Here is a 115,343-nt window from a genome sequence, read left to right on the forward strand (position 1 = left end):
CGGTTATAACGAGAAAATTGCCCAGGCTGTGCGCATGGGACGTCCGATCCCGGATCCTTACTGGAAGCCGGGTGACAGCATGGATGCCCAGCATCCGGTGCTGGAAAAACTGCCTTATATCGTCGTTCTGGTGGATGAGTTCGCTGACCTGATGATGACCGTCGGTAAGAAAGTGGAAGAGTTGATTGCCCGTCTGGCGCAGAAAGCGCGTGCGGCCGGTATTCACCTTGTTCTCGCGACCCAGCGTCCTTCCGTGGACGTTATCACTGGTCTTATTAAAGCGAACATTCCGACGCGTATTGCGTTTACGGTATCAAGTAAAATTGACTCCCGTACCATTCTTGATCAGGGCGGCGCAGAGTCGCTGCTGGGTATGGGTGACATGCTCTATTCCGGCCCGAACTCCACCTCTCCGGTGCGTGTCCACGGCGCGTTTGTCCGCGATGAGGAAGTTCACGCCGTGGTGCAGGACTGGAAAGCGCGCGGTCGTCCGCAGTATGTTGATGGTATTACCAGCGATGTAGAAAGCGAATGCGGCGGTGGCGGTTTTGACGGTGGAGAAGAGCTGGATCCATTATTTGATCAGGCGGTTAACTTCGTTACCGAAAAACGCAAAGCGTCCATCTCTGGCGTTCAGCGTCAGTTCCGCATCGGCTATAACCGCGCAGCGCGTATCATAGAGCAGATGGAAGCGCAGGGCATCGTGAGCGAGCAGGGGCATAACGGTAACCGCGAGGTGCTTGCTCCGCCGCCGTTTGACTAACCTTCAGCGATTGCAAAGAAGGGTAAATCAGCAAAAAATTAAGCATTTTCTTCTGTCGCCTGCCTTCGGGCAGGTCCAGAATAGAAGACGGAAACCCCATTTCGGGAAGACGTATTTTAAGGAATAACAATGAAAAAAATCGCCATCGCCTGTGCATTACTGACCAGTTTTGTCGCCAGCAGCGTCTGGGCTGATGCAGCCAGCGACCTTAAAAGCCGACTGGATAAAGTAAGCAGCTTCCACGCCAGCTTCACGCAAAAAGTGACGGACGGCAGCGGCAACGCGGTACAGGAAGGCCAGGGAGATTTGTGGGTAAAACGCCCAAATCTGTTCAACTGGCACATGACCCAGCCGGATGAGAGCATCCTGGTGTCGGACGGCAAAACCTTATGGTTCTTCAACCCGTTCGTTGAGCAGGCAACGGCCACCTGGCTGAAAGATGCCACCAGCAATACGCCGTTTATGCTGATTGCCCGTAACCAGTCCAGCGACTGGCAGCAGTACAATATTAAACAGACGGGTGACGAGTTTGTCCTGACGCCGAAAGGCAGCAACGGCAACCTGAAGCAGTTCACCATTAACGTAAGCACCAACGGTACCATTAATCAGTTCGGCGCGGTTGAGCAGGACGATCAGCGCAGCAGCTACCAGCTCAAGTCTCAGCAGAACGGCGCCGTTGATGCATCGAAATTCACCTTTACCCCGCCGAAGGGCGTAACGGTGGACGACCAACGCAATAAGTAAGAGGCGTGAGTGGGCAATCTGTCGCTCGATTTTTCAGATAACGCGTTTCAACCTCTGGCCGCCCGTATGCGGCCAGAAAATTTAGCGCAGTACATCGGCCAGCAGCATCTGCTGGCTGTCGGAAAGCCTTTGCCGCGCGCCATTGAGGCCGGGCATCTTCACTCCATGATCCTCTGGGGCCCCCCTGGCACCGGAAAGACCACGCTTGCAGAAGTTATCGCCCGCTATGCCAACGCGGACGTTGAACGTCTTTCGGCGGTCACCTCCGGCGTGAAAGAGATCCGCGAGGCGATCGAGCGTGCGCGGCAGAACCGCAATGCCGGGCGGCGTACCATCCTCTTTGTGGACGAAGTCCACCGCTTCAATAAGAGCCAGCAGGATGCTTTCCTGCCGCATATTGAAGACGGCACGATTTTCTTCATCGGTGCAACCACTGAAAACCCATCGTTTGAACTGAACTCGGCGCTGCTTTCGCGTGCGCGCGTTTACCTGCTCAAATCGCTGACTACCGAGGATATCGAAAAGGTTCTCACCCAGGCAATGGACGACAAAGCACGCGGCTACGGTGGGCAGGATATCGTTTTACCTGACGAGACGCGTCGTGCGATTGCTGAGTTGGTCAACGGTGATGCGCGTCGGGCACTGAATACGCTGGAGATGATGGCCGATATGGCCGAAATTGATGACTCCGGCAAGAGAGTGCTTAAACCGGAACTGCTCACCGAGATTGCCGGTGAACGTAGCGCGCGTTTCGATAACAAGGGCGACCGTTTTTACGATCTGATCTCGGCGCTACATAAGTCCGTACGCGGCAGCGCGCCGGATGCGGCACTTTACTGGTACGCACGCATTATCACTGCCGGTGGCGATCCGCTGTATGTAGCACGACGTTGCCTGGCTATTGCCTCGGAAGATGTCGGCAATGCTGATCCACGGGCGATGCAGGTTGCGCTCTCAGCATGGGACTGTTTTACCCGCGTCGGTCCCGCTGAAGGGGAGCGCGCCATTGCGCAGGCGATTGTCTATCTGGCCTGTGCGCCGAAAAGCAATGCGGTCTATACCGCCTTTAAAGCGGCAATGTCTGATGCGCGTGAACGTCCGGACTACGATGTGCCGGTTCATCTGCGTAATGCACCGACCAAACTGATGAAAGAGATGGGGTATGGTCAGGAGTACCGTTATGCCCATGATGAACCCAATGCCTACGCTGCCGGAGAGGAATATTTCCCGCAAGAGATGGCACAAACGCGCTATTATCACCCCACAAACAGAGGTCTTGAAGGCAAGATTGGTGAAAAGCTCACCTGGCTCGCCGGACAGGATCAAAATAGCCCTATAAAACGCTACCGTTAGCGCTATCGTTGCGGTAATGTTGGCAATGTATCCCTGTGACCGCAGGCTGTGGTCACATTTTCCTATTTTAATTCGATAAGCACAGGATAAGCATGCTCGATCCCAATCTGCTGCGTAACGAGCCAGACGCAGTCGCTGAAAAACTGGCACGCCGGGGCTTTAAGCTGGATGTAGATAAGCTGCGCGCTCTTGAAGAGCGTCGTAAAGTTCTGCAGGTACAAACTGAAAATCTGCAGGCAGAGCGTAACTCTCGATCGAAATCCATTGGCCAGGCGAAAGCGCGCGGGGAAGATATTGAGCCATTACGCCTGGAAGTGAACAAACTGGGTGAAGAGCTGGATCAGGCGAAAGCTGAGCTGGATGTTCTTCAGACCGAAATTCGTGATATTGCCCTGGCTATCCCGAATATTCCTGACGACAGCGTGCCTGTCGGCAAAGATGAAAACGACAACGTTGAAGTGAAACGTTGGGGTACGCCTCGCGAGTTCGACTTCGAAGTGCGCGATCACGTAACGCTGGGCGAAATGCACGCGGGCCTGGACTTTGCGGCAGCGGTTAAGCTGACCGGTTCTCGCTTCGTGGTGATGAAAGGCCAGATTGCCCATCTGCACCGCGCGCTTGCGCAGTTCATGCTGGACTTGCACACTGAGCAGCACGGCTACAGCGAAACCTACGTACCGTATCTGGTCAACCACGATACGCTGTACGGTACGGGCCAGCTGCCGAAATTTGCCGGCGATTTGTTCCATACCCGTCCGCTGGACGAGGAAGCAGACAGCAGCAACTACGCGCTGATCCCAACCGCGGAAGTGCCGCTGACTAACCTCGTGCGTGATGAGATCATCGATGAAGACGACCTGCCAATTAAGCTGACGGCACACTCTCCGTGCTTCCGTTCTGAAGCAGGATCTTACGGTCGCGACACGCGCGGTCTGATTCGTATGCACCAGTTCGACAAAGTTGAGATGGTGCAGATCGTCCGTCCTGAAGAATCCATGGACGCGCTGGAAGAGATGACCGGCCACGCTGAGAAAGTGCTGGAGCTGCTGGGTCTTCCGTACCGTCGTATGGCCCTGTGCACCGGTGATATGGGCTTTGGCGCCTGCAAAACCTTCGATCTGGAAGTGTGGGTGCCTGCGCAGAACACCTACCGTGAGATCTCCTCTTGTTCTAACGTCTGGGATTTCCAGGCGCGTCGCATGCAGGCACGTTGCCGCAGCAAAACTGACAAGAAAACCCGTCTGGTTCATACCCTGAACGGCTCTGGTCTGGCTGTCGGCCGTACGCTGGTTGCCGTGCTGGAAAACTATCAGCAGGCAGATGGTCGTATCGAGATCCCTGAAGTACTGCGCCCATACATGAAAGGTCAGCAGTACATCGGCTAATTCTTTGCCTCACAACAAAAAAGCGCCTTCGGGCGCTTTTTTTATGCCTCTGAATTGATACTACGCAATACCCCCTCCCTCCAAAGTAGTAATACTCCTCCGAATGAAAGTTAGCATAAAAGACTGATAACGAAGAGTTTCGTTATATATAAAACTATATAGCGGTATGTGCCGCCTCTCTTTTCTTTGTGAGCAACCAAGTGAGTCTCTATGAAAATCAACGCGCCTGAAGCATTAATGGCAGCTGAGGTCACTCGCCGTGGGTTGATGAAAACCACGGCAATAGGCGGCCTGGCTATGGCCAGTAGCGCCCTCACGCTTCCTTTTACCCGGCTGGCGTCGGCGGCAGATGCATTGTCCCCGGCGACAGCTCCGGAAAAAGTGGTGTGGAGCGCCTGTACCGTAAACTGTGGTAGTCGTTGTCCACTGCGTATGCATGTGGTGGATGGCGAAATTAAATATGTTGAAACCGACAATACCGGGGACGATAACTACGAAGGATTACATCAGGTACGCGCTTGTCTGCGTGGCCGTTCCATGCGTCGTCGTGTGTATAATCCGGACCGTCTGAAGTACCCAATGAAGCGCGTCGGCAAACGTGGGGAAGGAAAGTTCGAGCGCATTAGCTGGGATGAAGCCTACGATATCATCGTCACCAACATGCAGCGTTTGATCAACGAGTATGGCAACGAATCCATCTACCTGAACTACGGTACCGGGACGCTCGGCGGCACCATGACCCGTTCCTGGCCACCGGGTAAAACACTGGTGGCGCGCCTGATGAACTGCTGCGGCGGATATCTCAATCATTACGGCGACTACTCGTCGGCGCAGATTGCCGCCGGCCTGAACTACACCTACGGTGGCTGGGCAGACGGTAACAGCCCGTCTGATATCGAAAACAGCAAACTGGTTGTGCTGTTCGGTAACAACCCGGGTGAAACCCGCATGAGCGGTGGCGGGGTGACATATTACCTCGAACAGGCTCGCGCTAAGTCCAATGCCCGCATGATCATCATCGATCCACGCTATACCGATACCGGTGCCGGGCGAGAAGATGAGTGGATCCCAATCCGTCCAGGTACCGATGCGGCGCTGGTCTCAGCGCTGGCGTGGGTGATGATCACCGAAAACCTCGTCGATCAGCCTTTCCTGGATAAATACTGCGTCGGTTACGACGAGAAAACCCTGCCAGCCAGCGCGCCGGCAAACGGGCATTACAAAGCGTACATTCTTGGCCAGGGCAGCGATGGCGTGGCGAAAACGCCAGAGTGGGCATCCACCATCACCGGTATTCCGGTCGAACGCATCGTCCAACTGGCGCGTGAGATTGGCTCAGCCAAACCGGCCTATGTCAGCCAGGGCTGGGGCCCGCAACGTCATGCAAACGGTGAAATCGCGACCCGCGCCATCTCTATGCTCTCCATCCTGACCGGCAACGTTGGTATTCACGGCGGTAACACCGGCGCGCGTGAAGGCTCCTATGAAGTACCGTTTGAACGTATGCCGACGCTGGATAACCCGGTTCAGACCAGCATCTCGATGTTTATGTGGACCGATGCGATCGAGCGTGGTCCGGAAATGACCGCTTTGCGCGACGGTGTGCGCGGCAAGGACAAGCTGGATGTGCCGATCAAGATGATCTGGAACTATGCCGGCAACTGTCTGATCAACCAGCATTCTGAAATTAACCGTACCCACGAAATCCTGCAGGATGACAAGAAGTGCGAGATGATTGTGGTCATCGACTGCCACATGACCTCCTCGGCAAAATATGCCGATATCCTGCTGCCGGACTGTACTGCATCTGAGCAGATGGATTTCGCGCTGGACGCCTCCTGCGGTAACATGTCCTATGTGATCTTCACCGATCAGGCCATCAAACCTCGCTTTGAGTGCAAAACCATCTATGAGATGACCTCTGAGCTGGCGAAACGTCTTGGCGTTGAGCAGCAGTTTACTGAGGGGCGTACTCAGGAAGGGTGGATGCGCTATCTGCATGAGCTCTCTCGTAAAGCGATCCCTGATCTGCCGGATTTCGACACCTTCCGTAAGCAAGGTATGTACAAACAGCGCGATCCGGAAGGGCACCACGTGGCGTACAAAGCGTTCCGTGAAGACCCGCAGGCGAACCCGCTAACCACACCGTCGGGTAAAATCGAAATCTACTCCGAAGAGCTGGCAAAAATTGCCTCAACCTGGGAATTGCCGGAAGGGGACGTTATCGATCCGCTGCCGATCTACACGCCGGGCTTTGAAAACTATAACGATCCGCTGACGGCGAAATTCCCGCTGCAGTTGACAGGTTTCCACTACAAAGCGCGAGTTCACTCCACGTACGGTAACGTCGACGTACTGAAAGCCGCCTGCCGTCAGGAGATGTGGATCAACCCGATGGATGCCAAAGCGCGCGGCATCAACAATGGCGATCGCGTACGCATTTTCAACGGGCGTGGTGAGGTGCATATCGAAGCCAAGGTTACACCGCGCATGATGCCTGGCGTTGTCGCGCTGGGGGAAGGGGCCTGGTATAACCCGGATGCCAACCGCATCGACCAGGCAGGCAGTATTAACGTACTGACTACACAGCGCCCATCGCCACTGGCGAAAGGTAACCCATCTCACACAAACCTTGTTCAGGTTGAAAAGGTTTAAGGAGTAACCGATGACAACCCAGTATGGATTTTTTATTGATTCCAGCCGTTGCACCGGGTGCAAAACCTGCGAGCTGGCCTGTAAAGATTACAAAGATCTGACCCCGGACGTCAGCTTCCGCCGTATCTACGAATACGCCGGGGGTGACTGGCAGGAAGATAATGGCGTCTGGCATCAAAACGTGTTCGCCTACTACCTGTCGATTGCCTGCAACCACTGTGAAGATCCGGCCTGTACTAAGGTCTGTCCGAGTGGGGCGATGCACAAGCGCGATGACGGTTTTGTCGTCGTGGATGAAGATGTCTGCATCGGTTGCCGTTACTGCCACATGGCCTGCCCGTATGGTGCGCCGCAGTACAATGCCGCTAAAGGTCATATGACCAAGTGCGACGGCTGCCACTCACGCGTGGCGGATGGCAAAAAACCGATTTGCGTCGAGTCCTGTCCGCTGCGCGCGCTGGACTTTGGCCCAATTGAAGAGCTGCGTAAAAAACACGGTCAGCTTGCGGCGGTAGCGCCACTACCGTCAGCGCACTTCACAAAGCCGAGTATTGTGATTAAACCTAACGCCAACAGCCGTCCGACAGGTGACACCACCGGCTACCTGGCAAACCCGAAGGAGGTGTGAGATGGGAAGTGGATGGCATGAATGGCCGCTGATGATCTTCACGGTCTTTGGGCAATGTGTTGCCGGTGGGTTTATTGTGCTAGCCCTGGCGCTGTTAAAAGGCAACCTCAGTGCTGAACAGCAGCAGCGTCTCGTGTTGAGTATGTTTGGTCTGTGGGTACTGATGGGAATTGGCTTTATTGCCTCAACGCTGCATCTGGGCTCACCGATGCGTGCGTTTAACTCCCTGAACCGCGTGGGGGCCTCATCACTCAGTAATGAGATTGCCAGCGGGGCGATTTTCTTCGCCGTCGGTGGGCTGGGATGGCTGCTAGCAGCGCTGAAAAAATTGCCTGCGGGTCTACGCAGCCTGTGGCTGATCGTGACCATGGTGCTGGGCGTGGTATTCGTATGGATGATGGTGCGCGTGTACAACACCATTGATACCGTTCCAACCTGGTACAGCGTCTGGACGCCGATGAGTTTCTTCCTGACGATGTTTATCGGTGGTCCGCTGTTGGGCTACCTGCTGCTGCGCGTAGCGGGCGTAGATGGGTGGGCAATGCGTTTGCTCCCCGCTGTTTCGCTGCTGGCGCTGGTGGTGAGTGCAATGGTTGCCCTGATGCAGGGAACCGAACTGGCAACCATTCACAGCTCTATTCAGCAGGCCTCTGCCCTGGTGCCGGACTACGGTTCACTGATGGCCTGGCGCATCGTTCTGCTGGTCGCGGCGTTGGTATTCTGGATCGCGCCTCAGCTTAAAGGATATCAGCCCGCGCTGCCGCTGCTGTCGCTGGCTTTTGTGCTGGTACTGGCAGGTGAACTGATTGGCCGTGGTGTGTTCTACGGATTGCATATGACCGTGGGTATGGCTATTGCCAGTTAACGTTGCATTTAGTTATATCAAGCCGGGCCTGAGTGCCCGGCTTTTTCTTTTTTCGATCATGAAATTTTTCGACTGTCGTTTTGTTTTAATTTCGTTCATTAATAAATAAAAACAGATACATAATTAATATCTATAGCAGGCGTGGCATTAGCAGGATAAGTTTTTTAAATCGACAGGGAACATATTGTGCGTGACGGCGAAATCAGCGGATTGACTTTGTTTTTGCCAGTGGCATGATGCGCACGAAATCTGAACTTCCTCACGGTTTTTAACCCATGACCACCTATACCCGGCCAGTGCTTCTGTTGCTCTGTGGCCTGCTTCTGTTGACCCTGGCGATCGCAGTGTTAAATACGCTCGTCCCGCTGTGGCTCGCCCATGAAAACTTACCGACCTGGCAGGTGGGTATGGTCAGCTCGTCCTTTTTTACCGGCAACCTGTTGGGGACGCTGGTCACCGGGAGCCTGATTAAGCGCTTTGGCTTTAATCGCAGCTATTATCTGGCCTCACTGATTTTCGCCGCCGGATGTGCCGGTTTAGGCCTTATGGTCGGCTTCTGGAGCTGGATGGCGTGGCGCTTTATCGCTGGCGTAGGCTGCGCGATGATTTGGGTGGTGGTTGAAAGTGCGCTGATGTGCAGCGGTACGTCGCGCAACCGCGGACGCCTGCTGGCAGCCTATATGATGGTTTACTATGTGGGCACCGTGCTGGGTCAACTGATGGTCAGCAAACTGCCAACCGACCTGATGAGCGTTCTGCCGTGGGTAACGGGTATGGTGCTGGCCGCGATCCTGCCACTGCTCTTTACGCGCATTGTGAACCAGAACAGCGAACACCAGGAAGCAACCCACGTCTGGCCGATGCTGAGACTCCGTCAGGCGCGGCTGGGCGTTAACGGCTGCATTATCTCGGGGATTGTACTGGGCTCACTCTATGGCCTGATGCCGCTCTATCTAAATCATCAGGGCGTCAGCGACTCCGGGATCGGTTTCTGGATGGCGGTCATGGTGAGTGCAGGGATCGTCGGGCAATGGCCGATTGGCCGACTGGCGGACCGTTTCGGTCGTCTGCTGGTACTGCGCGTTCAGGTCTTCGTGGTGATCCTGGGATGTCTAGCCATGCTCAGCAACGCCGCGATGGCGCCTGCGCTGTTTATTCTCGGGGCCGCCGGCTTTACGCTCTATCCGGTTGCGATGGCCTGGGCCTGTGAGAAAGTAGAACATCACCAGCTGGTGGCAATGAACCAGGCGCTGTTACTGAGCTATACCATCGGCAGTTTATTAGGGCCGACGTTTACCGCGATGCTGATGCAGAATTACTCTGATAATTTATTGTTTATCATGATCGCCAGCGTATCGTTTATTTATCTCTTAATGCTGCTGCGCAAAGCGGGCGAACACCCGACGCCTGTGGCTCATGCCTGATTAATTAAAAGCCTGTCGATGACAGGCTTTTTTGTCCCTGTCACAACTAAGAGTTTTACTTATTGTTTGTTTATTGCGTCAGACGATAATTCATGTGAGTCCTACCACTATAAGGCATCAATCATGTCTATTCGTCGTTTTTCCACTACCGCACTTGCCGTAGTGTTGTCTTTAACGTTTGCAACGGCTCCGGTCATGGCTAATCCTGGAAACGGGAATGGCGGTGGTCACGGAAACGGTGGCGGACAAGGTAATGGCGGCAATCATGGTAACGGGAATTCTGGTAACTCCGGTAACCATGGCAATAAGCAAAATAGCGATCAGGATAACCCTGGAAAATCGGATAAGAGCTTTAAAAGCAGTAAAGATGTCGGTAACGATGTTGATGCTCGTGTGAGTTTCGATCATGCCCGCCACCTGGCACTGAATTATGGCTTAACGGGCTATGACTCTCTGCCTCCGGGTATCGCGAAAAACCTGGCGCGCGGTAAACCGTTGCCTCCGGGTATTGCGAAGAAAACCGTGCCGGCCTCTATGCTGGGCCAGCTTCCTTCCTATCCAGGCTATGAGTGGCGGGTAGTGGGTGACGATCTGGTCTTAATTGCGCTGAGTACAGCCATTGTGACGTCCGTGATTAACGGCGTCTTTAAATAGAATATAAAAAAGCCCGGTTTTCACCGGGCTTTTCTTTAATACATCACCTTATGGCCGTACTGCTCAAGAATGCCTTTGACGCGTTCCATCGTCTCTTTCTTCGGCGGCTTCACGCCATCGAGTTTGTACTCTTCGCCCATTGCCACCCATTTGTGTTTACCCAGCTCGTGATAGGGCAGAAGCTCGATTTTCTCGACGTTGCCCATGTCGCGGGTAAATTCCCCGAGACGATGCGCGGAGTCGTCATCATCTGACCAGCCAGGCACAACCACGTAGCGGATCCAGGTTTTGATGCCTTTATCGGCAATGTATTTGGCAAATTCCAGCGTCCGGTGGTTTGAGACACCAACGAGGTTCTGGTGGATCTCATCGTTCATCTGTTTGAGATCGAGCATCACCAGATCGGTCACTTCGAGCAGCTCGTCGATAACCGGATCGTAGCGACGTACAAAGCCGTTGGTATCGAGACAGGTATGAATGCCTTCTTTGCGGCAGGCACGGAACCAGTCGCGTACAAACTCAGCCTGAAGAATGGCTTCACCGCCGGATGCGGTTACACCACCGCCAGACGCGTTCATAAAGTGACGGTAGGTCACCACCTCTTTCATTAAATCTTCAACGGTCACTTCTTTGCCGCCGTGTGTATCCCAGGTGTCACGGTTATGGCAGTACAGGCAGCGCATCAGGCAGCCCTGGAAAAAGGTGATAAAGCGGATACCTGGGCCATCGACAGTGCCACAGGATTCAAAGGAGTGAATGCGACCAATAATTGACATTGCGGTGATATCTCCAGCATCGGCCCGTCCGGGGCCTGTGTATGCACAGCTCAAAACCGGCTGTGTTAAGTCTGTTTTGGCTGTTATCCATTAAGTATAGATAGCGGACAAAAGAGACTGAGGTGGAGAGGGTGCTAAAAAGGCCCCACTTGCGTGGAGCCTTTATTGTACGCTTTTTAACGCGTGATTTCAGTCAATTCCACTTACATGGACTGAGTGAAAGTACGGGTGATAACGTCCTGCTGCTGTTCTTTAGTCAGGGAGTTAAAACGTACTGCGTAGCCGGATACGCGGATGGTCAGCTGAGGATATTTCTCAGGGTGTTCCATCGCGTCGAGCAGCATTTCACGGTTCATTACGTTCACGTTCAGGTGCTGACCACCTTCGATGGACGCTTCGTGGTGGAAGTAACCATCCATCAGACCCGCGAGGTTAGTTTTACGCACTTCGTCGTCTTTACCCAGCGCATTTGGAACGATAGAGAAGGTGTAAGAGATACCATCTTTAGCGTAAGCAAACGGCAGTTTAGCAACGGAAGTCAGAGAGGCAACAGCACCTTTCTGGTCACGACCGTGCATTGGGTTAGCACCTGGGCCGAATGGCGCGCCAGCACGACGTCCGTCTGGGGTATTACCGGTTTTCTTACCATACACAACGTTAGAGGTGATGGTCAGAACAGACTGAGTCGGGATAGCGTTACGGTAAGTAGTCAGTTTCTGAATTTTCTTCATGAAACGTTCTACCAGGTCAACCGCCATGTCATCAACGCGAGAATCGTTGTTACCAAACTGCGGGTATTCGCCTTCGATTTCGAAGTCTACAGCCAGGCCGTCTTCGTCACGAATTGGTTTAACTTTCGCATATTTGATTGCAGACAGGGAGTCAGCCGCAACGGACAGACCAGCGATACCACACGCCATGGTGCGGATAACGTCACGGTCGTGCAGCGCCATCAGAGAGGCTTCGTAGCTGTACTTGTCGTGCATGTAGTGGATAACGTTCAGTGCAGTGACATACTGTTTAGCCAGCCAGTCCATGAAGTGATCCATGCGGTCCATGACTTCGTCGAAGTTCAGAACGTCGCCTTTGATCGGCTCAGACTTAGGACCAACCTGCATTTTCAGTTTTTCATCAACGCCGCCGTTGATTGCGTACAGCATGGTTTTCGCCAGGTTTGCACGCGCACCGAAGAACTGCATTTGTTTACCAACAACCATTGGGCTTACGCAGCAAGCGATAGCGTAATCGTCGTTGTTGAAGTCCGGACGCATCAGGTCATCGTTCTCGTACTGCAGAGAAGAGGTGTCGATAGACACTTTAGCGGCGAATTTCTTGAAGTTCAGAGGCAGTTTTTCAGACCACAGAACAGTAATGTTCGGCTCCGGAGAAGGACCCATGGTGTACAGGGTGTTCAGGAAGCGGAAGCTGTTTTTGGTTACCAGAGTACGGCCATCAACGCCCATACCACCGATAGATTCAGTTGCCCAGATTGGGTCACCGGAGAACAGCTCATCGTATTCTGGGGTACGCAGGAAGCGAACCATACGCAGTTTCATGACCAGGTGGTCAATCATTTCCTGAGCGTCTTGCTCGGTGATTTTGCCTGCTTTGATGTCGCGTTCGATGTAAGCATCCAGGAAGGTGGATACACGACCGAAGGACATCGCTGCACCGTTCTGAGACTTAACCGCGGCCAGGTAGCCGAAGTAAGTCCACTGGATAGCTTCCTGAGCGTTGGTCGCAGGACCAGAGATATCGCAGCCATATTTAGCTGCCATTTCTTTGATCTGACCCAGCGCGCGGTGCTGTTCAGCAATTTCCTCACGCAGACGGATAGTCGCTTCCAGGTTTACGCCGTTTTCCAGGTCAGACTGCAGGGAAACGAACTGTGCGTACTTGTCTTTCATCAGGAAGTCGATACCGTACAGCGCAACGCGACGGTAATCACCGATGATACGGCCACGGCCATACGCATCTGGCAGACCGGTCAGAACGCCAGATTTACGGCAGTTCAGAATGTCTTTGGTGTAAACATCGAATACGCCCTGGTTGTGGGTTTTGCGGTATTCGGTGAAGATTTTTTTCAGCATTGGGTCCAGCTCGCGGTTATACGCTTTGCAGGAACCTTCAACCATTTTAATACCACCGAACGGGATGATTGCACGTTTCAGTGGTGCTTCAGTCTGCAGACCAACGATTTTCTCAAGGGCTTTGTTGATGTAGCCAGCATCGTGAGAAGTGATGGTGGAAGCAACGGAGGTGTCGAAATCAACTGGCGCGTGAGTGCGGTTTTCCAGTTTAACGCCTTCCATTACGCTGTCCCACAGCTTGGTGGTCGCGTCAGTTGCGCCAGCCAGGAAGGATTCGTCACCTTCATACGGGGTATAGTTTTTCTGAATGAAGTCACGTACGTTTACTTCATTCTGCCAGTCACCTTTCGCAAAACCTTCCCAGGCTGTGGCTAACTTTTCATTAAGCTCGGACATGTAACACCTACCTTCTTAAGTGGATTTTTTATTTACTGCCTGAGAAAACCATCAATGATGATCGTCGCCACGCAGGTAAATGACCCAGTATGTCAACCCAACTAACAGACCCCCACCGATAATGTTCCCGATAGTGACAGGGATCAGGTTATCAGTAATGAAATTCATAATAGTCAGGTGAGAGAAACTTTCCGGGGATGAACCAACTGCGGTCCAGAACTCCGGGCTTGCAAAGTCGCGGATGACAATGCCCATTGGGATCATGAACATATTCGCGATACTGTGCTCAAAGCCGCTGGCAACAAACATCGCAACTGGCAGAACCATTATTAAGGCTTTGTCCATCAGGCTGCGACCCGAGTAGCTCATCCATACAGCCAGGCAGACCATCAGGTTAGCGAGGATGCCGAGAGCAACGGCTTCGATAAATGTGTGGTGCATTTTGTGGTCGGCAGTTTGCAGGACGTTGAGCCCCCAGCCACCGTTGGCGGTCATGTACTCGCCAGAAAGCCACATCAACAAAACAAAGAGCAGACAGCCAACCAGGTTACCCACGTAGACGTTAAGCCAGTTACGCGCCAGCTGACCCCAGGTAATTCTTCCGCTGGCTTTCGCTACGACAATCAGCACCGTTGAGGTGAAGAGGTCGGCACCGCAGATAACGCAAAGAATCAGACCCAGTGAGAAGCAAATACCGCCAATCAGTTTGGCCATGCCGAAAGGCATTCCAGCAGTACCGGTGGTGGCAGTGATGTAGAAGACGAAAGCGATAGAGATGAACACACCAGCCGTGATCGCCAGATAGAACGTCTTCATCGGGTGTTTCGTTGCTTTATAGACACCTGCTTCTTCGGCAACTTTGGCCATCGCAGCAGGGAGTAAAAGATCAAAAGGGTTGTCAGCTTTCACACTAACTCTCTCTTTATTAAGTCGGCGACGAGATACTAACAAAGCATTATAGAAGAGAAATTGATATAGATCATATCTCGCCTGGCTTATAGGCCCGCAGTGTGTATGGTTTTACAACAAATGCGGAGTAAGTATTTGATTATCCGTATAAAAATAAATTTTAAAAGTTATGAAAAGAGTTGAATTTTTTCGTTCGGCCACCTCTAAAACAGTTAATTAATATGGAGTATTTACCATAAAAAGTAACAGTAAAGCCCGGGTTAATATTATTATATTTACCCATGTTTAACTTTATTATTACAATCAACAATCATTGCCGAAGAAAATAAAAAACGGGGCAATGAAATTGCCCCGTAATATAGCCCAGACGATTGAATACGCCTACTGCTGCTAATGTTATGTGCGCTTATTTTGACCAGTAAGCGGCTTTTGCTTTCTGCAGTTTTTCATAGGCGTTCAGCAGCGACTGGTGCGCCGGGAAGGCTTTCAGATCGCTATCAACAGCCTGCAGACCATAGAACGGCTCTTCGCCACTCAGGGCCGCACTGGCCGCTTCTACCGCCTCAGCACCGTACATCCGTACGAAGGCATTCAGATATTGCAGCGGCTCGCGATCGTCTTCCTGTGCAAGCAACAACAGCGTTTGCAGGCAGCGGTAATAGTTGGTGCGCTCGGCAGAGAAGACCGACTGGTTGAATTCCATGGTCCACTCGGTCCACGCCAGAGCCTGATCCAAATCGCCACCCGCCAGGGCCAGCATGGCTTTCAGCTCACCGATGCGCAGGGTATACCAGCCGTTGTCTTTACCGGTCGCCAGGCCCAGCAGTTCGCGTACGCGGGTGAAGTCATCGTGACCTTCTTCGTCCAGTTGGGCGATCAGGTTCAGATAATCTTCTTTCTCCCATTCGCTGCCCGGCAGAGCCAGCAGCGTCTCGCGCAGGTGCGCGCCCATGCTGTTATTCGCCAGCCACAGATCTTCAGCCGGGTAGATGTCGGACATACCTGGCACCAGAATACGGCAGGCGTAGACGCCAAGGTGTTCGTAGTCGGCAATATAGACTTCCTGATCTTCCGCGTCGAAGATCGCCATCAGCGTGGCGAACTCTTCTTCAGTGGTACCGGCAAAGCTCCAGTCCACGAACGGATAGTCTGCGTCCTGCTTAAACATATCCCAGGAGATCAAACCGCTGGAGTCGATGAAGTGGGTTTCGAGGTTGGTATGCTCGGCCACTTCTTCATCGTCAAACGTTGGCGGGGTGAACACGTCGAGATCTTTCAGACTACGGCCCTGCAGCAGTTCGGTGACGGTACGTTCCAGCGCCACGCCGAAGTCAGGGTGCGCGCCGAAGGAGGCGAAACAGGTGCCGTTGGTCGGGTTAAACAGCACGACGCAGATAACCGGGTATTTACCGCCCAGCGAGCCGTCATACGCAAAGATTGGGAAACCTTCTGCTTCCAGTTTGGCGATGGATTCCACCACGCCCGGGTAGCGCGCCAGCACGTCGGCCGGAATTTCAGGCAGGCTGATAGATTCGGCAATAATGCGGTTTTTGATGTGACGTTCGAAGACTTCGGAAAGACCCTGCACGCGCGCTTCATTGCGGGTGTTACCGGCGGACATACCGTTGGAGACATACAGGTTGCCGACGATGTTCATCGGAATATAGACGGTTTGCTCATCAGACTGACGGGTAAATGGCAGGGCACAGATACCGCGATCGTCGTTACCGGACTGCAGATCGATCAGCATGCTGGCAGTCAGTTCGTTTTCCGGATCGTAGAAGGCACGCAGGCGGGCGTCGAGAATACCTTCCGGCAGTTCGTCATCTTCGGTCAGTGGGAACCATTTTTCGTTTGGATAGTGAACAAACGGGCCGTTAGCGATGGTTTCGCCCAGCCAGAAGTCAGCGAAGAAATAGTTGGTGGACAGACGCTCAAAATACTCACCCAGCGCAGAGGCCAGTGCCGCTTTTTTTGTCGCACCTTTACCGTTGGTAAAGCACAGGGCACAGTCTTTATCGCGAATATGCACGGACCAGACATGAGGCACCGGATTGAGCCAGGAGGCTTCTTCGATGTTAAAGCCCAGGTCGGTCAGTTTCTGCTGGAAGCGAGCGATGGAATCTTCCAGAGCGGCGTCTTTGCCGGGGATAAATGTTTGAGTCATGGCGTTCACTTTTATCGTACGTAAAGCGCGCAATGATACGGGTTTTGCGTGACAGGTGCTATCTCCGGCGAAAATAAATGCCTGAGCTATGCTTATAGCCAGTAACCTACTGTAAGGCATAGAAAAATGAAAGCTTTCGATCTCCATCGGATGGCGTTTGATAAAGTCCCTCCTGAGTTTTTAGGCGAAGTCGCGCTGCGCAGTCTGTATACCTTCGTCCTGGTCTTTCTGTTTCTCAAGATTACGGGCCGTCGTGGCGTCCGGCAGATGTCGCTCTTTGAGGTATTGATTATCCTGACGCTGGGATCAGCGGCGGGTGACGTTGCATTCTATGATGATGTGCCGATGGTGCCGGTGTTTATTGTCTTTGTCTCACTGGCGCTTATTTACCGTCTTGTCATGTGGCTGATGTCGAAAAGCGAAAAGCTGGAAGACCTGCTTGAAGGGAAGCCGGTTGTCATCGTCGAGGACGGGCAGTTGGCCTGGGAAAATGTAAAAAGTGCCAACATGACCGAGTTCGAGTTCTTTATGGAGCTACGCCTGAATAGCGTGGAACAGCTCGGGCAGGTGCGTCTGGCAATAATGGAAACCAACGGGCAGATCAGCGTTTATTACTATTCTGACGAGGACGTAAAGCCCGGTCTCTGTATTTTACCGGACATGCTGATCGAACGTTTCAGAACGGTTCCTGAAGCTGGCGAATATGCCTGCGTACGATGTAGCCACGTGGTTGCGATGCAGCCGGGCGATCGTCAATTATGCCACCGCTGTGCAAATCCGGAATGGTCGAAGGTTAGCCGGGCTAAACGGCTTACCTGACAGCCATTTTGTCGGTTTTGTCATGACGAGGCGGTAGATTGTTTTGTGTGACGCGGGACACATTTCGCCGGCCATAAGTTTTAGACATTGCGGCGCGTGTCACTGAATGATAAAACCGATATCCACAGTTATAACTTATGGCTTTTAGCGTGGTGAGGGGAAATGGCTCAAGTCTTTAATTTCAGTTCAGGTCCGGCAATGTTACCGGCAGACGTGCTTAAACAGGCCCAACAGGAACTTTGTGACTGGAACGGTCTCGGTACGTCGGTGATGGAAATCAGCCACCGGGGTAAAGAGTTTATTCAGGTGGCGGAAGAGGCAGAAAAGGATTTTCGCGATCTGCTGAATATTCCCTCGAACTACAAAGTATTGTTCTGTCACGGCGGCGGACGCGGTCAGTTTGCAGGTGTACCGCTGAATATCCTCGGTAACAAAACGACGGCTGACTATGTTGACGCGGGTTACTGGGCGGCAAGTGCCGTTAAAGAAGCGCATAAATACTGCACGCCAAATGTTATCGACGCCAAAGTGACCGTTGACGGTCTGCGCGCCGTTAAGCCAATGAGCGAGTGGCAGCTTTCTGATAACGCAGCGTATCTGCACTACTGCCCGAACGAAACCATTGACGGGATTGCCATCGATGAGACGCCAAACTTCGGCAGCGATGTCGTGGTTGCCGCGGATTTCTCCTCCACCATTTTGTCTGCACCGATTGATGTCAGCCGCTACGGTGTTATCTATGCGGGCGCGCAGAAAAATATCGGTCCGGCCGGTTTGACTATCGTCGTCGTGCGTGAGGACCTGCTGGGGAAAGCGCATAAATCGTGCCCGTCGATTCTCGATTACACCGTGCTGAACGATAACGATTCTATGTTCAACACCCCACCTACGTTTGCGTGGTACCTCTCCGGTCTGGTCTTCAAATGGCTGAAGCAAAACGGCGGTGTGGCGCAGATGGACAAGGTTAACCAGCAGAAAGCTGAACTGCTGTATGGCGTCATCGACAAGAGCGATTTCTACCGTAACGATGTCGCGAAAACCAATCGTTCCCGCATGAACGTTCCGTTCCAGCTGGCAGACAGCAACCTGGATAAAGTCTTCCTGGAAGAGTCCTTCGCGGCCGGCCTGCATGCACTGAAGGGACACCGTGTTGTTGGCGGTATGCGTGCCTCCATCTATAACGCGATGCCGCTGGAAGGCGTTAAAGCTCTAACCGATTTCATGATCGACTTCGAACGTCGCCACGGTTAATTACGCTGTTTTCACCCCCGTAGCCCTGCTGCGGGGTTTTTATTATGTTGATTTGAGAGTTAAGTTTTCATGGAATCCCTGACGTTACAACCTATCGCGCGGGTAGATGGCACCATTAATCTGCCTGGTTCAAAAAGTGTCTCGAACCGCGCTCTGCTGCTGGCAGCTCTGGCTAACGGCACCACTGTCCTCACAAATCTGCTGGATAGCGATGACGTACGCCACATGCTCAATGCGCTGAAAGCGTTGGGAGTTCAATACACGTTGTCTGACGACCGCACGCGTTGTGAAGTGACTGGCAACGGCGGTGCACTGCGCTCTGGTGAAGAGCTGGAGCTGTTTCTGGGGAACGCCGGTACCGCAATGCGTCCGCTGGCGGCAGCCCTGTGTCTGGGCAGCAACAATATTGTGCTGACCGGCGAGCCGCGCATGAAAGAGCGCCCGATTGGTCATCTGGTGGATGCGCTGCGTCAGGGCGGCGCGCAGATTGAGTATCTGGAGCAGGAAAACTACCCACCGCTGCGTCTGCGCGGAGGTTTTACCGGCGGAAGCGTTGAGGTTGACGGCAGTGTCTCCAGCCAGTTCCTGACGGCACTGCTGATGACTGCACCGCTGGCACCGCAGGACACGGTTATCACCATTAAGGGTGATCTGGTTTCCAAACCGTATATTGATATCACTCTGCACCTGATGAAAACCTTCAGTGTTGAGGTGGAGAACCAGTCTTATCAGCGCTTCGTGGTGCGTGGGGCACAGCAATATCAATCCCCGGGTAGTTACCTTGTTGAAGGTGATGCTTCCTCTGCATCCTATTTCCTGGCCGCTGGAGCAATTAAAGGCGGCACCGTAAAAGTGACCGGTATTGGCCGTAACAGCGTGCAGGGCGATATCCGTTTTGCGGACGTGCTGGAAAAAATGGGCGCTATTGTCACCTGGGGCGATGACTTCATCTCCTGTACCCACGGCGAGTTGAACGCCATCGACATGGACATGAACCATATCCCGGATGCGGCGATGACCATTGCCACGGCGGCGCTGTTTGCCAAAGGCACCACCACGCTGCGTAACATCTACAACTGGCGCGTAAAAGAGACGGACCGCCTGTTCGCAATGGCGACAGAGTTGCGAAAAGTCGGTGCCGAGGTGGAAGAGGGTGAAGACTACATTCGCGTGACCCCTCCGGCAAAACTGCAGTTTGCGGAAATCGGAACCTACAACGATCACCGTATGGCGATGTGTTTCTCGCTGGTGGCGCTGTCAGACACGCCGGTCACCATTCTTGACCCGAAATGTACCGCGAAAACCTTCCCGGACTACTTTGAGCAACTGGCACGCATTAGCAAGCTGGCCTGATGATGTTTTGCCGCATCATCTGATGCGGCATTTCCTTACGTTTCCTGACGAACACTTCCGTTCATTTCTTCTACACTCTGCTTCAATCATTCCGTAATTTGCACGCAAAGGTAACAGTTGCGCACGTTGGCGCGTATAATGCGCGGCGTTCATGTAAACGGTATGCCTTATTTAAGGAGAAAAAGATGACGGCAGTTGCCCCGGTAATCACCATTGATGGGCCTAGTGGCGCAGGGAAAGGTACTCTGTGCAAAGCGATGGCGGAAGCATTGCAATGGCATCTTTTAGATTCGGGAGCAATCTATCGCGTGCTGGCTCTGGCAGCGCTGCATCACCATGTGGATGTTGCGTCTGAAGAAGCGCTGGTCCCGCTGGCTGCGCATCTTGATGTGCGTTTTATTTCGACCGATGGCAACCTGGAAGTCATCCTGGAAGGGGAAGACGTAAGTGGCGAAATTCGTACTCAGGAGGTCGCTAACGCCGCCTCTCAGGTGGCGGCTTTCCCGCGCGTTCGCGAGGCTCTGTTACGCCGTCAGCGCGCTTTCCGTGAAGCCCCGGGCCTGATCGCCGACGGACGCGATATGGGAACCGTGGTATTCCCTGATGCGCCAGTGAAAATTTTCCTTGACGCCTCTTCTGAAGAACGCGCTCAACGCCGCATGCTTCAGTTGCAGGAGAAGGGGTTTAGTGTTAACTTTGATCGCCTTTTATCCGAGATAAAAGAGCGTGATGACCGCGATCGTAACCGCGCCGTCGCCCCACTTGTTCCTGCAGAAGATGCATTAGTTCTGGATTCAACCAGTTTAACTATTGAGCAAGTGATTGAAAAAGCGCTACAATATGCGCGCCAAAAACTGGCACTCGCGTAATCGCGACCGATTTAGCAGTACCCCCGCTGCAATGGATTGACGGCGGGTATGTGAAACAACCCCATCCGGCACGGAGCCAGGTGGACGTTAATATTAACCTGAAGATTAAACATGACTGAATCTTTTGCTCAACTGTTTGAAGAATCCTTAAAAGAAATCGAAACCCGTCCGGGTTCCATCGTTCGCGGTGTTGTTGTTGCTATCGACAAAGACGTAGTACTGGTTGACGCCGGTCTGAAATCTGAGTCCGCCATTCCGGCAGAGCAGTTCAAAAACGCCCAGGGCGAGCTGGAAATCCAGGTTGGTGACGAAGTTGACGTTGCTCTGGACGCAGTAGAAGACGGCTTCGGTGAAACCCTGCTTTCTCGTGAGAAAGCTAAACGTCACGAAGCATGGATCACGCTGGAAAAAGCTTACGAAGAAGCTGAAACTGTGGTCGGTGTTATCAACGGCAAAGTTAAAGGCGGCTTCACTGTTGAGCTGAATGGTATTCGTGCGTTCCTGCCAGGTTCTCTGGTAGACGTTCGTCCAGTCCGTGACACCCTGCACCTGGAAGGCAAAGAGCTTGAGTTCAAAGTAATCAAGCTGGACCAGAAGCGTAACAACGTTGTTGTTTCCCGTCGTGCTGTTATTGAGTCCGAAAACAGCGCAGAACGCGATCAGCTGCTGGAAAACCTGCAGGAAGGCATGGAAGTCAAAGGTATCGTTAAGAACCTCACTGACTACGGCGCATTCGTTGACCTGGGCGGCGTTGATGGCCTGCTGCACATCACCGACATGGCGTGGAAACGCGTTAAGCACCCAAGCGAAATCGTGAACGTGGGCGACGAAATCACTGTTAAAGTGCTGAAGTTCGACCGCGAGCGTACTCGTGTATCCCTCGGCCTGAAACAGCTGGGCGAAGATCCATGGGTAGCTATCGCTAAGCGTTACCCAGAAGGTACTAAACTGACTGGTCGCGTTACTAACCTGACTGACTACGGCTGCTTCGTTGAAATCGAAGAAGGCGTTGAAGGTCTGGTGCACGTTTCCGAAATGGACTGGACCAACAAAAACATCCACCCATCCAAAGTTGTTAACGTTGGTGATGTAGTGGAAGTGATGGTTCTGGATATCGACGAAGAACGTCGTCGTATCTCCCTGGGCCTGAAACAGTGCAAAAACAACCCATGGCAGCAGTTCGCGGAAACCCACAATAAGGGTGACCGTGTTGAAGGTAAAATCAAGTCTATCACTGACTTCGGTATCTTCATCGGCCTGGACGGCGGCATCGATGGCCTGGTTCACCTGTCTGACATCTCCTGGAACGTTGCAGGCGAAGAAGCAGTTCGTGAATACAAAAAAGGCGACGAAATCGCTGCAGTTGTTCTGCAGGTTGACGCAGAGCGTGAGCGTATCTCCCTGGGCGTTAAACAGCTCGCAGAAGATCCGTTCAACAACTGGGTTGCACTGAACAAGAAAGGCGCAATCGTAAACGGTAAAGTAACTGCAGTTGACGCTAAAGGCGCAACCGTAGAACTGGCTGACGGCGTTGAAGGTTACCTGCGCGCTTCTGAAGCTTCCCGTGACCGCGTTGAAGATGCCACTCTGGTTCTGAACGTAGGCGACGACGTTGAAGCTAAGTTCACCGGTGTTGACCGTAAGAACCGTGCAATCAGCCTGTCTGTTCGTGCTAAAGACGAAGCTGATGAGAAAGATGCAATCGCAACTGTTAACAAACAGGAAGATGCAAACTTCTCTAACAACGCAATGGCTGAAGCTTTCAAAGCAGCTAAAGGCGAGTAATATCAAGTTCTCAGCATCATTTGAGCTGTAATGCATTTACAGCGTGAAGGATGAGGAGCAAACTTGACAGATTGCAGGATTCGTCCTGTAATCAATAACAAAGGGCGGCTACGGCCGCCCTTGTTTAATGAGCTGTTCAGCTAATTGGTTTGAAAGGAACCGGAGGAATCATGACCAAGTCAGAATTGATTGAAAGACTTGCCAGTCAGCAACCGCATATCCCTGCCAAGGCAGTGGAAGATGCCGTAAAAGAGATGCTGGAGCATATGGCCTCCACTCTTGCCCAGGGCGAGCGCATTGAAATCCGCGGTTTCGGTAGTTTTTCTCTGCACTATCGTGCTCCACGCACCGGGCGTAACCCGAAAACGGGTGATAAAGTCGAGCTGGAAGGTAAGTACGTTCCGCACTTTAAGCCGGGTAAAGAACTGCGCGACCGCGCCAATATTTACGGTAACTGAGTTTAGCCATCGGGTTAAACTGGGTTCGAAAGAAAGCACCTGCGGGTGCTTTTTTTGTCTTTATCGTTTCAATTCTGAAGAAACCGCGCATTTTTCATTTCGCTTTCTGCAAACCAATAAAATCAATACAGCGCTTGCTGTAAAACGCATTTTTCTCAACTGACGGCTCACCCTGCCTGCCTGCATACTGCCTTTCCTGAGACAGGGAGGTAGTCATGAGAATTCCCGCTATTAGCGTCTGTGCCATTCTGGCGATAACTCCGTTACTCTGGTTACCTGAACTGCCACCACGCTATTTCGTGTGGATAATGATTGTTGGCGGAATAGGGCTGGCCGCGCAGCGGCGCGTACGACTGAAATATGTGGGGATCGGTTTATTATTTTGCGTATGGGGAATTCTTTCCGCTCAAGAGAGCGTCTGGCCAATGCAACATTTAACGTCAGATGCTGTACATGCTGAGGTAGAGATCACCGCCACTGATGGTTCAACAATGCATCAGGGAAAGATTATCAGCGTCGATGGCCAACGCGGGTGGACATCGGCTGGCGTAACATTGTATGGCAATGCACTGCCGCAAAAGGTTTGTGCCGGCCAGCGCTGGGCCATGACGCTCAGACTTAGGCCTGTACATGGAGAATTAAATGACGGGGGCTACGATCTTCAGCGAAGCTCGTTTGCCCAACATCAAACACTGAGTGGGCGCTTCACCCATGCGGAACTCGTCGATGGACGCTGTAGCCTGCGTGCTCAATACCTGATGTCACTGCAAAACCGGCTTTCTTCTTATCAATGGGGGGCTGTTATCCTTGGATTGGGGATGGGAGAACGTCTGGACGTACCCCAGGAAATAAAAGACCTGATGCGGGAAACCGGCACACTCCATCTGATGGCAATTTCAGGACTGCATATCGCGATGGCAGCATCCATCGCCTGGCTACTCGCACGTGGGTTCCAGTTTTTATTACCCTGCCACTGGATCCGCTGGCAGATACCTCTGCTGGCTGGGGTGGTTTTTGCTGCCTTCTATGCCTGGCTTACTGGTCTGCAACCCCCGGCATTGCGAACGGTTACCGCCATTACTATGCTGGCGGCGTTGCGGATCGCCGCCCGTCAATGGTCCCCCTGGGAGATCTGGTTTTGCTGTGTTGCGGCAATCCTGCTAATCGATCCATTAGCTGTGCTTTCACAGAGTCTGCTTTTGTCAGCCTTTGCGGTTACCGCACTGATTTTCTGGTTTCAGTGGTTGCCTCTTCCTCACGGACACAGGGCTCGCTGGATGCGGCCACTACTGAATCTGCTTTATCTTCAGATAGGAATGCTGCTGTTGCTCATGCCTTTGCAGGTCCTGATTTTCCATGGCTTCAGCATCTCTTCCCTGGTTGCGAATCTCTTTGCCGTTCCCCTGGTGACATTGGTCTCTGTCCCGCTGATCCTGCTCGGTATGCTGCTTCATCTGCTTCCACTGACGGCCCTGGAAAGTACCATCTGGTTTGCAGCCGAAAAGTCTCTGGCGGTATTGTTCTGGCTGCTGATGCGCCTGCCTTATGGCTGGCAAAATGTGGATCAACGCTGGCAGTTCCTCACATTACTCCCCTGGCTTATCATTGTTGGCTGGCGGTTTCGTGCCTGGAACAGTGTTCCTGCCGTTTGCCTGGCTGGAAGTGTCATACTCACATTTCCCCTCTGGCGAACGGCAAAAAGCGATAGCTGGACGTTACATATGCTGGATGTGGGGCAGGGCCTGGCAATGGTTATTGAAAGACAGGGAAAAGCGATTCTCTATGATACCGGGCTCGCCTGGCCAGGCGGCGATAGTGCGCAGCGGTTAATTATTCCGTGGCTCCGCTGGCATCACCTGCGACCAGAAGGCGTAATTCTCAGTCACGAGCATCTTGACCATGCGGGAGGGCTGATATCGCTGCAAAAAACATGGCCTGATTTGTGGATAAGAAGTCCATTACGCCGGGCGGGACATCATCCCTGTTTTCGTGGGCAGAGATGGATTTGGCAGGGGTTGACCTTCGCCGTCCATTGGCCACCTGAAAATTATCCTGCTCAAGGAAACAACCACTCCTGTGTGGTAAAAATTGACGACGGCGAGCAGAGTGTTCTGCTGACAGGGGACATTGAAGCGCAAGCGGAACAGGCAATGCTCAGCCATTACTGGCGTAATGTGACGTCTACACTCATACAGGTACCTCATCATGGCAGTAAGACGTCTTCTTCATTGCCACTGGTTCAACGGGTAGAAGGGCAAATTGCCCTGGATTCGGCGGCACGCTATAACGCATGGCGATTTCCGTCGGCGAAAGTGGTTCGACGTTATCGAAAAGAAGGATATATCTGGCACGATACCCCCCATTCTGGACAAATATCGGTGACATTTTCGCAACATCGCTGGCAAATCCTGCGCTTGCGAGAGCAATTTTTACCACGTTGGTATCATCAGTGGTTTGGCGCGCCCGTAGATAACGGGTAGAATATGCGGCTATTTCAACAAATGCTGGTTTTTTGAATGCATAACGACAAAGATCTCTCCACGTGGCAAACCTTCCGCCGACTCTGGCCGATGATTGCGCCCTTTAAACCAGGCTTGATCGTGGCGGGTGTAGCGTTAATCCTCAACGCAGCCAGCGATACTTTTATGCTATCGCTTCTCAAACCGTTACTGGACGACGGTTTTGGTAAAACGGATCGCTCAGTGTTGCTATGGATGCCTCTGGTGGTTATCGGACTGATGATCTTACGCGGCATCACCAGCTATATCTCCAGCTACTGTATTTCCTGGGTATCAGGGAAAGTGGTTATGACTATGCGTCGCCGTCTGTTCAGTCATATGATGGGCATGCCGGTCTCATTCTTTGATAAACAGTCGACCGGGACGCTGCTGTCTCGCATTACCTACGACTCAGAACAGGTTGCCTCCTCGTCATCAAGCGCACTGATTACCGTTGTGCGTGAGGGCGCGTCGATTATCGGCCTGTTCGCGATGATGTTCTATTACAGCTGGCAGCTGTCGATCATCCTTATCGTTCTGGCACCGGTGGTTTCTATTGCGATTCGCGTCGTCTCAAAACGTTTCCGCAATATCAGTAAGAATATGCAGAACACCATGGGGCAGGTGACGACCAGTGCAGAACAGATGCTGAAAGGACATAAAGAGGTGTTGATTTTCGGCGGTCAGGAAGTCGAAACCCACCGCTTTGACAAAGTCAGCAACAAAATGCGCCTGCAGGGGATGAAAATGGTGTCGGCCTCTTCAATCTCTGACCCTGTTATTCAGCTGATTGCCTCTCTGGCACTGGCATTCGTTCTGTATGCGGCAAGCTTCCCTAGCGTGATGGAGACGCTGACGGCGGGTACTATCACCGTGGTCTTCTCCTCGATGATTGCTCTGATGCGTCCACTGAAATCGCTGACAAACGTCAATGCCCAGTTCCAGCGTGGGATGGCTGCTTGTCAGACTCTCTTCAGCATTCTGGATTCCGAGCAGGAGAAAGATGAAGGTACACGCGTGATTGAGCGCGCCCGTGGCGATGTCGAATTCCGCAATGTCACTTTCGCCTATCCTGGCCGTGAAACTCCGGCCCTGCGCAACATCAACCTGACCATTCCGGCGGGGAAAACCGTTGCACTGGTTGGTCGTTCCGGTTCAGGTAAATCGACCATTGCCAGCCTGATCACCCGTTTCTACGATATTAACGAAGGTGAGATTCTGTTGGATGGCCATGACCTGCGAGAGTACACCCTGCAGTCGCTGCGTAACCAGGTTGCGCTGGTCTCACAGAACGTGCATCTGTTCAACGATACTGTTGCAAACAACATTGCTTATGCACGCACTGATGAATACAGCCGCGAGCAGATTGAAAACGCCGCGCGTATGGCGTACGCAATGGACTTTATCAACAAGATGGATAACGGACTGGATACCATAATCGGTGAGAACGGGGTGCTACTCTCCGGTGGGCAGCGTCAACGTATCGCCATTGCGCGTGCGCTGCTGCGCGATAGCCCAATCCTGATCCTTGATGAAGCGACCTCGGCGCTGGATACGGAATCGGAACGCGCGATTCAGTCAGCCCTGGATGAACTGCAAAAGAACCGTACATCGCTGGTGATTGCACACCGTCTGTCGACTATCGAGCAGGCTGATGAAATCGTCGTGGTTGAAGATGGCATCATTGTTGAACGCGGAAGTCATACTGATTTGCTGGAGCACCGTGGTGTTTACGCCCAGCTTCATAAGATGCAGTTTGGCGCATGATTGCACGCATCTGGTCCGGTGAATCGCCGCTGTGGCTACTGCTTCTACCGCTCTCCTGGCTTTATGGCCTGGTGAGCGGTGTCATTCGTCTTCTTTATCGTCTGGGGCTCAAACGCGCATGGCGCGCGCCGGTTCCGGTAGTGGTTGTCGGTAACCTCACCGCCGGTGGCAACGGTAAAACGCCAGTCGTTATCTGGCTGGTGGAACAGTTGCAAAAACGCGGTATACGCCCCGGCGTAGTGTCGCGCGGGTATGGCGGCAAGGCAACGCATTACCCACTGCTGCTGACGGATGAAACATCGACTGCTGAAGCGGGTGATGAACCGGTTTTAATTTACCAGCGTACCGGCACTCCGGTTGCGGTTTCTCCGGTGCGCAGCGACGCCGTGCAGGCACTGCTTGCAGAACATGCGGTACAAATCATCATCACTGATGATGGTCTGCAGCATTATGCTCTGGCGCGTGACAAAGAGATTGTGGTTATTGATGGCGTTCGTCGTTTTGGCAATGGCTGGTGGCTGCCGGCCGGGCCGATGCGCGAACGCGCTTCACGTCTGAAATCCGTAGATGCGGTCATTGTGAATGGCGGTGTGGCAAAAACGGGTGAAATCCCTATGCATCTCCATCCTGGTCTGGCGGTGAATTTGCAGACCGGGGAACGCCGGGAAGTTGCACAACTTCCCGCCCTGGTGGCGATGGCCGGTATTGGCCATCCTCCACGTTTCTTCACGACGCTGGAACAGTGTGGCGCACAGCTTGAAAAATGTGTGCCGCTGGCGGACCACCAGGCGCTGGTGGAACAGCAGGTCGATGCCCTGACTATGCCGGGACAGACGCTGATCATGACCGAAAAAGATGCGGTGAAATGCCGTGCCTTTGCAAAAGAAAACTGGTGGTACCTGCCGGTTGACGCTGAACTCAGCGGCGAGCAACCGGAACAATTACTCAAGGAACTGATCGCGTTGGTGAAGTGAAGGCTTACGCGGTTCTGGTGGCGCTTTGACTGACAGGAAAACGCATGTCTTTACCGCAACTCTCACTTTCAGCCGCACGTAATTTGCACCTTGCTGCGCAGGGGTTACTCAAAAAACCCCGTCGTCGTGCGCAATCTGCCGATATCCTCTCTACCGTTCAGCGCATGTCGCTACTTCAAATCGACACCATTAACATCGTGGCCCGTAGCCCTTATCTGGTGCTGTTTAGCCGTCTGGGGAATTATCCCTCGCAATGGCTGGATGAGGCTCTCAGCAAAGGGGAGTTAATGGAGTACTGGGCGCACGAAGCCTGTTTCCTGCCTCGCAGTGATTTTGCCCTGGTTCGTCACCGGATGCTTGCTCCGGAGAAGATGGGCTGGAAGTACCGGCAAGAGTGGATGCTGGAACATGCAACTGAGATTGAGCAACTCATCCGCCACATTCAGGAAAACGGACCTGTGCGTTCTGCCGATTTTGAGCATCCGCGAAAAGGTACGAGCGGCTGGTGGGAGTGGAAGCCGCACAAACGCCATCTCGAAGGACTGTTTACGTCAGGCCAGGTCATGGTGATTGAACGGCGTAATTTTCAGCGTGTATACGACCTGACCCATCGTGTGATGCCTCACTGGGACGATGAGCGTGACTTATTGACTCAGGAAGCGGCTGAGGATGTCATGCTGGAAAACAGTGCCCGCAGTCTGGGTATTTTCCGCCCACAGTGGCTGGCAGATTATTACCGCCTACGCCAGCCCGCGCTGAAACCATTGCTGGAAATATGGCAGCGCGAACAGCGAGTTGTTCCCGTCACAGTGGAAACACTGGGAGAAATGTGGCTGCATTCAGAGCTACTTCCACTTCTGCCTCAGGCTCAGGAAGGAAAACTTCAGGCAACACATAGCGCGGTGCTGTCTCCTTTCGATCCTGTGGTTTGGGACAGAAAAAGAGCCGAGCAACTGTTCGGTTTCACTTACCGACTGGAGTGCTACACTCCAGCACCGAAGCGCCAGTATGGCTACTTTGTTCTGCCTCTGCTGCACAAAGGGCAACTTGTCGGGCGCATGGACGCCAAAATGCACCGTAAAACCGACACGCTTGAGGTCATCGCACTCTATCTGGAAGAGGGTATCAGAGTGTCAGCGAGTCTGGAAAAAGGGTTAGCGTCCGCTATAAGCGATTTTGCTCGCTGGCAGGGGGCCAGCAACGTGACGCTGGGGCGGGTACCTGACGGACTGTTTACAACCTGCCGAAGTGGCTGGGAAACAGGCACTCTCTGAAAAGGGAATGTGGTAAGCTTTAATGATTACCCATACGGAGGAACTATGGATCACCGTTTACTTGAAATTATTGCCTGCCCGGTGTGCAACGGCAAACTCTACTATAGCCAGGACAAACAAGAGCTGATTTGCAAGCTGGACAGCCTGGCTTTCCCGCTGCGTGACGGCATTCCGGTTTTGCTGGAAAACGAAGCCCGCTCCCTGGTGGCAGAAGAGAGCAAGCCATGAGTTTTGTTGTCATTATTCCTGCGCGTTATGCGTCAACGCGACTGCCGGGTAAACCACTGGTGGATATCAACGGCAAGCCGATGATTGTGCATGTCCTGGAGCGTGCACGTGAATCGGGTGCCGATCGCGTTATCGTTGCTACCGATCATCCGGACGTCGCCCGTGCGGTGGAGGCAGTCGGCGGAGAGGTGTGCATGACCCGTGCGGATCACCAGTCCGGCACTGAACGTCTGGCGGAAGTGGTTGAAAAATGCGGTTTTAGTGACGATACGGTCATCGTTAACGTCCAGGGCGACGAGCCGATGATCCCGGCGGTTATTATCCGTCAGGTGGCGGAAAACCTGTCACAACGTCAGGTCGGTATGGCCACACTCGCAGTACCCATTCACCACGCTGAAGAAGCATTCAACCCGAATGCGGTGAAGGTGGTGATGGATGCCGAAGGTTATGCGCTCTATTTCTCCCGCGCCACGATTCCGTGGGATCGCGATCGCTTTGCGCTCTCTAAAGAGACTATCGGTGATTCATTCCTGCGCCATCTGGGGATTTACGGCTATCGCGCCGGCTTTATTCGTCGATATGTCACCTGGGCACCCAGCCCGTTGGAACATATTGAAATGCTGGAGCAGCTTCGTGTGCTCTGGTACGGTGAAAAAATCCACGTTGCTGTTGCCATGGAAGTGCCTGGAACGGGCGTTGATACACCGGAAGATCTTGAGCGCGTTCGCGCCGAACTGCGTTAATATTGCCTTCATCCCTCCTTTCGGGGGGATGTTCTCTCCCTGCTATTTTTTCCCTTTCTTTTCCATAATTGATCTCTTCCGGGTGACATCTTCATTCTGCGCGCTCATTATAAAAGCAGTAGTCTTGATGGGGGTAATCTCATATGGAACAGCTGCGTGCCGAACTTAGCCATCTGCTGGGCGAGAAGTTAAGCCGGGTTGAGTGCGTGAGTGAAAAGGCCGATACCGCGCTCTGGTCGTTATATGACAGTCAGGGTAACCCAATGCCACTGATGGCCAGAAGTTTTACCTCGCCGGGGGTTGCCAGGCAGCTTGCGTGGAAAATGTCGATGCTGGCACGGGAGGGGACCGTGCGTATGCCAACGGTGTACGGCGTGATGACCCATGAGGAACACCCCGGCCCGGACGTACTGCTGATAGAGCGTTTGCGTGGCGTGCCTGTTGAAGCACCGGCACGCACGCCGGAACGCTGGGAACAGCTGAAGGACCAGATAGTCGAGGCGCTGCTGGCCTGGCACCGTCAGGATAGCCGTGGTCTTGTCGGTCCGGTCGACAGTACCCAGGAAAACCTGTGGCCGCTGTGGTATCGCCAGCGGGTTGAAGTGCTGTGGGGGACGCTTAACCAGTTCAATAACACCGGTTTAACTATGCAGGACAAACGTATTCTGTTTCGCACCCGCGAGTGCTTACCGGCGCTGTTTGAAGGCTTTAATGATAACTGCGTGCTGATCCACGGTAATTTTACCCTGCGCAGCATGCTGAAAGATTCCCGCAGCGATCAGCTTCTGGCGATGGTCGGGCCGGGGATCATGCTCTGGGCTCCGCGCGAATATGAGTTATTCAGGCTCAGCGACAGCGGGGCGGCGGAAGGTTTACTTTGGCACTACCTTCAACGCGCGCCCGTTGCAGAAGCGTTTCTCTGGCGACGCTGGCTTTATCTGCTTTGGGACGAAGTCGCGCAATTGGTCAATACCGGGCGTTTTAATCGCGTAAACTTCGATCTGGCGACAAAATCACTCTTGCCCTGGCTCGCCTGAGGAACCTTTCAGCCACTGCCAGAGGCGACCGAGCGTCTCATAGCCGACGCGATCGCTATGCATCAGCCACGCCGGGGACGGGATTGCCCGTTCCCATGGGTTGAGCGGGGCATCAATGGCCATCTGGTTTGCCGGTGCGGGAAGCGGGTGCAGACCTTGTTTTTCAAAGAAAATCATCGCTCGTGGCAGGTGTGAGGCGGAGGTCACCAGTAAGAACGGGACATCGCCAATCGCCTGCTTCACTGCTGCCGCCTCTTCTTCGGTATCTTTTGGGCTGTCCAGAGTGATGATAGCGGATCGTGGCACGCCGAGTGATTCCGCGACTCTGGCACCGGCTTCAGCCGTACTCACCGGGTTCGTTTTGGCCGCCGCGCCGGTGAAGATCATTTTTGATCCCGGGTTCGCAAGCCACAGGCGAATACCTTCGTTTAACCGTGGCAAGCTATTGTTGATCAGGTTTGAGCTGGGTGCCCAGTCAGGGTCCCAGGTATATCCGCCGCCCAGCACCACGATGTACGCTACTTTCTGATTTCCCTGCCATGTCGGGTACTTATTTTCGATTGGGCGTAACAGGCCATCCGCGATCGGCTGCAGGCTCAACAGCAGCAAGACAAACCAGCCAAGCGTGATAAGCGTTTTGCCGCTTCTCTGAAAGCGACTGAACCACACCAGCGCCAGCCCCAGCGCGATGATGATGAGCAACAGAGGAAGGGGAAGCATCATCCCTCCAATGTATTTCTTAAGGGTAAAAAGCATCCTTTTTGGTTCCTTTTTTGACCATATAGCAGGTGATTACCCGTGATATTACACCAGAGAGGTTCATTCTCCGCGCGGGTGTGACAAAATAGCGGTTTTGCAGTTAGCGAGTGGAACTCTCCCAATGCGGGATCGCAATTTTGATGACATCGCGGAAAAGTTTTCGCGCAACATTTATGGCACCACGAAAGGGCAGTTACGTCAGACGATCCTCTGGCAGGATCTGGACAACATTCTTGCCACCTTTGGCGGTCAAACGTTGCGTGTGCTGGACGCCGGAGGCGGTGAAGGGCAGACGGCGATAAAAATGGCCGAGCGCGGTCATCACGTCACGCTTTGCGATCTTTCTGCTGAAATGGTCGCCCGTGCGACGCGTGCAGCAGAAGAGAAAGGTGTGAGCGACAACATGCATTTTATACAATGCGCCGCTCAGGATATCTCACAGCATTTGGAAACCCAGGTTGATCTGATATTGTTTCATGCGGTGCTGGAGTGGGTTGCCGATCCGCAAAGCGTATTACAAACCCTGTGGTCGATGTTACGCCCGGGCGGCACGCTGTCGCTGATGTTCTACAATGCTAACGGCTTCCTGATGCATAACATGGTTGCAGGTAACTTCGACTATGTTCAGGTCGGGATGCCGAAAAAGAAAAAGCGCACGCTTTCCCCGGACTATCCGCGCGATCCACAGCAGGTGTACGGCTGGCTGGAAGAGATTGGCTGGCAGATCGTTGGGAAGACGGGCGTCAGGGTGTTTCATGATTATCTGCGTGAAAAACACAAACAGCGTGACTGTTTTGACACCTTAACAGAATTAGAAACGCGGTATTGCCGTCAGGAGCCTTTTATCAGCCTTGGCCGCTATATTCACGTCACCGCGCACAAGCCGCAGATGCAAGGATAACCTATGAGTGAATTTTCCCAGACAGTCCCCGAACTGGTTGCCTGGGCCAGGAAAAACGATTTCTCCATCTCGCTGCCGGTAGACAGACTCTCTTTCCTGCTGGCGGTTGCCACGCTGAACGGCGAACGGCTGGATGGTGAAATGAGCGAGGGTGAACTGGTGGATGCGTTCCGCCATGTCAGTGATGCGTTTGAGCAAACCAGCGAAACCATTAGCGTGCGTGCCAACAACGCAATCAACGATATGGTGCGTCAACGTCTGCTGAACCGCTTTACCAGCGAGCAGGCGGAAGGAAACGCCATCTATCGCCTGACGCCACTGGGCATCGGCATCACCGATTACTACATTCGCCAGCGTGAATTTTCCACGCTGCGTCTTTCCATGCAGCTCTCGATTGTTGCGGGTGAACTTAAGCGTGCCGCCGATGCTGCGGATGAAAACGGTGACGAATTCCACTGGCACCGCAATGTTTACGCACCGCTGAAATACTCGGTAGCGGAGATTTTCGACAGTATCGATCTGACTCAGCGTCTGATGGACGAACAGCAGCAGCAGGTGAAAGACGATATTGCGCAGTTGCTGAACAAAGACTGGCGCGCGGCTATCTCCAGCTGCGAACTGTTGCTGTCGGAAACCTCCGGCACGCTGCGTGAACTGCAGGATACGCTGGAGGCCGCAGGGGATAAGCTCCAGGCCAACCTGCTACGCATTCAGGATGCGACCATGGCACATGACGATCTGCATTTTGTCGACCGTCTGGTCTTTGATTTGCAGAGTAAACTCGATCGCATTATTAGCTGGGGACAGCAGTCGATCGACCTGTGGATCGGCTATGACCGCCATGTGCATAAATTTATCCGTACCGCGATTGATATGGATAAAAACCGCGTCTTTGCCCAGCGTCTGCGTCAGTCTGTGCAGACCTATTTCGATGCGCCGTGGGCGCTGACCTACGCTAATGCCGATCGTCTGCTGGATATGCGCGACGAAGAGATGGCTCTGCGTGATGAAGAGGTGACCGGTGAACTGCCACCGGATCTGGAATACGAAGAATTCAACGAAATTCGTGAGCAACTTGCGGCCATGATCGAAGAACAGCTCGCTGTCTACAAAACCAGACAAGTGCCGCTGGATCTTGGTCTCGTGGTGCGCGACTATCTGGCGCAATATCCTCGTGCACGCCACTTCGATGTTGCCCGCATTGTGGTAGACCAGGCGGTGCGCCTGGGTGTCGCACAAGCAGATTTCACCGGACTGCCGCCGAAGTGGCAGCCAATTAACGATTACGGAGCCAAGGTACAGGCGCATGTCATTGACAAATATTGAACAAGTGATGCCAGTTAAGCTGGCACAGGCGCTGGCGAATCCGTTATTTCCGGCGCTGGACAGCCAGCTGCGTGCCGGTCGTCACATTGGCTTAGACGAGCTGGATAATCACGCCTTTTTGATGGACTTCCAGGAGTACCTGGAAGAGTTTTATGCGCGCTATAACGTGGAGCTTATCCGCGCACCGGAAGGGTTTTTCTACCTGCGTCCACGCTCCACGACGCTGATTCCGCGCTCCGTGCTTTCCGAGCTGGATATGATGGTCGGCAAAATTCTTTGCTATCTCTATCTCAGCCCGGAACGTCTGGCGAATGAAGGGATCTTCACCCAGCAGGAACTTTACGACGAGCTGTTGACGCTGGCAGATGAGAGCAAGCTGCTTAAGCTGGTGAACAACCGCTCCACGGGTTCGGATCTCGATCGTCAGAAATTACAGGAAAAGGTTCGTTCTTCCCTGAACCGTCTGCGTCGTCTGGGTATGGTCTGGTTTATGGGCCACGACAGCAGCAAATTCCGCATCACGGAATCTGTCTTCCGCTTCGGCGCCGATGTGCGTACGGGCGATGACGCGCGTGAGGCGCAGCTTCGCATGATCCGCGATGGTGAAGCGATGCCGGTGGAAAACCATTTGCAGCTCAATGATGAGCATGAAGAGAATCTGCCGGATAGCGGGGAGGAAGAGTAATGATTGAACGCGGTAAATTTCGCTCACTAACGCTGATTAACTGGAACGGCTTCTTCGCCCGAACGTTCGATCTGGATGAGCTGGTCACGACGCTCTCCGGCGGTAACGGTGCGGGTAAATCCACCACCATGGCGGCGTTTGTTACGGCGCTGATTCCCGATCTGACGCTGCTTCACTTCCGTAACACCACCGAAGCGGGGGCAACAAGCGGCTCCCGTGATAAAGGTCTGCACGGTAAGCTGAAGGCTGGCGTCTGCTATTCGGTGCTGGACGTCATTAACTCCCGTCATCAGCGTGTGGTGGTGGGCGTACGCCTGCAGCAGGTCGCGGGTCGCGACCGTAAAGTGGATATCAAACCGTTTGCGATCCAGGGGCTGCCAACATCTATGCAGCCGACGGCGCTGCTAACGGAAACCCTGAACGAGCGCCAGGCGCGCGTGCTGACGCTGCAGGAGTTGAAAGACAAGCTCGAAGCCATCGAAGGCGTGCAGTTCAAGCAGTTCAACTCCATTACCGACTACCACTCGCTGATGTTCGATCTGGGCGTGGTGGCGCGTCGTCTGCGCACGGCATCAGACCGTAGCAAATACTATCGTCTGATCGAAGCGTCGCTGTACGGTGGTATCTCCAGCGCCATTACCCGCTCGCTGCGAGACTACCTGCTGCCGGAAAACAGCGGCGTGCGTAAGGCCTTCCAGGATATGGAAGCCGCACTGCGTGAAAACCGCATGACGCTGGAAGCGATTCGCGTTACCCAGTCTGACCGCGACCTGTTTAAACACCTGATCAGCGAAGCTACTAACTACGTGGCTGCGGACTACATGCGTCACGCCAACGAGCGCCGAGTGCATCTCGATCAGGCATTAGAGTACCGTCGCGAGCTGTTTACCTCCCGTAAACAGCTGGTGGCCGAGCAGTACAAGCACGTCGAAATGGCGCGCGAGCTGGGCGAGCACACCGGTGCTGAGGGCGATCTGGAAGCGGATTACCAGGCTGCCAGCGATCACCTGAATCTGGTGCAGACCGCGCTGCGCCAGCAGGAGAAAATCGAACGCTACGAAGCGGACCTCGATGAGCTGCAAATTCGTCTCGAAGAACAGAATGAAGTGGTGGCTGAAGCTGCCGACATGCAGGAAGAGAATGAAGCCCGCGCTGAAGCCGCCGAACTGGAAGTCGATGAGCTGAAAAGCCAGCTTGCTGATTATCAGCAGGCGCTGGATGTGCAGCAGACGCGTGCAATTCAATACACCCAGGCATTGCAGGCGTTACAGCGTGCAAAAGAGCTGTGCCACCTGCCTGATCTGACACCAGAAAGCGCTGATGAGTGGCTGGATACCTTCCAGGCTAAAGAGCAGGAAGCAACCGAGAAGCTGCTCTCTCTCGAACAGAAAATGAGCGTCGCGCAAACGGCACACAGCCAGTTTGAACAAGCTTATCAGTTGGTGGTGGCGATTAACGGTCCGCTTGCGCGCAATGAAGCATGGGACATCGCCCGCGAATTGCTGCGCGACGGCGTGAACCAGCGACATCTGGCCGAGCAGATGCAGCCACTGCGTATGCGTCTGAACGAGCTGGAACAGCGCTTGCGCGAGCAGCAGGAAGCGGAGCGTCTGCTGGCGGAGTTCTGCAAGCGTCAGGGTAAAAATTACGATATCGACGATCTCGAGGCTCTGCATCAGGAGCTGGAAGCGCGTATCGCCGCACTCTCCGACACCGTCTCCAGCGCCAGCGAACAGCGTATGACGCTGCGTCAGGAGATGGAGCAGCTTCAGTCTCGTTCTCAAACTCTGTTGCAGCGTGCACCCGTCTGGCTGGCGGCGCAAAGCAGCCTGAACCAGCTCAGCGAGCAGTGCGGCGAAGAGTTTACATCCAGCCAGGAAGTGACCGAATACCTGCAGCAACTGCTGGAGCGCGAGCGCGAGGCCATTGTTGAGCGTGATGAAGTGGGCGCGCGTAAGCGTGACGTTGATGAAGAGATTGAACGCTTAAGCCAGCCGGGTGGTGCGGAAGATCCGCGTCTGAATACCCTGGCTGAACGTTTCGGCGGTGTGCTGTTGTCCGAAATTTACGACGATGTCGGACTGGACGATGCCCCGTACTTCTCAGCACTCTATGGCCCATCGCGTAACGCGATTGTGGTGCCGGATTTGTCGTTGGTTTCCGAGCAGCTTGCTGGTCTGGAAGATTGCCCGGAAGATCTCTACCTGATCGAAGGGGATCCGCAGTCGTTCGATGACAGCGTATTCAGTGTCGACGAATTGGAAAAAGCGGTGGTGGTGAAAATCGCTGACCGTCAGTGGCGTTATTCCCGCTTCCCTGAGCTGCCTCTGTTTGGCCGCGCTGCACGTGAAAGCCGCATTGAAAGCTTGCACGCCGAGCGAGAAACGTTGTCTGAACGTTTTGCGACGTTGTCGTTTGACGTGCAGAAAACCCAGCGCCTGCACCAGGCATTTAGCCGCTTTATCGGCAGCCACCTGGGCGTGGCGTTTGATGCTGACCCGGAAGCGGAAATCCGTAAGCTCAATACCCGTCGCGGTGAACTGGAACGAGCCATTGCCAGTCATGAAAATGACAACCAGCAGAGCCGTGTTCAGTTCGAACAAGCGAAAGAGGGCGTTGCTGCTCTTAACCGCATTTTGCCACGCCTGAATCTGCTGGCGGATGAAACCCTGGCCGACCGTGTGGATGAGATCCAGGAACGTCTGGATGAAGCCCAGGAAGCTGCGCGTTTCATTCAGCAGCATGGTAATCAACTGGCGAAGCTGGAGTCGGTTGTCTCTGTTCTGCAGAGTGACCCGGAACAGTTTGAGCAGTTAAAAGAAGACTATGCCTGGTCGCAACAGGTGCAGCGCGAAGCGCGTCAGCAGGCATTTGCCCTGACGGAAGTCGTGCAGCGTCGTGCACATTTCGGCTACTCCGATTCGGCTGAAATGCTGAGCGGCAACAGCGACCTGAATGAAAAGCTGCGTCAGCGTCTTGAGCAGGCTGAAGCGGAACGTACGCGTGCTCGCGAAGCGATGCGTAGCCACTCGGCACAGCTGAACCAGTACAACCAGGTGCTGGCCTCGCTGAAAAGCTCCTTCGACACCAAGAAAGAGCTGTTAAACGACCTGCAGAAAGAGCTTCAGGACATCGGCGTTCGTGCCGACAGCGGGGCAGAAGAGCGGGCGCGTATACGCCGTGACGAACTGCATTCCCAGCTCAGTAATAACCGCGCACGCCGCAATCAGCTGGAAAAAGCGCTGACCTTCTGCGAAGCAGAAATGGATAACCTGACGCGTCGCCTGCGTAAACTGGAACGCGACTACCATGAAATGCGCGAGCAGGTCGTGACCGCGAAAGCGGGCTGGTGCGCGGTAATGCGGATGGTGAAAGACAACAACGTTGAGCGCCGTCTGCACCGTCGCGAGCTGGCGTATCTCTCTGCCGATGAACTGCGCTCTATGTCGGATAAGGCGTTGGGTGCGCTGCGTCTGGCGGTAGCGGACAACGAGCACCTGCGCGATGTACTGCGCATGTCAGAGGATCCGAAACGTCCTGAGCGTAAAATTCAGTTCTTTGTGGCCGTTTATCAGCACCTGCGTGAGCGTATTCGTCAGGATATCATTCGTACCGACGATCCGGTCGAAGCCATCGAACAGATGGAAATTGAGCTGGGTCGTCTGACGGAAGAACTGACCTCCCGTGAGCAGAAGCTGGCGATCAGCTCTCGCAGCGTGGCGAATATCATCCGCAAAACCATTCAGCGCGAGCAGAACCGTATTCGTCAGTTGAACCAGGGCCTGCAGAGCGTATCTTTTGGCCAGGTAAACAGCGTGCGTCTTAACGTCAATGTGCGTGAAGCCCACTCGACGCTGCTGGAAGTGCTCTCAGAGCAGCACGAACAGCATCAGGATCTGTTCAATAGCAACCGTCTGACCTTCTCTGAAGCCCTGGCGAAGCTGTATCAGCGTCTGAACCCGCAGATTGATATGGGGCAACGCACGCCGCAAACCATCGGTGAAGAGCTGCTGGATTACCGTAACTATCTGGAAATGGAAGTTGAGGTTAACCGTGGTTCCGACGGCTGGCTGCGTGCGGAATCGGGGGCGCTCTCTACGGGTGAAGCAATTGGTACCGGGATGTCCATTCTGGTGATGGTGGTACAGAGCTGGGAAGATGAAGCACGCCGCCTGCGCGGCAAAGACATCTCCCCATGTCGACTGCTGTTCCTGGATGAAGCGGCGCGTCTTGATGCCCGCTCTATTGCTACGCTGTTTGAGCTTTGCGAGCGTCTTGATATGCAGCTCATCATTGCGGCACCGGAAAACATCAGTCCTGAAAAAGGGACCACCTATAAGCTGGTGCGTAAGGTGTTCCAGAACAGCGAACACGTTCACGTTGTTGGGCTGCGTGGTTTTGCCCCTCAGCCGCCAGAGTCATTACCGGAAACCACGGCGGACGCTTCCTGAAGCGTCTCCTGATCAGGAGCGGCGCATTGGCGCCGCTTTTTTTTTAAACTTAACTTGTGCTTAGGGCTGCGTTATCTTTAAACTTCTTTACATAAGGTAAGGCAACTGATTTGCCGTCTACCTATAATAGAAGAAAGCCCCACCGTGATGGGCATGTCGTGAAAACAGGGGGCAAGGGATGTTGCTAAAGAAAAAATGTGGTCGTCAGCTGTCTGCGCTCAGCTTATGCCTGGCAGTGATGTTTGCTCCGCTGTTAACCGCTCAGGCCGATGAGCCTGAAATTGTGCCGACTGACAGCTCCGCAACGACAGGCGCACAGCCAACGTCGTTGTCTCAACCGCTGGAACAGTCACCTGCAACGGCAATTATGGCCGGTATTAAACCGTTGCCCGAAGGCATTGACGTCGACTCTCTCCGTCAGCAGCTACACGCTGGGCTGCCTTCAGGGTACACACCTGTCTATATCAATCAGCTCACTCTGCTCTATGCTGCCCGCGATATGAAACCGATGTGGGACAACCGTGACGCAGTACGTGCCTTTCAGCAACAGCTTGCGGAAGTGGCGATTGCCGGGTTCCAGCCTCAGTTTACAGCGTGGGTTGAGCTGTTAACCGATCCTGCCGTCACCGGGCAAGCGCGGGACGTGGTCCTTTCTGATGCAATGATGGGCTACCTGCAGTTTGTGGCAGGTATTCCGGTCAATGGCAACCGCTGGTTGTACAGCGACAAGCCGTATAAGCTGGCGACGCCGGCGCTGTCGGTGATTAATCAGTGGCAGTTGGCTCTGGATAATGGCGATATACCCCGCTTTATAGCCAGTCTTGCGCCAGCGCATCCGCAATATGCCACCCTGCACCAGTCGCTTCTTGAACTGGTGGGCGATTCGCGTCCGTGGCCGCAAATGCGTGGCAGTGCGACACTGCGTCCGGGGCAGTGGAGCAGCGATGTTCCTGCCCTGCGTGAGATCTTAAAGCGTTCCGGTATTCTGGGCGGCGGGCCAAAGATTGCACTGCCTGGTGATGATCCGCAAAACGTCGTGGTCAGTCCATCAGCTTCTGTGAAAGAGAAGAAAGCGGTGGTCGTGAGCGACAAACCGGCGGCTTACGATCGCGAACTGGTTGCGGCAGTTAAACAATTCCAGGCCGCTCAGGGGCTGGGGGCCGATGGCGTCATCGGCCAGACGACGCGTGACTGGCTGAACGTATCACCTGCGCAGCGGGCAGGGGTGCTGGCGCTGAATATCCAGCGTTTGCGCTTACTGCCGGGAACGCTCTCTACCGGGATCATGGTTAACATTCCTGCGTATTCGCTGGTCTATTACCAGAACGGTAGTGAAGTACTGGCGTCGCGCGTGATTGTCGGACGTCCCGATCGTAAAACACCGATGATGAGCAGTGCGCTGAATAACGTAGTGGTTAACCCACCGTGGAACGTACCGCCGACCCTGGCGCGCAAAGATATTCTGCCTAAAGTCTGGAACGATCCGGGTTATCTGGAACGTCATGGCTACACGGTTATGCGGGGATGGAACAGCAAAGAGGCCATCGATCCGTACATGGTCGACTGGTCGACGATTACGGCGTCTAATTTACCGTTCCGCTTCCAGCAAGCTCCAGGGGCGCATAACTCGTTGGGACGCTACAAATTCAATATGCCGAGTTCAGAAGCTATCTATCTGCACGATACGCCGAACCACAACCTGTTCCAGAAAGATACTCGCGCCCTGAGTTCTGGCTGTGTGCGCGTGAACAAAGCCTCAGAGCTTGCCAATATGCTGTTGCAGGATGCGGGCTGGAACGATACGCGTATTTCTGACGCCCTGAAACAGGGGGATACGCGGTACGTTAATATTCGACACAATATTCCGGTCAATCTTTACTATCTGACCGCGTTTGTTGGCGAAGACGGGCGTACTCAGTATCGTACAGATATTTACAATTATGATCTCATCTCGCGATCCGGCGCACAAATTTTGCCAAAAGCTGAACAATTAATCAGGTAAATGAAGTAGTTCGGGAGAAATGATTGTCGTAAGTTATGGTGAATAAGGGGCAATATCGCTGTAAGCCGCGTATTCACTGGGGTTGGGCGCCTTGACGTACCCGGTTTTGCCAGTTAAGGTGCCCTTCGTGCGCTAAGCATATTACGATAAACATTGACCTGTAGACCTGATTATCATGGACAAATTTGACGCTAATCGCCGCAAACTGCTGGCGTTAGGTGGTGTTGCGCTCGGCGCAGCGGCCATCTTGCCGACGCCAGCATTTGCCACCCTCTCGACACCTCGTCCGCGAGTTTTAACGCTCAACAATCTCCATACCGGTGAGTCGCTAAAAGCGGAATTCTTCGATGGCAGAGGCTATATTCAGGATGAATTAGCAAGACTTAACCACTTTTTCCGTGATTACCGCGCGAATAAAATAAAAGCCATCGATCCAGGACTGTTTGATCAGCTTTTCCGCCTTCAGGGCCTGCTGGGTACCAGCAAGCCGGTGCAGCTTATTTCTGGTTATCGCTCAATTGATACTAATAATGAACTGCGCGCCCATAGCCGTGGGGTAGCCAAAAAAAGCTACCACACCAGGGGACAGGCAATGGATTTCCACATTGAAGGCGTTTCGTTAGCCAATATTCGCAAAGCTGCGTTATCTATGCGTGCAGGTGGTGTAGGATATTACCCCAGCAGCAACTTTGTGCATATTGATACCGGTCCAGTTCGGCACTGGTAATAACGAAACACAGGAGCAGTATGAACTATCGTATTATTCCGGTTACGGCGTTCTCCCAGAATTGTTCATTAATCTGGTGTGAACAAACCAAACTGGCCGCGCTTGTCGATCCCGGCGGCGACGCTGAGAAGATCAAACAGGAAGTTGCAGATAGCGGCGTGACGCTGATGCAGATATTACTGACGCATGGTCACCTTGACCATGTCGGCGCAGCGGCGGAACTGGCACAGCACTATGGTGTGCCGGTGATCGGTCCGGAAAAAGAAGATGAGTTCTGGCTGCAGGGTTTGCCAGCCCAAAGCCGCATGTTTGGCCTTGATGAGTGTCAACCTCTGACGCCCGATCGCTGGCTGAACGAGGGAGAGCGCGTTAACGTAGGGAATGTGACTTTACAGGTGTTGCATTGTCCTGGGCATACGCCAGGCCATATCGTCTTCTTTGATGACCAGTCTCGTCTGCTGATTTCCGGCGATGTGATTTTCAAAGGTGGCGTAGGACGCAGCGATTTTCCGCGTGGTGACCACGGGCAACTGATTCAGTCGATAAAACAGAAGTTATTGCCGCTGGGTGATGACGTGACGTTTATCCCTGGACACGGTCCAATGTCGACGCTGGGCTATGAACGGCTCCATAACCCGTTCCTTCAGGATGAAATGCCTGTCTGGTAACCCGAATAAAAAAAGCCTGCATAACGCAGGCTTTTTTATGGGCGCAAATTACAGTACGGCGACAATCGCTTCGCACAGTGGCGCCATGTTGTCAGGCGTCATGCCTGCAACGTTCACGCGGCCAGACGCCACGGCGTACACGCCAAACTCTTCACGCAGACGCAGAACCTGCTCTTTGGTCAGGCCGCTGAACGAGAACATGCCGTTCTGTTTGATGATAAAGCTGAAGTCGCGGTCCGCGCCTTTCTCAGCCAGGGTGTTCACAAACAGCAGGCGCATGCGCTGAATACGCTGACGCATGTCATTCAGTTCTTGTTCCCAGATGGCGCGCAGCGCATCGTTACTCAGGATAGTGGCAACAACAGACGCACCGTGTGCTGGTGGGTTAGAGTAGTTCGCGCGAATAACCGATTTCATCTGGCTGAACGCACGATCGACGGTCTCGTCGTTTGCCGCGACCAGCGTACAAGCACCTACACGCTCATTGTACAGACCGAAGTTCTTGGAATAAGAGCTTGCGACAATCAGTTCCTGATGCACGGCTGCGAACGCGCGCAGGCCTTCTGCATCTTCTTCCAGACCACGGGCGAAGCCCTGGTAGGCAAAGTCAAACAGCGGCAGCCAGCCTTTCTCTAGGGACAACTTCGCCAGATGTTCCCACTGCTCAAGCGTCGGATCGATACCGGTTGGGTTATGGCAGCAACCGTGGAACAGCACTACATCTCCTGCCTGCGCTTCGCTCAGGCTTGCCAGCAGGCCGTCAAAGTCGAGAGAGTGGTTTGCTGCGTCGTAGTAAGCGTATTCACGCACTTCCAGACCCGCAGAGTTAAAGACGCTCTTGTGGTTCGGCCAGCTTGGGTTGCTTACCCAGACACGCTTAACAGAGGTGTTTTTCGCAAGGAAATCCGCCGCCACGCGCAGCGCACCGGTACCGCCAGGGGTCTGTGCTGTACGGGCACGTTTGTCACTCACAATTGCGCTGCCTTTACCGAACAGCAGCTCCTGGGTGCAGCGACCAAATTCAGGGATACCATCAATACCGAGGTAGTTTTTGGTGGTTTCGTTTTCCAGCAGATACTGCTCAGCTTTCTTAACGCTGGTCAGTACCGGAGTTTTGCCGGTTTCATCTTTATATACACCAATACCCAGGTTGATTTTGCCAGGGCGGTCGTCGGCACGAAACAGATCGGCCAGGCCCAGAATAGGGTCGGCAGGAGCGGCGGTAATGTTCTCAAACATGACGAAGTTCCATTGTGATTACAGAAGTGAAATCCGCTATCAGGTTAACGGTAGATTTACAAAATGCCAACCGTTTGCGACGAAAAGCGTGCGGCTTTTCAAAAGTCGCCATTATTTTCTGTCAGGCATAAAAAAACAGGGCCGAAGCCCTGTTCATTAAGCATATAACAAAGTGGTGTACTGATTAGAACTGGTAAACGATACCAACTGCTGCCTGATCGTCTGTTGCCAGTTTGGCAGATTCAGAGTAATCGTTGTCGTTCAGCAGGTTGAATTTGTACGCAGCGTACACGTTCATGTTCTTGTTGAAGTAGTACCAGGTACCGAGTTCGATGTATTTCACCAGGTCAGCATCGCCACCGTTGAAGGTTCCACGTGCTTTCAGGTCCTTACCTTTAGACTGGACGTAGCCCAGGGATGGACGCAGACCGAAGTCGAATTGGTACTGAACAACAGCTTCGATGTTCTGGGTTTTGTTAGCGAAGTTGTTATCAGCTTCACGAGTCATGTTAGTGGTTTCAGCATACTGAACTGCTGCGTAGATGTTGTTCGCATCGTATTTCGCTGCAGTAGACCATGCTTCTGCACGATCGCCGCCGGCGCTTGCCCAATCAGCGGAGTTGCCAGCAGCAACCTGCTCGTTGGTGCGGTCAGCAGTTTCATAACCCGCTGCCAGTGCGAAGCCTTCACCCAGTTCGTACTGAACAGAGGAGCTGAAGCCATCACCGTTACCTTTAGCGCCGTTACCACCACGACCCACGTTGATCAACTGACCATCGGCGGTGTAAGTTGCAGCGACAGCGTTGCTGCGCTCGTTTTTACCCTGATACTGAAGGGCGAAGCTCAGGCCATCAACCAGACCGAAGAAGTTCTTGTTACGGTAGGTCAGCAGGCCAGAAGCACGACCGTTCATGAAGTTATCAGTCGCAACCCAAGAGTCGCCACCCCATTCAACCAGCATATCGGTATATGCTGCCGCGTCATAGATAGCGCCATAGTTACGGCCGTAGTCCAGAGAGCCCGCGTCACCGAAGTTCAGACCAGCAAATGCCAGACGGGTTTTAGTACCCTGAGAACCTTCTGCGTTGGACGCGTCCATGTTGTATTCCCACTGACCGTAACCAGTGATCTGATCGTTGATCTGGGTTTCACCTTTGAAGCCGATACGGGCGTAGGTGGTATCTTCGTTGCTGGTGTCACCGTTGGTGGTCCAGATGTGTTCACCTACAGCTTTACCGTAGAAGTCCAGCTTGTTAGCGTTTTTGTTGTAGATTTCTGCAGCGTTAGCTGCACCAGCTACCAGCAGAGCAGGGATAACCACTGCCAGAATATTGCGCTTCATCATTATTTATTACCCTCATTGGTTTTTTTATGACACTCGCCACTGCCGTCAATAAATTCTGTCAATAAATATTTCCGGAACTATTGATGAGAGTTTGGTGTCTTTATGTATCTGACAGGCATCTTTCCATTCACCGAAGCGTTTCGCTAGCCTGAAAGTGCTACAATTCTCAAGATTAAGTAACCGAAAGAAAATATGTGTAACTAAATGTGTATTTTTCGGAACTTTGTGAACCACCTCAAACTTCAGAACTCCCTGGCGAATTAAGCGGCAGTGTTTATCCTATATATATGAATTCCTTATGATTAATTTGGATAAAGGCAATTCATATAAACAGAGGCTAAACGACTTGTTTTTTCTTATGATGCAAAAAAGACATCCGGATGGCTAAAAAAATGGTTGAAATTTGTGCTATTGCTTGAGGATGTAATAATCGCAATAAGAATGGAGTTTGTTTTTTGTGGCTGGATATTTCACGGAAACAATACGTAACAGGTAGCGGTTGTGACGGGGTGATGGTTTAAAAATGCTGACTTTACGCTGACGTAAACTGACAATGCAGAATAAAATAATGGCCAGCATTCGCTGGCCATTGACGTTTTTGTGGATTAGAAGCTAGCGTTACGTGGTGTGCGAGGGAACGGAATAACATCACGTACGTTCTGAACACCGGTCACGTAGGCAATCAGACGCTCGAAGCCCAGACCAAAACCAGCGTGCGGTACGGTACCGTAACGACGCAGATCGCGGTACCAGCTGTAGTCAGCCGGATTGAGACCCATCTCTTCCATGCGTGCGTCAAGTACGTCGAGACGCTCTTCACGCTGAGAACCGCCGATGATTTCACCAATGCCCGGCGCCAGTACGTCCATCGCTGCAACGGTTTTACCGTCTTCGTTAAGGCGCATATAGAAGGCCTTAATGTCTTTCGGGTAGTTTTTCACGACAACCGGTGCTTTGAAATGTTTCTCGGCCAGATAGCGTTCATGCTCAGACGCCAGGTCAACGCCCCAGTAAACCGGGTTCTCGAACGTCTCACCGCATTTCTCAAGGATCGCTACCGCGTCGGTGTAATCCACCTGTGCAAAGTCAGCGGAAACAAAACGCTCCAGACGCGCTACTGCGTCGCTGTCTACGCGCTCGGCGAAGAATTTCATGTCGTCAGGACGCTCTTCCAGCACCGCTTTGAACACATACTTCAGCATCGCTTCCGCCAGGCCGGCAACATCGTCCAGGTTGGCGAACGCCACTTCAGGCTCCAGCATCCAGAATTCTGCCAGGTGACGGCTGGTGTTGGAGTTTTCGGCACGGAAGGTAGGGCCAAAGGTGTAGATTTTAGACAGCGCGCAGGCGTAGGTTTCTCCGTTCAGCTGGCCAGAAACCGTCAGGAAAGCCTCTTTGCCGAAGAAGTCTTTGTCATAGTCCACTTTACCTTCTGGCGTACGCGGCAGGTTTTCCATGTCCAGCGTCGAGACACGGAACATTTCACCTGCACCTTCTGTATCAGAAGCAGTAATTAGCGGGGTAGACACCCAGAAATAACCTTGTTCGTCGAAGAAGCGATGCAGCGCCTGCGCCAGCGTATGACGCACACGCGCCACTGCACCAATCAGGTTGGTACGCGGACGCAGGTGAGCGACTTCGCGCAGATACTCAATGCTGTGACGTTTAGCCGCCATCGGATAGGTATCCGGATCTTCAACCCAGCCGGTGACTTCAATGGCAGAAGCCTGAATTTCGAAACTCTGGCCCTGGCCCGGTGATGCCACAACCACGCCGGTAACGATAACGGAACAACCCGTCGTCAGATGCAGAACGTCATCATTGTAATTGGGCAGAGAATTATTAATGACGGCCTGTACAGGATCAAAGCAGGAACCGTCATAGACGGCAAGGAAGGAGATGCCAGCTTTAGAATCTCGGCGGGTACGCACCCATCCGCGCACGGTGACTTCCTGGTCAACGGCGACACGGCCCTGGAGTACGTCGGCTACAGGCACAACGCTCATAATATTCTCTCTGTTAATAGTCGGAAAAAATAGACACTTGTCCACCCTTATGGGGGGATATCTATGTTACCTGCCATCTGCCATCAGACAAGTAAATTTCGCAGTCAAAAGGGAAGAATTGAGAAATAAATAAGGTGAGGGGAGCCATGAAGGCTCCCGTAAGCGTTTAGCTGGCTTTTTTAATCTGCGGGAGATCGAACGCTTTGCGCAATGCGCGGACAAACGCTTTGTCATGGCAGATGGTTTTACCCGGGCTATCGGAGAGCTTAGCCACCGGCTTGCCGTTACATTCCACCAGTTTTATAACAATATTCAGCGGTTTCACCTGAGGGATGTCACAGGTCAAACGGGTACCAATCCCGAAGCTCAGGTTAACCTGGGTGTTGAACTGGCGATAAAGCTCAACCGCTTTCGGCAGGTCAAGATTATCGGAGAAGACCAGAACCTTGCTCATTGGATCAATACCCAGCTTTTCATAATGGGCAATGGCTTTCTCACCCCATTCAACCGGATCACCGGAATCATGGCGTAACCCCTGGTAACGCTCAGCGAACTCGGGACCAAAATCGCGCAGGAAGGCATCCATCGTAATACAGTCGGTGAGGGCGATCCCCAGTTGATTTGGGTACTCCTCTAGCCATGCGGCCAGCGCCGCGCGCTGGCTGTTCGCCAGGTCTGGGCTTATCTGCTGATGCGCCTGGAACCATTCATGCGCCTGGGTGCCCATAGGCGTGAGATTAAGGCGACGGGCCAGATCGTAGTTGCTGGTGCCCACAAACCACGGTTCCTGCTGCAGACGCTTAACGATGGCCTCCTGAACGTCGCGAGAGAAACGGCGACGGGTGCCAAAGTCCATCAGGCGGAAGCGGGACATATCCAGCCCTTCGGTCAGCGTGGTGAAGCCCGCGAGCTTGGTTTCCAGCGCTGCGACCGCCTGTTCAACACCGGTTTCCGGCGAACGGTAGCGGTGGGCCAGTTCACTGATCACCGCCAGAAGCGGCACTTCCCACATGATCACTTCACGCCACGGGCCTTCGAGACGAATATCCAGCTTACCATTATCGTTAAGTACAGTGACCTGCTCTGGCTTATAGCGGAAGTCGCGCAGCCAGTTCAGGTAGTCAGCTTTGAAGAAAGGCAGGCCAGAAAGCCACTGATATTCATCGTCCTGCAACGTCAGATGCTGCATAGCATCGACCTGTTCACGAATAGCGTCTGCGTAGATACCGAGCAAGTCGTCGCCACGGCAGCGGAATTCGGCCGCGACATGAACGTCATAGTAATGGTGGAAAACGGCTTGCTGCATATGCAGTTTATACGCGTCAGTATCCAGCAACGTATGCAGAACAGGAGAAACGAATTGAGTCATAGGTGCGCAGTAGCATCCTCTCACAGGAGCGTTTAGTACAATAAACAACTCCGGAGTATACCTTGTTTAGTGATTTATTGAACCCCGATCACAACATAAGCGCGTTTTATGGTCGAGGGCATTTTGTGCCCCGTGTTATATAAATGTAGCAAAAAAGGGTTTTGTACCTGAAAAGATGAACATTCTGCGTAGCGCGTTTCACACAACAGGAATATATTGAAACGTTACTCGACAAACGATGCGTAAGGTTTTCTATGACACAACAGCCACAAGCCAAATACCGCCACGACTACCGTGCGCCGGAATACCTGATTAGCGATATCGATCTGACTTTTGACCTGGATGCCACTAAAACCGTTGTGACGGCGGTAAGCCAGGTGACGCGCCACAGTGCGACTGCCGTGCCACTGCGTCTTGATGGTGAAGACCTGACGCTGGTCTCCCTGCATATTAATGATGAAGCCTGGTCTGACTATAAAGAAGAAAACAACCAGCTGGTGATCGACAACCTGCCGGAACAATTTACGCTGCGCATCGTGAATGAAATCAGCCCTGCCGCTAACACGGCGCTGGAAGGACTTTACCAGTCTGGTGTGGCGCTGTGTACTCAGTGTGAAGCGGAAGGTTTCCGTCACATCACCTGGTATCTCGATCGCCCGGATGTGCTGGCACGCTTCACAACGAAAATTATCGCCGATAAAACGCTCTACCCATTCCTGCTCTCCAACGGTAATCGTGTGGGCGAAGGCGAACTGGAGAACGGCCGTCACTGGGTGCAATGGCAGGATCCGTTCCCGAAACCATGCTATCTGTTTGCGCTGGTGGCGGGTGATTTCGACGTGTTGCGCGATACCTTTAAAACACGCTCCGGCCGCGAAGTGGCACTAGAGCTGTTTGTTGACCGTGGCAACCTGGACCGTGCACCGTGGGCGATGACGTCGCTTATCAACTCCATGAAGTGGGACGAAGAGCGCTTTGGTCTCGAATATGATCTCGACATCTATATGATCGTGGCTGTCGATTTCTTCAACATGGGCGCGATGGAGAATAAGGGTCTTAACATCTTTAACTCCAAATACGTGCTGGCGCGCACCGATACCGCTACCGATAAAGATTATCTCGATATTGAACGCGTTATCGGTCACGAATATTTCCACAACTGGACGGGTAACCGCGTCACCTGCCGCGACTGGTTCCAGTTGAGCCTGAAAGAGGGCCTGACCGTCTTCCGCGATCAGGAGTTCAGCTCCGATCTGGGTTCTCGTGCGGTTAACCGCATCAACAACGTGCGTACGATGCGCGGCCTGCAGTTTGCGGAAGATGCCAGCCCAATGGCGCACCCGATCCGCCCGGATAAAGTCATTGAGATGAACAACTTCTACACCCTGACGGTGTATGAAAAAGGTTCTGAAATTATCCGCATGATCCACACTCTGCTGGGTGAAGAGAACTTCCAGAAAGGCATGCAGCTCTACTTCGAGCGTCATGACGGCAGCGCGGCCACTTGCGACGATTTTGTGCAGGCGATGGAAGATGCTTCCAATGTGGATCTCTCTCACTTCCGCCTCTGGTACAGCCAGGCCGGTACGCCGATTGTCACCGTCAAAGACGATTACAACCCGGAAACCGAGCAGTACACCCTGACCATCAGCCAGCGCACGCCGCCGACAGCGGAGCAGGAAGAGAAACATCCGCTTCACATTCCGTTCAGCATTGAACTGTATGATAACGAAGGCAAAGTCATTCCTCTCCAGAAGGGCGGCCACCCGGTACACCACGTGCTGAATGTGACCCAGGCAGAGCAGACCTTTATCTTCGACAACGTTTACTTCCAGCCGGTCCCTGCGCTGCTGTGTGAGTTCTCTGCACCAGTGAAACTGGAGTATAAATGGAGCGATCAGCAGTTGACGTTCCTGATGCGTCACGCGCGCAACGACTTCTCCCGTTGGGATGCCGCGCAAAGTCTGCTGGCGACCTACATTAAGCTCAACGTAAACCGTCATCAGCAGGGCCAGCCGCTGTCGCTGCCTGCCCATGTGGCTGACGCGTTCCGCGCGGTCCTGCTGGATGAGAAGATTGACCCGGCGCTGGCCGCTGAAATTCTGACCCTGCCGTCAGTGACTGAAATCGCCGAGTTGTTTGACATCATCGACCCAATTGCCATCGTCGCGGTGCGTGAAGCGTTGACCCGTACGCTGGCTGCAGAACTGGCCGATGAGTTCCTGGCGATTTATAACGCCAATAAACTTGATACTTATCGCGTAGAGCACGCGGACATCGGTAAGCGTTCTCTGCGTAATACCTGCCTGCGCTATCTGGCGTTTGGTGAGGCTGAGTTGGCGAACACGCTGGTAAGCAAGCAGTATCATGAAGCGGATAACATGACTGACGCGCTGGCTGCCCTGGCTGCAAGCGTCGCCGCTGAACTGCCGTGCCGTGATGTGCTAATGCAGGAGTATGACGACAAGTGGCATCAGGATGGCCTGGTGATGGACAAATGGTTCATCCTGCAGGCGACCAGCCCAGCGCAAGACGCGCTCAGCAAAGTACGCAGCCTGCTGAAGCACCGTTCGTTCACCATGAGCAACCCGAACCGTGTACGTTCCCTGATTGGCGCGTTTGCCAGCAGCAACCCGGCCGCGTTCCACGCCGAGGACGGCAGCGGTTATGAGTTCATGGTTGAAATGCTGACCGAGCTGAACAGCCGTAACCCGCAGGTGGCATCACGTCTGATCGAGCCGCTTATCCGTCTGAAGCGCTACGATGCTAAGCGCCAGGCGAAAATGCGTGCCGCGCTCGAGCAGCTGAAAGGGCTGGAAAACCTGTCTGGCGATCTGTACGAGAAGATTGCTAAAGCGTTAGCGTAATAAAAGTTAACCCTCCCTCTCCCTGCGGGAGAGGGTCGGGGTGAGGGCATCAGGCATTAGCCTTAGCTCGCTGTAACTCCGTGCCCCCGCGCTTCATCACCCGATCCAGCACTTCTGCCTCCAGCTCCGCCAGTCTTGCCGAACCTACGCGGCGAGGGCGCGCAATATCCACCGTCAGATCCAGACCCATTTTCCCTTCTTCTATTAACAGCACGCGATCGGCCATCGCTACCGCTTCAGACACGTCATGCGTCACCAGTAGCACCGTAAAGCCGTGCTTCTGCCACAGGGATCCAATCAAATCCTGCATTTCGATTCGTGTCAGGGCGTCGAGTGCGCCGAGCGGCTCATCAAGCAACAACAGGCCCGGACGATGGATTAACGCCCGCGCCAGTGCAACGCGCTGCTTCTGCCCACCTGACAGCGCCGCAGGCCATTCATCCGCGCGATTTTCCAGACCTACGGCGGCAAGCGCCTGGCGGGCCTCCTCTCGCCAGTTGCCTTTAAGCCCCAGCCCGACGTTATCAATGACTGTTTTCCATGGCAGCAGGCGCGCATCCTGAAACATCATGCGGGTGTCGTTCTGAATCTTTGCCAGCGGCGTTGTACCGGCAAGAATTTCACCGCCGTTTGGGGCCTCCAGTCCGGCTAACAGGCGCAACAGCGTGCTCTTACCGCCGCCGCTGCGCCCGACAACGGCTACGAATTGTCCGGCAGGAATGTGCAGATCCAGCGCATTCAGAATGGTGTTTTCGCCGTAGCGTTTGGTCACGCCGTTCAGCAGTAACGGCGTCCCCTGGTTCAGTCGTGCTGTATTCATGCTTTCGACTCCTGAAGGGAATAGGCCGGGTTCCAGCGCAGCCAGCTGCGTTCCAGCCACTGGGCGCTGACGTCGGCGAGTTTGCCGAGCAGGGCATAAAGGATGATCGCGACTACCACCACGTCCGTTTGCAGGAATTCGCGAGCGTTCATCGCCAGATAACCGATGCCAGAGTTGGCCGAGATGGTCTCAGCCACTATCAACGTTAGCCACATCAGGCCGAGCGCAAAACGCACCCCCACCATAATGGAGGGCAGGGCACCCGGCAGAATCACGTGGGTAAAGAGGGCGAAACCCGATAAACCATAGCTGCGTGCCATCTCGACCAGACCGCGATCGATATTGCGGATCCCATGCCAGGTATTGATGTAAATCGGGAACAGGGTGCCCAGCGCGACGAGAAATATTTTGGCGCTCTCATCAATACCAAACCACAAAATCACCAGCGGGATCAGCGCCAGATGCGGCACGTTGCGCAGCATCTGAATGGAGGTATCCAGCAGCCGCTCGCCCCAGCGTGAAAGGCCGCTGATCAAACCCAGAATCAGGCCGATGCTGCCGCCGATGGAAAACCCAATCACGGCGCGCCAGGAACTGATCGCCAGATGTTGCCACAGCTCTCCGCTGACGCTCAGCGACCAGAACGCTTCTACGACGCCCATAGGTGCGGGCAGAATGCGGCTCGACAGCCAGCCGGTGGACGACGCGAGCTGCCAGACGGCCACGATACCGACGGGCAAAAACCACGGCGCGGCGCGCAGGAGCCATTTTTGTGAGATGGCAGACATGGTCACTCCTTAGCTTTGTGCGGCTTTTCGTGGAATAAATTCGTTCGCCACGGCTTCGCCCTGAAGCTGGAGCGGTTGTGGCTGAGGAATTTCCGGGATGGCAACATCCAGATGCGGGAATAACAGCTCACCCACTTTGTACGCCTCTTCGAGATGCGGATAACCGGAGAGAATAAAGCTGTCGATGCCCAGGTCAGCGTATTCATTAATACGGGCTGCCACGGTCGCACCGTCGCCAACCAGCGCCGTGCCCGCGCCACCGCGAACCAGACCGACACCCGCCCACAGGTTTGGGCTGATCTCCAGGTTCTCGCGCTTGCCGTTGTGCAGGGACGCCATCCGGTGCTGCCCGACGGAATCGGTTTTGGCAAACGCGGCCTGTGCTTTGGCGATGGTGGCATCATCCAGATGGGAGATGAGACGATCGGCCGCCTGCCAGGCTTCTTCGTTGGTCTCACGCACAATCACATGCAGGCGGATACCGAAGCGTACCTTACGGCCATGGGCGGCCGCTTTAGCGCGTACCTGGGCTATTTTTTCTTTCACCAACTCTGGCGGCTCGCCCCAGGTCAGATAGAGATCAACCTGCTCTGCCGCCAGGTCCTGCGCCACGTCCGATGACCCGCCAAAATAGAGAGGAGGGCGTGGCTGTTGGACCGGAGGGAAGTAGAGTTTCGCGTCGCGAACGTGAATATGTTTACCTTCGAACGTCACGGTTTCACCTTCCAGCAGACGTCGCCAGACGCGGGTGAATTCGGCGGAGGCTTCATAGCGCTCAGTGTGATCGAGGAACACGCCGTCGCCCGCCAGCTCCTGCGGATCGCTGCCCGTAACAAGGTTAAACAGGGCGCGGCCGTTGGACAGTCTGTCCAGGGTTGCCGCCTGACGCGCCGCCACGGTGGGGGAGACCACGCTCGGACGCAAGGCCACCAGAAACTTCAGACGCTGGGTGACCGGGATCATCGACGCGGCGACCAGCCAGGCATCTTCACACGAGCGTCCGGTCGGGATCAGTACGCCAGTGAAACCAATTCTGTCCGCTGCCTGTGCAATCTGCTGCAGGTAGCCATGGTCAACCGGGCGTGACCCCTCTTCCGTACCAAGATAGTGGCCATCACCATGGGTGGGTAAAAACCAGAAAAGATTCAGACTCATGATTTTGTTCCTTCTTTACCGGCAGGCTGCCAGATACGTTCGCGAATAGTGACCTGTTTTGGCACCAGGTGGTTTTGATAGAAGAGGTCAGCCGTTTGTTGCTGAAGTGCGGCGACGTGCGCGTCTACGGGCGTGATGGTGGTCGGTGGACGGTGGTTGAGATAGCTCGCGATCACCGGCTCAGGTAAGCCCATGGTTTTCGCCAGCAGGGTAATGCTCTCCTGACGCTGGCTTTGAGTCAGTGCATCCGCCTGAGTAAAGGTATCAAGAACCTCTTGCACAAAGGCGCCGTTCTTTTCCGCATAAGGGCGAGCAGCCAGATAGAACGAGCCGGTCTGTTTAAGCGTGGTGCCATCTTTTAGCACCCGTACACCGCCCTGCAGTAATGCGGCGGAATAGTACGGATCCCAGATGGCCCAGGCATCAACGTTCTTCTGCTGGAACGCGGCGCGCGCGTCGGCAGGCGTCAGGTAAACGGGCTGAATGTCGGTAAACTTGAGTCCGGCCTCTTGCAGAGCACGCAGCAGCAGGTTGTGTGAGCTGGAGCCTTTCTGGAAAGCAACTTTATGCCCTTTAAGGTCGGCGACGTTTTTAATGTCGCTATTTTCAGGTACCAGAATCACTTCGGCCTTCGGTTTGGGCGGTTCAACACCTACATAGAGCAGGTCTGCTCCCGCGGCCTGGGCGAATATCGGCGGGATATCGCCTGTACTGCCCAGATCAATACTGCCCACGTTCAGCGCTTCCAGCATCTGAGGACCAGCCGGGAACTCAACCCAGGAGAATTTTGTGTCCGGGAAGCGTTTTTCCAGAAGCTGGTGGCTTTTTGCCAGCACCATGCTGACGCTGCCTTTCTGGTAGCCAATGCGTAAGCTTTCAGGTGCCGTTTGTCCGGCATGGGCCAGCGACGTCAGCGCCATCAGTCCGGCTAGTCCAATATGGGTTAAGGTTTTAAACATGTGCAACTCCTTGCGGATGACCAAAAGCAGGTGCCTGGATATCCCTGCGATGCAGGGCATGCCAGAAGGTTTCCAGGGCGTTATCGAGGCGGGTTTGCAGATTCGGTGTAAAGTGCGGTTTATGTTGATAGTCGATGACCTGGGAGTCGTCCGCGAACACACCGTGGAGGATCTCCTGTGCTTTCAGTGCGTTCAGCACCGGCTTCAGGGCATAATCCACCGCCAGTAAATGCGCCACCGTACCGCCAGTTGCCAGAGGCAGCACCACTTTGCCATCCAGCGCACGTTCAGGGAGCAGGTCGAGCAGGGTTTTCAGTGCCCCGGAAAAAGAGGCTTTATAAATGGGGGTCGCCACGATTAACCCATCAGCGCCTTTAAGCTGCTCCGTCAGGGTGTGAAGCGCCGGGCTGTCAAAACGGGCATAGAGCAAATCTTCAGGTTCGAAGTTATGCAGGTTCCAGTGGCACACTTCCACATCCAGGGCATTAAGTTTTTCACGGGCATATTCCAGCAGGGCGCTGGAGCGTGAAGGGAATCGTGGACTTCCGGCCAGAGTAATGACGCGCATACGTTCTCCTTATAACCAATTGTTTGCTTTTATCTAACATTCATAACAATTTTCAGGAGTGTGACACTGAGCGGTTATTCCACTAAATGATTTATCTGCAATTTAAATGCGAAAAAGTGAATAAGAAATGAGCCGGGAGGTAAACGATTGCGTTTTACGCTGATTTTTTGCCGCAGGTCAATTCCCTTTCGGCGTCGGATCGCCCATAATCCCCTCCCGGTTTGCACACCGGGAATCCAGGAGAGTTCATGTACTACCCCTTCGTTCGTAAAGCCCTTTTCCAGCTCGACCCTGAGCGCGCTCATGAATTTACATTCCAGCAATTACGTCGTATTACAGGAACGCCGCTGGTCGCTCTGGTGCGTCAAAATGTGCCGGAAAAACCTGTGCAATGCATGGGATTGACCTTTAAAAACCCGCTGGGTCTTGCGGCAGGTCTGGACAAAAATGGCGAGTGCATTGATGCCCTGGGCGCGATGGGCTTTGGCTCTATCGAAATCGGTACCGTCACGCCGCGCCCACAACCGGGAAATGACAAGCCGCGTCTGTTCCGTCTGGTCGAAGCTGAAGGCTTGATCAACCGCATGGGCTTTAATAACCTCGGTGTCGATCACCTCGTTGAGAATGTAAAAAAAGCCCATTTTGATGGCGTATTAGGTATCAATATTGGCAAAAATAAAGACACGCCGGTAGAGCAGGGTAAAGATGACTATCTGATTTGTATGGAAAAAGTCTACGCCTATGCTGGTTATATTGCGGTGAATATTTCCTCGCCCAATACCCCGGGTCTGCGTTCTTTGCAATATGGTGAAGCGCTGGACGATCTTCTGAGTGCCATTAAAAATAAACAAAATGAGCTGCAGTCGATCCACCATAAATATGTTCCCGTCGCGGTTAAGATCGCTCCGGATCTTTCCGTCGAAGAATTGATCCAGGTTGCCGACAGTTTAGTTCGCCATAATATTGATGGTGTGATTGCGACCAATACCACACTCGATCGCTCCCTGGTTCAGGGAATGAAAAACTGTGACGAAGCGGGTGGGTTAAGTGGACGTCCGGTACAATTAAAAAGCACCGAAATTATTCGTGCATTGTCAGCGGAATTAAAAGGTCGTTTACCGATTATCGGCGTCGGTGGTATCGACTCTGTGATTGCTGCACGCGAGAAGATGGCAGCAGGTGCGTCACTGGTGCAAATCTATTCCGGCTTTATTTTTAAAGGACCACCGCTGATTAAAGAAATCGTCACTCATATCTAATCTTTTCTCTTAATCAGACAACCAGGGCTTTATTTCCGGCCCTGGTTGTTTTATATTCCGTCATTGTTGCTTATTTAGACATTATAGTCTTTTATTAAATGGTGTTAAAAACGAAGCGACGAGCAGGACATTTTTAGTACAGGACGTTTGGGACGGGAGAGAAACATGCGAATTAAACCTGACGATAACTGGCGCTGGTATTTTTGCGACGAGCATGACCGTATGATGCTCGATTTAGCCAATGGTATGTTGTTTCGTTCTCGTTTTGCCCGCCGAATGTTAACCCCGGACGCTTTTTCTCCGTCAGGATTCTGTGTTGACGATGCTGCGCTTTATTTCTCCTTTGAAGAAAAATGTCGCGATCTGGTGCTCTCTAAAGAGCAGCGTGCCGAACTGGTATTAAATGCGCTGGTGGCTATCCGTTTCCTGAAACCACAAATGCCAAAAAGCTGGCATTTCCTGCCGCATGGTATGAGCTGGACGCCAGCAACGGGCGACGCGGCCAGCGTCAACCTGAGTGATAGCGCCGAAGAGGTGAGTCTGCTGGTGGTTGAGCCGGGCGAAAATGCCGCGCTCTGTCTGCTGGCTCAGCCCGGCGTGACAATTGCCGGGCGGACGATGCAACTTGGGGATGCCATCAAGGTCATGAACGACAGGCTGAAACCCCAACTTCGAGTGGATTCTTTCAGCCTGGAACAGGCTGTTTAAGCTTCCAGTTGTACTGAAGTTGTCGGGATGCAGCTACAGCACAGAATTGTCCCGTCGTCGGCTATTGCGGATTTTTTCAGCGCACTGACTTCACCCTCAACCAGCTTGATTCGACAGCAGCCACAGATCCCCGCGCGGCAGGAATACGGTATGCGGATCCCTGCTTGTTCCAGCTGTTCAAGTAAAACCTGCTGATTATTTCCCCGGATGATGTTGCCCTGCCAGTGAATATCCACTGATGAACTGACCTGCGTCTCGACCTCGACAAACTCGTCTTCCTGACCGGAGCCATAAACTCTTGCGGGTCCACGGGCAAGAATTTCTACCTCGTCACCGACACGGATCACGCCGCTGGAACGGGGGATCAGGTTCAGGCCAAAATCCACGTCGCCATTGTCCTGTGCAGTGCGGAAGGATTGCAGGGTTTTCAGCGGCTCACCGGAAGGGTGCTTCTGGCCTTTCTCAGGGCTTACGGTGGTGAAGATACAACGACTGCATGGCTTCGCGACATCGAAAATCACACTGCCGATGCGAATCACTTTCCAGGTGTCTTCTTCCCAGGCTTTTGTACCGGTTACCACCAGATTGGGGCGAAACTGCTCCATCTGAACGCTGGCTTTACAACGGTGCTGCAGGTCGCGCAGGGAGGCTTCACTGGTCAGCAGGAAAGGAAACCCATCCGCAAATGAGAGCGGAACTGCTTCATGACGCTTCACGCGGCGCGTCAGCGACGGGCCTACCCAACGTAACTGCACATCGCGGGAGAAGAAGCCGCTAAGCCAGCGGTTAATCTCGTCAGTGGCAATACGCGCGGTAAAATGATTGCCCCACACTTCTGTTGGCGCATCCACAGGCGCAAAATCAGCAAAGCGGATCACCACGCAGGAACCATCCGGCGCGGTAAGATGCAAACCGTCATGAAGGGGGGAAGGGATAAAGCGAACCATCTGCGGGAACTGGCGTGCAGTAATGAACGTACCGTCAGGCTCGGTGATCATAAAGATACGATCGAAGGCAAATCCGCTCATGTCGGCAAGTGCGTGAGAAATGCCGATGCCGCGCATGGATTTCACCGGATGAATAAAAAGCCTGGATAACGTCGCCACTGCACACTCCCTCGAATGAAAATAAGCCTTCAACTTTATGACATACACGCCATATTAGCTATAATGCGCGACAATTTTCTAAGAGTAAAAGTGACGATATGAATTCTCTGTTTGCCAGTACGGCCCGTGGGCTGGAAGAGCTGTTAAAAACTGAACTGGAAGCCCTGGGTGCGCAAGAGTGCCAGGTAGTTCAGGGTGGTGTCCATTTTGAGGGCGACACGCGGCTTATTTACCAGAGCCTGATGTGGAGCCGTCTGGCGTCGCGCATCATGCTGCCGATGAAAGAGTGCAAGGTCTATAGCGACCTTGACCTCTATACCGGCGTACAGATGATCGACTGGACAGAGATCTTCACTCCGAATGCCACCTTTGCGGTGCATTTCAACGGCGTGAATGATGAGATCCGCAACAGCCAGTACGGTGCCCTGCGCGTTAAAGACGCCATTGTTGACTGCTTCACCCGTAAAAATAAGGAACGTCCAAACGTCGATCGCGAAAATCCGGATCTGCGTATTAACGTCTGGCTGAACGGCGACACCGCGAGCATCTCTCTGGATCTGAGCGGCGCAGGCCTCCACCTGCGCGGCTACCGCGATCGTACCGGTATGGCACCAATCAAAGAAACCCTTGCTGCAGCCATTGTGATGCGCTCCGGCTGGCTGCCGGGTACCCCGCTGCTGGACCCGATGTGTGGTTCTGGTACATTGCTGATTGAAGCTGCCATGCTGGCCACCGACCGTGCCCCGGGCCTGCACCGTGGTCACTGGGGCTTCAAGGGCTGGGCACAGCACGATGAAGCACTGTGGAAAGAGGTCAAAGATGATGCGCAGACCCGTGCGCGTAAGGGCCTGGCGGAATATACCTCCCATTTCTATGGTTCGGACAGCGACCCGCGCGTCATTGAACGTGCCCGCAGCAACGCCCGTCGCGCCGGTATCGGCGAGCTGGTCACCTTCGAGGTGAAAGACGTGGCGAACCTGACCAACCCGTTGCCAAAAGGTCCGTACGGTACCGTTATCAGTAACCCGCCATACGGTGAGCGTCTGGACAGCGAACCGGCGCTGATTGCCCTGCACAGCCTGTTGGGCCGCAATATGAAAGATTACTTTGGCGGCTGGAATCTCTCCCTGTTCAGTGCTTCACCTGAATTGCTGAGTTGCCTGCAGCTGCGTGCCGATCGCCAGTTTAAGGCGAAAAACGGTCCTCTGGACTGCGTGCAGAAGAACTACCATCTGGCTGAGAAAGCGGCGGACAGCAAACCGTCGGGCGTGGCGGAAGATTACGCCAACCGTCTGCGCAAGAATCTGAAGAAATTCGAGAAATGGGCGAAGCAGGAAGGTATTGAATGCTACCGCCTGTACGATGCTGATCTGCCGGAATACAACGTGGCGGTAGACCGCTATGCGGACTGGGTGGTGATTCAGGAATACGCGCCACCGAAAACCATTGATGCGCAAAAAGCGCGTCAGCGTATGCTGGACGTCATTGCGGCAACCATCGCCGTGCTGGGTATTGCGCCAAACAAGCTGGTGCTGAAAACCCGCGAACGTCAGAAAGGCAAAAACCAGTATCAGAAAATGGGTGAAAAGGGCGACTTCATTGAAGTGGGCGAGTACAACGCTCGTCTGTGGGTTAACCTGACTGACTACCTTGATACCGGTCTGTTCCTTGACCACCGTATCGCCCGCCGCATGCTCGGACAGATGAGCAAGGGCAAAGATTTCCTCAACCTGTTCTCCTATACCGGCAGCGCCAGCGTGCATGCGGGTCTGGGCGGCGCGCGGAGCACCACCACGGTGGATATGTCCCGCACCTATCTGGAGTGGGCGGAGCGCAACCTGCGCCTTAACGGTTTAACTGGGCGTCAGCATCGCCTGATGCAGGCCGACGTGCTGGGTTGGCTGCGTGATACCGACGAGCAGTTCGATCTGATCTTTATCGATCCGCCGACCTTCTCTAACTCCAAGCGTATGGAAGATAGCTTTGATGTGCAGCGCGATCACCTGCGCCTGATGACCGACCTGAAGCGCCTGCTGCGTAGAGGTGGCACGATTATGTTTTCGAACAACAAACGCGGCTTCCGTATGGATCATGACGGCTTAGCAGCCCTGGGGCTAAAAGCACAAGAAATCAGCCAAAAAACGCTGTCTCAGGATTTCGCCCGTAACCGTCAAATCCATAACTGCTGGTTGATTACCGCGGCCTGAAAGGAAAAATAAATGTCTTTAATTAGTATGCACGGCGCGTGGCTCTCTTTCAGCGACTCACCGCTTCTCGATAATGCAGAACTGCACATCGAAGATAACGAGCGTGTCTGTCTGGTGGGCCGTAATGGCGCGGGCAAATCCACGTTGATGAAAATCCTCAACCGTGAACAGGGTCTGGATGACGGGCGTATTGTTTACGAGCAGGATCTTATCGTTTCTCGCCTGCAGCAGGACCCGCCGCGTCATGTGACCGGCAGCGTTTACGATTTCGTGGCTGAAGGTATTTCTGAGCAGGCTGAATACCTGAAGCGTTATCACGAGATTTCACATCTGGTGATGACTGACCCGAGCGATAAGAATCTCAACGAACTGGCGAAAGTGCAGGAGATGCTCGATCACCACGGTCTGTGGCAGCTGGAAAACCGTATTAATGAAGTGCTGGCACAGCTCGGTCTGGAAGCCGATATGGAGCTGTCAGCGCTCTCCGGCGGCTGGCTGCGTAAAGCGGCACTGGGTCGTGCGCTGGTCAGCGGACCGAAGGTGCTGCTGCTGGACGAACCGACGAACCACCTGGATATCGAAGCGATTGACTGGCTGGAAGGGTTCCTGAAAACCTTCAGCGGCACCATCATCTTTATCTCTCACGACCGTTCGTTTATTCGCAATATGGCGACGCGCATTGTCGATCTCGATCGTGGCAAGCTGGTTACCTATCCTGGCGATTACGATACCTATCTGCTGGAAAAAGAAGAAAACCTGCGCGTGGAAGAGCTGCAGAATGCGGAGTTTGACCGCAAGCTGGCACAGGAAGAAGTCTGGATCCGTCAGGGCATCAAAGCCCGTCGTACACGTAACGAAGGTCGCGTTCGTGCGCTGAAGGCGATGCGCCGTGAGCGTAGCGAGCGCCGCGAAGTGATGGGCAGCGCCAAAATGCAGGTGGAAGAGGCGTCCCGTTCCGGCAAGATTGTCTTCGAAATGGAAAACGTTAACTATCAGGTCGACGGTAAAGTGCTGGTGAAAGACTTCTCGGCACAGGTTCAGCGTGGGGACAAAATTGCACTGATTGGTCCGAACGGTTGCGGCAAAACCACGCTGTTGAAACTGATGCTGGGTCAATTGCAGGCTGACAGCGGTCGTATCCACTGCGGCACCAAGCTTGAAGTGGCCTACTTCGATCAGCACCGCGCAGAGCTGGATCCGGACAGAACGGTGATGGATAACCTCGCTGAAGGTAAGCAAGAGGTGATGGTAAACGGCAAGCCGCGCCATGTGCTGGGCTACCTGCAGGACTTCCTGTTCCATCCGAAACGTGCAATGACGCCGGTACGCGCGCTGTCAGGCGGTGAGCGCAATCGTCTTCTGCTGGCACGTCTGTTCCTGAAGCCAAGTAACCTGTTGATTCTCGATGAACCTACGAACGACCTGGATGTCGAAACCCTGGAATTGCTGGAGGAACTGATCGACGGTTATCAGGGGACGGTGATGCTGGTTAGCCACGATCGTCAATTCGTGGATAACACCGTGACCGAGTGCTGGATCTTCGAAGGTGAAGGGCGAATTGGTCAGTATGTCGGCGGTTATCACGATGCAAAAGGGCAGCAGTCGCAGTCTCTGGCGCAGAAACAGTCAAAGTCCAAAATAAGTTCTGAACCTGCTGTAACAAAAGCAGAAACTGTCAAGAAAAGCTCGGCTAAACTAAGCTATAACCTGCAGCGCGAACTGGAGGGGCTACCTCAGCGTCTGGAAGAGCTGGAGGCCACGCTTGAAGATCTACAAGCTCAGGTTGCTGATGCGACATTCTTTACCCAATCGCACGACTATACTCAGAAAATACTGGCTGAACTGTCCGCGGCTGAAAAGGCCCTGGAAGAAGCATTTGAGCGCTGGGAGTACCTTGAGTCTCTGAAAAACGGCGCATAAACAGGGATAACATATGTGTGACCAGCACCATGCCGACAGGCATATATTATGCTCGCAATGCGACATGCTCGTGGCGTTGCCAGAGCTTGGTCACGGACATAAAGCGCTGTGTCCACGTTGCGGCGCGACGTTGACAACCGAGTGGGACGCGCCGCGGCAGCGTCCCACTGCTTACGCTCTGGCAGCATTATTCATGCTGCTGCTCTCCAATCTCTTCCCGTTCATCTATATGAAGGTGGGTGGAATTACCAGCCAGGTCGATTTGCTCGAAATCCCGGGCGTGATGTTCTCAGAAGATTACGCCAGCCTCGGCACCTTTTTTCTGCTCTTCGTCCAGATAGTCCCGGCTTTTTGCCTGGTCGTTATCCTGCTGCTGGTGAACCGCGTCAGGATGCCGTCGTCACTGAAAATCAAACTCGCGCGTATCCTTTTTCAGCTTAAAAGCTGGGGAATGGCCGAGATCTTTCTGGCGGGGATTCTGGTCAGTTTCGTGAAGCTGATGGCGTATGGCGACGTGGGGATTGGCAGCAGCTTTATCCCCTGGTGTCTGTACTGCGTCCTGCAGCTGCGCGCCTTCCAGTGTGTGGACAGGCGCTGGGCGTGGGACGATATCGCGCCAGCGCCGACGCTTGCGCAGACGGTGAAGGTCGGGGTGCCCGGTATTCGTCAGGGGCTACGCTCGTGTCCGTGCTGTACCGCCGTGCTGCCCGCCGATCTCGACGTTTGTCCGCGCTGCGAAACCAAAGGGCACGTGCGGCGTAAAAACAGCCTGCAGTGGACGATGGCACTACTGGTGACCTCTGTCATGCTGTATCTGCCAGCCAATATCTTGCCGATTATGATCACCGATCTGCTGGGCGACAAAATGCCCTCGACGATCCTGGCCGGGGTGATATTGCTGTGGGGTGAAGGTTCGTATCCGGTTGCCGGTGTGATCTTTATCGCCAGTATTATGGTGCCAACCCTGAAAATGATCGCGATCGCCTGGCTCTGTTGGGATGCGAAAGGTCACGGTAAACGCGACAGCGAACGCATGCACCTGATTTATGAAGTGGTCGAGTTTGTCGGACGCTGGTCAATGATTGACGTGTTTGTTATTGCCGTTCTCTCTGCACTGGTGCGGATGGGCGGATTGATGAGTATTTATCCCGCGATGGGGGCATTAATGTTTGCACTGGTCGTGATTATGACTATGTTTGCGGCCATGACCTTCGACCCTCGTTTATCGTGGGATCGTGAGCCTGAATCAAGCCATGAGGAAGAGTAAGAGCATGGAAAATAAGAGTGGAGAGGCGAAAGTGCAGAAGGTCAAGAACTGGTCACCGGTGTGGATTTTCCCCATCGTGACGGCGCTGATCGGGGCATGGATCCTGTTTTATCACTACAGCCATCAGGGGCCGGAAGTGACGCTGATTACCACCAATGCCGAGGGGATTGAGGGCGGTAAAACGACCATCAAGAGCCGCAGCGTGGATGTGGGTGTAGTTGAAAGCGCAACCCTGACCGATGATTTAACGCATGTAGAAATCAAGGCGCGCCTCAATGCTGGCATGGAAAAACTGCTGCATGGCGATTCCGTGTTCTGGGTGGTTAAGCCTCAGGTGGGACGTGAGGGGATCAGTGGCTTAGGGACGCTGCTTTCGGGTGCCTACATTGAGCTGCAACCTGGCGCTAAGGGTAACCCGCCAGCCAAATACCAGCTTCTGGATTCACCGCCGCTTGCACCGCCTGATGCCAAGGGTATCCGCGTGATCCTCGACAGCAAAAAAGCAGGTCAGCTCACGGCGGGTGATCCGGTCCTGTTCCGTGGCTACCGCGTCGGCTCGGTTGAGAAAAGCACGTTTGATCCGCAGAAACGCGCGATCAGCTATCAACTCTTCATCAATGCACCAAACGATCGACTGGTCACCAGCAACGTCCGTTTCTGGAAAGACAGTGGGATCGCGGTGGATCTGACATCGGCAGGCATGCGCGTTGAAATGGGCTCGCTGACCACCCTGTTTGGTGGCGGCGTGAGTTTTGACGTGCCGGAAGGCCTGGATTTGGGGCAGCCAGTTGCAGAGAACACCGCTTTCCGTCTCTTTGACGATCAAAAAAGCATTCAGGATGCGCTCTATACCGATCATGTTGACTTCCTGATGTTCTTTAAAGACTCCGTTCGTGGCCTGCAGCCGGGGGCACCGGTTGAGTTTCGCGGCATCCGTCTTGGTACGGTTGGGCAGGTTCCGTTCTTCGTTCCGGGACTTCAGCAGGTGCTGGATGATGATTACCGCATCCCGGTGCTGATCCGCATTGAGCCAGAGCGTCTGGTCAATCAGATTGGCGAAAATCAGGATATTGGCACGCACATCTCTCAACTGATGGAACGCGGTCTGCGCGGGTCGCTGAAAACCGGTAACCTGGTGACAGGTGCTCTGTATGTGGATATGGACTTCTACCCGAAAGCTCCGCCGATTACCGGTATCCGTGAATTCGGTGGCTACAAGATTATCCCAACGGTGAGCAGCGGCCTGGCGCAGATCCAGCAGCGCCTGATGGAAACGCTGGATAAGATTAACAATCTGCCACTGAATCCGATGATTGAAGCCGCGACAAACTCTCTGAGCGAGAGCCAGGCAACGATGCGCCGTCTGCAAACCACGCTGGATAACATCAACAAGATCACAGCGAGCCAGAGCATGCAGCAACTGCCGCAGGATATGCAGAAAACGTTGCGTGAGCTGAACCGCAGTATGCAGGGCTTCCAGCCGGGTTCAGCGGCCTATAACAAGATGGTGGCAGATATGCAGCGCCTTGATCAGGTCTTACGTGAACTGCAGCCTGTTCTGAAGACGCTCAACGAGAAGAGCAACGCGCTGGTGTTCGAAGCGAAAGATAAAAAGGATCCTGAGCCTAAGAGGGCAAAAGAATGAATAAGTGGCTATTGATGGTTGGCGCTCTGCTATTAACGGCGTGCAGTTCAGGTGTAGAGAATAAAAGCTACTACCAGTTGCCTGTTAGTACGCAGAATAGCGGGCAAAGTACGGCCAGCCAGGGAAATCGTCAGCTCTGGGTTGAGCAGGTTGCCGTGCCAGATTATCTGGCAGGTAACGGTGTGGTCTATCAGACCAGCGATGTGAAATACGTGATTGCGACAAACAACCTGTGGGCCAGCCCGCTGGATCAGCAACTGCGCAACACGCTGGTGGCCAATCTGGGAAGCCAGCTTCCGGGCTGGGTTGTCGCTTCGCAGCCGCTTGGTAACGATCAAGATACGCTGAACGTCACCGTAACAGGCTTCCACGGCCGTTATGACGGTGCGGTGGTGATCAGCGGTGAGTGGCTGCTGAATCATCAGGGGCAGCTGATTAAGCGTCCTTTCCATCTGGAGCTGAAGCAGCAGAAAGATGGCTATGACGAAATGGTGAAAGTCCTGGCTCAGGGTTGGGCACAGGAGTCGGCCAGTATCGCCAGGGAAATTTCCCGGCTGCCATAAGTAAAATTCATCGTCAAAAACCGCAATCGGTCTGCCACTGATTGCGGTTTTTTTTTCGTTTTCACTTCAGGTTGTTACTTGTGCCGGGTCACAATTTTTGTACAAATGATCTTCCAGCTAGCTCACAAATATGACACCCGTATGAATTTTGAACATTGACGCTGCGACTAATTCGGGGTATTCGTTATCTGTGCCTGTGCATTTGTGCAGACACTGTTTTCTTTCCACCAGACAAAAGAATGAGGGAAACGAGGCATGAAGAGACAGAAACGAGATCGCCTGGAACGGGCTCATCAACGTGGTTATCAGGCCGGCATCGCTGGACGTTCTAAAGAAATGTGTCCTTATCAGACGATAAACCAAAGGTCACAATGGCTTGGAGGCTGGCGAGAAGCCATCGGCGACAGGGCACTCATAGCCTGATAACGTCTCTTTAAAAAAAGAAACCTCCGCAATGCGGAGGTTTCGCCTTTTTGAGATTGCGAAAAGCAATATCAGAACGCGGAAGTGTCCTGGAACAGACCCACTTTCAGGTCGCTCGCGCTATAGATCAGGCGACCATCGACCAGCACTTCGCCATCCGCCAGGCCCATAATCAGGCGACGGTTAACAATGCGTTTGAAGTGAATACGATAGGTCACTTTCTTCGCAGTAGGCAGAACCTGACCGGTGAATTTCACTTCGCCAACACCCAGTGCACGGCCTTTACCTTCGCCACCCAGCCAGCCCAGATAGAAGCCAACCAGCTGCCACATTGCATCCAGGCCCAGACAGCCAGGCATTACCGGATCGCCAATAAAGTGGCAACCGAAGAACCACTGATCCGGGTTGATATCGAGTTCTGCTTCTACGTAACCCTTATCGAAGTTGCCGCCGGTTTCGGTCATTTTCACGACACGGTCCATCATCAGCATGTTCGGGGCCGGTAACTGTGGGCCTTTCGCACCAAACAGTTCACCGCGACCAGAGGCAAGAAGATCTTCTTTTGTATAGGATTCGCGTTTATCTACCATGTTCTCAGTAAGCCTTATTTTAGTGAAGGACGCAGGATAGCTAACACGTGTACGCTGAACAAGTCCGATCAGTTCGAACCAAACCAGCCTAACCAGCGTAACGGCCATGGATAACGATGACGAGCATCCTGCTGTGTCGCCTGAGCAATACGCTCCTGAATAGTCTGCATCAGGTTGGTTTGCCCTTCGCCATCCCATATCAGGTTTGTCAGTAAGGGTAGTGCATCCTCAATCCCTTCGATGGCCCAGATGGCGAATTGCTCTTGCTCCACCGCATCCAGAATATCCTGACTGAGGCTCAAATGGCGTGCATTGGGAGCAGGAATAATCACACCCTGTTTGCCATTTAAACCGCGCTGCTGACAGATAGAGAAGAAGCCTTCAATTTTTTCATTGAGGCCTCCCACTGGCTGGGCACGACCGAATTGGTCCACCGAGCCGGTGATCGCGATGTTCTGATTGATGGGCACTTCGGCCAGGGCGCTGATTAGGGCGCACAGTTCTGCCATAGAGGCGCTATCACCATCGACTTCGCTGTAGGACTGCTCAAACGTCAGCGAGGCGGAGAAGGGGATCTGTTGCTCGAGCTGCAGCTCTGACATCAAAAACGCCTGCATGATCATCATGCCTTTCGCGTGAATGTTTCCGCCCAGCTCGGCTTTCCGTTCGATATCGGTGAACTCACCATCGCCAATATGGACAACGCAGCTGATACGGGACGGTTCGCCGATTGCGCGAGGATGGCCCGGAAATTCAATCACCGACAGGGCGTTAATCTGTCCGACGCGTTCGCCTTCTGTCTCGACCAGAATTTGTTCCAGCAGAATTTCATCCTGCATACGGTCAGCAAGATAGCCTTCTCGCCACTCACGCTGAGCCAGCATCTGTGTGAGCTGTTCTCCGGTGAACGCACCGTTACCGCTGATCACCCCCACTTCACGCAGCTGTTTGCCGATCCAGAGCGGACAGAGGGGCAGCGTTTCCTGGTCACCGGTATAGCGCACCGCTTCGCGAATCAAGCCTGGCCACGCGTCAGCCGCAGGTGTTGGCAGCGAAAAGCGTTCAGCTACAGCCATTACCCACTGGCACCACTGCGCCATATCGTCGGCATCGGCAATCTGGATGTTGTCTTCGTACTCGCTGTAGACCGCCTGCTCAGCCAGTTCCGGTTCCATCTCCTGGAAGTCTGCCAGAGATTCGCGGTCACCCGTCAGCACGACGGTCAACGACAGAGGCATAGAGGGAACAGAGACAGGCAGAGGACGGGACTCATCGTAGCCGACCCAGTCAAAACGTTGCTGGTTCACAATCGTTTTCAGACGCATCCACAACAGCGGCTGCGAGAGTAGGGTACGCAGTGAGATGATAAGTACACCGCCATTGGCGCGATGCACCAACCCCGGTTGCAGCGAAAGTTCACCATTAAACTGGCGCAGACAACCAAAGAGTTGTTCCGCCTCGACCCAGTTAGCGGTAATCACTTCGCCTTTAGCGGCAAAACGGCCATCCGTCTGAACTGCCGGTTCGAAAGTGACATCATGTCCCGCGATACGATATTCGCCGCCAAAGAGGGCATTCGTTTCCGGCTGCAACTGGCGCATGGCGTCCCCGACAAGCGTCAGGTACTCCGCTTCTTCCGGGGCTTTAAGCAACATGAAAGGCGCCGTTGCCCATGGGCTTAACACCTGCTCCAGCGCATAATGCAAACGTGGTTGCGTATCGCTAAGGATGAATTCGTGTTCTTTTGCGAGATCTGGCTGTGCAAACAGTTCCTGATAGCTCTCGGTATCCGGAACAAGGTCACGCCATGCAAGTTTCGTAATGGTCAAAGTTGATGTTTTTTAGTCAGATGTAAAAGCGTGGAGTATACCGTAAGCGAGGGGGACTACCCAAGCAGGATTGGGGATTTCGACAGGGGGATTGCCTGCATTCACTCACATATATGATTTCTTTTCAGCAGATTGCTAAAAAACTGATATTCTGAACAGAGTTACGTGGTAACACTGAGATCGCAATGAAATATCAACAACTGGAAAATCTCGAAAGCGGCTGGAAATGGAAGTACCTGGTCAAAAAGCACCGTGAAGGGGAGTTGATCACCTGCTACATCGAAGCCAGCGCTGCGCAAGAAGCCGTGGATATTTTGCTGACACTCGAAAATGAACCGGTACAGGTTAACGGCTGGATTGAGAAGCACATCAATCCTGCGTTGTTGAACCGAATGAAGCAAACTATCCGCGCGCGACGCAAACGACATTTTAATGCGGAGCATCAGCATACTCGCAAAAAATCAATCGACCTTGAGTTCGTGGTCTGGCAGCGCCTGGCGGGGCTGGCACAACGGCGTGGTAAAACGCTGTCGGAAACGATTGTGCAGTTGATTGAGGATGCGGAGCATAAAGAGAAGTACGCTAACCAGATGTCGACGCTGAAGAATGACCTTCAGGCATTGTTGGGCAAAAAATAGACTTTTGTTTTCTTCAGATAATAAAAAACCCCGCATTGCGGGGTTTTTTTATAAGACGATAACTTATGCCGCTGGCTGAGTTACAACGTCTTTGATGCCTTTAACTTCGATCTCAACGCGACGATCTGGAGCCAGGCAGTCGATCAGTGCAGCGCGAGCTTTCACGTTGTCACAGGTGTTGCCAGTAACTGGGTTAGATTCACCCATACCACGTGGGGAGATCTTGTTAGCTGGGATACCTTTAGAGATCAGGTAATCAACAACAGACTGAGCACGTTTCTCAGACAGTTTCTGGTTGTAAGCGTCAGAACCGATACGGTCGGTGAAGCCCAGAACCACTACAGAACCGTCTTTAGGATCCAGGTTGCTCAGCTGAGAGTACAGCTGATCCAGTGCCTGCTGGCCTTCTGGTTTCAGAGTTGCCTTGTTGAAGTTGAACAGAACGTCAGACTTCAGAGTGAAGTGCTTGGTCTGTACTTCTGGAGCTGGAGCCGGCGCTGGAGCAACAACTGGTGCTGCTTCTTCCTGCTGGCCGAAACGGTAGGAAACACCTACGCTCAGCATGCCGTTGTCAGGACGAACACCAACGGTGCCAGCGTCGCCGATGTTGTTAACCCACTGGTATTCCAGACGGGTAGCGATATCACGGGTCATAGCCCACTCAACGCCACCAGCGAATACTGGGGAAACACCGGTGTCATGGTCGCTGCCAGTCTGGTTGTTGCTGGAGTCAGCGCGCCATACCATGCCGCCCAGACGGGTGTACACGTCCAGATCGTCAGTTACTGGGTAACCCAGTTTAGCGGTCAGCTGAACGCCCTGTGCTTTGAAAGCGCCGTTTACGGTGTCGCCTTTGTATGGCATACGACCTAACCAGTCGTAACCCATTTCAAAACCAACATACGGGTTAACCTGATAGCCACCGAACGCACCTGCACCAAGCTGGCTCTCGTGAGTCGGGCCATCGTTGTTCAGTTTGCTGTTGTACCAGCCGGTGTCGTGGAACTGAGACCAACCCAGTTTACCACCTGCATACCAGGTATTATCTTTCGGAGCGGCCTGCGCTACGGTAGCGAAGCCAGCCAGTGCCACTGCAATCGCGATAGCTGTCTTTTTCATTTTTTGCGCCTCGTTATCATCCAAAATTCGCCATGATAGTCTCAAAAGAGAATCACGGTTAAATCCTTCACCGGGGGCGTGGTCAAATATAAATCTACCGATATCTTCGGCTTAGGCCGAGCACCCCCCGGCGATGTAAAGTCTACAACGTAGCTGAAAACTTACAAGTGTGAAGTCCGTCAGGCATATGAAAAAAAAAGTTCCGTATACCTATTATTTAACATTTTTCGCGCGAATTTTGTGCAATAAAATTAAGGAGAACCGCACCAGACAAGCCTTGCCGCAATTTTGTGGTCGGGAACTAAAAGCACATCTTGTGGTCGAAAAAAATTCCAGGAAAAATCCTAATTTCACTCAATGATACAAATTTGAGTGAATTTTTAGCCCAGAAAGTTGTCCTCTGCGGTAAGAATCTGGACGAACCGGGCGCATTATAAACCCGATCGCATTCCCTTCTTCAGCCGCTTCAGTCAGACGAAAGTGTTCCTCTTCCGTCAATTCCTCTGGTAACCATCCAATCACTACACTGTAATTTCCGGTGCGTAAAGCCCGGATCATCGACTCAACAGTATCGCAAGGAGAAAGTTGATTAATTTGCATGACCTTTGCCAGCGGAAGGCCAGCGGACTGAACCCATTCCCGGCTCAGTTTTTGCTGCGGCGTCAGCCAAAGCTGCCAGCGAGACTGCTGGCCAAGCTGCTGTAATAACGGCAGCAGCAGTAGTTGAGTTAACAGAGGCTGATCCTCACGATAAACCACTTCGCTGATAAGCCCTGTCGAAACACTGCCGACGGTGTTCTGCGCTACGTTGCCAGCGGTAGAAGTGATAAAGGTTGAGCGATTTGCATAGCTTGAAGTGTGCATATTCATTCCAGCCCTGTAGTTACTGTATGAATATACAGTAACCCCTGTATGCATAAAGATCAACCTCATTTTCGGAAAGCGACTCGCAAAATTCATTCAATATTGATGCCCCTTGAAAAATCATCTTGCCCAACAGCGATAAGTTGCCTATTTTCCTGCTAACGGATCCGCTAGTAAGAAACATCGTTGTTAATTTTTGATTTATAAGGAAATATCATGAAAAAGATATCTTATGAACGGATCTATAAATCCCAGGAATATCTGTCTCCGCTGGGGGACATTCAACATCGGGCACTGTTCGGAGGCTATACCCTGGCAGTGGATGATGCAGTCTTTGCCATGGTGTCAGAGGGAGAACTCTACCTCCGCGCCTGTGAGGAAAGTGCGAAATACTGTGTAAAGAATGCCGCCTCGTTTTTGACACTCATGAAACGGGGGCGTCCAGTGCTTCTGAACTATTATCGCGTGGATGACGGATTGTGGCAGGACAGAGAGCGGCTGCTTCAGCTCTCCTCGTTCGCACTGAGAGCGGCGAGAAAAGAACGCTCTCAGCGTCATCAACGAAACCGGCTTAAGGATCTCCCAAACCTGACGTTTCAGCTTGAAGTCTTGCTTTTTGAAGCGGGTATTACCGATGAAGAAACGCTTCGGACGCTTGGTGCGAAAGCGAGCTGGCTGAAGATGCGGGCAAGAAATAAAGCACTCAGTATTAAAGTGCTTTTCGCGCTGGAAGGTGCCATTGAGGGACTTCATGAAGCGGCACTCCCGGCGGGAATACGCCGGGAGCTGACGGAGTGGTTTAATGCGCTGCCTGAGCCACAGGAGAATCACTCCTCCAGGTAGCGATTTGCTGTTGCAGTCGGCAAATTTCTGGCAGCAGAGCGATAAGCAGACCAATTTGCTGAAGAACCAGTGGCGCTTTGCTGTCGTTTCCTGGATCAAGATGGGCAATGCGTTGAGCCAGTTCATCCAGAGCCTGTTGAACACGCGGTTCATCGGCTGGCCGGTGATGAAGTGCGTCATCGACATAACAGACTGCGTCATCCAGCAAGGCGAGGATACCCGGGTTGGTGAGTTTCTCACGGTGGGCACCCAGCGTAGAAATATAGCTGGTAAAGGTATGATTCAGACAGAGCAGGCGGAATGCCGTCTCACGAATTTCTGCGGTGGCACGAGGCTCCGTTGACATGTTAGAGACAACCGAGGCCAGTTCTGCATCGCTGTTGTGCGCATCCCGGCGTGCGATCCGGTAAGCCAGACGGTTATCGCGGCCCTGATGGTACTGTTCAAGGATGGCATCAAGATACCGGCAGTTGGCATTCATAGCCCGGTCTAACACGCGCGGCAAATTACGGAAACGCCAGTCTGGCCAGATAAAGCTGACAGCCGCCCAGGCGATCGCACAGCCAATCAGGGTGTCAATCACGCGGGGCAGGGCGACTTCAAACCCTTCACCCAGCAGGTTAAAGCAGAGCAGAACCAGCAGCGTGATGAACATGGTGGCATGGGCGTACTGCACATTGCGAAAGGCGAAGAACAACACACCGGTGATCACGATCAGGATCAGTTGGCCTTCAACGGACGGCACGAAATAGAGGACCGGCAGTCCAATGGCGACACCGACCAGCGTGCCGAGAATACGCAGCGCAAGGCGGTGTCGGGTGGCATTGTAGTTCGGCTGGCAAACGAACAGGCTTGTCAACAGGATCCAGTAGCCATGTTGCAACCCGGTTATCTGGATAAAGGCATAACCGACGCACAATACCAGCGACATTCTCACCGCGTGGCGAAAGAGAGCCGACTCCGGCGTAAAGTTGCGGCTCAGCCGCAGCCACATATCGCTAAAACTGTGGACGCTGTCATCCGCAAGCTGATTTTCCGCATCACTACCGGGTAGCGCCATCGCCTGTTCTGACTCAATGGTCGCCAGCTGAGCATCTATCGCCCGCAGGTTATTCAGCAGATATCCCAGAGCTTTAATATGTTCCGGTGATGTTCCGCTGGCCTGAACGCGGTCAATGGCTGCATCAAGATGGCTAAACACACGTTCAAAACGGGGGTCATGTTGATAAGGCGTGCGCAGCAGAATAGAGCGTGCGAGCTGCTGGCATGCCTGGGACTGCATGGACAGCAGACGCTGGAAGCGGAACATCACGTCGCTGTAGCGAAACTTTTCTCGCAGGGCGGCATACTGAACATGCGAGGAGCTGGCACGCTCATGTATATCCTGGGCGGCAAAGTAGTAGTGTAAGGTTCTTCGCGTCCCACGCTGGCCGCGATCGCCGCGCAGACGGGTAAGCAGTGACGCTTTGGTCTGGTTAAGGGTGGCAACCAGTTGGCCGTTTGCCAGAGCCAGATCGTAGAGCGGGGCCTGGCTTTCTTCCTCGATATCCGGGTCGAAAAGCCGGGATTTTAGCTCCAGATAGTGAGCTAACTGTTCATAGCTGCGGGCAAGGTTATCCTGCAGAGGGCGTACCGGGAAGATCAGATGACCGGTTAGCGTCAGCAGGTTATACCAGATGGCGCCCAGCAACAGCAGAACCGGCTGCTGGTACCACTGGTCGTACAGGGAAACGCCCAGCATGGTGTAAATGGCGATCAGCAATGCACCAAACGCGATGGTGGCATAGCGCTGCCCAAGGCCGCCCAGCAAAATAAAGCCACTGGTTGAGAGCGTAAGACCCAGGGCAAACAGCCAGGGCCACGGAAAGAGCAACTCAACGGAAGCGGACGCAATAAAAAAACAGACCAGCGTAATCACCAGGTTACGCAAACGTCCGGCCAGACGATCGTCCAGATCCGCCAGCGCCCCCGCAACCACCCCCAGCGTGAGCGGAATGGTGAGCTTGACATCATTCAACCACCACGGCAGAGCTACCGTGCCGCAAAGCGCGATAAAAATCCTGACGTTATAAAGCCAGGTGCTGTTCCAGGTATAACGGCGAAGCAGTGGGCTTAGCATAAGCGCGGCCAGTCCTTATTTACTGAAAACGACGACGAGCATTTGCTTCACGTGCTGCCTGAGCCACTTCAACCGGAACAACCCTGCGCCCGACGGGCCAAAGGGCGATCGCGGCGATTTTAAAGTTCGCGATCCCGACCGGAATACCAATAATCGTGATGCACTGGGCAATACCCGCAAAAATATGCATGATGCACAGCCACCAGCCGAAGAATATCAGCCACAGAATGTTGAGCAGGGTGCCGCCCGTGTTCATCAACGCGTTTTTGCTCTCGGGATTCAGCTCGTCAACGTGGATGGCTTCATTTCCATACGGGATGAAGGAGAGTTTGGTGATTTCCCAGCATGAGCGGGTCAGAGGGAGTGTGAAAATCAGGACGATGCTCACCAGCGTGGCAAAAAGCCAGGAAAGGGTGGTGGCAAAACCCCCCAGTACAAAATTCAACACATTCAGAACGGTACGCATAAATCCTCACTTCCTTTCGATAAAATTAACGCCTGATGATTGTAACGTTTTTTTAGGCTGGAGCACCTTAAAACTGGCAGTTAAACTGTCAGGTAAATTATCTCTTCGTGGATTTGGCGGGACATGGAACTTAAAGCAACTTCATTAGGCAAACGCCTGGCGCAACACCCCTATGACAGGGTTGTTCTCCTCAATGCCGGGGTGAAAGTCTCCGGAGAACGCCATGAATACCTTATTCCGTTTAATCAACTTCTGGCTATCCACTGCAAACGTGGGCTGGTGTGGGGGGAACTAGAGTTCGTTCTGCCTGATGATAAAGTCGTGCGTCTTCACGGCACCGAGTGGGTGGAGACCCAGCGTTTCCATCATCATCTGAATGCGCTCTGGCAACAGTGGAGCCAGGACATGAGCGTGATTGCCGCCCAGGTACTGCAGCAGGTGCTGGATGATATCGCGCAAAGCAACGCGCAGCAAACATGGCTTACCCGCCAGCAGACCGCCGGGTTACAGCAAAAAATCAGGCAGGCGCTCTCCGCGCTGCCGGTATCCGTGACGCGTCTCGATGAGTTCGACAATTGCCGCGATGCCTGGCGTCAGTGTCAGGCCTGGCTAAGCGATATGGATAAGAGCCGGTTCGCCCATAACCAGGCCTGGACTGACACAATGCTCACCCGATACGCCGATTTTTTCAGTACGGTTGAATCTTCACCACTCAATCCCGCCCAGGCACGTGCAGTGGTTAACGGTGAGCAGTCCTTGCTGGTGCTCGCAGGGGCCGGGAGCGGTAAAACATCGGTGCTGGTGGCGCGCGCGGGCTGGCTGCTGACAACCGGGGAAGCCGTCGCTGAACAAATTCTGCTTCTGGCTTTTGGCCGCAAAGCTGCCGAGGAGATGGACGAGCGTATCCAGGAACGCCTGCACACCCGGGATATTACGGCCAGAACCTTCCATGCTCTGGCGTTGTACATCATTCAGCAGGGCAGCAAAAAAGTGCCTGCGGTGAGTAAACTGGAGAACGACACGCAGGCGCGTCAGGCTTTGTTTATCAAAACATGGCGCCAGCAGTGCAGTGAGAAAAAGGCGCAGGCAAAAGGATGGCGTCAGTGGCTGGAGGAAGAACTCAACTGGGAGGTGCCTGAGGGCAGTTTCTGGCAGGATGAAAAACTGGCGCGTCGACTGGGCTCGAGACTTGACCGCTGGGTAAGTCTGATGCGAATGCACGGCGGATCGCAGGCTGAAATGATTGAAAGTGCGCCGGAGGAGATCCGCGATCTGTTTTCAAAGCGGGTTAAACTGATGGCTCCGATGCTAAAAGCCTGGAAAACTGCTCTGAAGGCGGAAAATGCTGTCGATTTCTCTGGCCTTATCCATCAGGCCATTATCATTCTTGAGAAGGGGCGCTTTGTCAGCCCGTGGAAACATATTCTGGTGGATGAATTCCAGGATATCTCACCGCAACGCGCAGCATTGCTTTCGGCGTTACGGGCGCAAAATAAACATACCTCTCTGTTTGCCGTAGGGGATGACTGGCAAGCCATCTACCGCTTTAGCGGCGCGCAGCTTTCGCTAACCACCGCGTTTCATCACTATTTTGGCGAAGGCGATCGTAGCGATCTGGATACCACCTACCGCTTCAATTCCCGTATTGGTGAAATCGCCAATCGCTTTATCCAGCAGAACCCGCATCAGCTGGCCAAGCCGCTTAATAGCCTGCGGCCAGGAGATAAAAAAGCGGTCACTCTGCTGGCGGATGACCAACTTGAACCGCTGCTGGACAAGCTCAGCGGCTATGCGAAGCCCGATGAACGTATTCTGGTGCTGGCCCGCTACCATCATCTGAAACCCGCAGCGCTGGAGAAAGCGGCCACGCGCTGGCCGAAACTGCAGCTTGAATTTATGACGATCCACGCCAGTAAAGGCCAGCAGGCCGACTATGTGATTGTGATAGGGCTGAAAGACGGTAGCGACGGTTTTCCGGCTCCGGCTCGTGAGTCAGTCATGGAGCAGGCTTTACTGCCGATGCCGGAAGATTTTCCGGATGCCGAAGAGCGGCGTTTGCTGTATGTGGCCATCACCCGCGCGCGTCACCGCGTGTGGCTGCTGTTCAATAAAGAAGAGCCGTCGGTGTTTGTTGATATTCTGAAGAATATTGATGTGCCGGTGGTGCGCAAGCCGTAACGTCGCCAGGCTTGTTTTTGTGAGCCGGGTAAGGCGTAGCCGCCACCCGGCTTAAAATTTACTTTAATCTTTCAGACAGATAACGCTGATAGTCCGGAATAAGGATATCAACCGGCGAGTTAAACTGCGGCGATTCGATGATAAAATCCGCCGTTGAAAGGTTAGTCGCCACTGGAATATTCCAGACGGTGGCAAGGCGCAGCAGTGCCTTCACGTCCGGGTCATGCGGAACCGCATTCAGCGGATCCCAGAAGAAAATCAGCACATCAATTTTCCCCTCAGAAATCTGGGCACCTACCTGCTGATCGCCACCCATCGGGCCGCTCAGCATGGCATTGACCTCAAGACCCGTTTCGCGCTGGATCAGGTTACCGGTTGTACCGGTCGCCGAGAGGATGTGCTTTTCCAGCAAAGACTGATGGCGGCGAACCCAGTTAAGCAGCATTTGTTTACAGTGGTCGTGCGCAACCAGCGCAATGTGTTTGCGTTCAGGTAGCGTGCGTGTTGTCAGTTCCATAATCGTATCCATCAGGTTAACTGGCTACACGATGACGGGAACTGTCTGACGCTGCAAGAGAAAGGCGAAAAAAATGTGGCTTATGATGAAGGTTGTTGCTTCGCCCATTGTAAAAAGCGGGCTCGCGTATCCGGATCGGCCTGCTGGAACCAGAATTTAAGGCGTTGTTCCGTCAGGGTTTGGGACTGAGGAGGAATGACATCCAGTTCAGATACACCGGATAACAGCGTACTGTCGTCTGCCATCATAGTGGCAAACTGGGGAAGCGATGCGCGTTTACCTGCTTTGTTATAGGTCTGGGTTGCGGCCTCATAATCCGGCCCTTTAGGGGATGTGGTCAACGCCAGAATATCAAGCTTCACCGGAATGGGCATCGCATCGCCATCCAGCAGCTCAACGCGTGGCGAGGTGTCAAAGGCCGCAGACTCTTTCTCCGTTTCAAGGCGGGGCAGGGTGATGTTCACCTGACTGATTTGACGGGTATTAAAACTGACGATCAGCGGCGGGGAGATGTACATCCGTTGTTCATGATTAGCAAGGCCGATCGACTTTTCTACCCGGAAGACCAGCTGATGAGGCCCGTTATCTAGCTCAATGCTGTCTGCGCCGCGTAATAATGAGCTGGAGACTTTTTTTCCGTCCAGAACCAGCAGATCAATGTCGGTAGAGAGCCGGAGCGTGGTCGCAAAGACGCAAACCGGCATCACTAATGCAATCACAGCAGTGGCAATTCCGGTTTTCATAGAAGGCTCCTGTCAGAAATACTGATGTTGCATTAATGTATCTAAATCTTTCGAAAATCATCTTTACTAACATATAGACATATTTCACGGTTTTGCCCTCATACATCTGTATGGGATGGATGGTTGAGATGTGCGCTTTGGCGTACACTTTGAAAAAAACCAGGAGACAAACCATGAGAGAGAACGATATTGCCGAGATTTTGACCTCCACGCGCACCATTGCGCTGGTGGGCGCGAGCGATAAACCGGATCGTCCAAGCTATCGGGTCATGAAATACCTTCTCGATCAGGGTTATCACGTTATCCCGGTGTCACCGAAGGTGGCCGGTAAAAGCTTACTGGGCCAGCAAGGATACGCCACCCTAAACGACGTACCTGAGAAAGTGGATATGGTTGATGTTTTCCGCAATTCTGAGGCGGCGTGGGAAGTGGCGCAAGAGGCCATCGCTATCGGCGCGAAAACGCTGTGGATGCAGTTAGGGGTTATTAACGAGCAAGCTGCTGTGCTGGCTCGCGAGGCTGGTTTGAACGTGGTGATGGACCGCTGCCCGGCGATTGAAATCCCCCGTCTGGGGCTGGCGAAGTAATAAAAAAAAGCCCGATAATCGGGCTTTCTTACACGCTTAGTTCCGCAGGCGTGGAGCCTGTAACTGTTTGCGGATAGTCTGAGCAAGTTCATCCATCGTGGGTTGCTCCGGATGTTCTTCCTGTAGTTCGCTACTCAGCTGCGCTTCAGCAAGATAGGTGTGAACGGGTTGTCCATCGTCACCTTCCATCACCACATGATACCAGGGCGCAGCGCGAAGCTCGGCGTTTACCGCCAGCTCGTCTGCAGACGGTTCATCAAGAGAATACTCCGGGTCGATATCCACGACCACACCCAAATACCCTAGCAAAGTGTGGCGGACCTGCTGGCCGATACCGAATTTGCTGGCAATCATAGTCACCTCCCGGGAAATACGACTTACACGTTATGTGCGGGCAATATTTCTCTTTTCAAGTTACATGACGCGACAGGCAAACCCTTTCAGATAGAGCCCTTCCGGGTAGGTAGCAATCACCGGGTGATCGGCTGCCTGACGGAACTGCTCTATAAATTGTACATCACGGCCAGCATCTATTGCGGCATCGGCGATGATTTTCTGAAATAAATCTGTGGTCATCAAGCCAGAGCAGGAGAACGTAAGCAGCACGCCGCCCGGGTTCAGCAGCTGAATGGCCAGCATGTTGATATCTTTATACCCGCGGCATGCGCCCATCAGCTGGCTTTTGTTTTCCACAAACTTAGGGGGGTCCATGACGATAACGTCGAATTTCTCGCCCTGATCGCGATACTTACGCAGCAGTTTGAAGACATCATCGCGAATAAATTCAGCTTTGCTCACATCCAGCTTGTTCAGCTCAACGTTCTGCTTTGCCACGTCCAGCGCTTCCTGCGAAGTGTCCACGCTCACCACCTGAGCACAGCCGCCCATTAACGCTGAAACGGCAAAACCACCGGTATAGGAGAAGCAGTTCAGCACGCGTTTATTGGCAACGTACTGACGCGTCGCCAGACGGCTGTCGCGCTGGTCGAGGTAGTAACCCGTTTTGTGGCCGCCCTGAATATCCACCAGCAGCTTCATGCCGTGCTCTTCAATCGGCAGCAGGGCAGGCGGCAGCTCGCCTGTCACTGGACCCTGGGTCAGCTCCATGCCCTCTTTTTTGCGCACCGCCACATCGCTGCGGTCGTAAATGGCGCATTCCGGGAACAGCGTTTGCAGCGCGCTAATCAACGCCGCACGTTGATATTCAGCACCAGCACTCAGAAGTTGTAGCACCAGGAAGTGACCAAAGCGGTCAATGGTGACGCCCGGCAGGCCGTCGGACTCACCGGCAATCAGGCGGTAGCTGTCCAGTCCGTCGCGTTTTGCCAGCCAGTCGCGCCACTGCTGCGCCTGCTGCAGACGGCGAACGAAGAAGTCGATGTCGATGGTTTCATCTTTATCGAAGGTCCAGACGCGGGCACGGATCTGGGACGCAGGCGAGTAAGCACCTCGCGCTAACCATTTCCCCTGATGGTCAACGATATCAATGGTTTCACCGAGGCTGGCTTTACCTTCCATACGGGCAACCGCGCCGGAAAAGACCCAGGGATGACGGCGCAGTAATGACTTCTCGCGCCCTTTGGCTAACACTAAACGTACACTCATAATTTGCTGTTCTGTCGATTTCAGGAAATGGCGCGTAGAGTAGCACATTCAGCAAGGCGCAATCATCTGCGGATACCGTTGAGCGTTTCGGCACAAAATCAAATCGCTTAAGCACATTACGGCATTGTCGCATGCTTTACCTTAGGGCTTCCGGTTCAGCAAAGGAAACCCCCATGAAAAAGCGCAGTGCAATCGCAATAACCGCTCTGGCGGCAATGAGTTTTCAGGTTTTAGCAGCAACGCCTTTCCGCATCACCAGCCAGGATATCTCTGGCGAACGCCGGTTGGCGCAACAGCAGGTGTTTGAGGGATTTGGCTGCCACGGTGGAAATAGCTCTCCACAGCTGGCATGGAAAAATCCGCCCGCCGCGACGAAAAGCTTTGCCGTCACGGTATATGATCCGGATGCGCCCACCGGTAGCGGCTGGTGGCACTGGACCGTAGCCAATATCCCGGCGAAGACAATGACGCTGCCCGCTGATGCCGATAACCCGAACGGCGAGAAATTACCTGCCGGCGTTGTGCAGGGACGTAATGATTTCGGCTATTCTGGTTTCGGCGGTGCATGTCCACCCGCAGGGGACAAGCCTCACCGTTATCAGATTACCGTCTGGGCCCTGGACGTGGATAAACTGCCCGTCGACAAAAATGCCAGCGGCGCGCTGGTCGGCTTTATGATCAATAGTCACGTTCTGGCAAAGGCTCAGTTAACAGCGACCTACAGTAGATAAGGATGGCGGAGTGCAGGAGTTCCATTTTCGACATAAATATCTCACGGCGGGTGAAGTGAGTGCCAGCAAAATGCATCGCCTGCATCAGGTCAAACTCTTTTTTCCGGCTATTTGTCATATTACGCACGGCAGTAAGGTAATTGTTCAGGATGACAACCGGCTGGTGGCGACACGGGATGAGCTCATCATTATCCCTGCTAATACGGTGATGGAGATTATCAATCAGCCCGCGAACGGCATGTTTCGATCGGACTTGCTGATGTTGTCCCCGGAGATCGTTGCCGAGTTTAAAGCGCATTATCTGAAATCCTGGCCGCGTACGACGTTACATTCGCTCTGTGCCCCACTGAGCGAGGGGCTGGCGTTTATGTGGGATAACCTGCTGCATGCCGTGCGTCAGGATTTACCAGAGGCGCTACAAAAGCATCAGGCCTTCGGTCTTTTACTTGCCTTGCTGCATGATGGCGTGGCAGGTCCGCTGCTTATTGAGCGAAATATTAACCTGACCGAACAGGTGCGGCAGTTCATTATGCTGTCGCCCGCCAGAGCCTGGACCGCGCAGGACATCGCCAGCCGTCTGGCCTTGAGCGTGCCGACGCTTCGCAGACGGTTACGTGAAGAGTCGCAGAGCTTTCGCCAGATTGTGGAGGAGGTGAGGATGGCCGTTGCGCTGTCACAGTTACAGTCAACCCGATTACCGATTGGCGAAATCGCATTACAATGTGGGTATCTTTCCAGTTCTCGTTTCACCGCCCGTTTCCGGCAACACTATGGCTGTTTACCGAAAACGCTACGTTAAGGAGAAGCAAAATGGCAAAAGTCTGCACCATCGCCTGGGTTCACGGTGTCGTTCAGGGCGTCGGCTTCCGCTACAGCACCCAGCGCGAAGCGATTGAGCTTGGGCTAACGGGATACGCGCGAAACATGGATGACGGCAGCGTTGAGGTGCTGGCCTGCGGCGAAGCGGAGCAGGTCGATAAGCTGGTGGCGTGGCTGAAAGCGGGCGGTCCGCGCAGCGCGCGGGTTGATAAGGTGTTAACAGAACCGCATCAACCCGGTCGGGAATACGTTAATTTCGGTATTCGCTACTAAATACACTTCACCGGTTTTGGCAGGCCGGCAATTTTGGTGGCCTGCTTTGCCGGGCCTTTAGGGAACAGGCGATAGAGATAGCGGCTGTTGCCTTTCTCTTCGCCGAACTTATTGGCCATGGCTTTGACCAGCATGCGGATAGCCGGAGAGGTGTTGAATTCAAGATAGAACTCGCGGACAAAACGCACCACTTCCCAGTGTTCGGGGGAGAGGGTGATGGCTTCTTTCTCTGCAATCACTTCCGCCAGCGCTTCGCTCCACTGGCTGCTCTCTTTCAGATAACCGTCGTTATCGGTCTCAATCTCTTTGCCTTCAAAACTCAGCATAATCATTCACACGTCAGTCAAAAACCGCAACAGTGTACCAAAAAACAAAGCCCCGCATAAGCGGGGCCAGGTTCACAGCGCTGTGGCTTAATCGCGGCTGGCGAAGCCCAGGATGCTCAGCAGGCTGACGAAGATGTTGTACAGCGACACATACAGGCTCACGGTAGCGCGGATGTAGTTCGTCTCACCGCCGCGAATGATGTTGCTGGTTTCAAACAGGATCGCGCCTGAAGAAATCAGAATAAACACGGCGCTAATCGCCAGATGCAGGGCCGGCAGCTGCAGGAAGATGTTTGCCACCATACCCACCAGCACCACCACGACACCCGCCATCAGCATGCCGCCGAGGAAGGACATGTCCTTACGGGTGGTCAGCACGTAGGCCGAGCAGCAGAAGAACACCAGCGCGGTACCGCCCAGCGCCATGCCGATAAGGTCACCCATTCCGGCAGACAGATACGCGTTCAGCATCGGCCCCAGGATGTAGCCCAGGAAGCCGGTGAAGGCAAACGCGGACAGAATACCGACGGGTTTGTCAGCGGTTTTGTAGGTCAGGAACATCAGACCATACATGCCCACCAGCGTCAGGATCAGCCCCGGAGACGGCAGCATCAGCACGGTGCTGGCGGTTGCAGTGATCGCTGAAAACGCCAGCGTCAGGCTAAGCATGAAATAGGTATTGCGCAGCACCTTGTGGGTACTGAGTAGCGATGTGCGGTCGCGTGAGGAAGTAATTATACGATCCATGAGTCACTCTCTTATGACAGATGTAATTAACGGAAAGAATAGGAAACGGCGCGCCAGTCTCAAAGTGGTTTTACCCATCTTTACTCAGTACGTTAGCGCTTGAGATGGTTATTTCATCTGCAGAAGTCCGTTTCACCAGTATGAACAGCGGTTTGCAAGTATTTATCAGATCAACCTCTTATAGGTTACTGAAAAATATTGCGTTATTACCATTAGAACGCTAAGAGTTATCTCCGGATCGTCATAAACAGACAATAAGGCGAAGGACATGAAACCACAAACACGCACTCACTTTACGCTCTCTTTGCTAACCGCCGGGATTCTGTGCGCCAGCACGGCATCCTGGGCGGCTAACGTGCCAGCAGGAACCCAACTGGCAGAGAAACAGGAACTGGTCAGGAATAATGGCAGCGAACCGGCTTCGCTCGATCCCCACAAAGTCGAAAGCGATGTCGAATTCAATATTATCAGTGATTTATTCGAAGGGCTGGTGAGCATTTCTCCGGCAGGCGAAGTCCAGCCCCGACTGGCGGAAAAATGGGAGAACAAGGACAATACCGTCTGGACGTTCCATTTGCGCCCGGGCATCACCTGGAGCGATGGCACGGCCATTACCGCAGAAGATGTGGTCTGGAGCTGGCAGCGCCTGATCGACCCGAAAACCGCTTCACCGTATGCCAGTTACCCGGGGAACATGCATATCGCTAACGCGGCCGATATCGCCCAGGGAAAAAAAGCACCGGATACGCTGGGCGTAAAAGCAATCAATGACACGACGCTGGAGGTGACGCTAACGCAGCCAAACGCGGCTTTCCTCGCGATGCTGGCGCACCCGTCGCTGGTGCCGGTGGATAAAGTGCTGATTGGTCAGTTTGGCGACAAGTGGACCAAACCGGAGCATTTCGTCAGCAGCGGGGCGTATAAGCTGTCGCAGTGGGTGGTCAACGAACGCATCGTGGCGGAGCGCAACCCGCGCTACTGGGATAACGCACACACCGTCATCAACAAAGTAACCTATCTGCCCATCACGTCTGAGGCCTCAGATGTAAACCGCTATAAAGCGGGCGAAATTGATATTGTATATACGGTGCCGATCAACCAGTTCGCTCAGCTCAAGAAAACCCTGGGCACTCAACTGGATGTCTCTCCGCAGTTGGCGACCTATTACTACGAATTCAATACCACCCGGCCGCCGTTCAACGACGCACGCGTGCGTAAAGCGCTGAACATGGCGCTGGATAAAGACATTATTGCCGGGAAAGTATTAGGGCAGGGGCAGCGTCCAGCGTGGCTTATCAGCCAGCCCGATATTGGCGGTGTTAAGCTACAGAATCCGGATTACGCCAGCTGGCCGCTGGACAAACGCATCGCTGAGGCGAAAAAGCTGCTGAACGAGGCCGGGTATAACGCCAGCCATCCGCTGAGCTTCAACCTGCTCTACAACACCTCTGAATCGCACCAGCGTATCGCCATTGCGGCCAGCTCCATGTGGAAGAAAAATCTCGGCGTGGACGCGAAGCTGCAAAATCAGGAGTGGAAAACCATGCTGGATACCATGCACACCCACAACTTTGATGCGGTGCGCTACGCGTGGATTGCCGATTACGACGATGCGGCGACGTTCCTGAACAACTTCCGTACCGGTGACAGCGAAAACACCAGTCAGTACAGCAACCCGGAATACGATCAGGCCCTGGTTAACGCTGCAAAAGCCAAAACCACGGCTGAGCGCGGCAAGTTCTACCAGCAGGCGGAAGATTTACTGGGACGCGATGTGCCGGCTATTCCGGTTTATCACTACGTCCGTACGCATCTGGTAAAACCCTGGGTAGGGGGATTTACGCCGGATAAGCTGGGGTACTATTTCACTAAAGACATGTACATCAAAAAACATTAAGCCAGTGCTGATAAAATCGTCGATGTGTCGTCAGTTCAACCGATTAAACACATTTTGACTATTTTTACAGCGAACGAATGGCTGTACTCTTTACAGCACACGGTGAGGTGTTTATAGTTCGCCTCACTTAGGAAGTGTGGCCGAGCGGTTGAAGGCACCGGTCTTGAAAACCGGCGACCCGAAAGGGTTCCAGAGTTCGAATCTCTGCGCTTCCGCCAAATATAAACCCCAGGTTACTCGTTGACCTGGGGTTTTTCTTTTTGATTGAACGATCCTGCTCACACTTTTAAAACCTCGTTATTTCCCGGTAAAAACCAGACGTTATCATTCATCCCGTAAATATTTTTTCATCTCTTACCGAGGCTTTGATGCTGGAGAATGTGTTCATCAGATAATCAGTTTCCCGCCCTTCTCAGGACGGACTGATTATCGCTGCGCTTAAACCTTACGCACGCACCTGTGGGTGTGGGCTCGTTTTTACGCATGATGATTACACAGGTTTTCCAGTATGAATTTATCCCGTCAGGAACAACGTACCTTACACGTTCTCGCCAAAGGTGGACGTATTGTGCACGTCCGCGACAGTTCAGGCCGCGTTACTTCCGTTGAGTGTTATACCCGTGAAGGACTGGTGCTGAGCGACTGCACGCTTAACGTCTTTAAAAAACTTCGCACTAAAAAGCTGATCCGTTCCGTGAACGGGCAGCCTTACCGCATCAATACCACCGGGCTGAACAACGTCCGCGCCGAGTTGGATAATCGCTAAGCGAAATAAACAACGCCACCTTTGGGTGGCGTTGAACGTGACGTTTAAGAGCGAATAAAGGCCAGAATATCAGCGTTGATGGTGTCCGCATGGGTGGTATGCATCCCGTGCGGGAAGCCCGGATAAATTTTCAGCACGCTGTTCGCCAGCAGCTTGTCCTGCAGAAGGGCTGCATTTTTATAGGGCACGACCTGATCGTCGTCGCCCTGCATCACCAGAACGGGGACCGTGATGGTTTTTAAATCTTCCGTCTGGTCGGTCTCAGAAAACGCCTTAATTCCCTCATAGTGGGCCCTGGCGCTTCCGATCATTCCCTGACGCCACCAGTTCTGGATCGTACCCTGCGAAACGTCTGCCCCGTCCCGATTAAAACCGTAGAAAGGACCGCTGGCGACGTCGAGGTAAAACTGAGCGCGGTTAGCCGCCAGCGCTTTGCGGAAGCCGTCGAAAACCTCGATGGGCGTTCCGCCGGGGTTAGTCTCCGTTTTTACCATCAGAGGTGGCACGGCGCTGACGAGTACCGCTTTGGCGACGCGGCCCTGCGGTTGACCGTACCGGGCGACATAGCGGGCGACCTGGCCGCCGCCGGTGGAGTGACCGACGTGCACGGCATTGTGCAGATCCAGGCTTTCAACCACGGCTGACGCATCTGCCGCATAATGATCCATATCGTGACCTTCACTCACCTGGTCCGAACGCCCATGACCACGACGATCGATAGCGATAACGCGATAGCCTTCTGCAAGGAAGAAGAGCATCTGGTTATCCCAGTCATCGGCACTCAACGGCCAGCCGTGGTGGAAAACAATGGGTTGAGCCTCTTTTGGGCCCCAGTCTTTGTAGTAAATGTTGACGCCGTCTTTCGTGGTTACGAATGCCATACAGCAGATTCCTCTGTTATAGACAACACGATCGCATGCCGAGTGCAAAGCGAATCATAATGTCTTAATTAAGTTGGCTTTTTATGTTTTCCGTACCGACAGTACTCCTAAAGTGTAGGAGAAAATAAAAGCAGTAGATTTCATTTCTGTGAAAGGCATTCATTTTGCCTGGAGGCCAGAGGAGGGAGCGAATGATGGCCCTGGAGCAACCCTCCAGAGCCTTCAGAACAACGCTAATGTCAGGGGAGTTTAGCGGTTTTCTTCAATATAGCGGGCCAGATCCGCCGGGGTTTTCAGCACCGTTGCGACGTCTGTTGGAGGGATCATACAGCCGTAAACGTCCTGCACTTCCAGTACCATGTCGACCGCCAGAATGGAGTCGAGAATGTCGGATTCAATCAGTTCATCGTGAAAGCCCACCTTGCGGGATAACACTTTTTCGAACAGGGCGAGAATTTCTTGTTCCATAATTTTTCCTGGAGTTATTAATTTGTGCGGGCGTAAGCGTCCAGCAACTTGCGGTCAATTTTGCCGTTAGGATTCAGCGGCAAAGCGTCTTTTACGATAATTTGTGAAGGCACCATATAGGGTGGAACTACCTTCGACAGCGAGGTTTTGATCGCCTCCGGCGCCATATCCGTCACGCAGAATGCGGCAATGCGCAGCACGCTGCCGCAGGATTTCATCAGCGGCAGCACCACGGCTTCGTTGATGCCGGACATAGCCAGCAGGCGGTTTTCAATCTCGTTGATTTCAATACGGTAGCCATTCAGCTTGACCTGGCTATCGTTGCGGCCCTGGCAATAGATGAGCCCATCTTCATAGCCCAGATCGCCTGTCCGGTAACCGCGGAACATTTCACTCTCCCGACGCAATAATTTTGCTGCGTTCTCCTGAGGGAGACCGAGGTAGCCGCGCATGACGTTTTTACCCCAGATAATCAGCTCGCCCTCGGCGGAAATTTCCATTCTGCTGTCGGGCATCATGACCCCAACCGGCAGCACGGCGCTGTCGCTGTTGAGGATCTCATCCGTTATCTCGACCACGGTTGTCGCGATGGTTGCTTCCGTTGGGCCATAGGAGTTAATGATTTTGGCCTGCGGGAAACGGCGGCGTAACTGTTTAACCAGCGCTTTATTTAACACTTCACCAATAAAGATAAAGACGTTCAGTGCAGGCAAATACTCACTGTTGAACTGCGGTGAAAGCAGCTGCTGGTATGCAAAAGAGGGGGTGGAAACCCAGGCTGAAACGGCGTTGATTTTCAGTCGCTCCAGCCAGTTCTCTTTCTGAATATCGTCTTTGGCGTTCAGCACGATATGTCCGCCCATTGCCAGATTCGCCAGCAAAGGGATCAGGGAGAGATCAAAGCTGAACACCGCGTGGTTCATCAGGACCGGTTTTTCCGGCAGTGAAAAGTCCTGGCTGACCCATTTCATGAAGTGCCACACGCTTTCACGCCCAATCTGCACCCCTTTAGGCTTGCCGGTGCTGCCTGAGGTAAACATGATATAGGCCAGATCCTGCTCCTCCAGAACCTTGCCCGCCTCGCCGGTGGCAATGAACTGCTTTGTTGCCACGTCATAGTAGTAAGGGGCACTGGCCAGATGGCAGATCTCACGCAGTCGTTCCTGCGGATAAATACAGTCCACCGGGATGTACGGAATGTTGTGCAGCAGGCAGCTATAAATAGCCACCGCGAACTCAGCCTGCTGATGACCGTACAATACCACCGGTGTGCCGTCGCCAGGCTGGCAGCGTCGATAACGCTGCGCCCAGTCCGCCACGGCGGAGGAAAGTTGCAACCAGCTTAAGGCTTCGTCGCTGCCGGTGATGGCCAGCTGCTGCGGAGAGGCAGGATCGAACAATGCTGCACGTAAGAAATCCTGCAGTTCCTGAAGATCAGAGTGATTTTTCATAGAGGTGACATTCCACTAAAGATGTAAAGGGAGCCCGCGGCGCTTCCCAGCGTCAGAATTCGCCCCAAAAACGCAACAGCCGGATACTGCAAGCCGCGGTTCAATGCCGGGCTGCGTTTGGCTGACCACAGCAGCATGTTATGAGCAACAGAAATTGCGCCAAACAGCGCGCCGCTAATGACGTAATGGCGTTCCAGGCCATTCCATGCCCCCATACAGAACAGGGTGCAAAAAATACCGATATTTTGCGCCAGCGTTTTGTTCTGGCGGAAAAAATTGACCTTCATCAGGTTCATATAGACGGGCATAAAGACCACATCACGCAGCCATTCAGACAGGCTGATGTGGAAGCGACGCCAGAAATCCTGCGGGTTTTTCGCAAGAAGCGGCATATTGAAGTTTGCCGGAATATTCAGCCCGAACAGGCGGCCTGCGCCGATGGCCATATTGCTGTAACCTGCAAAATCAAAGTAGAGGTAGGCGCTATAGGCAATCGACATCACCACGCCCACGGTCAGCGTAAACGGCTTATGGCTCCAGGGCTGCACGACAAGCGAATCGATCAGCATGGCAAACAGGAACTTCTGGATAATGCCGGTAATGATTTGCTCTAAGGCCACTAAAAACTGTTCACGGTTAAGTGCAAACACGGGCTTGCTGACATCATTCATCCATGTCCGCCAGCGGTACATAGGGCCAGCCAGGATAATAAAAGGCATAAAGAGATAGCAGAAATAATGCAGGAAATTCTGGCCTTCTTTTTTACTGCGATAGAGCAATACATCAATTGCGCGGAACGTCATAAAAGAGAGGCCAATCATGCCCCAGTGGTTATTTAAGTGTAATTTCACCAGGAACAACGGCAATAATGTTAAAACGACCGCCTGCCACGTTTTTAACCATCCTTTGGCTTTTAACGTGGCGAAAACATAAAAACTGAAAAAAACGGCTACGGGAACAAGGTAATCACCCTGAAAAATATAGCCCCAACCTAATGCTGTCAGTATGGAGAATGCTGATAACCAGGTCAGACGATGGCGTAATACGCGGTTAACCGCCGCAAACACCAGGGCGGATGAAAACAAATAGACAAAAAACATTCCTGAGCTATACATCATTCGGCCTCAGAACTTTTGATATTCAAAATGCAGCTGCATGCTCATGCTGTCATCAACAGAGGTCCATGCGACAACGGTGATTGCCAACAGGAGATAAAGGAAAAAAAGACGGATCGCGATTTTCATCATTTAAAACTCTGTGCAATAAAGCGAATCATAGGAACCCAGGCCAGTTCGGAAGGGTGCAAACGATCCCAGTTCCAGCCATTCTGATAAGGCATGGCGTACATATCTAAATAAGGGATCTGGTTCTTTTCCAGAATGGTTTTAATTTGCTTATCAACCGGGCGGAAGGTATCGGTATTGTAAAGTGCCCAGGGATTAACCGGGTCGACGATAGCAATCACCTGCACGTGACGTTCTTTCAGCAGCTGAACGGTTTTACTGAACGCGGCGATTTGCGCAGGCACGACCGGCGTGTCATCCCACTGTTGCGGTTTACCGTCCTCTTCGTAAATCGTTTTGTCCATCCACAGCGTGGCCGCGCTCTGCTGGCGTTTTTTATTTAACTCGCGCGCGTTCGCCAGCTCTTTATCCCAGTCTGGGGCGATGTGGGTGGTTGGCTGCTGCGGCCAGGGCTGTACCGTCTGGGGCGTGATGTTGAGCAGCGCCAGCCAGTCGTTTTTTATCAGGGTGCAGACGTTCGCAAACTGGAAGCTCAGTTCGTCCCACATCAGATCGGGGTGCCAGCCAAAGACACGCATTTGGCCAAAGGTTAAATGGCTTATGTCTTTACTATCAATATGCTTTAAATAATTAACCAGCAGCGGTCGCGCCTGAGGATCTTTCATCAGCGGATTAAAAATAGAACCGGGGAAATTATCGGCATAGATAGCAGGTGGCAGACCTTTTGAGTAAAAACTGTCAGGCGCCAGAAGCAACACAACTTTACTGTTTGCGTTAAGGCTATTTTTAAAACGTGAGAACAGTAAGAATTGCGTTTCGTCATCGACAAACGCATCGCCATACGCCACGACGGGCTTGTGCAATTGCTTATTAAAGTAATTATATACAGCGTAATGTTCATCTTCAGAGGTGGCGACCTCTGATGCACCGATGAAGAAAATAGCATTCCCTTCTAAGGCATGGGAAATGGTGGCTATTTTTTCCGCTTGTTCTTTAGGTGTGCCCGCCATTGATTTAATCAGTGGCTGAAAGGCGAGGGGCGGATCGAAGCTTGTCACCAACGGGTGAACACACAGGAACAAAATGGCCAGTGTCGCCATCAGGATGTGTAAGCAAAGCGTATTTTTGATTTTCATCATCAACCAGTAAGATTACATGACAGTAATTTTTTGAAGTCTGTTGTCATTTCGATTTATAACAATTACACAACAAAAGGCCGTCTGTTTATGTGTCATTCTATACCAGAGCGATTTAAACGGATGAGCGTTGCTGTGTTACGGTATGTACAAGGGCGCAGAGACTGATGTGAGGTAAGCAGCTGGGTGACTTTTTGCGCAGTTAAACGCCTGTGGGTAAAAATAGAAAAATTCCTGCTTTACAAGGCGCTAATAGATGTTTATAGTGCGCCTCACTTTGGAAGCGTGGCCGAGCGGTTGAAGGCACCGGTCTTGAAAACCGGCGACCCGAAAGGGTTCTAGAGTTCGAATCTCTACGCTTCCGCCAAATTCGAAACCCAGGTCGTTATGCGACCTGGGTTTTTTGTTTTAGCCGGTTTCAGCATGCGATTCAGTCATGCTGATGTGGCGCTGGAACGGTGTTCTTCCATACACAGTGTGTATCAGCTGCAGGGCGCGCAGCGTGTTGTCAACAGGACAAAAAACCTGCTCAATTTTTAGCATAATGTTTTGTTTTATATTTTTTTAACGTCCAGCCCTGGCTATTACTATTTTTAATGCCCATACGGTTTTTCGTATAATAAGATGCTGTCTCCATTACGTGAGACATAAAAGTGAACAGGTTCTTAATAATTTTTCATGTTTCATTTAATTTTCTGCAAATAGTTTGGCCTGACGCGCAAAACTGATTAAATCATGGTGTGGATCACTGCCGACAGAACATAACTAAAATATAATGGCGGTATCGTTCTGAAGCAGGGTTTATTCGCTTCAAAAAATTACTATTATCCACCATGAATGGAAGACATGATGAGAGGAAAAATCCCCAAGAGCGAGTTGCTGGTGACGTTCGAAGTTGTGGCGCGTCACGAAAGCTATACCCGCGCGGCAGAAGAACTGGCGTTAACGCAGAGTGCAGTGTTCAGACAGGTGACGGCCCTGGAGGAGTTTTTACACACCTCATTATTTAACCATGCCAAAAAACGGATTTTTCTAAATGCAGCTGGAAAGCATTATCTGAATATCGTGAAAGAGACGCTTAATAGGCTGGAGCGCGATACAAATATGATAATGAGCTGGCAGCCTGCCGTTCAGGTGGTGGAGTTAGCGGTAAATCCTACCTTCAGTACGCACTGGCTGATCCCCAATTTATGGGAGTTTAATAAATTAAATCCTGATATTATTGTCAACATTCACTCGCTGGCTAATATCGGCGATTTTTTAAATCGTGAATACGACGCGGCTATTATGCGCGCAGATTTTTGTCCTCCGTGGTCGGAAGTCGATTATTTATTTGAAGAAGAGATCCTGCCGGTCTGCAGCCGAAGCTTGCTCCCCAGTGTGGAGCAGAAACTGGGGGTTGAGGAGCTGCTAAGGGAATTTCCACTGTTACACCAAAGTACTCGCATCAATGGCTGGCAGGAGTGGTTTGCGCTTTCCGGTATTACCAGTCCGGATGTGAATCTTGGCCCGCGTTTTGACCTCCTTTCGATGCTGATTGCCGCAGTACGATCGAACCTTGGGGTCGCGCTGCTTCCCCGCTTCGCCATCCAGCATGACCTGGACTGTGGCGAGATGGTTATCCCCTGTGATGTTCCTATCCGCACCGGCAATCGCTTCATCATGACGTGGCGGGAGGAAAAGGCTCAGTCCCTGCCGTTACAGACCTTCCGCGAGTGGCTACTACAAAAATCAGTAGTGTCTCCGGTGGAGTAAAAATACCGGATGGCGGCAGCATAGCGCGCCATCCGGTACCGGCATGCTTACCAGTCAATGCCTTCCTGTGCCTGAATACCGCTGTCAAATGCGTGCTTTACCGGGCGCATTTCGCTAACTGTGTCGGCAAGCGCCAGTAATTGCGAGTGGCAGCCGCGTCCGGTGACGATCACGGTCTGCTGCACCGGACGATTCTCAACCGCCGCGATCACTTCCTGAGCATCCAGATAGTGATAAGCCAGCATATAGGTGAGCTCATCCAGAACCACCAGGTCGTAGCTCGGGTCAGCCAGCATGCGTTTGCTCTCCTGCCACACTGCCGTTGCGGCTTCAATATCCGTCTCCCGGTTTTGTGTCTCCCAGGTAAAGCCGGTGCCCATAATGTGAAACTCGACGCCGAGCGGATGCAGGGTGTTGTATTCGCCATTATCCCACTGACCTTTAATAAACTGCGCGACGCCAACGGTTTTACCGTGCCCGACGGCACGCGTTGCCGTGCCGAAGGCAGCAGTGGACTTGCCTTTTCCGTTGCCAGTGAAGACGATCAGAATTCCTCTCTTCTCTGTCGCCGCCGCTACGCGGGTATCAACCTGCTCTTTACGCTTTTGCTGCCGTTGGCGGTGTCTGTCTGCGTTAGCTCGCGCTTCCATAATGGCTCCTTAATGTCCGGCAGGGCAGGATGCGCAGCGATGCTGCTGCTCAAACTGGCTGAAGAAATTATTCCCTTTGTCGTCAACCAGCACAAAGGCGGGCAGATTTTCGACCTCCATCATCCATACCGCCTCCATGCCCAGTTCGGGATACTCCAGGCAGCGCAGGCTTTTAACGAACTGCTGTGCCAGCAGAGCCGCCGCACCCCCGATACTGCCGAGGTTGAAGCCACCGTGTTTATGGCAGGCATCGGTGACCTGCTGGCTGCGGTTACCTTTGGAAAGCATGATCAGGCTTCCGCCCGCGGCCTGGAACGCATCGACATAGCCGTCCATGCGCCCGCCGGTGGTTGGGCCGAGGGAGCCGCAGGCCTGATTCTCCGGTGTTTTCGCCGGCCCGGCGTAATAGACGATATGGTTTTTCATGTACTCCGGCATCGGCTCGCCGTTATCCAGCCGCGCTTTGATTTTTGCGTGGGCGATATCGCGGGCGACCACAATCGGGCCGCTTAACGACAGCCGGGTGCCGATCGGCAGGGCGGACATATCGCGCAGGATCTCACGCAGCGGGCGGTTCAGGTTAATCTGTACGGCTCGAGCGTCGTTTTCATCACGGCTGGCCTCCGGGATATATTTCCCTGGGTTATGTTCCAGTTTCTCCAGCCAGATACCGTGTTTGTTGATTTTCGCTTTGATATTGCGGTCGGCGGAGCAGGAGAGTGCCATGGCGACAGGGCAGGAACCGCCGTGGCGCGGCAGACGGATGACGCGGATATCGTGCGCGAAGTACTTGCCGCCAAACTGGGCGCCGATGCCGAATTCGCGGCTGGCGTTGAGCAGCGTGGCTTCCAGCGCCGTATCGCGGAACGCCTGGCCCAGCTCGTTCCCGCTGGTGGGCAGGTTGTCATAATATTTTGTTGAAGCCAGCTTCGCCACCTTCAGCGCCTGGTCGGCAGAGAGACCGCCGACCACAAAGGCAATGTGATACGGTGGACAGGCCGCGGTACCGAGCGACTTCATCTTCTCGATCAGGAACGCGGTGAGCTTCTCCGGCTGCAGAATGGATTTCGTTTCCTGGAACAGCGCGGCTTTGTTAGCCGAACCGCCGCCTTTATTGACAAACAGGAAGCGATATTCGCTACCCGGCGTGGCGCTGATGTCTATCTGCGCCGGCAGGTTGGTTTGGGTGTTGACCTCGGTATACATGTCCAGCGGTGCGTTTTGCGAATAGCGCAGGTTACACTCGCTAAAGGTGGCATAAACCCCTTTGCTCAGCGCTTCGGCGTCATCACCGCCGGTCCAGACGTGCTGGCCTTTGCTCGCCACAACGGTGGCCGTGCCGGTATCCTGACAGTTTGGCAGAACGCCTTTTGCCGATACCTCGGCGTTACGCAGCAGCTGCAGGGCGACATACTTATCGTTACTGCTGGCCTGCGGGTCGTGCAGGATGCTGGCTATCTGCGTTAAATGTCCGGCGCGCAGGAAAAATGAGGCTTCATAAAAGGCCTGCTGGGCCAGCAGGGTCAATGCCTCAGGCGCCACCTTAATGACCTCCTCGCCCTCTAACTCCGTCACCGTAACGTGTTGCGTGCTGAGGAGTTCATATTCCGTCGTATCGTTACTTTGAACAAACAATTCCTGCCAGACAAATGGTTTAGACATAATACTTCTCACTTTGTGGTCGTTTTTGCCGGGCGCTGGCGCAGCTGCCACGCCCGGCTTACAAAATCACAGCCGGTTGGGATCAATGGGCTAAAAAGAGATTGGCCTGCGTCGCCTCAGCGACGTACGCAATCGTCTGCTGGGCGCGGACGCTATTCCCGGCGACATCCAGCGGTGGCGAATAGACCGCGATGGCGTATTGCCCGGGCACGATGGCAACCATGCCGCCGCCGACACCGCTCTTCGCTGGGATCCCAACGGAGTACAGCCATTTGCCGCTACCGTCGTACAGCCCGGCAATCGCCATTTCCGCCAGAACCTGCGGTACGTAGCGTTCATTCAGCAATTGCTTACCGTTGAAAGGTGATTTGCCTTTGTTCGCCAGCACTGCGCCCATTTTGGCGAGCTGCTCAACGGTGATATCTACGGAACACTGGCGGGTATAGATTTCGACAGCTTCCCGGGTATCGCCATAAAAGCTGTTGTAGGACGCCATCAGCATTGCCAGCGCCTGGTTATGCTGATTGGTCTCCATTTCAGATTTGAACACCGGTTCGTTGACGGTCAGCGAGGCATCGGCCCACGCATTCAGGTTATTGAGAATTTTGTTCCAGCGGTCGGTCTTATCTTTCGCCTCAATCAGGCTTACCGTGCTCATCGCCCCCGCATTAACCAGCGGGTTTTCCGGCGCACCTTTGGTCAGCTCAATCGCTAAGCCGGAGTTGAAGGGCAGACCGGTCGCACTGGCACCGAGTTTATCCAGCACCTCCTGCGGGCCACGCTGCTCCATCGCCAGCGCCAGGGTGAACACTTTACTCAGCGACTCCATTGGGAACGCTTTTTTGACATCGCCGACCTGGTAAATGTTGCCGTCGACCGTGGCAAGGGTGATGGCGAAATTGTTGGGGCTATAGGTCGCCAGGGCAGGGATGTAATCGGCGACTTTCCCCTCATGATTACCTTTAAATTTTTGGTGAGCCTGCTCAAGCAGTTGCGCGTAGTCCGGGGCGGGTTGCGCCAGCGCGGCGGCGCTAAACAACAGGCTGACGGATAAGAGGCTGACGCCGAAAATATTTATCTTCATGGGGCTATCCTGTAAATCGGAAGATAAAAGGCCAACGACGGTTGGCCTTTGTAATCAATACATGGCGATTTCGGTTTCTGAAGCGGTGCTTTCTTTGGCCGGAACCTTGCCGCGGCAGCCGACGCCGAAGTGTTCACCTTCCCAGCGCCCGACGATAGCGGCACCCATCGCGTTACTCATCACGTTGGTGGCGGAACGACCCATGTCGAGGAACGGATCGACGCCCATCAGCAAAATCAGGCCCGCTTCCGGAATGTTGAACTGGTTGAGCGTGGCGGCAATAACCACCATCGATGCACGCGGCACGCCCGCCATCCCTTTCGAGGTCAGCATCAGGATCAGCAGCATGGTGATCTGCTCGCCAATGCTCAGTTCGATGTTGCACGCCTGGGCGATAAACACGGTAGCAAACGAACAGTAGGCCATTGAGCCGACCAGGTTAAAGGAGTAGCCGATGGGCAGGACAAAGCTGGCAATCCTGGAGGAGACGCCGAATTTTTCCAGTTTGTTCAGCGTGCCCGGGAAAGCCGCTTCTGAACTTGAGGTCGTAAAGGCCAGCAGCGCAGGTTCGAGGATCGCTTTTGTCAGACGACTGATGCACGGACCGACAATCATCGTGGACAGGCCAATCAGAATCGCCCACAGCAGGCCGAGCGTCATGTAGAACTCGCCCATGAAAATACCGGCGCTGACCATCACACCCAGACCGCGTTCGGCAATCAGTCCGGAGATCGCGGCAAACACGGTCAGCGGTGCAAACAGCATGACGTAGCCCGTCAGCTTCAGCATCACATGCACCAGAGAGTCGAGCACCTTAATGATGGGCTCGGCTTTCTCGCCAATGGCCGCCAGGCTGCAGCCGAGGAAAATCGAGAACACCACGATTTGCAGGATCTCGTTGCGGGCCATAGCATCAACGATGCTGGTCGGTACCGCGTGAGAGATAAACACTTTCAGCGTGAACGGCTCGGACTGAACGGCCGCAACGGCCCCGGCGTCATGGGCGACAAAGTTAATGCCTGCGCCAGGCTGGAAGATATTGACGATAACCAGCCCCAGCGCGATCGACAGCAGCGAGGCACAAATAAAAAGGAAAAAGGTTTTGGAGAATATACGGCCGAGTGTTTTAGCATCACCCATTTTGGCTATGCCGACCACCAGGGTTGAAATGACCAGTGGGGCGATAATCATTTTCACCATACGTAAGAATATAGTGGTGAAAATAGAAATATCTTGTGAATACGATTTTGCTGTATCTGCTGATGCCATATTATTAATGACCACCCCGGCTATCATGCCGAGTATCAAACCTAATATGATCATTTTCGTTAAGCTTATTTTTTTCATGTTTACTCCATCGGATAAAGGTTGGTTAATGTGTAGGGTCGCGTGCGTCTGAGCCATGACGTATCGCTCAGACGCACGTTTGTTGTGACCAACCGCATGAATTATCTGGAATACAGTGATACAGCAAATATCTATATCCCAATGGACGTTGTTGTATTTGTAGTGTTACAGCTCAAACTCAATACTTAATAACGGCGCATGCTGCTGGGCACCATAAACATCATTGTCACCGACGTTGCCGGAGATAATATCGCGAGGCATGACGATTTTGACCGCATTGGCCGGGTCGAACCAGATAATGCGATGTATAAAGTCAGGCTTAACGTTATATAAACGGGCAACAAGCTGTGGCGTTAATTGCTCCGAGGCTTTTACCCGCTGATAGTCTTCACGCGTTTTAAATAAAATATCCAGAACCAGCTCATACGGCCCCGCATTTTTAGAGCGAATGACCTGCGCCAGTGAGCAAATACTGTGTTTCATAACTGAACTCCTTCTGGCGTGACCTGTTCGAGGTGGAAATCAAACCGTAGCGCGTCACTCGCTTCAATAAGGTGATAGATTGAGAACTCATACACCGGGCCGCTCTGAATATCGGAAGGGGAGAACGGGAACGCGAGGTTGCCCGCTGTGGCGATCCGGTTTTCATAGCCGTAGTGCAGCAGGGTAGAGCGCACCAGCGAACAGACGCTGTTGGCGATATCCTGGGTGGGAGCCACCACGTCCAGCAAAATTCCCAGCTCGTGCCCGGCGGACTGCATTGGCTCATGGTTGCCCATCACGCCATTCTTTCCGTACAGGTGGAACGTCATGCGGATGCTGTCGTCATTCAGCGAGAGGTTGCGCTTCACGCTGACCTGTACCTCTTCGAGGATGTTATCGATCCCGGCAATCATGATCGGGTCGCGCGTACCGGCAATGGTCAGGCAGCGGAAGCCAACCCGGCGGGCGCCTTCCAGCTTCAGCGCATACGGCGTTTCTTCGTGACGGGAACCGCTGACGTACACTTCGCCCTCGTTGACCGCTTTGAAGCTGCACCCTTTCAGGTTCAGGACGCCGCCCGGTCCCGGCAGGAAATACGGGTCGGATTTCTCATACAGGGTGTGCGCCGCGGCCGACGTTTCGGTGAATTTACGCTTCGGATTAAACGTTTTCAGCGTAAAGCCGTTATCGTCAATGATGCCCATCGCGCAGTCGGAGCCAGATCCCGGCGTAGCAGCAATCGCCGCGCACTCAAGGATCTTACCGCAATGCAGCGCCAGACCTTCATCGAAGCCCTGCATGACAGGCAGTGCGGCAAAGCAGGCCGGATCGTATGCCCGTCCGCCCAGCACCACCTGCGCCCCGGCCGCAAGAGCCCGCTGGAAAGGCTCGATACCCATCTGCGCGACAATATAGGTGCTCTCCTCGATGGCCTCGTGGGTCAGCTCCGGGACGAAATCCAGGGCAGTGATTTTCCCGTTGTCCAGCGCCTGATGCACAGTGGCTTTATCGACATCCGACGGGATCAGCGCCATAGAGAATGAGAGTTTCTCTTCCTGAGCAATCTCGAGAATTATCTGCCGGCACCACTCCAGATGCGGCGCGGCACCGGAGCCACCCGCGGTACCGATCACCACCGGAATATTGTGCTTCACGCCAGCCACGATCATATAGCGCAGATCGCGTTTTACCCCCGCCCGGTCGGTGAAAGGCTTACCTGCCCCCAGGTAGTGGGGGCCAGGGTCGGAAGAGCCCGCGTCAACAGCAATAAGATCCGGCGATTCTTCCATAGCTTTACGAAAACTCTCTTCCGGGAAGCCATAGCCCAGGATTGCCGTTGGCGATAAGATCTTAAATGTACGTGCCATCTTTTAATCCTTAGTTTGCAACAGTGCGATGGTGCGGTTCATTTCGTTAAACACGATGTTAAGACCTTCATCGAAGCCCATGCCCGGCTTGATCAGCATGCGCATCGGGCGAGCGGCGAGGGCCACGTGCACGCAGGTGCGGGCGCTGATTTCCGTTTCGTTACAGGTACCGCCCTGATAGGCTTCCATGCCGTGTTTGTTGCAATACAGCACCGCATCAACGATGTTGTGAATACCGCCCAGATCCGGGGTTTTGATCTGCACCATGTGGCAGCTGCCCGCATCGGTGAAATCCACAATGTCCTGATAGGTGTTACACCACTCATCGGCAACGATTTTCACGCCGGAACCCAGGCGCATCAGCTCGTGGGTGATGGCGGTCAGCAGGCGGATTTGGTCCGGCTTGTTACCCGCATCCACCGGCCCTTCAATGTACAGCGGCAGGCCCTGGGCCTCTTTTTCGAGGCTGGCGATATACGCGGCGCAACGGACCGGGTCCATATCGAAAATCAGACCGATAGTGCCGTACACGTCAATGTGCAGCGTCGGGCGATAGCGCGGGCTGGTACGCAGGCTTAAGATGCGGTCGGATAACCAGCGTACATACTCACGCAGTTTTTCCCCTTTCAGGCCCAGCTTCTCTTCCACGTTGTTGATAAGCGCATGCGGCAGTACATCAACGCCTTTGAGGATCATTTTGTCGACGGCGATATAGCGGTCGTCACCGCTCTGACCAAATAATGGAATGGCTTCCGGGACGCACGGCAGTTGCCACTCGTCACAAACGACTTCCGTTTTCAGACGACCGGTCGCCAGGGCCGCCGCGTCGAGCAGCGCCTGCGACAGGCCATAACGCACGGCGGTATGCAGCAGATGGCCATCTATACGCAGTTCGTCAAAGAAGCGGGCGTTCGTCAGGAACCGGTCAACGTCACGGCCTTCCAGCAGCGGTTTGATGTGATCGTTAAGGAATGGAATGAAGTGTTCAGCCAGGAACAGCGGATCGCGACCGCCTGCACCTGAATATTGCACCGCTGCACAATCGCCCACCGCCACCGCGCCGTTTTCCAGAATCAGCTGTACGGATACGCATTCACCCGCCTGACGAACGGACGTAAATCCTGGCGTTACCGGAGCGCCGGTATAGATAAACCCGTCATGCCCGGCACCGTTTTTGATGGCCTGCTGATCGTCGAAATAGAATGAGGAGTAGCCTGCGGTGAAAAGGGCCTGTTTAATTTTCATTATGGTCTTCCTATTAATTTACTGTGGGATACCGCGTTGATGTCATCAACAACCATCTGGAATGAGGGCTTACGTCCTTCAAAACGCGCGCGCTCGGCGACGTAATCGTGATGCAGGGCGAGAATATCTTTCGGCAGCGGAACCGCGCCGGCTTCCAGGACGCGAATCGCACCGGCGTTATCACGCACCGGCAGGATTTTGCCCGCGTTGCAGGAGGCGGGAGCAAACGGTACGTCCAGCACGCCAGCTTCAAACGCCAGCACCGTTCCGCGCGCGACATCACCGTTGCCCAGCTCGAAGACTTTCTTCAGCACGGCGCGGACTTCGCTCTTAATGAGCTCGACTTCCTGCTCGACGGCGGCACACGGTGGGAATTTCTGATCGCTGACCATGTTGAGCATCTGACGCGAGGCCTTCAGCCCCTGGGCGTTTGCGGCAGCGGTCGGAATACCGAACGCTTCGTGCGGGCTCTTGGTGATCACTTTGGTCGCTCCGGACATACCGGCAACCGCTGCACCCCAGGAGATAATGGCAAATGCTTTCGACTCATCTTCCGGGAAGCCGCCCATCCACTGGTGGAAGACGGTACTCAACTCGTAATCGTCAAAGCCGTGGTTATGGAAATATTCGTGGGACAGTTCGCGCAGAGCCTGAATGGCGGCGATATCCTGCGTCAGGCTACCGACCTGGCCGTAGCCGACGGTGATTGACTTCACGCCCTGTTCCAGCGCCAGCAGACCTTCGATAATCGCCACAGAGTGGGACACAAACGGCGGGATCAGGGTGCCGGTCAGCGGGCCAAACGGTTCACGGTTGATACGGATGCCGTTCTCTTCGTACAGGCCCATCAGGCGGTCGCAGTACTGCCAGTCGCGGATGGATTTTTCCAGAGTGACGCGCTTAGCGTACGGGATGTTGTAGGAGATACCGCCGCCTTCGTAGCTGGTAAAGCCGCTGGCCATTGCGATCTCCGCCAGCAGGCGCGCATCCGGCGTGCCGTGACGTACCTGAATCGGTTTCTCCAGCGCTTCAGTCATGCGACGGCAGGCGGCGACGCCGTGGTTGACGACCGGTAAGCCGTTAAGTTTGGAGGTGCCCGCTTCGATGGATTTTTGGATACCTACCGCTGCCTCTTCATAGCGATTCAGACGGGTGTAGGCATCAATGGTGCTGGGCAGCAAATCGCAATCTTCCTGCAGCGTTTTGAGCAGGGCGATATGTTCATCCATGAGCGCTACGCCAGCGCGCGGCTGGCTCAGGGTTTTACCTTCCTGATCCGCCTTCAGTAGAGCGTGAGAAAAGCGTTTTTGCTCAGGAATGGTTTGCTGGTACTTCACGCCATCTTCGAAGTTCTCAACGTCCTTGCCGGTATGCCAGGTTTGTAAGACCTGTTGCCGCTCAGTCATGAATTCGTCATGGGTTAGCTTTTTATTTCGAAGTTCCATTCGTTGCTGCCTTAGGTTTTATAGGGTTAAACAATGAATACTGGTACGGGCCGCAGCCTGTGGGTACAGCCTGGCGACATTCGCCAGCAGAGGAAGCAGACCTTTTGCATCGCGGTAATAATCAAACTGCCCGGGTAAAAGCACGCGTCTGCTGCTGTCGTCCAGCTCGCGGTACTTCAGCCAGCGGTGAACATCAAACTGACTGGCGCGGGAGAGCCATCCCCCGGAGCCGACCACTTTGCGCACGGTGGTCAGATCGCGCCCCACCTGCAAATCGACGTTACCTACGCAGGTACAGACCTGTTTTTTGGTGCCAGCATGGCGCTCGCTGGCGTACCCAACGCACAGCCCGGCCAGCAGCGTGTCGAAATGTTTTTCTTCTTCGGTGACAGGCAGATAATCCGGATGTGCGACCAGATGGCGCAGATAGCCATAAAACGCTTCCTTGCGCTGAGGCTGATGGGCGAACACCGTGTTCACCAGTTCCTGGGTACTTTCGCCGACCACCACCGCCGAGACGCGCATACCGAGGTCTCCCTCGACGGTGCGTTTCACAAACGGCTCAGGCACGCCGTGCAGAACGGTATCCGGGGAGAGCATGTTGGCACTGGCGGAATAGACGTCGGTGGTGGCACCGCCCATGTCGATCAGCATGAATTCTTTCCACGCGCTGTCGACGTCGCTGATCGCTTTCACCAGCTCGTAGACGGTCCACGGTGTTGGCATCGGCTCCTCGCCGGTTTCCCCGACGATAACGTCCAGCCCTTTTCCCTTCACAATGCGGGACAGAAAGACATCGCAGATGGCCTTGCGGGCGGCATAAGGATTCGGGTGATCGAGGTCAGGCAAAACGTTGTCGACCGTAATCAGATCTTTGTGGCCAAGAATAGCCTGCACGTCGTCCTGAATATCGCGGTTTCCAGCGTAGATAATGGCGCAATCCAGCGTTGACGCTGCCAGCGCGCGGGCATTGGCAAGACCGTAGCTCTCTTCGCCGCCGTCCGTACCGCCTGTGAACAGCAGAATGTCTGGTGGGGAATCCTCCAGCGCCCGGATATCGTGGCGGTTAAGTTTGTAGGAGTAGTACTGGGCAATTTTGGCACCCGCCGAATGGGCGGTGACTTTGGCCGATTCCAGGGTTATCGACGGCACCAGACCCATTGCGGCAACGGCGAGCCCACCTTTTGCCGACGAGGAGTATTTCAGCGTAACGTCCCCGCTGTTCAGCAAAGGTCGCGCATCGGCAACGTTTAGCACCTGGTTCAGGCTGGTAAAGAACCCCTCCGCCAGGTGGTGGGTCGTCGTCGGGGTCAGAACATGGTTGACCAACGTTAGCGCATCACCCTCCGGCGTGAAGAGCGCTGCTTTGGTCCACGTCGAACCTATGTCGACTGAGACGATTTGCATCAGAAGCCCTCTTCAAGACAAAGCTCTTCAACGCGCTGACGCTGCTGTATATCGTTCGCCATCAGCTGACAGACGTCTTCCAGGTCGTGGCTTGGGGCGAAAACGCGGTTGAAACCCATCTCTTTGAATTTGGCTTCGACGTCGGCAAAATCGTGCTTACCCACGACCAGATTACCGCCCACAAAAAGCAGGATGTCGCCGATACCGCGTTCGATGCAGCGCTCACGCAGCCCCAGACAGTCGATGTCGCCATGGCCGTAGATGGATGAAACGACAATAGCATCAGCCCCGGTTTCGATGGCCGCATCAATATATTCATCCTGGCTCACCATCACACCAAGATTGATTACGTGAAAATTATGGGAAGTAAAAACACGGTCCAGAACTTTATTGCCTACCGCATGGCAGTCAGCACCAATGACGCCAATAACAAGTGTTGATTTCTTCATGGGTAATCCTCTGTAGGGCTGATTGTAAAAATATTATGGGTATTAAAAATAGTTAATGGGTATTCGGACTGTTAATGGTATTGGAGTGTCTTTTGAAGACGAAAAGGAAGCAATTGATCTATTTTCAAAAAATCCTTCCAAAAATGATGATGGTAATGGTGTTTTGATGAAAGTCATTGTTATTCAATGTGTTGGCGTGGGTTTATTTTGGCTTTGATATTTATCTGTAAACGTTGGTGACAAAAGCATTGTAATATTTGTGATCGAGCGCCTGTTTTATTTCTGATGCTGGTAAATATGTTTTTTAATTTTTATGAGGGGAGGAGGGGTATTGCCATGTGGGCAGATAGAAGAAGCTATTTACTGTTTTATTGATATTGGTCATAAATGCCACTCGTGCAATTAAGGGAGAGTGATAAATACATCAAATTTTTGGCATCTGGAGGTGGGTATAATTCAGCGCTAATTTTAATTACCCGCTTTCTTACGTCTTTGAATATTTAATCTGAGGATATAACGATGAGTAAAGGGAAGGTTTGGCTTGTAGGGGCAGGGCCTGGCGATGCGTCTTTAATTACGGTAAAAGGTCTGCACTGTATCCGCCATGCGGAGGTGATTGTTCACGATCGCCTGGTTAACCCTGAGCTTCTGGCTCAGGCTCCGGCAAGCTGTCTGATTATTGATGTCGGTAAAACCCCAAGTCATCATCCGGTACCTCAGGAACAAATCAATGCCTTGCTGGTCAAGCACGCCGGGGAAGGGCGGCAGGTGGTGCGTCTGAAAGGCGGTGACCCCTACGTTTTTGGCCGCGGGGGGGAAGAGGCCGAGCAGCTGGCAAAAGACGGCCTGGCGTTCGAAGTCGTGCCGGGGATCAGCTCCGCGATTGGCGGATTGGCCTATGCCGGGATCCCGGTCACGCACCGTCATTACGCCTCCAGTTTTCATATTGTGACCGGTCATATGTGCCAGGGGAACGACCCGCAAAACTGGCATGCGCTGGCGCAAATCAACGGAACGCTGATCGTTCTGATGGGAATGACCCGGCTGACGGAAATTTGCCAGCAGCTCATCGAGGGAGGCATGTCTGCCGGGACGCCGGTGGCGGTAGTGATGTATGCCAGCCAGTCTCGTCAGCAGATTGCCAAAGGTACGCTGACCGATATCCACCTCGAGGTTGAGCGTCAAAAACTGCATGCTCCTGCGCTGATTGTTGTCGGTGAGGTGGTCAACCTGCAGGAGATACTGGCGTTTTCTGCATCGCATATCGCGCTGAATCAGGTTGTTGTCTGATGTTATTCTGACATTTTCGAAATGGCCGAGTGAAACGAATGAGTGAGCATGGTGGTAATGTCCTGGAAACGGGGCTGCAGTTGGGGATCGCTCCCGAGTTGCTGTTGGATTTTAGCGCGAACATCAATCCGTTAGGCCTGCCCCAGCGCGTCAGGTCGCTCATTGTGTCCCATCTGGATATCATTACGCAGTACCCGGACGTTGAATACCGCCATCTTCATCTGGCGCTGGCCAGCGCCAGTCGGTGTGACTACGACCAGACGATTGCCGGAAATGGCGAAACGGAGTTGATCTATGGCCTGGTGCGAACGCTTGCCCCTCGCAGGGCGATGCTGCTGGTGCCGGGCTTCGCTGAATATCGCCGGGCATTACAGCAGCAGGGTTGCGAGATAATCGACTATGCGCTGAGTGAGCAGAACGGGTTCCAGGTGGATGCTTCCATACTGGACGCCGTTCGCGCGCACAGGCCCGATTGCCTGTTTATCGCAACGCCGAATAACCCTACCGGACTCATGCCTGATGCCGATCTTCTCGCCCGGCTGGCCTCGCTGTGCGAAACGCTGGAGATTTCGCTGATTGTGGATGAAGCGTTCATCGATTTTCTGCCGCAGGGCTCCACGCTGGCGCCACGGCTGGCTGACTCACGTTATCTTTACCTGCTGCGTTCTCTGACCAAGTTTTTTGCTATTCCCGGGCTGCGCCTTGGGTATCTGCTGAGCGGAAATACGCAGACTATTCGCCAGCTGAAACGCACCCGCGAGCCCTGGTCCGTGAATGCCTTCTCGGCGCTTGTGGGGCAACATTTGCTGTTGGATGAAGACTATATTGCTCGCAGCCACGCCTTTATCGCCCGGGAGCGGGATTTCCTGTGGCAGGCGATGACGCGTTTTTCATCGCTGGTGGTCTGGGAGCCGCAGGCCAACTTTATTTTCTTCCGCTGCCTGCGTCAGGGTTTCGACCTGAAAGCGGCACTGCTTGGTCATCATATCCTTATTCGCCACTGCGAAAACTATCCCGGGCTCGATCGCGACTACTATCGGATTGCCGTGCGTACTGAAGCGGAGAACCGTCGGTTTATTGCCGCGCTGACTGACGTTTTACAAGGCTAGGCGATGGACTATTTCCCGATTTTTTGCAATCTGAAGGGTAAGCGCTGCCTGATCGTCGGTGGTGGGCAGGTGGCGACGCATAAGGCAAAGGGGCTGCTGGCTGCCGGGGCTGAGCTGCGTCTGGTTGCGCCTACCCTGACGCCGGAACTCGGCAGCCTGCACGCGTGCGGTGACATCGAGTGGGTCCCGGCGACGTTTGCGCCGCAGTATCTGCAATCATGCTGGCTGGTCATTGCCGCAACCAGCGATCCGCAGGTGAACCGTCAGGTCGCCAGGGCCGCCAGCGCGGAGCGTCTGTTTTGCAATGTCGCAGACGACCCTTCTGCTGCCACCTTTATCTCGCCGGCCATTATTGACCATTCGCCGATCATTATTGCGCTGAGCTGCGGGGGCAATGCGCCGGTGTACAGCAAGATCCTCAAAGCGCATGTCGCAGCCCATCTTCCCCCTGGCATGCGGGAAAGCGTGCGGCTGGCGGGGGCGCTGCGTGAAAGGGTAAATAGCGCGTGCAGTGATCGGGAGCGCAAGCGTGCATTTTGGGACGCGTTTTTCCGGCATGTTCCGCTGCAAGAGGCTTTAGCGCAGGAACACGAGCAAGAGGTTAAGCAGCAGGTCGAGTGGCTCATTCAGCACAAGTTGCTGTCAGAGTAGCGTCACGCCGCCTTTTACCATCCGCAGCAGGTGTTGTTCAGGCCAGTGGCGGGTGAGCTGTTTTTTCGCTAACAGCCATTTCACATAATCGACATCGTCTTTATTTCTGTCCAGCATCAGCCCCACGACGCTGCCGCTGTGCGCCACGTTCACCCCGTAGATACCGCACTCCTCCACCAGTGAGAGCAGTGCGTCAAAATCCGGTTTAGGCAACAGCGTCTGGCTGGCGATGGCGCTGAGGGTTGCCGCTTCTCCCATCCGGTAAGGGTTTTGCGTCATACAGGATTCCTGTACTTTTTCCCATGCACGCTTCAGCGCTGGCGCGCCGGCATGTAACCCCGCCTGACGTGGGATGCGGTGATAATCGGCCGTGCGCAGCGTTTGCGGACTTTCGAGAACAAGCAGATCGAGATTGGGCTGGGCGTCGCAGGCAATCTGCGTGGAGGCGTCGTTATGATCGAAAAGGGTCAACTGGCGAAACACGGTACTGTCGGTGGGTTCGAGCGAAACGCAAAGCGTTGCCAGCGTGCTTTCGTCAAGCTGATGCCCCAGATGGTGGGCGGTGGCGACGGCGGTGGCGGCAATATCTGCGGTGCTGCTGGCCATCCCTTTGGCAATCGGGATGGTCGAATGCACATCAATGCGGATATCCTGGCTCAACTGCGCCGGGTAGTGCCAGTGCTGCAATAACCGCTCGACCATCGCGCGCGACAGTGGACGTTCATCCGCCAGGGCTGAGCCGTAGCTCACCTCAACCGTGCTGTACCATTCGACAGGGCAGGAGACCAATTTCTCACTGCCCAAAATCCAGCCCTGGATAAGCTCACCGCATGACGCGGGGCATTGCGCAACAGCCACGTTTCCACCTTTCTGGTCTGCAAATTCTGAAGCATAGTGTCATGAGGATATCCCTCGTACCTTGATATACCGCAAATTCCCGCCTGGATAATCTACATATTATTCTGCGATTCTGCTGAATACGTGACGCATCAATAAAGCCACACGAACTTACGTTGAATAGCAATATTATGTAATAGCCAGGTTTTAATACCTTAGTGAATTTTGATCACGACAAAATGAAAAAATATCAAGTGGTGCAATAACTTGTCGTAGCGCAATAAATATTGAAATTTTAAGCGTAATTATCTTTGCTTTTTATTTTTTGTGATAAAACGTTGAGTTATTGAGGAAGGCGTCAATTATTCTGGCGCCACGTTTTACACAGCGTGTATTTCATTGCGGTTAAGTATTTGCCTAAGGTGAAGTGAAACGCCGTAAATAGCATTGCTGTTTTATAACGCGTTATTTTCTCATTATGTAAGCCGACCGGTTTGCCACATTTGTGGTAGGGAAGGGGGTGATAATCCCCCGCAGCCCCCGCTGCTGTGATGCTGACGACCCCGTAATGACCACTGATCGTGAGATTGGGAAGGACGGGCGAGGAGGACGCTAAGCCAGAAGACCTGCCTGTCGGGAACGTTCAACAACTTCGGTGGGAAGTGGGTTGTACTGATGCATCATACAGTCGAAAGACTGGGGTTACGTGTATCTATACCTCCCGACCACCCTGGACAGGATCAGGGCCATGGCGGCAAAGCAGTACGCGTTTGTTCTTGCAGGTACCGGAAGCGGGTGTGGTAAAACCACGGTGACGCTAGGCCTGTTGAGTCTGTTAAAACAGCGTGGGTTACGCATCCAGCCATATAAAGTGGGCCCTGACTATCTTGATACCGGCTGGCATACCAAAGTCAGCGGTACATCCTCCCGCAACCTCGACAGCTTCATGCTTCCTGAGCCGATACTCAACGCGCTGTTCTGCGAGCATATGCAGCAGGCGGATATCGCGGTGATTGAAGGTGTGATGGGGCTGTATGACGGCTACGGCACGGATCCGAATTATTGCAGCACCGCCGCGATGGCAAAACAGCTGGGCTGCCCGGTGATTCTGCTGGTGGATGGCAAGGCGGTTTCTACTTCAATTGCCGCCACGGTAATGGGCTTTCAGCGATTTGATCCCACCCTCAATATTGCCGGGGTGATTGTCAATCGCGTCAACAGCGAATCACATTATCAGTTGCTCAAAACGGCAATTGAACACTACTGCACGGTACCCGTCCTGGGTTATGTACCCCGCGTTGAAGGCGTCGGTTTGCCCGAGCGCCATCTGGGACTGGTCACCGCCCGGGAGTCGGTCGCGGACCTGCAGACCTGGCTGCATTTTTCCGCCATTCTCGAACGTACGCTGGACATCGTGCAACTTCTCGCGCTCAGCCAGATGGCGTCGCTGCCGCAGGGCTCCTGGCCCGCGCTCCCTGACGGGGACGCCGGGCGCGGGTTGACGCTCGCGATGGCCGATGACGAGGCGTTCAACTTCTATTACGCGGATAACATCACGCTGCTCGAACGTACCGGGGTCGACATTATCCGCTTTAGCCCGCTGCGCGATACCCATTTACCTGACTGCCAGATGGTCTGGCTTGGGGGCGGTTACCCGGAGCTGTACGCGGCACGGCTTGCGGAAAACACCACGATGCTTGCCAGCCTGCGGGAGGCGCACCGGCGAGGCGTAGCGATTTACGCCGAATGTGGTGGGCTGATGTATCTCGGCAGCACGCTCGAAGATAGCGAGGGGGCCACGCACCGGATGGCCAATGTTATCCCTGGCCACAGCAGGATGGGTAAACGGCTGACCCGTTTTGGCTATTGTGAGGCGCAGGCGCGCCAGCCCACGCTGCTGGCCGATAGCGGAGAGGTGCTGCGTGGGCATGAATTTCACTATTCCGACTTCTCTCCCCAAACCCCCGCGGTACTGGCGTGTCGCAAAGTACGCGATGGCGTAACGATGCAGGAGTGGGCGGGCGGTTGGCAGGTTGGCAACACGTTCGCAAGCTACCTGCACCTCCACTTTGCCCAACGCCCCATGATGCTTACCCGCTGGCTGACGGCGGCGAGGGGGGCGCTATGACCCTGCTGGCCTGGTGCGTCGCGTGGCTGCTCGATGTCACTATCGGCGACCCGCAAAACTGGCCGCATCCGGTGCGCTGGATAGGCAACCTGATCAATGCGATGCAGCGGAGTATTCGCCGCTGCTGTCATAGCGACACGGCGCTACGCGTTGGCGGCGGCGTCATGTGGCTGGCGGTAGTGGGGCTGACCTGGGGCATATCCTGGGGCGTACTGGCGCTCGGACGGATGGTTCATCCCTGGCTGGGCTGGGCGATTGAAGTGTGGATGATGTTTACCGTGCTGGCCGGGCGCTGCCTGGCAAACGCTGCACGGGACGTTGAACGTCCTCTGCGAGCGGGCGACCTTGATGAAAGCCGCGAAAAACTCTCCTGGATAGTGGGACGCGATACGTCTCAACTTCAGCCGGAACAGATCAACCGGGCGGTGGTGGAGACCGTCGCGGAGAACACGGTCGATGGCGTTATCGCCCCACTGTTTTTCCTCATGCTGGGCGGTGCGCCACTGGCGATGGCCTATAAGGCGGTGAATACCCTCGATTCAATGGTGGGCTACAAGCACGAAAAATACCGTGCGATCGGCATGGTCAGCGCCCGTATGGATGACCTGGCGAACTATATCCCCGCTCGTCTGAGCTGGCTTCTGTTGAGCATCGCGGCGTGGCTATGCCGTGACGATTTCTCCCGCGCGCTGCGCCTCGGCTGGCGCGACCGCTACAACCACAGCAGCCCCAACTGCGCGTGGGCAGAAGCGACGGTCGCCGGCGCGCTGGGCATCCGGCTTGGCGGACCCAACGTCTATTTTGGTCAGCGCGTAGAAAAGCCGTGGATTGGCGACGCGCAGCGCCCGATTGCGGTAGACGACATTTCCCGAACGATTCGACTGATGTGGGTTTCCTCCACCCTGGCGCTGGCGCTGTTTATCGCAGCACGCTGGTTGATGGTTGGCGTGGCCTGAGGACAAGAGACAATGCAATACATCCAGCAACCCCAGGCGATTGAAGCCAAAAGTTTCGACATCATTGGCGAAATCATTCGCGAAACGCGGCCGGAATACCGGTTTGCCAGCCCGCTGCATGAGGCGATCGTCAAGCGGGTGATCCATACCACCGCAGATTTTGACTGGCTGGATATTCTCTGGTTTTCAGATGATGCGCTGGAACAGCTTTGCGCGGCGCTCCGTCGCCCGTCAGTTATCTATACCGATACCACGATGGCGCTCTCCGGGATCAACAAAACGCTGCTGGCGACGTTCGGGGGGGAATGTCGCTGCTATATCAGCGACCCGCGGGTGGTGGCGCAGGCAAAAGCACAGGGAATAACCCGCTCGATGGCGGCGGTGGATATCGCGGTGGCGGAAGAAAGTGAGAAGGTCTTCGTCTTTGGCAATGCGCCAACGGCGCTGTTTCGCCTGCTTGAGCATGATGTTGCTGTCAGCGGCGTGGTGGGTGTTCCGGTGGGGTTTGTGGGAGCGGCGGAATCGAAAGAGGCGCTGACGCACAGCAACTTGCCCGCGATTGCGGCCCTTGGGCGCAAAGGCGGCAGCAATGTGGCGGCGGCGATTGTGAACGCCATGCTCTATTACCTGCAGGGGGCGCGATGAGCGATTCAACCTTCGATGCCCCGGTATGGCATAACGGAAAGGCGTTACGTAAAGGCTACACCACCGGTTCCTGCGCGACCGCGGCAGCGAAAGTCGCCGCACTGATGGTGCTGCGCCAGCATCTTATTCATCAGATCTCCATTGTGACCCCCTCCGGCGTCACGCTATGTCTGAACGTGGAGTCGCCGCACATTGAAGGTCAGCAGGCGATTGCGGCCATCCGCAAAGACGGGGGGGATGACGTCGACGCCACACACGGCATGCTGATTTTCGCCCGCGTGACGCTCAACGACAGTGGCGAGATTGCGCTTTCGGGTGGCGAAGGCGTGGGGACCGTCACGCGTAAAGGCATTGGCCTGCCCATCGGCAGTGCGGCGATCAACCGCACGCCGCGTCACACCATTGAGTCCGCAGTGCGCGAGGCGATTGGTCCGACGCGTGGGGCTGACGTTGAAATCTTTGCGCCTGAAGGCGAAGCGCGGGCGCAGAAAACCTACAACTCACGCCTCGGGATCCTGGGCGGGATTTCGATCATCGGCACCACCGGTATTGTCACACCGATGTCAGAGGAGAGCTGGAAACGCTCGCTCTCTCTGGAGCTGGAGATTAAACGCGCGGCGGGGCTGGAACGGGTCGTGCTGGTGCCGGGCAATCATGGCGAGCGTTTTGTCCGCGAGCAGATGGGCATTGATGAAGATGTCGTGGTCACCATGAGCAACTTTGTCGGCTACATGATCGAAGAATCCGTGCGGCTGGGATTTCGCCAGATAGTGCTGGTCGGCCATCCCGGCAAGCTCATCAAAATTGCCGCCGGGATTTTCCACACCCACAGCCATATCGCCGATGCGCGCATGGAAACGCTGGTGGCGCATCTGGCGCTGCTCGGCGCGCCGCTGGAGTTACTGACCCTCGTCAGCGATTGCGATACCACCGAGGCGGCGATGGAGCATATCGAAACCTGGGGTTTTCAGCCTATTTACAGCCACCTCGCCAAACGTATCTGCCTGCGTGTGATGCAGATGCTGCGCTTTACCAAAACGCCGCCGACCTGTGACGCCATTCTGTTTTCCTTTGATAATCAGGTGCTGGGTAGCAACCGCCCGGTCGAGGCGATTGCCCGGGAGCTGCAATGTTAACGGTCGTGGGAATGGGGCCTGCGGGATTGCATCTGATGACGCCCGCTGCGCGTGAAGCCATTGAGTGTGCCGATGCGCTGGTCGGCGGAAAACGTCATCTGCTGCAGTTCCCGGCATTTTGCGGCGAGACGTTTGTCCTGGGCGCTAACATTCCGGCGCTGCTGGCCTGGATTGAGGCGCGTCAGGCGAAAAAGGTGGTGATTGTCGCCTCCGGCGATCCGCTGTTTTACGGTATCGGAACGCGAATGGTGGCGCATTTCGGTATTGCGCGCGTGCGCATTATTCCCGGCATCAGCGCGGTGCAGTACCTGTGTGCGCAGACGGGCATTGATATGAATGAGATGTGGCTCACCAGCAGCCATGGTCGCAGCGTAAATGTTGATGAGCTTGCACGGCATCGCAAAGTGGCGATGGTCACCGATAGCCAGTGCGGGCCGAAAGAGATTGCCGTGCAGCTGGTGGCACGCGGTAAGGGCCATCGCTGGATGGTGATTGGTGAAAACCTGGCAATGGAAAACGAACGGATCCACTGGCTGCCCGTCAGTGAGGTCAGTGCCGACTATGAAATGAATGCAGTGGTGATCCTCGATGAAAGATGAACTGTTTTTGCGCGGCGAAACTGTGCCGATGACCAAAGAGGCGGTACGCGCCCTGGCCATCGCGAAGCTTGCGCTGCACCGCGCCAGCCACCTGATTGATGTCGGCGCGGGGACAGGGAGCGTGTCGATAGAGGCGGCGCTGCAGTTTCCCTCGCTGCGCGTGACGGCCATTGAACGTAACCCTGCGGCTCTGCAGCTGCTTGCAGAAAATCGCCAGCATTTTGCCTGTCACAGTATCGCGATTTTGCCGGGCGTAGCGCCGTTGCCGGTGGCGGATAAGGCCGATGCGGTATTTATGGGCGGCAGCGGTGGCCATCTGACATCGCTTATTGACTGGTCCATGCGCCAGCTACATCCAGGCGGACGTCTGGTGATGACGTTTATCCTGATGGAAAACCTCACAACCGCGCTGGCCCATCTGCAACAGATCGGCGCGCAGGACATTGATTGCCTGCAAATGCAGGTCTCCGCACTGGCCCCGCTCGGCAGCGGTCATTATTTCAAACCGAACAATCCCGTTTTTGTTATCGCCTGTCAGAAGGAAGAACACCATGTCTGAGACGTTTGATTCCCGTTGCGTGTGGTTTGTCGGTGCTGGTCCCGGCGATCGAGAGCTCATTACGCTCAAGGGATACCGGCTGCTGCAGCAGGCGCAGGTGGTCA

At 53.9% G+C, this 115,343-nt stretch carries 102 protein-coding genes, 2 tRNA genes, 1 pseudogene and 1 riboswitch (2 of these 106 only partly in view); of the genes and pseudogenes, 61 read left to right on the plus strand and 44 right to left on the minus strand.

Annotated elements, in window-relative coordinates; translation table 11 throughout:
* From ACJ9Y9_RS07680 to ACJ9Y9_RS07720, 9 genes are all read left to right on the plus strand, one after another.
* Positions 1-763, plus strand: partial view of a DNA translocase FtsK 4TM domain-containing protein gene (locus tag ACJ9Y9_RS07680; RefSeq protein ID WP_028019258.1) — the end only. It extends 2,885 nt beyond the left edge of the window; only the last 763 of its 3,648 coding nucleotides appear in the window; its start codon lies beyond the left edge, outside the window; its stop codon occupies positions 761-763.
* A gap of 129 nt (positions 764-892) precedes the next feature.
* Positions 893-1,507 (plus strand): outer membrane lipoprotein chaperone LolA, encoded by a 615-nt coding sequence (lolA, locus tag ACJ9Y9_RS07685; protein ID WP_028019257.1) that lies wholly within the window; start codon positions 893-895, stop codon positions 1,505-1,507.
* A 9-nt stretch (positions 1,508-1,516) separates the two neighbouring features.
* Positions 1,517-2,860 (plus strand): replication-associated recombination protein RarA, encoded by a 1,344-nt coding sequence (rarA, locus tag ACJ9Y9_RS07690; RefSeq protein WP_028019256.1) that lies wholly within the window; start codon positions 1,517-1,519, stop codon positions 2,858-2,860.
* A 92-nt stretch (positions 2,861-2,952) separates the two neighbouring features.
* Positions 2,953-4,245, plus strand: a complete 1,293-nt coding sequence (serS, locus tag ACJ9Y9_RS07695; protein WP_028019255.1) for a serine--tRNA ligase — start codon at positions 2,953-2,955, stop codon at positions 4,243-4,245.
* Between the two features lie 210 nt (positions 4,246-4,455).
* Positions 4,456-6,900: a dimethylsulfoxide reductase subunit A gene (gene dmsA / locus ACJ9Y9_RS07700; RefSeq protein ID WP_028019254.1), complete on the plus strand. Its 2,445-nt coding sequence runs from the start codon at positions 4,456-4,458 to the stop codon at positions 6,898-6,900.
* A 10-nt stretch (positions 6,901-6,910) separates the two neighbouring features.
* Positions 6,911-7,528, plus strand: a complete 618-nt coding sequence (locus ACJ9Y9_RS07705) for a DMSO/selenate family reductase complex B subunit (protein WP_017384545.1) — start codon at positions 6,911-6,913, stop codon at positions 7,526-7,528.
* Position 7,529: 1 nt separating this feature from the next.
* Positions 7,530-8,393, plus strand: coding sequence for a dimethyl sulfoxide reductase anchor subunit family protein (locus ACJ9Y9_RS07710; RefSeq protein WP_028019253.1), 864 nt, complete (start codon positions 7,530-7,532; stop codon positions 8,391-8,393).
* 275 nt (positions 8,394-8,668) lie between these two features.
* Positions 8,669-9,817 (plus strand): MFS transporter, encoded by a 1,149-nt coding sequence (locus tag ACJ9Y9_RS07715; RefSeq protein WP_028019252.1) that lies wholly within the window; start codon positions 8,669-8,671, stop codon positions 9,815-9,817.
* Between the two features lie 123 nt (positions 9,818-9,940).
* Complete coding sequence (locus ACJ9Y9_RS07720; protein WP_028019251.1) at positions 9,941-10,471, plus strand: anti-virulence regulator CigR family protein; 531 nt, start codon at positions 9,941-9,943, stop codon at positions 10,469-10,471.
* A gap of 35 nt (positions 10,472-10,506) precedes the next feature.
* On the opposite strand, the gene pflA is transcribed toward ACJ9Y9_RS07720, so the two are convergent.
* From pflA to ycaO, 4 genes are all read right to left on the minus strand, one after another.
* A complete protein-coding gene (gene pflA / locus ACJ9Y9_RS07725; RefSeq protein WP_010429226.1) occupies positions 10,507-11,247 on the minus strand; it encodes a pyruvate formate lyase 1-activating protein in 741 nt (246 codons plus the stop codon).
* 203 nt (positions 11,248-11,450) lie between these two features.
* A complete protein-coding gene (pflB, locus tag ACJ9Y9_RS07730) occupies positions 11,451-13,733 on the minus strand; it encodes a formate C-acetyltransferase (RefSeq protein ID WP_024907798.1) in 2,283 nt (760 codons plus the stop codon).
* A 51-nt stretch (positions 13,734-13,784) separates the two neighbouring features.
* On the minus strand, positions 13,785-14,642 hold the full coding sequence (focA, locus tag ACJ9Y9_RS07735; RefSeq protein ID WP_008499974.1) for a formate transporter FocA: 858 nt from the start codon (positions 14,640-14,642) through the stop codon (positions 13,785-13,787).
* Positions 14,643-15,048: 406 nt separating this feature from the next.
* Positions 15,049-16,809 (minus strand): 30S ribosomal protein S12 methylthiotransferase accessory factor YcaO, encoded by a 1,761-nt coding sequence (ycaO, locus tag ACJ9Y9_RS07740; RefSeq protein WP_033830109.1) that lies wholly within the window; start codon positions 16,807-16,809, stop codon positions 15,049-15,051.
* Between the two features lie 126 nt (positions 16,810-16,935).
* Between ycaO and ACJ9Y9_RS07745 the strand changes: the two genes are divergently transcribed.
* From ACJ9Y9_RS07745 to ihfB, 6 genes are all read left to right on the plus strand, one after another.
* Positions 16,936-17,628: a DUF421 domain-containing protein gene (locus ACJ9Y9_RS07745; protein WP_028019249.1), complete on the plus strand. Its 693-nt coding sequence runs from the start codon at positions 16,936-16,938 to the stop codon at positions 17,626-17,628.
* Between the two features lie 162 nt (positions 17,629-17,790).
* Complete coding sequence (serC, locus tag ACJ9Y9_RS07750) at positions 17,791-18,879, plus strand: 3-phosphoserine/phosphohydroxythreonine transaminase (RefSeq protein WP_028019248.1); 1,089 nt, start codon at positions 17,791-17,793, stop codon at positions 18,877-18,879.
* 69 nt (positions 18,880-18,948) lie between these two features.
* A complete protein-coding gene (gene aroA / locus ACJ9Y9_RS07755) occupies positions 18,949-20,232 on the plus strand; it encodes a 3-phosphoshikimate 1-carboxyvinyltransferase (protein ID WP_028019247.1) in 1,284 nt (427 codons plus the stop codon).
* A 185-nt stretch (positions 20,233-20,417) separates the two neighbouring features.
* Positions 20,418-21,101 (plus strand): (d)CMP kinase, encoded by a 684-nt coding sequence (gene cmk / locus ACJ9Y9_RS07760; protein WP_028019246.1) that lies wholly within the window; start codon positions 20,418-20,420, stop codon positions 21,099-21,101.
* 111 nt (positions 21,102-21,212) lie between these two features.
* Positions 21,213-22,886, plus strand: a complete 1,674-nt coding sequence (gene rpsA, locus ACJ9Y9_RS07765) for a 30S ribosomal protein S1 (RefSeq protein ID WP_008499966.1) — start codon at positions 21,213-21,215, stop codon at positions 22,884-22,886.
* Between the two features lie 170 nt (positions 22,887-23,056).
* The gene (gene ihfB / locus ACJ9Y9_RS07770; RefSeq protein ID WP_008499965.1) at positions 23,057-23,344 is read left to right on the plus strand and encodes an integration host factor subunit beta; all 288 of its coding nucleotides are present in this window, start codon (positions 23,057-23,059) and stop codon (positions 23,342-23,344) included.
* Between the two features lie 94 nt (positions 23,345-23,438).
* Here ihfB and ACJ9Y9_RS07775 read toward each other — a convergent pair whose 3' ends face one another.
* Positions 23,439-23,561 (minus strand): hypothetical protein, encoded by a 123-nt coding sequence (locus ACJ9Y9_RS07775; RefSeq protein WP_255660271.1) that lies wholly within the window; start codon positions 23,559-23,561, stop codon positions 23,439-23,441.
* Between ACJ9Y9_RS07775 and ACJ9Y9_RS07780 the strand changes: the two genes are divergently transcribed.
* The 7 genes from ACJ9Y9_RS07780 (at position 23,560) to ACJ9Y9_RS07810 (ending at position 31,865) form a co-directional block, all read left to right on the plus strand.
* On the plus strand, positions 23,560-25,824 hold the full coding sequence (locus ACJ9Y9_RS07780; RefSeq protein ID WP_028019245.1) for a ComEC family protein: 2,265 nt from the start codon (positions 23,560-23,562) through the stop codon (positions 25,822-25,824). The genes ACJ9Y9_RS07775 and ACJ9Y9_RS07780 overlap by 2 nt on opposite strands.
* A gap of 36 nt (positions 25,825-25,860) precedes the next feature.
* Positions 25,861-27,609: a lipid A ABC transporter ATP-binding protein/permease MsbA gene (gene msbA, locus ACJ9Y9_RS07785; protein WP_028019244.1), complete on the plus strand. Its 1,749-nt coding sequence runs from the start codon at positions 25,861-25,863 to the stop codon at positions 27,607-27,609.
* A complete protein-coding gene (gene lpxK / locus ACJ9Y9_RS07790; RefSeq protein WP_028019243.1) occupies positions 27,606-28,583 on the plus strand; it encodes a tetraacyldisaccharide 4'-kinase in 978 nt (325 codons plus the stop codon). The genes msbA and lpxK overlap by 4 nt, the downstream gene beginning before the upstream one ends.
* A gap of 44 nt (positions 28,584-28,627) precedes the next feature.
* Entirely contained in the window at positions 28,628-29,857 is a 1,230-nt protein-coding gene (locus ACJ9Y9_RS07795) for a winged helix-turn-helix domain-containing protein (RefSeq protein WP_028019242.1), read from the plus strand.
* Positions 29,858-29,902: 45 nt separating this feature from the next.
* Positions 29,903-30,085, plus strand: coding sequence for a protein YcaR (ycaR, locus tag ACJ9Y9_RS07800; RefSeq protein WP_006174474.1), 183 nt, complete (start codon positions 29,903-29,905; stop codon positions 30,083-30,085).
* Complete coding sequence (gene kdsB / locus ACJ9Y9_RS07805) at positions 30,082-30,828, plus strand: 3-deoxy-manno-octulosonate cytidylyltransferase (protein ID WP_028019241.1); 747 nt, start codon at positions 30,082-30,084, stop codon at positions 30,826-30,828. Before ycaR ends, kdsB begins: the two co-directional genes overlap by 4 nt.
* 143 nt (positions 30,829-30,971) lie before the next feature.
* The gene (locus ACJ9Y9_RS07810; protein ID WP_028019240.1) at positions 30,972-31,865 is read left to right on the plus strand and encodes a YcbJ family phosphotransferase; all 894 of its coding nucleotides are present in this window, start codon (positions 30,972-30,974) and stop codon (positions 31,863-31,865) included.
* Here ACJ9Y9_RS07810 and elyC read toward each other — a convergent pair.
* A complete protein-coding gene (gene elyC / locus ACJ9Y9_RS07815) occupies positions 31,842-32,621 on the minus strand; it encodes an envelope biogenesis factor ElyC (RefSeq protein WP_028019239.1) in 780 nt (259 codons plus the stop codon). The genes ACJ9Y9_RS07810 and elyC overlap by 24 nt on opposite strands.
* A gap of 124 nt (positions 32,622-32,745) precedes the next feature.
* Between elyC and cmoM the strand changes: the two genes are divergently transcribed.
* The 7 genes from cmoM (at position 32,746) to ACJ9Y9_RS07850 (ending at position 43,384) form a co-directional block, all read left to right on the plus strand.
* Positions 32,746-33,525 (plus strand): tRNA uridine 5-oxyacetic acid(34) methyltransferase CmoM, encoded by a 780-nt coding sequence (gene cmoM / locus ACJ9Y9_RS07820; RefSeq protein WP_028019238.1) that lies wholly within the window; start codon positions 32,746-32,748, stop codon positions 33,523-33,525.
* 3 nt (positions 33,526-33,528) lie between these two features.
* Positions 33,529-34,851 (plus strand): chromosome partition protein MukF, encoded by a 1,323-nt coding sequence (gene mukF / locus ACJ9Y9_RS07825; RefSeq protein ID WP_028019237.1) that lies wholly within the window; start codon positions 33,529-33,531, stop codon positions 34,849-34,851.
* Positions 34,832-35,536 carry a chromosome partition protein MukE gene (mukE, locus tag ACJ9Y9_RS07830; protein WP_028019236.1) on the plus strand — a complete coding sequence of 235 codons (705 nt, stop codon included), beginning with the start codon at positions 34,832-34,834 and terminating at the stop codon, positions 35,534-35,536. Before mukF ends, mukE begins: the two co-directional genes overlap by 20 nt.
* On the plus strand, positions 35,536-39,987 hold the full coding sequence (mukB, locus tag ACJ9Y9_RS07835; protein ID WP_028019235.1) for a chromosome partition protein MukB: 4,452 nt from the start codon (positions 35,536-35,538) through the stop codon (positions 39,985-39,987). Before mukE ends, mukB begins: the two co-directional genes overlap by 1 nt.
* 178 nt (positions 39,988-40,165) lie before the next feature.
* Complete coding sequence (gene ldtD, locus ACJ9Y9_RS07840) at positions 40,166-41,989, plus strand: L,D-transpeptidase (protein ID WP_028019234.1); 1,824 nt, start codon at positions 40,166-40,168, stop codon at positions 41,987-41,989.
* 175 nt (positions 41,990-42,164) lie between these two features.
* Positions 42,165-42,716 carry a YcbK family protein gene (locus ACJ9Y9_RS07845; protein WP_028019233.1) on the plus strand — a complete coding sequence of 184 codons (552 nt, stop codon included), beginning with the start codon at positions 42,165-42,167 and terminating at the stop codon, positions 42,714-42,716.
* 20 nt (positions 42,717-42,736) lie between these two features.
* Positions 42,737-43,384: an MBL fold metallo-hydrolase gene (locus ACJ9Y9_RS07850; RefSeq protein WP_025755996.1), complete on the plus strand. Its 648-nt coding sequence runs from the start codon at positions 42,737-42,739 to the stop codon at positions 43,382-43,384.
* Positions 43,385-43,432: 48 nt separating this feature from the next.
* On the opposite strand, the gene ACJ9Y9_RS07855 is transcribed toward ACJ9Y9_RS07850, so the two are convergent.
* The 4 genes from ACJ9Y9_RS07855 to pncB form a co-directional block, all read right to left on the minus strand.
* On the minus strand, positions 43,433-44,623 hold the full coding sequence (locus ACJ9Y9_RS07855) for an amino acid aminotransferase (protein ID WP_407226080.1): 1,191 nt from the start codon (positions 44,621-44,623) through the stop codon (positions 43,433-43,435).
* Positions 44,624-44,807: 184 nt separating this feature from the next.
* Positions 44,808-45,968 carry a porin gene (locus ACJ9Y9_RS07860; protein ID WP_028019232.1) on the minus strand — a complete coding sequence of 387 codons (1,161 nt, stop codon included), beginning with the start codon at positions 45,966-45,968 and terminating at the stop codon, positions 44,808-44,810.
* 605 nt (positions 45,969-46,573) lie between these two features.
* Positions 46,574-47,974 (minus strand): asparagine--tRNA ligase, encoded by a 1,401-nt coding sequence (gene asnS / locus ACJ9Y9_RS07865; protein WP_028019231.1) that lies wholly within the window; start codon positions 47,972-47,974, stop codon positions 46,574-46,576.
* 166 nt (positions 47,975-48,140) lie between these two features.
* Positions 48,141-49,343 (minus strand): nicotinate phosphoribosyltransferase, encoded by a 1,203-nt coding sequence (gene pncB, locus ACJ9Y9_RS07870; protein ID WP_028019230.1) that lies wholly within the window; start codon positions 49,341-49,343, stop codon positions 48,141-48,143.
* A gap of 254 nt (positions 49,344-49,597) precedes the next feature.
* Here pncB and pepN point away from each other — a divergent pair, with 254 nt between their 5' ends.
* Positions 49,598-52,210 carry an aminopeptidase N gene (gene pepN, locus ACJ9Y9_RS07875; protein WP_028019229.1) on the plus strand — a complete coding sequence of 871 codons (2,613 nt, stop codon included), beginning with the start codon at positions 49,598-49,600 and terminating at the stop codon, positions 52,208-52,210.
* Between the two features lie 49 nt (positions 52,211-52,259).
* On the opposite strand, the gene ssuB is transcribed toward pepN, so the two are convergent.
* The 5 genes and pseudogenes from ssuB to ssuE all read right to left on the minus strand — a co-directional run bounded on the left by ssuB (position 52,260) and on the right by ssuE (position 56,500).
* Positions 52,260-53,030 (minus strand): aliphatic sulfonates ABC transporter ATP-binding protein, encoded by a 771-nt coding sequence (gene ssuB / locus ACJ9Y9_RS07880; RefSeq protein ID WP_028019228.1) that lies wholly within the window; start codon positions 53,028-53,030, stop codon positions 52,260-52,262.
* On the minus strand, positions 53,027-53,818 hold the full coding sequence (ssuC, locus tag ACJ9Y9_RS07885; RefSeq protein ID WP_028019227.1) for an aliphatic sulfonate ABC transporter permease SsuC: 792 nt from the start codon (positions 53,816-53,818) through the stop codon (positions 53,027-53,029). Before ssuC ends, ssuB begins: the two co-directional genes overlap by 4 nt.
* A 9-nt stretch (positions 53,819-53,827) precedes the next feature.
* A complete protein-coding gene (ssuD, locus tag ACJ9Y9_RS07890) occupies positions 53,828-54,973 on the minus strand; it encodes an FMNH2-dependent alkanesulfonate monooxygenase (RefSeq protein WP_407226081.1) in 1,146 nt (381 codons plus the stop codon).
* Positions 54,933-55,932 (minus strand): annotated as a pseudogene (locus ACJ9Y9_RS07895) (sulfonate ABC transporter substrate-binding protein). Before ACJ9Y9_RS07895 ends, ssuD begins: the two are co-directional and overlap by 41 nt.
* On the minus strand, positions 55,925-56,500 hold the full coding sequence (ssuE, locus tag ACJ9Y9_RS07900) for an NADPH-dependent FMN reductase (protein ID WP_028019224.1): 576 nt from the start codon (positions 56,498-56,500) through the stop codon (positions 55,925-55,927). Before ssuE ends, ACJ9Y9_RS07895 begins: the two are co-directional and overlap by 8 nt.
* Positions 56,501-56,748: 248 nt before the next feature.
* On the opposite strand from ssuE, the gene pyrD reads away from it, so the two are divergent.
* Complete coding sequence (gene pyrD, locus ACJ9Y9_RS07905) at positions 56,749-57,759, plus strand: quinone-dependent dihydroorotate dehydrogenase (RefSeq protein WP_028019223.1); 1,011 nt, start codon at positions 56,749-56,751, stop codon at positions 57,757-57,759.
* A gap of 165 nt (positions 57,760-57,924) precedes the next feature.
* Positions 57,925-58,467 carry a cell division protein ZapC gene (gene zapC / locus ACJ9Y9_RS07910; protein ID WP_028019222.1) on the plus strand — a complete coding sequence of 181 codons (543 nt, stop codon included), beginning with the start codon at positions 57,925-57,927 and terminating at the stop codon, positions 58,465-58,467.
* Here the strand turns inward: zapC and ACJ9Y9_RS07915 are convergent.
* Complete coding sequence (locus ACJ9Y9_RS07915; RefSeq protein WP_028019221.1) at positions 58,464-59,573, minus strand: YcbX family protein; 1,110 nt, start codon at positions 59,571-59,573, stop codon at positions 58,464-58,466. The genes zapC and ACJ9Y9_RS07915 overlap by 4 nt on opposite strands.
* Before the next feature lie 98 nt (positions 59,574-59,671).
* Here ACJ9Y9_RS07915 and rlmKL point away from each other — a divergent pair, with 98 nt between their 5' ends.
* The 6 genes from rlmKL (at position 59,672) to rmf (ending at position 67,598) form a co-directional block, all read left to right on the plus strand.
* Positions 59,672-61,780, plus strand: a complete 2,109-nt coding sequence (rlmKL, locus tag ACJ9Y9_RS07920; protein WP_028019220.1) for a bifunctional 23S rRNA (guanine(2069)-N(7))-methyltransferase RlmK/23S rRNA (guanine(2445)-N(2))-methyltransferase RlmL — start codon at positions 59,672-59,674, stop codon at positions 61,778-61,780.
* A 12-nt stretch (positions 61,781-61,792) separates the two neighbouring features.
* Complete coding sequence (locus tag ACJ9Y9_RS07925) at positions 61,793-63,700, plus strand: ABC transporter ATP-binding protein (RefSeq protein ID WP_028019219.1); 1,908 nt, start codon at positions 61,793-61,795, stop codon at positions 63,698-63,700.
* Positions 63,701-63,713: 13 nt separating this feature from the next.
* Positions 63,714-64,967: a membrane integrity-associated transporter subunit PqiA gene (gene pqiA, locus ACJ9Y9_RS07930; RefSeq protein ID WP_028019218.1), complete on the plus strand. Its 1,254-nt coding sequence runs from the start codon at positions 63,714-63,716 to the stop codon at positions 64,965-64,967.
* 4 nt (positions 64,968-64,971) lie between these two features.
* The gene (gene pqiB / locus ACJ9Y9_RS07935; protein WP_028019217.1) at positions 64,972-66,612 is read left to right on the plus strand and encodes an intermembrane transport protein PqiB; all 1,641 of its coding nucleotides are present in this window, start codon (positions 64,972-64,974) and stop codon (positions 66,610-66,612) included.
* Positions 66,609-67,175, plus strand: coding sequence for a membrane integrity-associated transporter subunit PqiC (pqiC, locus tag ACJ9Y9_RS07940; protein WP_028019216.1), 567 nt, complete (start codon positions 66,609-66,611; stop codon positions 67,173-67,175). The genes pqiB and pqiC overlap by 4 nt, the downstream gene beginning before the upstream one ends.
* A gap of 255 nt (positions 67,176-67,430) precedes the next feature.
* Positions 67,431-67,598, plus strand: coding sequence for a ribosome modulation factor (gene rmf, locus ACJ9Y9_RS07945; RefSeq protein WP_013097261.1), 168 nt, complete (start codon positions 67,431-67,433; stop codon positions 67,596-67,598).
* Positions 67,599-67,669: 71 nt separating this feature from the next.
* Here the strand turns inward: rmf and fabA are convergent, their stop codons facing one another.
* Both fabA and ACJ9Y9_RS07955 read right to left on the minus strand, forming a co-directional pair.
* Positions 67,670-68,188: a 3-hydroxyacyl-[acyl-carrier-protein] dehydratase FabA gene (gene fabA / locus ACJ9Y9_RS07950; RefSeq protein ID WP_028019215.1), complete on the minus strand. Its 519-nt coding sequence runs from the start codon at positions 68,186-68,188 to the stop codon at positions 67,670-67,672.
* 68 nt (positions 68,189-68,256) lie between these two features.
* A complete protein-coding gene (locus ACJ9Y9_RS07955) occupies positions 68,257-70,017 on the minus strand; it encodes a Lon protease family protein (protein WP_028019214.1) in 1,761 nt (586 codons plus the stop codon).
* Positions 70,018-70,202: 185 nt separating this feature from the next.
* On the opposite strand from ACJ9Y9_RS07955, the gene matP reads away from it, so the two are divergent.
* Positions 70,203-70,655: a macrodomain Ter protein MatP gene (matP, locus tag ACJ9Y9_RS07960; RefSeq protein ID WP_008499929.1), complete on the plus strand. Its 453-nt coding sequence runs from the start codon at positions 70,203-70,205 to the stop codon at positions 70,653-70,655.
* 63 nt (positions 70,656-70,718) lie between these two features.
* On the opposite strand, the gene ompA is transcribed toward matP, so the two are convergent.
* The gene (gene ompA, locus ACJ9Y9_RS07965; protein WP_108090330.1) at positions 70,719-71,774 is read right to left on the minus strand and encodes a porin OmpA; all 1,056 of its coding nucleotides are present in this window, start codon (positions 71,772-71,774) and stop codon (positions 70,719-70,721) included.
* 354 nt (positions 71,775-72,128) lie between these two features.
* On the minus strand, positions 72,129-72,638 hold the full coding sequence (gene sulA, locus ACJ9Y9_RS07970; protein ID WP_028019212.1) for an SOS-induced cell division inhibitor SulA: 510 nt from the start codon (positions 72,636-72,638) through the stop codon (positions 72,129-72,131).
* Between the two features lie 216 nt (positions 72,639-72,854).
* On the opposite strand from sulA, the gene ACJ9Y9_RS07975 reads away from it, so the two are divergent.
* Positions 72,855-73,481 (plus strand): TfoX/Sxy family DNA transformation protein, encoded by a 627-nt coding sequence (locus ACJ9Y9_RS07975; protein ID WP_028019211.1) that lies wholly within the window; start codon positions 72,855-72,857, stop codon positions 73,479-73,481.
* Here the strand turns inward: ACJ9Y9_RS07975 and yccS are convergent.
* Both yccS and ACJ9Y9_RS07985 read right to left on the minus strand, forming a co-directional pair.
* The gene (yccS, locus tag ACJ9Y9_RS07980; protein ID WP_028019210.1) at positions 73,438-75,600 is read right to left on the minus strand and encodes a YccS family putative transporter; all 2,163 of its coding nucleotides are present in this window, start codon (positions 75,598-75,600) and stop codon (positions 73,438-73,440) included. The genes ACJ9Y9_RS07975 and yccS overlap by 44 nt on opposite strands.
* 19 nt (positions 75,601-75,619) lie before the next feature.
* Complete coding sequence (locus ACJ9Y9_RS07985; protein WP_023335159.1) at positions 75,620-76,066, minus strand: YccF domain-containing protein; 447 nt, start codon at positions 76,064-76,066, stop codon at positions 75,620-75,622.
* Between the two features lie 123 nt (positions 76,067-76,189).
* On the opposite strand from ACJ9Y9_RS07985, the gene helD reads away from it, so the two are divergent.
* Entirely contained in the window at positions 76,190-78,244 is a 2,055-nt protein-coding gene (helD, locus tag ACJ9Y9_RS07990; protein WP_028019209.1) for a DNA helicase IV, read from the plus strand.
* 58 nt (positions 78,245-78,302) lie between these two features.
* On the opposite strand, the gene mgsA is transcribed toward helD, so the two are convergent.
* Positions 78,303-78,761: a methylglyoxal synthase gene (mgsA, locus tag ACJ9Y9_RS07995; RefSeq protein ID WP_028019208.1), complete on the minus strand. Its 459-nt coding sequence runs from the start codon at positions 78,759-78,761 to the stop codon at positions 78,303-78,305.
* A gap of 80 nt (positions 78,762-78,841) precedes the next feature.
* Positions 78,842-79,504, minus strand: a complete 663-nt coding sequence (gene csgI / locus ACJ9Y9_RS08000; RefSeq protein ID WP_028019207.1) for a curli synthesis inhibitor — start codon at positions 79,502-79,504, stop codon at positions 78,842-78,844.
* Between the two features lie 173 nt (positions 79,505-79,677).
* On the opposite strand from csgI, the gene ACJ9Y9_RS08005 reads away from it, so the two are divergent.
* The gene (locus ACJ9Y9_RS08005) at positions 79,678-80,091 is read left to right on the plus strand and encodes a CoA-binding protein (protein WP_032666992.1); all 414 of its coding nucleotides are present in this window, start codon (positions 79,678-79,680) and stop codon (positions 80,089-80,091) included.
* Between the two features lie 36 nt (positions 80,092-80,127).
* Here ACJ9Y9_RS08005 and hspQ read toward each other — a convergent pair whose 3' ends face one another.
* Together hspQ and rlmI are read right to left on the minus strand one after the other, a co-directional pair.
* A complete protein-coding gene (gene hspQ, locus ACJ9Y9_RS08010) occupies positions 80,128-80,445 on the minus strand; it encodes a heat shock protein HspQ (protein ID WP_008499919.1) in 318 nt (105 codons plus the stop codon).
* A gap of 60 nt (positions 80,446-80,505) precedes the next feature.
* Positions 80,506-81,696, minus strand: coding sequence for a 23S rRNA (cytosine(1962)-C(5))-methyltransferase RlmI (gene rlmI / locus ACJ9Y9_RS08015; protein WP_028019205.1), 1,191 nt, complete (start codon positions 81,694-81,696; stop codon positions 80,506-80,508).
* A gap of 173 nt (positions 81,697-81,869) precedes the next feature.
* Between rlmI and ACJ9Y9_RS08020 the strand changes: the two genes are divergently transcribed.
* From ACJ9Y9_RS08020 to yccX, 3 genes are read left to right on the plus strand one after another with little or no spacing between them, the layout of a single operon-like run.
* The gene (locus ACJ9Y9_RS08020) at positions 81,870-82,427 is read left to right on the plus strand and encodes a kinase inhibitor (protein WP_028019204.1); all 558 of its coding nucleotides are present in this window, start codon (positions 81,870-81,872) and stop codon (positions 82,425-82,427) included.
* Between the two features lie 10 nt (positions 82,428-82,437).
* On the plus strand, positions 82,438-83,226 hold the full coding sequence (locus ACJ9Y9_RS08025; RefSeq protein WP_028019203.1) for an AraC family transcriptional regulator: 789 nt from the start codon (positions 82,438-82,440) through the stop codon (positions 83,224-83,226).
* Between the two features lie 11 nt (positions 83,227-83,237).
* A complete protein-coding gene (gene yccX, locus ACJ9Y9_RS08030; protein WP_028019202.1) occupies positions 83,238-83,519 on the plus strand; it encodes an acylphosphatase in 282 nt (93 codons plus the stop codon).
* Here yccX and tusE read toward each other — a convergent pair.
* Positions 83,516-83,845, minus strand: a complete 330-nt coding sequence (tusE, locus tag ACJ9Y9_RS08035; RefSeq protein ID WP_028019201.1) for a sulfurtransferase TusE — start codon at positions 83,843-83,845, stop codon at positions 83,516-83,518. The genes yccX and tusE overlap by 4 nt on opposite strands.
* 87 nt (positions 83,846-83,932) lie before the next feature.
* Positions 83,933-84,592: an FtsH protease modulator YccA gene (yccA, locus tag ACJ9Y9_RS08040; protein WP_023335168.1), complete on the minus strand. Its 660-nt coding sequence runs from the start codon at positions 84,590-84,592 to the stop codon at positions 83,933-83,935.
* Positions 84,593-84,860: 268 nt separating this feature from the next.
* Here yccA and ACJ9Y9_RS08045 point away from each other — a divergent pair, with 268 nt between their 5' ends.
* From ACJ9Y9_RS08045 to ACJ9Y9_RS08055, 3 genes are all read left to right on the plus strand, one after another.
* Complete coding sequence (locus ACJ9Y9_RS08045) at positions 84,861-86,489, plus strand: ABC transporter substrate-binding protein (protein ID WP_028019200.1); 1,629 nt, start codon at positions 84,861-84,863, stop codon at positions 86,487-86,489.
* A gap of 130 nt (positions 86,490-86,619) precedes the next feature.
* A tRNA-Ser gene (locus tag ACJ9Y9_RS08050) sits at positions 86,620-86,707 on the plus strand.
* Positions 86,708-86,997: 290 nt separating this feature from the next.
* Entirely contained in the window at positions 86,998-87,255 is a 258-nt protein-coding gene (locus ACJ9Y9_RS08055; RefSeq protein WP_028019199.1) for a YjhX family toxin, read from the plus strand.
* A gap of 44 nt (positions 87,256-87,299) precedes the next feature.
* Here ACJ9Y9_RS08055 and ACJ9Y9_RS08060 read toward each other — a convergent pair whose 3' ends face one another.
* The 5 genes from ACJ9Y9_RS08060 to ACJ9Y9_RS08080 form a co-directional block, all read right to left on the minus strand.
* Positions 87,300-88,136: an alpha/beta fold hydrolase gene (locus ACJ9Y9_RS08060; RefSeq protein WP_028019198.1), complete on the minus strand. Its 837-nt coding sequence runs from the start codon at positions 88,134-88,136 to the stop codon at positions 87,300-87,302.
* Between the two features lie 249 nt (positions 88,137-88,385).
* A complete protein-coding gene (locus ACJ9Y9_RS08065) occupies positions 88,386-88,604 on the minus strand; it encodes an acyl carrier protein (RefSeq protein WP_008499867.1) in 219 nt (72 codons plus the stop codon).
* A gap of 17 nt (positions 88,605-88,621) precedes the next feature.
* The gene (locus tag ACJ9Y9_RS08070) at positions 88,622-90,055 is read right to left on the minus strand and encodes an AMP-binding protein (RefSeq protein WP_028019197.1); all 1,434 of its coding nucleotides are present in this window, start codon (positions 90,053-90,055) and stop codon (positions 88,622-88,624) included.
* Positions 90,052-91,170, minus strand: a complete 1,119-nt coding sequence (locus ACJ9Y9_RS08075; protein WP_049008462.1) for an MBOAT family O-acyltransferase — start codon at positions 91,168-91,170, stop codon at positions 90,052-90,054. The genes ACJ9Y9_RS08070 and ACJ9Y9_RS08075 overlap by 4 nt, the downstream gene beginning before the upstream one ends.
* Before the next feature lie 128 nt (positions 91,171-91,298).
* Complete coding sequence (locus tag ACJ9Y9_RS08080; RefSeq protein WP_028019195.1) at positions 91,299-92,435, minus strand: D-alanyl-lipoteichoic acid biosynthesis protein DltD; 1,137 nt, start codon at positions 92,433-92,435, stop codon at positions 91,299-91,301.
* Between the two features lie 279 nt (positions 92,436-92,714).
* On the opposite strand from ACJ9Y9_RS08080, the gene ACJ9Y9_RS08085 reads away from it, so the two are divergent.
* A tRNA-Ser gene (locus ACJ9Y9_RS08085) sits at positions 92,715-92,802 on the plus strand.
* 482 nt (positions 92,803-93,284) lie between these two features.
* Positions 93,285-94,190 carry a LysR substrate-binding domain-containing protein gene (locus tag ACJ9Y9_RS08090; protein ID WP_028019194.1) on the plus strand — a complete coding sequence of 302 codons (906 nt, stop codon included), beginning with the start codon at positions 93,285-93,287 and terminating at the stop codon, positions 94,188-94,190.
* A gap of 47 nt (positions 94,191-94,237) precedes the next feature.
* Here ACJ9Y9_RS08090 and cobO read toward each other — a convergent pair whose 3' ends face one another.
* The 10 genes from cobO to glmS form a co-directional block, all read right to left on the minus strand.
* Complete coding sequence (cobO, locus tag ACJ9Y9_RS08095) at positions 94,238-94,840, minus strand: cob(I)yrinic acid a,c-diamide adenosyltransferase (protein ID WP_028019193.1); 603 nt, start codon at positions 94,838-94,840, stop codon at positions 94,238-94,240.
* Between the two features lie 9 nt (positions 94,841-94,849).
* Positions 94,850-96,502 (minus strand): class I fumarate hydratase, encoded by a 1,653-nt coding sequence (locus ACJ9Y9_RS08100; protein ID WP_028019192.1) that lies wholly within the window; start codon positions 96,500-96,502, stop codon positions 94,850-94,852.
* 82 nt (positions 96,503-96,584) lie between these two features.
* Positions 96,585-97,586, minus strand: coding sequence for a glutaminase A (glsA, locus tag ACJ9Y9_RS08105; RefSeq protein WP_028019191.1), 1,002 nt, complete (start codon positions 97,584-97,586; stop codon positions 96,585-96,587).
* A gap of 54 nt (positions 97,587-97,640) precedes the next feature.
* On the minus strand, positions 97,641-98,933 hold the full coding sequence (locus ACJ9Y9_RS08110; RefSeq protein WP_028019190.1) for a dicarboxylate/amino acid:cation symporter: 1,293 nt from the start codon (positions 98,931-98,933) through the stop codon (positions 97,641-97,643).
* 165 nt (positions 98,934-99,098) lie between these two features.
* Positions 99,099-99,416 (minus strand): DUF4387 domain-containing protein, encoded by a 318-nt coding sequence (locus tag ACJ9Y9_RS08115; RefSeq protein WP_028019189.1) that lies wholly within the window; start codon positions 99,414-99,416, stop codon positions 99,099-99,101.
* Positions 99,413-100,783, minus strand: a complete 1,371-nt coding sequence (locus ACJ9Y9_RS08120; protein WP_028019188.1) for an acyclic terpene utilization AtuA family protein — start codon at positions 100,781-100,783, stop codon at positions 99,413-99,415. Before ACJ9Y9_RS08120 ends, ACJ9Y9_RS08115 begins: the two co-directional genes overlap by 4 nt.
* A 3-nt stretch (positions 100,784-100,786) precedes the next feature.
* Positions 100,787-102,028, minus strand: a complete 1,242-nt coding sequence (locus tag ACJ9Y9_RS08125) for a methylaspartate ammonia-lyase (RefSeq protein ID WP_028019187.1) — start codon at positions 102,026-102,028, stop codon at positions 100,787-100,789.
* On the minus strand, positions 102,028-103,473 hold the full coding sequence (locus ACJ9Y9_RS08130; RefSeq protein ID WP_028019186.1) for a methylaspartate mutase subunit E: 1,446 nt from the start codon (positions 103,471-103,473) through the stop codon (positions 102,028-102,030). The genes ACJ9Y9_RS08125 and ACJ9Y9_RS08130 overlap by 1 nt, the downstream gene beginning before the upstream one ends.
* A gap of 18 nt (positions 103,474-103,491) precedes the next feature.
* Complete coding sequence (glmL, locus tag ACJ9Y9_RS08135; RefSeq protein ID WP_028019185.1) at positions 103,492-104,880, minus strand: methylaspartate mutase accessory protein GlmL; 1,389 nt, start codon at positions 104,878-104,880, stop codon at positions 103,492-103,494.
* Complete coding sequence (glmS, locus tag ACJ9Y9_RS08140) at positions 104,880-105,329, minus strand: methylaspartate mutase subunit S (protein ID WP_028019184.1); 450 nt, start codon at positions 105,327-105,329, stop codon at positions 104,880-104,882. Before glmS ends, glmL begins: the two co-directional genes overlap by 1 nt.
* A gap of 85 nt (positions 105,330-105,414) precedes the next feature.
* Here glmS and ACJ9Y9_RS08145 point away from each other — a divergent pair, with 85 nt between their 5' ends.
* The 4 genes from ACJ9Y9_RS08145 to ACJ9Y9_RS08160 all read left to right on the plus strand — a co-directional run bounded on the left by ACJ9Y9_RS08145 (position 105,415) and on the right by ACJ9Y9_RS08160 (position 108,379).
* On the plus strand, positions 105,415-105,546 hold the full coding sequence (locus ACJ9Y9_RS08145) for a hypothetical protein (protein ID WP_255660306.1): 132 nt from the start codon (positions 105,415-105,417) through the stop codon (positions 105,544-105,546).
* A 302-nt stretch (positions 105,547-105,848) separates the two neighbouring features.
* Positions 105,849-106,619, plus strand: a complete 771-nt coding sequence (cobA, locus tag ACJ9Y9_RS08150; RefSeq protein ID WP_028019183.1) for a uroporphyrinogen-III C-methyltransferase — start codon at positions 105,849-105,851, stop codon at positions 106,617-106,619.
* A gap of 38 nt (positions 106,620-106,657) precedes the next feature.
* Entirely contained in the window at positions 106,658-107,728 is a 1,071-nt protein-coding gene (gene cobD / locus ACJ9Y9_RS08155; RefSeq protein ID WP_028019182.1) for a threonine-phosphate decarboxylase CobD, read from the plus strand.
* A gap of 3 nt (positions 107,729-107,731) precedes the next feature.
* The gene (locus tag ACJ9Y9_RS08160) at positions 107,732-108,379 is read left to right on the plus strand and encodes a bifunctional precorrin-2 dehydrogenase/sirohydrochlorin ferrochelatase (RefSeq protein ID WP_050482949.1); all 648 of its coding nucleotides are present in this window, start codon (positions 107,732-107,734) and stop codon (positions 108,377-108,379) included.
* Here the strand turns inward: ACJ9Y9_RS08160 and ACJ9Y9_RS08165 are convergent.
* A complete protein-coding gene (locus ACJ9Y9_RS08165; protein ID WP_028019181.1) occupies positions 108,371-109,237 on the minus strand; it encodes an L-threonine kinase in 867 nt (288 codons plus the stop codon). The two genes, ACJ9Y9_RS08160 and ACJ9Y9_RS08165, sit on opposite strands and share 9 nt — an antisense overlap.
* Before the next feature lie 452 nt (positions 109,238-109,689).
* A riboswitch (cobalamin riboswitch) is annotated at positions 109,690-109,865 on the plus strand.
* Positions 109,866-109,964: 99 nt separating this feature from the next.
* Between ACJ9Y9_RS08165 and ACJ9Y9_RS08170 the strand changes: the two genes are divergently transcribed.
* The 7 genes in view from ACJ9Y9_RS08170 to ACJ9Y9_RS08200 are tightly spaced (at most 12 nt apart) and all read left to right on the plus strand, a layout consistent with a single transcriptional unit that may run on beyond the window.
* A complete protein-coding gene (locus ACJ9Y9_RS08170) occupies positions 109,965-111,344 on the plus strand; it encodes a cobyrinate a,c-diamide synthase (protein WP_028019180.1) in 1,380 nt (459 codons plus the stop codon).
* Positions 111,341-112,300 carry an adenosylcobinamide-phosphate synthase CbiB gene (gene cbiB / locus ACJ9Y9_RS08175; protein WP_028019179.1) on the plus strand — a complete coding sequence of 320 codons (960 nt, stop codon included), beginning with the start codon at positions 111,341-111,343 and terminating at the stop codon, positions 112,298-112,300. The genes ACJ9Y9_RS08170 and cbiB overlap by 4 nt, the downstream gene beginning before the upstream one ends.
* 12 nt (positions 112,301-112,312) lie before the next feature.
* A complete protein-coding gene (locus ACJ9Y9_RS08180; protein WP_028019178.1) occupies positions 112,313-112,945 on the plus strand; it encodes a cobalt-precorrin-8 methylmutase in 633 nt (210 codons plus the stop codon).
* Entirely contained in the window at positions 112,942-114,081 is a 1,140-nt protein-coding gene (gene cbiD, locus ACJ9Y9_RS08185; protein WP_028019177.1) for a cobalt-precorrin-5B (C(1))-methyltransferase CbiD, read from the plus strand. The genes ACJ9Y9_RS08180 and cbiD overlap by 4 nt, the downstream gene beginning before the upstream one ends.
* Entirely contained in the window at positions 114,075-114,680 is a 606-nt protein-coding gene (locus ACJ9Y9_RS08190; protein WP_407226082.1) for a cobalt-precorrin-7 (C(5))-methyltransferase, read from the plus strand. Before cbiD ends, ACJ9Y9_RS08190 begins: the two co-directional genes overlap by 7 nt.
* Positions 114,670-115,239, plus strand: coding sequence for a decarboxylating cobalt-precorrin-6B (C(15))-methyltransferase (locus ACJ9Y9_RS08195; RefSeq protein ID WP_028019175.1), 570 nt, complete (start codon positions 114,670-114,672; stop codon positions 115,237-115,239). The genes ACJ9Y9_RS08190 and ACJ9Y9_RS08195 overlap by 11 nt, the downstream gene beginning before the upstream one ends.
* A protein-coding gene (locus ACJ9Y9_RS08200) for a cobalt-precorrin-4 methyltransferase (RefSeq protein ID WP_028019174.1) crosses the window boundary here: on the plus strand, positions 115,232-115,343 show its start. It continues 662 nt past the right edge of the window; the window shows 112 of its 774 coding nt (coding positions 1-112); its start codon is at positions 115,232-115,234; its stop codon lies off the right edge, out of view. Before ACJ9Y9_RS08195 ends, ACJ9Y9_RS08200 begins: the two co-directional genes overlap by 8 nt.

Source organism: Enterobacter sp. CPE_E1241, from assembly GCF_045618265.1.
Classification (GTDB): Bacteria; Pseudomonadota; Gammaproteobacteria; order Enterobacterales; family Enterobacteriaceae; genus Enterobacter; species Enterobacter adelaidei.

Coding starts and splice junctions, on each gene's coding strand:
- matP (WP_008499929.1), top strand. CDS start 70,203: ATGAAATATCAACAACTGGAAAATCTCGAAAGCGGCTGGAAATGGAAG.
- cbiB (WP_028019179.1), top strand. CDS start 111,341: ATGACCCTGCTGGCCTGGTGCGTCGCGTGGCTGCTCGATGTCACTATC.
- ACJ9Y9_RS08065 (WP_008499867.1), bottom strand. CDS start 88,604: ATGGAACAAGAAATTCTCGCCCTGTTCGAAAAAGTGTTATCCCGCAAG.
- mukE (WP_028019236.1), top strand. CDS start 34,832: ATGTCATTGACAAATATTGAACAAGTGATGCCAGTTAAGCTGGCACAG.
- elyC (WP_028019239.1), bottom strand. CDS start 32,621: ATGCTTTTTACCCTTAAGAAATACATTGGAGGGATGATGCTTCCCCTT.
- ACJ9Y9_RS08170 (WP_028019180.1), top strand. CDS start 109,965: ATGGCGGCAAAGCAGTACGCGTTTGTTCTTGCAGGTACCGGAAGCGGG.
- glmS (WP_028019184.1), bottom strand. CDS start 105,329: ATGAAGAAATCAACACTTGTTATTGGCGTCATTGGTGCTGACTGCCAT.
- cbiD (WP_028019177.1), top strand. CDS start 112,942: ATGAGCGATTCAACCTTCGATGCCCCGGTATGGCATAACGGAAAGGCG.
- pepN (WP_028019229.1), top strand. CDS start 49,598: ATGACACAACAGCCACAAGCCAAATACCGCCACGACTACCGTGCGCCG.
- serS (WP_028019255.1), top strand. CDS start 2,953: ATGCTCGATCCCAATCTGCTGCGTAACGAGCCAGACGCAGTCGCTGAA.
- fabA (WP_028019215.1), bottom strand. CDS start 68,188: ATGGTAGATAAACGCGAATCCTATACAAAAGAAGATCTTCTTGCCTCT.
- ACJ9Y9_RS07985 (WP_023335159.1), bottom strand. CDS start 76,066: ATGCGTACCGTTCTGAATGTGTTGAATTTTGTACTGGGGGGTTTTGCC.
- glsA (WP_028019191.1), bottom strand. CDS start 97,586: ATGAAGATAAATATTTTCGGCGTCAGCCTCTTATCCGTCAGCCTGTTG.
- ACJ9Y9_RS08005 (WP_032666992.1), top strand. CDS start 79,678: ATGAGAGAGAACGATATTGCCGAGATTTTGACCTCCACGCGCACCATT.
- ACJ9Y9_RS08060 (WP_028019198.1), bottom strand. CDS start 88,136: ATGGCATTCGTAACCACGAAAGACGGCGTCAACATTTACTACAAAGAC.
- helD (WP_028019209.1), top strand. CDS start 76,190: ATGGAACTTAAAGCAACTTCATTAGGCAAACGCCTGGCGCAACACCCC.
- ACJ9Y9_RS08195 (WP_028019175.1), top strand. CDS start 114,670: ATGAAAGATGAACTGTTTTTGCGCGGCGAAACTGTGCCGATGACCAAA.
- mukF (WP_028019237.1), top strand. CDS start 33,529: ATGAGTGAATTTTCCCAGACAGTCCCCGAACTGGTTGCCTGGGCCAGG.
- ACJ9Y9_RS07850 (WP_025755996.1), top strand. CDS start 42,737: ATGAACTATCGTATTATTCCGGTTACGGCGTTCTCCCAGAATTGTTCA.
- sulA (WP_028019212.1), bottom strand. CDS start 72,638: ATGCACACTTCAAGCTATGCAAATCGCTCAACCTTTATCACTTCTACC.
- ACJ9Y9_RS07975 (WP_028019211.1), top strand. CDS start 72,855: ATGAAAAAGATATCTTATGAACGGATCTATAAATCCCAGGAATATCTG.
- ompA (WP_108090330.1), bottom strand. CDS start 71,774: ATGAAAAAGACAGCTATCGCGATTGCAGTGGCACTGGCTGGCTTCGCT.
- pyrD (WP_028019223.1), top strand. CDS start 56,749: ATGTACTACCCCTTCGTTCGTAAAGCCCTTTTCCAGCTCGACCCTGAG.
- yccS (WP_028019210.1), bottom strand. CDS start 75,600: ATGCTAAGCCCACTGCTTCGCCGTTATACCTGGAACAGCACCTGGCTT.
- hspQ (WP_008499919.1), bottom strand. CDS start 80,445: ATGATTGCCAGCAAATTCGGTATCGGCCAGCAGGTCCGCCACACTTTG.
- zapC (WP_028019222.1), top strand. CDS start 57,925: ATGCGAATTAAACCTGACGATAACTGGCGCTGGTATTTTTGCGACGAG.
- lpxK (WP_028019243.1), top strand. CDS start 27,606: ATGATTGCACGCATCTGGTCCGGTGAATCGCCGCTGTGGCTACTGCTT.
- asnS (WP_028019231.1), bottom strand. CDS start 47,974: ATGAGCGTTGTGCCTGTAGCCGACGTACTCCAGGGCCGTGTCGCCGTT.
- ACJ9Y9_RS07775 (WP_255660271.1), bottom strand. CDS start 23,561: ATGACTACCTCCCTGTCTCAGGAAAGGCAGTATGCAGGCAGGCAGGGT.
- ssuE (WP_028019224.1), bottom strand. CDS start 56,500: ATGCGCGTCATTACTCTGGCCGGAAGTCCACGATTCCCTTCACGCTCC.
- rlmI (WP_028019205.1), bottom strand. CDS start 81,696: ATGAGTGTACGTTTAGTGTTAGCCAAAGGGCGCGAGAAGTCATTACTG.
- aroA (WP_028019247.1), top strand. CDS start 18,949: ATGGAATCCCTGACGTTACAACCTATCGCGCGGGTAGATGGCACCATT.
- ACJ9Y9_RS08070 (WP_028019197.1), bottom strand. CDS start 90,055: ATGAAAAATCACTCTGATCTTCAGGAACTGCAGGATTTCTTACGTGCA.
- tusE (WP_028019201.1), bottom strand. CDS start 83,845: ATGCTGAGTTTTGAAGGCAAAGAGATTGAGACCGATAACGACGGTTAT.
- pqiC (WP_028019216.1), top strand. CDS start 66,609: ATGAATAAGTGGCTATTGATGGTTGGCGCTCTGCTATTAACGGCGTGC.
- csgI (WP_028019207.1), bottom strand. CDS start 79,504: ATGAAAACCGGAATTGCCACTGCTGTGATTGCATTAGTGATGCCGGTT.
- ACJ9Y9_RS08120 (WP_028019188.1), bottom strand. CDS start 100,783: ATGGCACGTACATTTAAGATCTTATCGCCAACGGCAATCCTGGGCTAT.
- glmL (WP_028019185.1), bottom strand. CDS start 104,880: ATGCAAATCGTCTCAGTCGACATAGGTTCGACGTGGACCAAAGCAGCG.
- pflA (WP_010429226.1), bottom strand. CDS start 11,247: ATGTCAATTATTGGTCGCATTCACTCCTTTGAATCCTGTGGCACTGTC.
- ACJ9Y9_RS07795 (WP_028019242.1), top strand. CDS start 28,628: ATGTCTTTACCGCAACTCTCACTTTCAGCCGCACGTAATTTGCACCTT.
- ACJ9Y9_RS07860 (WP_028019232.1), bottom strand. CDS start 45,968: ATGATGAAGCGCAATATTCTGGCAGTGGTTATCCCTGCTCTGCTGGTA.
- mgsA (WP_028019208.1), bottom strand. CDS start 78,761: ATGGAACTGACAACACGCACGCTACCTGAACGCAAACACATTGCGCTG.
- ACJ9Y9_RS08180 (WP_028019178.1), top strand. CDS start 112,313: ATGCAATACATCCAGCAACCCCAGGCGATTGAAGCCAAAAGTTTCGAC.
- ACJ9Y9_RS07810 (WP_028019240.1), top strand. CDS start 30,972: ATGGAACAGCTGCGTGCCGAACTTAGCCATCTGCTGGGCGAGAAGTTA.
- ACJ9Y9_RS08190 (WP_407226082.1), top strand. CDS start 114,075: ATGTTAACGGTCGTGGGAATGGGGCCTGCGGGATTGCATCTGATGACG.
- serC (WP_028019248.1), top strand. CDS start 17,791: ATGGCTCAAGTCTTTAATTTCAGTTCAGGTCCGGCAATGTTACCGGCA.
- ACJ9Y9_RS08100 (WP_028019192.1), bottom strand. CDS start 96,502: ATGTCTAAACCATTTGTCTGGCAGGAATTGTTTGTTCAAAGTAACGAT.
- pflB (WP_024907798.1), bottom strand. CDS start 13,733: ATGTCCGAGCTTAATGAAAAGTTAGCCACAGCCTGGGAAGGTTTTGCG.
- ACJ9Y9_RS07705 (WP_017384545.1), top strand. CDS start 6,911: ATGACAACCCAGTATGGATTTTTTATTGATTCCAGCCGTTGCACCGGG.
- ACJ9Y9_RS08080 (WP_028019195.1), bottom strand. CDS start 92,435: ATGAAAATCAAAAATACGCTTTGCTTACACATCCTGATGGCGACACTG.
- ACJ9Y9_RS08110 (WP_028019190.1), bottom strand. CDS start 98,933: ATGAAAAAAATAAGCTTAACGAAAATGATCATATTAGGTTTGATACTC.
- ACJ9Y9_RS08160 (WP_050482949.1), top strand. CDS start 107,732: ATGGACTATTTCCCGATTTTTTGCAATCTGAAGGGTAAGCGCTGCCTG.
- ACJ9Y9_RS07715 (WP_028019252.1), top strand. CDS start 8,669: ATGACCACCTATACCCGGCCAGTGCTTCTGTTGCTCTGTGGCCTGCTT.
- ldtD (WP_028019234.1), top strand. CDS start 40,166: ATGTTGCTAAAGAAAAAATGTGGTCGTCAGCTGTCTGCGCTCAGCTTA.
- yccA (WP_023335168.1), bottom strand. CDS start 84,592: ATGGATCGTATAATTACTTCCTCACGCGACCGCACATCGCTACTCAGT.
- ACJ9Y9_RS08045 (WP_028019200.1), top strand. CDS start 84,861: ATGAAACCACAAACACGCACTCACTTTACGCTCTCTTTGCTAACCGCC.
- cmoM (WP_028019238.1), top strand. CDS start 32,746: ATGCGGGATCGCAATTTTGATGACATCGCGGAAAAGTTTTCGCGCAAC.
- rlmKL (WP_028019220.1), top strand. CDS start 59,672: ATGAATTCTCTGTTTGCCAGTACGGCCCGTGGGCTGGAAGAGCTGTTA.
- pncB (WP_028019230.1), bottom strand. CDS start 49,343: ATGACTCAATTCGTTTCTCCTGTTCTGCATACGTTGCTGGATACTGAC.
- ACJ9Y9_RS08125 (WP_028019187.1), bottom strand. CDS start 102,028: ATGAAAATTAAACAGGCCCTTTTCACCGCAGGCTACTCCTCATTCTAT.
- ssuD (WP_407226081.1), bottom strand. CDS start 54,973: ATGAGTCTGAATCTTTTCTGGTTTTTACCCACCCATGGTGATGGCCAC.
- cobD (WP_028019182.1), top strand. CDS start 106,658: ATGAGTGAGCATGGTGGTAATGTCCTGGAAACGGGGCTGCAGTTGGGG.
- cobO (WP_028019193.1), bottom strand. CDS start 94,840: ATGGAAGCGCGAGCTAACGCAGACAGACACCGCCAACGGCAGCAAAAG.
- ACJ9Y9_RS08090 (WP_028019194.1), top strand. CDS start 93,285: ATGAGAGGAAAAATCCCCAAGAGCGAGTTGCTGGTGACGTTCGAAGTT.
- ssuB (WP_028019228.1), bottom strand. CDS start 53,030: ATGAATACAGCACGACTGAACCAGGGGACGCCGTTACTGCTGAACGGC.
- rmf (WP_013097261.1), top strand. CDS start 67,431: ATGAAGAGACAGAAACGAGATCGCCTGGAACGGGCTCATCAACGTGGT.
- ACJ9Y9_RS08115 (WP_028019189.1), bottom strand. CDS start 99,416: ATGAAACACAGTATTTGCTCACTGGCGCAGGTCATTCGCTCTAAAAAT.
- ACJ9Y9_RS07745 (WP_028019249.1), top strand. CDS start 16,936: ATGAAAGCTTTCGATCTCCATCGGATGGCGTTTGATAAAGTCCCTCCT.
- msbA (WP_028019244.1), top strand. CDS start 25,861: ATGCATAACGACAAAGATCTCTCCACGTGGCAAACCTTCCGCCGACTC.
- ACJ9Y9_RS08020 (WP_028019204.1), top strand. CDS start 81,870: ATGAAAAAGCGCAGTGCAATCGCAATAACCGCTCTGGCGGCAATGAGT.
- cmk (WP_028019246.1), top strand. CDS start 20,418: ATGACGGCAGTTGCCCCGGTAATCACCATTGATGGGCCTAGTGGCGCA.
- rpsA (WP_008499966.1), top strand. CDS start 21,213: ATGACTGAATCTTTTGCTCAACTGTTTGAAGAATCCTTAAAAGAAATC.
- kdsB (WP_028019241.1), top strand. CDS start 30,082: ATGAGTTTTGTTGTCATTATTCCTGCGCGTTATGCGTCAACGCGACTG.
- dmsA (WP_028019254.1), top strand. CDS start 4,456: ATGAAAATCAACGCGCCTGAAGCATTAATGGCAGCTGAGGTCACTCGC.
- pqiB (WP_028019217.1), top strand. CDS start 64,972: ATGGAAAATAAGAGTGGAGAGGCGAAAGTGCAGAAGGTCAAGAACTGG.
- ACJ9Y9_RS07845 (WP_028019233.1), top strand. CDS start 42,165: ATGGACAAATTTGACGCTAATCGCCGCAAACTGCTGGCGTTAGGTGGT.
- lolA (WP_028019257.1), top strand. CDS start 893: ATGAAAAAAATCGCCATCGCCTGTGCATTACTGACCAGTTTTGTCGCC.
- ACJ9Y9_RS08075 (WP_049008462.1), bottom strand. CDS start 91,170: ATGTATAGCTCAGGAATGTTTTTTGTCTATTTGTTTTCATCCGCCCTG.
- ACJ9Y9_RS07780 (WP_028019245.1), top strand. CDS start 23,560: ATGAGAATTCCCGCTATTAGCGTCTGTGCCATTCTGGCGATAACTCCG.
- ACJ9Y9_RS07855 (WP_407226080.1), bottom strand. CDS start 44,623: ATGTTTGAGAACATTACCGCCGCTCCTGCCGACCCTATTCTGGGCCTG.
- ACJ9Y9_RS07720 (WP_028019251.1), top strand. CDS start 9,941: ATGTCTATTCGTCGTTTTTCCACTACCGCACTTGCCGTAGTGTTGTCT.
- ACJ9Y9_RS08055 (WP_028019199.1), top strand. CDS start 86,998: ATGAATTTATCCCGTCAGGAACAACGTACCTTACACGTTCTCGCCAAA.
- ihfB (WP_008499965.1), top strand. CDS start 23,057: ATGACCAAGTCAGAATTGATTGAAAGACTTGCCAGTCAGCAACCGCAT.
- ACJ9Y9_RS07925 (WP_028019219.1), top strand. CDS start 61,793: ATGTCTTTAATTAGTATGCACGGCGCGTGGCTCTCTTTCAGCGACTCA.
- yccX (WP_028019202.1), top strand. CDS start 83,238: ATGGCAAAAGTCTGCACCATCGCCTGGGTTCACGGTGTCGTTCAGGGC.
- ACJ9Y9_RS07710 (WP_028019253.1), top strand. CDS start 7,530: ATGGGAAGTGGATGGCATGAATGGCCGCTGATGATCTTCACGGTCTTT.
- ssuC (WP_028019227.1), bottom strand. CDS start 53,818: ATGTCTGCCATCTCACAAAAATGGCTCCTGCGCGCCGCGCCGTGGTTT.
- ycaO (WP_033830109.1), bottom strand. CDS start 16,809: ATGACTCAAACATTTATCCCCGGCAAAGACGCCGCTCTGGAAGATTCC.
- ACJ9Y9_RS08130 (WP_028019186.1), bottom strand. CDS start 103,473: ATGGAACTTCGAAATAAAAAGCTAACCCATGACGAATTCATGACTGAG.
- mukB (WP_028019235.1), top strand. CDS start 35,536: ATGATTGAACGCGGTAAATTTCGCTCACTAACGCTGATTAACTGGAAC.
- ycaR (WP_006174474.1), top strand. CDS start 29,903: ATGGATCACCGTTTACTTGAAATTATTGCCTGCCCGGTGTGCAACGGC.
- pqiA (WP_028019218.1), top strand. CDS start 63,714: ATGTGTGACCAGCACCATGCCGACAGGCATATATTATGCTCGCAATGC.
- cobA (WP_028019183.1), top strand. CDS start 105,849: ATGAGTAAAGGGAAGGTTTGGCTTGTAGGGGCAGGGCCTGGCGATGCG.